Origin of the sequence: Dactylosporangium sp. NPDC049742 (genome assembly GCF_040674675.1) — a bacterium.
GTDB classification, from domain to species: Bacteria; Actinomycetota; Actinomycetes; order Mycobacteriales; family Micromonosporaceae; genus Dactylosporangium; species Dactylosporangium maewongense.
Map to the genome: position 1 here is coordinate 1 of NZ_JBFANF010000048.1, position 93,425 is coordinate 93,425.

57 protein-coding genes and 3 pseudogenes are annotated in these 93,425 nt (G+C 73.1%); 28 read left to right on the forward strand and 32 right to left on the reverse strand.

Annotated elements, in window-relative coordinates; all coding sequences use genetic code 11:
- The 4 genes from AB0J72_RS41135 to AB0J72_RS41150 all read left to right on the forward strand — a co-directional run.
- On the forward strand, positions 1–965 hold a 965-nt coding region (locus AB0J72_RS41135), incomplete at its 5' end, for a histidine kinase (RefSeq protein WP_363409501.1).
- Entirely contained in the window at positions 962–1,624 is a 663-nt protein-coding gene (locus tag AB0J72_RS41140) for a response regulator transcription factor (RefSeq protein ID WP_363409504.1), read from the forward strand. The genes AB0J72_RS41135 and AB0J72_RS41140, both read left to right, overlap by 4 nt.
- A 55-nt stretch (positions 1,625–1,679) precedes the next feature.
- Entirely contained in the window at positions 1,680–2,486 is an 807-nt protein-coding gene (locus AB0J72_RS41145) for an effector-associated domain EAD1-containing protein (RefSeq protein ID WP_363409507.1), read from the forward strand.
- Positions 2,487–2,497: 11 nt separating this feature from the next.
- On the forward strand, positions 2,498–3,325 hold the full coding sequence (locus AB0J72_RS41150; RefSeq protein WP_363409510.1) for a Scr1 family TA system antitoxin-like transcriptional regulator: 828 nt from the start codon (positions 2,498–2,500) through the stop codon (positions 3,323–3,325).
- Here AB0J72_RS41150 and AB0J72_RS41155 read toward each other — a convergent pair.
- The 4 genes from AB0J72_RS41155 to AB0J72_RS41170 are packed head-to-tail and all read right to left on the reverse strand — an operon-like array spanning position 3,309 to position 8,431.
- Positions 3,309–5,123 carry a Scr1 family TA system antitoxin-like transcriptional regulator gene (locus AB0J72_RS41155; RefSeq protein WP_363409513.1) on the reverse strand — a complete coding sequence of 605 codons (1,815 nt, stop codon included), beginning with the start codon at positions 5,121–5,123 and terminating at the stop codon, positions 3,309–3,311. The genes AB0J72_RS41150 and AB0J72_RS41155 overlap by 17 nt on opposite strands.
- On the reverse strand, positions 5,120–6,340 hold the full coding sequence (locus AB0J72_RS41160) for a hypothetical protein (RefSeq protein WP_363409516.1): 1,221 nt from the start codon (positions 6,338–6,340) through the stop codon (positions 5,120–5,122). The genes AB0J72_RS41155 and AB0J72_RS41160 overlap by 4 nt, the downstream gene beginning before the upstream one ends.
- Entirely contained in the window at positions 6,337–7,260 is a 924-nt protein-coding gene (locus AB0J72_RS41165) for a MoxR family ATPase (RefSeq protein ID WP_363409519.1), read from the reverse strand. The genes AB0J72_RS41160 and AB0J72_RS41165 overlap by 4 nt, the downstream gene beginning before the upstream one ends.
- A 7-nt stretch (positions 7,261–7,267) precedes the next feature.
- On the reverse strand, positions 7,268–8,431 hold the full coding sequence (locus AB0J72_RS41170; protein ID WP_363409522.1) for an effector-associated domain EAD1-containing protein: 1,164 nt from the start codon (positions 8,429–8,431) through the stop codon (positions 7,268–7,270).
- 159 nt (positions 8,432–8,590) lie between these two features.
- Between AB0J72_RS41170 and AB0J72_RS41175 the strand changes: the two genes are divergently transcribed.
- Entirely contained in the window at positions 8,591–10,495 is a 1,905-nt protein-coding gene (locus AB0J72_RS41175) for a bifunctional diguanylate cyclase/phosphodiesterase (protein ID WP_363409525.1), read from the forward strand.
- Between the two features lie 155 nt (positions 10,496–10,650).
- On the opposite strand, the gene AB0J72_RS41180 is transcribed toward AB0J72_RS41175, so the two are convergent.
- Positions 10,651–12,498: a GGDEF domain-containing protein gene (locus AB0J72_RS41180; RefSeq protein WP_363409528.1), complete on the reverse strand. Its 1,848-nt coding sequence runs from the start codon at positions 12,496–12,498 to the stop codon at positions 10,651–10,653.
- A gap of 77 nt (positions 12,499–12,575) precedes the next feature.
- Positions 12,576–13,076, reverse strand: a complete 501-nt coding sequence (locus AB0J72_RS41185) for a GNAT family N-acetyltransferase (RefSeq protein WP_363409662.1) — start codon at positions 13,074–13,076, stop codon at positions 12,576–12,578.
- A 113-nt stretch (positions 13,077–13,189) separates the two neighbouring features.
- On the opposite strand from AB0J72_RS41185, the gene AB0J72_RS41190 reads away from it, so the two are divergent.
- Complete coding sequence (locus tag AB0J72_RS41190; protein ID WP_344507357.1) at positions 13,190–13,513, forward strand: plasmid stabilization protein; 324 nt, start codon at positions 13,190–13,192, stop codon at positions 13,511–13,513.
- A 22-nt stretch (positions 13,514–13,535) separates the two neighbouring features.
- Here AB0J72_RS41190 and AB0J72_RS41195 read toward each other — a convergent pair whose 3' ends face one another.
- From AB0J72_RS41195 to AB0J72_RS41220, 6 genes are all read right to left on the reverse strand, one after another.
- On the reverse strand, positions 13,536–14,597 hold the full coding sequence (locus tag AB0J72_RS41195) for a glucose 1-dehydrogenase (RefSeq protein WP_363409532.1): 1,062 nt from the start codon (positions 14,595–14,597) through the stop codon (positions 13,536–13,538).
- 115 nt (positions 14,598–14,712) lie between these two features.
- A complete protein-coding gene (locus tag AB0J72_RS41200; RefSeq protein ID WP_363409535.1) occupies positions 14,713–15,669 on the reverse strand; it encodes a hypothetical protein in 957 nt (318 codons plus the stop codon).
- Positions 15,670–15,699: 30 nt separating this feature from the next.
- Entirely contained in the window at positions 15,700–18,207 is a 2,508-nt protein-coding gene (locus tag AB0J72_RS41205; protein ID WP_363409537.1) for an FtsX-like permease family protein, read from the reverse strand.
- Positions 18,204–18,971 carry an ABC transporter ATP-binding protein gene (locus AB0J72_RS41210; RefSeq protein ID WP_363409540.1) on the reverse strand — a complete coding sequence of 256 codons (768 nt, stop codon included), beginning with the start codon at positions 18,969–18,971 and terminating at the stop codon, positions 18,204–18,206. Before AB0J72_RS41210 ends, AB0J72_RS41205 begins: the two co-directional genes overlap by 4 nt.
- A gap of 97 nt (positions 18,972–19,068) precedes the next feature.
- Positions 19,069–19,728, reverse strand: a complete 660-nt coding sequence (locus tag AB0J72_RS41215) for a response regulator transcription factor (RefSeq protein WP_360568988.1) — start codon at positions 19,726–19,728, stop codon at positions 19,069–19,071.
- A complete protein-coding gene (locus AB0J72_RS41220) occupies positions 19,716–20,945 on the reverse strand; it encodes a sensor domain-containing protein (RefSeq protein ID WP_363409543.1) in 1,230 nt (409 codons plus the stop codon). The genes AB0J72_RS41215 and AB0J72_RS41220 overlap by 13 nt, the downstream gene beginning before the upstream one ends.
- Before the next feature lie 148 nt (positions 20,946–21,093).
- Here AB0J72_RS41220 and AB0J72_RS41225 point away from each other — a divergent pair, with 148 nt between their 5' ends.
- On the forward strand, positions 21,094–21,309 hold the full coding sequence (locus AB0J72_RS41225) for a hypothetical protein (RefSeq protein ID WP_363409546.1): 216 nt from the start codon (positions 21,094–21,096) through the stop codon (positions 21,307–21,309).
- A 1-nt stretch (position 21,310) separates the two neighbouring features.
- Here AB0J72_RS41225 and AB0J72_RS41230 read toward each other — a convergent pair whose 3' ends face one another.
- From AB0J72_RS41230 to AB0J72_RS41240, 3 genes and pseudogenes are all read right to left on the reverse strand, one after another.
- A complete protein-coding gene (locus AB0J72_RS41230; protein WP_363409549.1) occupies positions 21,311–23,374 on the reverse strand; it encodes a prepilin-type N-terminal cleavage/methylation domain-containing protein in 2,064 nt (687 codons plus the stop codon).
- 361 nt (positions 23,375–23,735) lie between these two features.
- A pseudogene (locus tag AB0J72_RS41235) lies at positions 23,736–23,945 on the reverse strand (prepilin-type N-terminal cleavage/methylation domain-containing protein); the annotation flags it as partial.
- Between the two features lie 46 nt (positions 23,946–23,991).
- Positions 23,992–24,987 (reverse strand): LacI family DNA-binding transcriptional regulator, encoded by a 996-nt coding sequence (locus tag AB0J72_RS41240; protein WP_363409552.1) that lies wholly within the window; start codon positions 24,985–24,987, stop codon positions 23,992–23,994.
- Between the two features lie 260 nt (positions 24,988–25,247).
- On the opposite strand from AB0J72_RS41240, the gene AB0J72_RS41245 reads away from it, so the two are divergent.
- The gene (locus AB0J72_RS41245; protein ID WP_363409555.1) at positions 25,248–28,253 is read left to right on the forward strand and encodes a TIM-barrel domain-containing protein; all 3,006 of its coding nucleotides are present in this window, start codon (positions 25,248–25,250) and stop codon (positions 28,251–28,253) included.
- A 52-nt stretch (positions 28,254–28,305) separates the two neighbouring features.
- Here the strand turns inward: AB0J72_RS41245 and AB0J72_RS41250 are convergent, their stop codons facing one another.
- Both AB0J72_RS41250 and AB0J72_RS41255 read right to left on the reverse strand, forming a co-directional pair.
- Complete coding sequence (locus AB0J72_RS41250) at positions 28,306–30,603, reverse strand: bifunctional diguanylate cyclase/phosphodiesterase (RefSeq protein ID WP_363409558.1); 2,298 nt, start codon at positions 30,601–30,603, stop codon at positions 28,306–28,308.
- Positions 30,604–30,746: 143 nt separating this feature from the next.
- Positions 30,747–31,301, reverse strand: coding sequence for a hypothetical protein (locus AB0J72_RS41255; protein WP_363409561.1), 555 nt, complete (start codon positions 31,299–31,301; stop codon positions 30,747–30,749).
- Between the two features lie 102 nt (positions 31,302–31,403).
- Here AB0J72_RS41255 and AB0J72_RS41260 point away from each other — a divergent pair, with 102 nt between their 5' ends.
- Positions 31,404–31,964: a TetR/AcrR family transcriptional regulator gene (locus AB0J72_RS41260; protein ID WP_363409564.1), complete on the forward strand. Its 561-nt coding sequence runs from the start codon at positions 31,404–31,406 to the stop codon at positions 31,962–31,964.
- On the opposite strand, the gene AB0J72_RS41265 is transcribed toward AB0J72_RS41260, so the two are convergent.
- Positions 31,959–33,416, reverse strand: coding sequence for an amidohydrolase family protein (locus AB0J72_RS41265; protein WP_363409567.1), 1,458 nt, complete (start codon positions 33,414–33,416; stop codon positions 31,959–31,961). The genes AB0J72_RS41260 and AB0J72_RS41265 overlap by 6 nt on opposite strands.
- A gap of 147 nt (positions 33,417–33,563) precedes the next feature.
- On the opposite strand from AB0J72_RS41265, the gene AB0J72_RS41270 reads away from it, so the two are divergent.
- Complete coding sequence (locus AB0J72_RS41270) at positions 33,564–34,043, forward strand: hypothetical protein (protein WP_363409570.1); 480 nt, start codon at positions 33,564–33,566, stop codon at positions 34,041–34,043.
- 8 nt (positions 34,044–34,051) lie between these two features.
- On the opposite strand, the gene AB0J72_RS41275 is transcribed toward AB0J72_RS41270, so the two are convergent.
- Together AB0J72_RS41275 and AB0J72_RS41280 are read right to left on the reverse strand one after the other, a co-directional pair.
- The gene (locus AB0J72_RS41275) at positions 34,052–34,381 is read right to left on the reverse strand and encodes a hypothetical protein (RefSeq protein ID WP_363409573.1); all 330 of its coding nucleotides are present in this window, start codon (positions 34,379–34,381) and stop codon (positions 34,052–34,054) included.
- 135 nt (positions 34,382–34,516) lie between these two features.
- On the reverse strand, positions 34,517–35,329 hold the full coding sequence (locus AB0J72_RS41280; protein WP_363409576.1) for a hypothetical protein: 813 nt from the start codon (positions 35,327–35,329) through the stop codon (positions 34,517–34,519).
- A gap of 400 nt (positions 35,330–35,729) precedes the next feature.
- Between AB0J72_RS41280 and AB0J72_RS41285 the strand changes: the two genes are divergently transcribed.
- Positions 35,730–36,821: a cellulose-binding domain-containing protein gene (locus AB0J72_RS41285; RefSeq protein WP_363409579.1), complete on the forward strand. Its 1,092-nt coding sequence runs from the start codon at positions 35,730–35,732 to the stop codon at positions 36,819–36,821.
- A gap of 100 nt (positions 36,822–36,921) precedes the next feature.
- A complete protein-coding gene (locus tag AB0J72_RS41290) occupies positions 36,922–38,391 on the forward strand; it encodes a cryptochrome/photolyase family protein (RefSeq protein WP_363409582.1) in 1,470 nt (489 codons plus the stop codon).
- Positions 38,392–38,406: 15 nt separating this feature from the next.
- Here the strand turns inward: AB0J72_RS41290 and AB0J72_RS41295 are convergent, their stop codons facing one another.
- Together AB0J72_RS41295 and AB0J72_RS41300 are read right to left on the reverse strand one after the other, a co-directional pair.
- Positions 38,407–38,952 (reverse strand): hypothetical protein, encoded by a 546-nt coding sequence (locus tag AB0J72_RS41295; RefSeq protein WP_363409585.1) that lies wholly within the window; start codon positions 38,950–38,952, stop codon positions 38,407–38,409.
- Positions 38,953–39,080: 128 nt separating this feature from the next.
- Positions 39,081–40,457, reverse strand: coding sequence for a cellulose binding domain-containing protein (locus tag AB0J72_RS41300; protein ID WP_363409588.1), 1,377 nt, complete (start codon positions 40,455–40,457; stop codon positions 39,081–39,083).
- 126 nt (positions 40,458–40,583) lie between these two features.
- Here AB0J72_RS41300 and AB0J72_RS41305 point away from each other — a divergent pair, with 126 nt between their 5' ends.
- Both AB0J72_RS41305 and AB0J72_RS41310 read left to right on the forward strand, forming a co-directional pair.
- A complete protein-coding gene (locus tag AB0J72_RS41305) occupies positions 40,584–42,071 on the forward strand; it encodes a hypothetical protein (RefSeq protein WP_363409591.1) in 1,488 nt (495 codons plus the stop codon).
- Between the two features lie 172 nt (positions 42,072–42,243).
- Complete coding sequence (locus tag AB0J72_RS41310; RefSeq protein WP_363409594.1) at positions 42,244–42,825, forward strand: hypothetical protein; 582 nt, start codon at positions 42,244–42,246, stop codon at positions 42,823–42,825.
- Between the two features lie 7 nt (positions 42,826–42,832).
- On the opposite strand, the gene AB0J72_RS41315 is transcribed toward AB0J72_RS41310, so the two are convergent.
- Positions 42,833–43,126 (reverse strand): hypothetical protein, encoded by a 294-nt coding sequence (locus AB0J72_RS41315; RefSeq protein ID WP_363409597.1) that lies wholly within the window; start codon positions 43,124–43,126, stop codon positions 42,833–42,835.
- A gap of 61 nt (positions 43,127–43,187) precedes the next feature.
- On the opposite strand from AB0J72_RS41315, the gene AB0J72_RS41320 reads away from it, so the two are divergent.
- On the forward strand, positions 43,188–43,355 hold the full coding sequence (locus tag AB0J72_RS41320; RefSeq protein ID WP_363409600.1) for a hypothetical protein: 168 nt from the start codon (positions 43,188–43,190) through the stop codon (positions 43,353–43,355).
- A 67-nt stretch (positions 43,356–43,422) separates the two neighbouring features.
- On the opposite strand, the gene AB0J72_RS41325 is transcribed toward AB0J72_RS41320, so the two are convergent.
- Entirely contained in the window at positions 43,423–43,935 is a 513-nt protein-coding gene (locus tag AB0J72_RS41325; RefSeq protein WP_363409603.1) for a CGNR zinc finger domain-containing protein, read from the reverse strand.
- 69 nt (positions 43,936–44,004) lie between these two features.
- Between AB0J72_RS41325 and AB0J72_RS41330 the strand changes: the two genes are divergently transcribed.
- On the forward strand, positions 44,005–45,099 hold the full coding sequence (locus AB0J72_RS41330) for a DMT family transporter (RefSeq protein WP_363409606.1): 1,095 nt from the start codon (positions 44,005–44,007) through the stop codon (positions 45,097–45,099).
- 157 nt (positions 45,100–45,256) lie between these two features.
- Entirely contained in the window at positions 45,257–48,199 is a 2,943-nt protein-coding gene (locus AB0J72_RS41335) for a BTAD domain-containing putative transcriptional regulator (RefSeq protein ID WP_363409609.1), read from the forward strand.
- Positions 48,200–48,239: 40 nt separating this feature from the next.
- Here the strand turns inward: AB0J72_RS41335 and AB0J72_RS41340 are convergent, their stop codons facing one another.
- Positions 48,240–48,380: a hypothetical protein gene (locus AB0J72_RS41340; protein ID WP_363409612.1), complete on the reverse strand. Its 141-nt coding sequence runs from the start codon at positions 48,378–48,380 to the stop codon at positions 48,240–48,242.
- Between the two features lie 232 nt (positions 48,381–48,612).
- On the opposite strand from AB0J72_RS41340, the gene AB0J72_RS41345 reads away from it, so the two are divergent.
- The 7 genes and pseudogenes from AB0J72_RS41345 to AB0J72_RS41375 all read left to right on the forward strand — a co-directional run.
- Positions 48,613–50,154, forward strand: coding sequence for a pyridoxal-dependent decarboxylase (locus AB0J72_RS41345; protein ID WP_363409615.1), 1,542 nt, complete (start codon positions 48,613–48,615; stop codon positions 50,152–50,154).
- A 3-nt stretch (positions 50,155–50,157) separates the two neighbouring features.
- The gene (locus AB0J72_RS41350; RefSeq protein WP_363409619.1) at positions 50,158–51,408 is read left to right on the forward strand and encodes a fatty acid desaturase; all 1,251 of its coding nucleotides are present in this window, start codon (positions 50,158–50,160) and stop codon (positions 51,406–51,408) included.
- A 32-nt stretch (positions 51,409–51,440) separates the two neighbouring features.
- Positions 51,441–51,869, forward strand: a complete 429-nt coding sequence (locus tag AB0J72_RS41355; protein ID WP_363409622.1) for a cobalamin-dependent protein — start codon at positions 51,441–51,443, stop codon at positions 51,867–51,869.
- On the forward strand, positions 51,862–53,238 hold the full coding sequence (locus AB0J72_RS41360) for a methylaspartate mutase (protein WP_363409625.1): 1,377 nt from the start codon (positions 51,862–51,864) through the stop codon (positions 53,236–53,238). The genes AB0J72_RS41355 and AB0J72_RS41360 overlap by 8 nt, the downstream gene beginning before the upstream one ends.
- A 19-nt stretch (positions 53,239–53,257) precedes the next feature.
- Complete coding sequence (locus tag AB0J72_RS41365) at positions 53,258–54,604, forward strand: aspartate aminotransferase family protein (RefSeq protein WP_363409628.1); 1,347 nt, start codon at positions 53,258–53,260, stop codon at positions 54,602–54,604.
- Between the two features lie 199 nt (positions 54,605–54,803).
- Positions 54,804–55,262: pseudogene (locus AB0J72_RS41370) on the forward strand (serine protease); the annotation flags it as partial.
- 2,151 nt (positions 55,263–57,413) lie between these two features.
- Positions 57,414–58,889: pseudogene (locus tag AB0J72_RS41375) on the forward strand (RelA/SpoT family protein); the annotation flags it as partial.
- A gap of 47 nt (positions 58,890–58,936) precedes the next feature.
- Here AB0J72_RS41375 and AB0J72_RS41380 read toward each other — a convergent pair.
- Positions 58,937–59,860, reverse strand: coding sequence for a hypothetical protein (locus tag AB0J72_RS41380; RefSeq protein WP_363409631.1), 924 nt, complete (start codon positions 59,858–59,860; stop codon positions 58,937–58,939).
- Between the two features lie 191 nt (positions 59,861–60,051).
- On the opposite strand from AB0J72_RS41380, the gene AB0J72_RS41385 reads away from it, so the two are divergent.
- A complete protein-coding gene (locus AB0J72_RS41385; protein ID WP_363409633.1) occupies positions 60,052–62,049 on the forward strand; it encodes an AbfB domain-containing protein in 1,998 nt (665 codons plus the stop codon).
- Positions 62,050–62,053: 4 nt separating this feature from the next.
- Here the strand turns inward: AB0J72_RS41385 and AB0J72_RS41390 are convergent, their stop codons facing one another.
- Entirely contained in the window at positions 62,054–63,475 is a 1,422-nt protein-coding gene (locus AB0J72_RS41390; protein ID WP_363409636.1) for a ricin-type beta-trefoil lectin domain protein, read from the reverse strand.
- A gap of 76 nt (positions 63,476–63,551) precedes the next feature.
- Positions 63,552–65,489 carry a ricin-type beta-trefoil lectin domain protein gene (locus AB0J72_RS41395; protein ID WP_363409639.1) on the reverse strand — a complete coding sequence of 646 codons (1,938 nt, stop codon included), beginning with the start codon at positions 65,487–65,489 and terminating at the stop codon, positions 63,552–63,554.
- A gap of 223 nt (positions 65,490–65,712) precedes the next feature.
- Between AB0J72_RS41395 and AB0J72_RS41400 the strand changes: the two genes are divergently transcribed.
- The 3 genes from AB0J72_RS41400 (at position 65,713) to AB0J72_RS41410 (ending at position 67,507) form a co-directional block, all read left to right on the forward strand.
- A complete protein-coding gene (locus AB0J72_RS41400; RefSeq protein WP_363409642.1) occupies positions 65,713–66,714 on the forward strand; it encodes a LacI family DNA-binding transcriptional regulator in 1,002 nt (333 codons plus the stop codon).
- A 7-nt stretch (positions 66,715–66,721) separates the two neighbouring features.
- Positions 66,722–66,919: a hypothetical protein gene (locus AB0J72_RS41405; protein ID WP_363409645.1), complete on the forward strand. Its 198-nt coding sequence runs from the start codon at positions 66,722–66,724 to the stop codon at positions 66,917–66,919.
- 189 nt (positions 66,920–67,108) lie between these two features.
- Complete coding sequence (locus AB0J72_RS41410) at positions 67,109–67,507, forward strand: GntR family transcriptional regulator (RefSeq protein ID WP_363409647.1); 399 nt, start codon at positions 67,109–67,111, stop codon at positions 67,505–67,507.
- Between the two features lie 141 nt (positions 67,508–67,648).
- On the opposite strand, the gene AB0J72_RS41415 is transcribed toward AB0J72_RS41410, so the two are convergent.
- From AB0J72_RS41415 to AB0J72_RS41430, 4 genes are all read right to left on the reverse strand, one after another.
- Positions 67,649–68,641 carry a ParB N-terminal domain-containing protein gene (locus AB0J72_RS41415; RefSeq protein ID WP_363409650.1) on the reverse strand — a complete coding sequence of 331 codons (993 nt, stop codon included), beginning with the start codon at positions 68,639–68,641 and terminating at the stop codon, positions 67,649–67,651.
- 414 nt (positions 68,642–69,055) lie between these two features.
- Positions 69,056–69,352, reverse strand: a complete 297-nt coding sequence (locus tag AB0J72_RS41420; protein ID WP_363409653.1) for a LysR family transcriptional regulator — start codon at positions 69,350–69,352, stop codon at positions 69,056–69,058.
- 161 nt (positions 69,353–69,513) lie between these two features.
- The gene (locus tag AB0J72_RS41425) at positions 69,514–82,947 is read right to left on the reverse strand and encodes an amino acid adenylation domain-containing protein (RefSeq protein WP_363409656.1); all 13,434 of its coding nucleotides are present in this window, start codon (positions 82,945–82,947) and stop codon (positions 69,514–69,516) included.
- Positions 82,947–93,425, reverse strand: coding sequence for an amino acid adenylation domain-containing protein (locus tag AB0J72_RS41430; RefSeq protein ID WP_363409659.1), 10,479 nt, complete (start codon positions 93,423–93,425; stop codon positions 82,947–82,949). Before AB0J72_RS41430 ends, AB0J72_RS41425 begins: the two co-directional genes overlap by 1 nt.

Sequence of the window (93,425 nt, forward strand, 5' to 3'; positions counted from 1 at the left end):
GGCCCGCGCGCCTTGCCGTCGCCGCCGGGGCGGTGTCGGTGGCCGCGACCGTGCGCATGACGGTCGCGCCGCCGGACTACGGGGATGCCGCCGGCTGGGTCGGGATCGGTGAATGCGGGGCGCTGCTGGCGCTCGTGGTGGCCGCGACCCGGTGGGCGCCACGGCGCGCCGCGGCCGCCGCGGTCGGCGTCGCCGGGCTCGCGGTCGCCGTGTGCGTGCTGCGGTTCCTGCCGTCGGACTCGCTGCTGGACGCGGTCGGCGCCTGCGCGCTGTGGGCCGGCGGGCCCGCGATCGCCGTGGTGATCGGTGGATACCCGCGGCTGGCGGAGGCCCGCCGCCGCGACTCCGTGGCCCGGGAGCGCCGGTCGCAGCGCCTCGCGCTCGCCCGCGACCTGCACGACTTCGTCGCCCATGACGTGAGCGGGATCGTGGCGCTCGCGCAGGCCGCGAGGTTCGTCGCCGGCACCGACCCGGCCCGGGCCCTGCACGCGCTGGCCCGGGTCGAGGCGGCCGGGCTGCGGGCGCTGGACACGATGGACCGCACCGTGGCGATGCTCGGTGACCTCGCCGGCCCGCCGGGCGCCGCGCCCGGTCTCGGGGACCTGCCGGACCTGCTGCGCCGCTTCGACGGGCCGGCCCGCGTGGAGTCGGACGTCGCCGCGCCCGAGGGCGTGCCGGCGGAGGTCGGGACCACCGCGTACCGGCTGGTGCGGGAGGCGCTGACGAACGTCCGCCGGCACGCCCCGGCCGCGACGGCGGTGCGGGTGGTCGTGGCCCGGACGCAGGACGCGCTGGCCGTCACGGTCACCAACGACGCCACACCCAGCGGCGCCGGCACGCCGGGCAACGGCACCGGACTGGCCGACCTGCGGCACCGGGCGCATCTGCTCGGCGGGACGCTGCAGGCCGGGCCGTCCGGCGACGGGTGGCGGGTCGCCGCGGTGCTGCCGCTGGGGCGGCCGTGACCACCCGCATCCTGCTCGCCGACGACCAGGAGAACGTGCGGATCGGCTTCCGGCTGGTGCTGGACAGCCAGCCGGACATGACTGTCGTCGGGGAGGCCGCGACCGGCACCGCCGCGCTGGACCTGGCCCGGCACCTGCGCCCGGACGTCGTCCTCGCCGACATCCGCATGCCCGGGCTCGACGGGCTGGAGCTGACCCGGCGGCTGGCCGGCACCGGCCCGCGGGTCGTCGTCGTCACCACGTTCGACCACGACGACTACCTCACCACCGCGCTCCGCGACGGCGCCTGCGGGTTCCTGCTGAAGCGGTCGGGCCCCGCGCTGCTGATCGAGGCGGTCCGGGCGGCGATGGCCGGCGACACGCTGATCAGCCCGCAGCTGACCGTCCGGCTGCTGCGCCGCCTCCAGCCGCTGCCCGCGGCGGCGGCCAGCGTCTCAGGCGTCTCAGGGCTGACCGGCCGGGAGCGGGACGTCGCCAGGGCGGTGGCGGCCGGCGGCACCAACGCGGAGATCGCCGCTTCGCTCAGTATCTCCGCCGGGACGGTGAAGACCCACGTCGCCAGCATCCAGGCCAAGCTCGGCGTGCGGAACCGGGTCGGCATCGCCGCCCGAATGTGGGCCGCGGGCGAGGCCGGCATCCCACCCGACCCGGCCGGCTGACGCCTGCGGACGGCGGACGGCGTTGCTGGTCGCGTTCCTCGGCACAATGGACGTCGTGTCGACCGATCTGGCCAACGCGCTACGGGCCGCGTTCGATCCGCCTGAGCGGTTCGACGAATTGCTGCTGCACCTGCTCGACGTGCGGCGGACGGACCTGACCATGGCGGGCACCTACCCGCAGCGGATCTTCCAGGTCGTGCTGGCCGCGGAGGCCTCGGGCTGGCTGGAAGACCTCGTGGTCGCCGCGCTGCAGGTCCGGCCGCGCGATCCGGACCTGGTCGCGGCGGCGGCCACCCTCGGCGTCCTGCACGGGCCGCCGGCGGCCGGGGCACCCGCCACCCCGGACATCCTCGCCAGGTTCGGCGCGTTGCAGTGGCAGGTCTCCCCACCGGCGGTTCTCGTCGGGGCCGACCTGTGCGTCGTCGCCGGCCGTGACCCGGCACCGGTCGACGAGCTGCGGTTCGACCACCGCACGGATGCCGCGGGTCACGTCATCGACGCTGGCACGACCGTCGCTGTCACGGGGTGGTCGACGCTGTCCACTGGCGGGCCGGCGCTCGCCCGCCTCGCCGAACCGATCGGCGAGCTGCCCGTGGGCAGAGCGGGCCTGGTCGCCGGCGCCGACGTCCGCGGCTGGCTCGAGGTCCGGCGGACAAGACCGACCGTGGGAGAGCCGCTCCTGCTCGCCACATCGTGCGGATGCGGCGGAATCCAGCTGTCGAGCGTGGTCGTCGAGGAGGCCGGCCCGACGATCATTCGGTACACGGGGCCGGCGGGCCTGCTGCTGGGGACGGACTTTCGGCTGGCAGGGGTCTCGCTCGACGCGGGTATAGCCTGGAGCGGACCGATCACCGTCGGCTGACGAGGAGCCCCGTGGCACATCCGTTGACGCCGATGGTGGCCCGCCGGGCCCTCGCCTACACCTTGCGCCAGCTCCGTGAGCAGCGCGAACTGACCATTTACCAGGTCGCCGACGCGATGGAGTGGTCGTATTCGAAGGCGAGCCGGATCGAGAACGCTCAGGTGACGATCAGCGGCAGCGATCTCCGGCCGCTGCTGGCGTACTACGGCGTCAAGGATCGCCAGGAGATCGACCGGCTGGTCGGGTACTCCCGGGCCAGCAGATACCGGAGTTGGCTGAGCCGGGACCCCCTTCCACCCGGTGTGCTGGAGCTGGCCGAGGTCGAGGCGACGGCCGTCGACCTCCTCTGGTGGGCGCCAATGACGATCCCGGAACCGTTGCAGACGGACGGGTATGCCGAGGCGCTCCGACAGGCGCAGGCAGGACGGCCGCCTTCCGACCTGCGGAAGGCGGTGCCAGGCCCGGACTCGAGCGCCCGCCGGAGGGTCGAGTTCGAGCGACGCGACACCGGCACGGCGACGTTCGTGCTGGACGAGGCCGCACTCCGGCACGCCTGGGGAGCGCCGGCCCCGGTGGTCCGGGAGCAGGTCGACTACCTCCATCACGTCGACGCCACACCGGGTGTGGAGATCTGGATCAATCCCTTCGACGGCGGGCTCCCACCGATGTACGGCATGCGGGCGGTGGCGGTCCACGACGTCCTACCGATGGCGTTCGCAGAGTTGGCGTACGGCGTGGAGATCCGTGTCGACCCCGAAGAGATCGACCGCTCGCGCGACCGGATCAACGCGTCGAGGGCCGCGGCCACCCGTCTTCGAGACTTCAGGCCTGCCCCATGACACTCTCGATCCACCGGCGGGAATCTGCCTCGCTACGCGCAGCATCACGAAGATCATCGAACAGGTCCAGATAGCTGCGCCACGGAACGTCGAAGATCCTGACGTCCGACGGCTCCTCCACGAAGGCGGCTGCCGGACCGTCGGCGCCTTCCTCGCTGACGACGGTGAAGGCGTACGGCACAACGGGCGCGGATGCTTCGAAACCGAGAACTCGCAGCGAGACGTGGGCCGAGTCGGCGATCTCGATGAGCCACCGGAGCTGGTCGCGAAAGACGGATCGCCCGCCCACCATGCGGTGGATCGCAGCGTCGCCGACAACCACCGCCGTCGGGACGGATCGGCCGATGAGACGTCGGCGTATCTGCCCCACGCCCAGCACGGGCTCTTGTTCGACGTGCTGTGCGTAGTCCTCGGTACGCAGCGGCATCGGCACCAGCAGCGGGTCGTACAGCCACACGCGCCCGGCGATGTCCTCGCGTTCGAGCAACTTGGCCCACCCGGCAGGAAAGTGCTGCGGAAGGGTAGACCGCTGCCGGGCGGCCCTGCCGACCGCGGCAGTCTCTTCGACCTCCACTGCGTCGGTAACGCCGTACAACTGAAGCATGGCGCGTAGGTCAGTCTCCGACAGCCCTACCGCACCGGACTCGATCCGCATGACTTTCGAGATCGACCACTCAAGATCGTCCGCCACCTGGGCCTGCGTCAAGCCGCAGGAGATGCGCAACCCGCGGAGCCGCTCGGTGAGGCGCCGACGAGCCTGGCCCGAATTCATCGGTGGAGGCGTCGCGACTGGCACGGCATCGCCGCCGAGGGCGCGCAGCCGCTCGGACGCGGCGACGGTCCGGGGGTCCCGCTCGCCGTACGCGAGCGTCAGCCCTTGGATGAGCGCGGTGAGCGTCGCGCGTTCCTCGTCCGGCAGCTCGTGGGCACGCAGGAGCTCCGCGAGCTCTTGCAGGACCGTGATCGTCTCCGGGTGATCGACGCCGAGCCGGCCGGTCAGGGTCGAGGCCCGGAGCCGGAGCCGGTCGAGCACGGTGGACCGGTCGGCGCCGTCGCGCAGCCCCGCGGCGACGGTGCCGGCGTTGCGTCCGACCGCGTCGTCCCGGGAGCGGGCGACCCCGTCGAGCGAGACGGCGACGTCGACCGCCTCCGCGCCGGGGAGCAGGGCGACCTCGCCGAGCAGCCGCACGGTGGCCAGCGGAGCGGCCGCTGACCCGTCGCGGAGTTCCCGGGTGGCGTCGAACACGGCGTCGTCGAACGTACGGGACGGATCCGGCCGGATGTCGAACTGGGCCCGCATCGCGACGAACCACTCCCGCGGCAGCGCTCCGCCGGACTCGGACCCGTGGTGGTCGTCGGCGAGCCAGGCGGCGGTGCGGTCGGGCGACACGATGCCGACCGCCGTCACCCGCTGCGCGGCGACGAGTTCCGGGCGGTCCCGCCAGCTCGGATTGCGGGTCGCGTACCTGTCGAGCAACACCGCGATCTGGGTGAGCCGCTGCTCGTCGAAGCTGCTGGTCAGGCCGGCGATGAGCAGTTCGCGGACGTCCGGCTCGATCTCGTACAGGCCGCCGCCGAGGTCCCGGACCAACGGCGACAGCAGCAGCGCGGACTCGGCGTGGTACGGCAGCTCCCGAGGCGGATCGAGGAAGAAGTTGATCCTGAGCAGGTGCAGCAGGCCCACGTCGAGCACCGCCGGGACAGCGGCGTGGTAGGCCAGCTCGATGACGGCGGGTCCGAGCATCCGCCGGATCGTGGCGAGGCGGCTGGCGGCGCCGGCCGGGTTCGGCGACGTCACAGTGGGGACTCCACCGGACTCGGGTGTCCGCGCATGATGTCGACCGCGACGGCCAGGCCGGCCCGGTTCAGTGGCAGCATCGGCACGTGCCGCGCGATCTGCGCCGCGGTGCTGCGGGCCCAGCACTCCGGCGGCAGCGGGTTCAGCCATGCCACCGGTCCGGCGGCGGCGAGAAGCCTGAGCATCGCGACCGTGTCCAGCAGTCTGAGCATGTCGAAGTGCCCACGCCCGGCGCCGGCGTCGCTGAAGACGGCGAAGCACCGCCCCGGCCGGGTGCCGGCGAGCATCGCGTCGACATCCGCCGGTTCGGTGAGGTCCGGATCGAGGAACGCGACGGGCCGGTCGGTCGCCTCGACGGCGTGCAGGACCGGGTCGAGCGTGCGGGCGAAGGAGTCGGCCAGCCCCTCCAGCGCCGTCCGGTTCGCGACCGCACCGAACGTGTTGTGGATGTACAGCACTGTTCCGACCCGGCCGATGCCGCGGCTGACGTGCTCGACGAACGGGTGGTGCGGGGTCATCGAACCGCCGCGGTCGACGATCTGGATCAGGTCGACTGTGTTGCGCCGGGCGGGCCGCAGGATCGGGGCCGTCGCGATGCCGGTGCGGCCGCGTTCGGCGACGGTGCCGTCGACGTCGAGCTCTGTCGGTGGTCCGCTGCGCGACGGCCGGCGCAACCGGCGCCAGATCTGCGTGACATCCCGATCCGTCACCGGATACTGCGGCGTCAGCACCAGCGTCGCATCCTCGACGTCGAGCACCGGAGGCAGCACCGCGAGCGGTTCGGGTCCAACCGCCCGCACCGTGAACTGCGGGTCCTCGTCGGCGTCTTCGTCCTGCGTACCGGCATCGTCCGCGTCGGACCCCTCGGAGGTCTCCGCCGCGAGCAGGTCGGCGTGGTGGGCGGCACCGGACGTCCGCATGCCCTCCGGGGTGGCGTCGGACGGCTCCGTCGGCACGCCTGCCGCTCGCAGTTCGATGCGCCATCGCGGCGCACCGACACGGGCGAACGCCGCCTCGACCAGCCTGGCCTCGTCGGCGGACTTCGCCCACAGGCGCACGCACACGCGGACCAGGTCCTCCGTGGATCGCAGCCCGAATCCTGCCCGCAGCGCCTGCCGGACGGCGTCGACGTCGGGGACGCCGAGGTCCATGCCGCGGCGCCGCAGCGAGGCCACGACACGGCCGAGGTAGTCGGGCAGCGGACCAGGATCGATCATGTCCTGGCCTGTCGTGCCTTGACCCGCAGCTGGTCGCCACGCTGCTTGATGAGGGCGCCGAGCAGCGGCAACCCGTCGAGTCCCTCAGCCGGGGCGTTGATGGCCTGCAGGTAACCCAGCCAGTCGATCAGCTCCGACAGCCCGGGTCGGCGGGTCAGGCCGGCCTCGCGCAGCTCCAGCAGCACCCTGATCGCCGCGGCGCGCAAGCTCGGATCGGTGAACGTGTGCAGCTGCAAGATCCGGTCGAGATCGTCGGCCGCCGGGAACTCGATGTAATGGAAGATGCACCGCCGGAGAAACGCGGCGGGCAGCGTCTTCTCCTCGTTGTTGGTCACCACCACAAGGGGGCGGACATGCCCGGCTCCGGAGCCGACCGCGGCGCCGAGCCCCTCCGCCTCAGGCACCTCGAACGCCAACTGGTCCAGCTCGTGAAGGAGGTCGTTCGGGTAGTCGATGTCGGCCTTGTCGATCTCGTCGACGAGCACGACGGACATCCGGCCGTACGTCGCGCGTCTGATCGCCCGACCGAGTGGTCCGAGCCGGACGTACCGTGCCGGGTCCACATCGGTGCCGCCCTGTTGCGCAGGCAGCTGCGAGTCGAACAGCCGCCGTACCGCGTCGAAGGTGTACAACAGGTCCCGGGCGGCACTGGTCGACTTGACGTGGGCGGCTTCCAGTGGGCAGCCGAGCACGTACGCGATGTGGTGAGCGAGGCGGGTCTTGCCGGCGCCGGGATCACCCTGCAACAGCAGCGGCCGGCCCAGCGCCAGCGCCAGATTGATCACCTCTTCGAGATCAGGCACGACATGGTAAGGCTCCGCCCGCACCAGCTCCGTCTGCACGGATTCAGTCGGCACTGCCACCCCGGCCCGTTCGATCCAGCGCTCCTCACCGACGTCGGCGAACCTGTCGAACCGCATCGTCAGATCAACTTCGCGTGGCGCCATCCCGGTACCTTTCCTTCAGCAGCCGCAGAAACTCGTCGGGGTCGTGCCTGACGAGGTTGGAGGTCTCGTCGAGACCCTCGTACACGCCACGTACGTCTATTTCGTCGCCGACTCGCGCGTTGTCCAGGATCAGGTCGGTCCAGGCGGCGGCAAGCTCGTGCGACCACGCCAGCTGGACCAGCGCCTGCCGGACCCAGATGCTGACGTCCCGGGCCGCGAACACCGGCTTCGGAACCTCGACCACCCCGGGCGGAAACACCGTGTCCTCGTCGCCGAGCAGCTGGAGCACGACGCAGCGCTCGTCACGGCTGAAGAGCCGCTGCGCGCCGTGCCAGAGTCCGGCCAGGACGTCGACGCCGACGTCGGTCACGCGGATCGGGAAGATCACGTAGCGCGCGGAATGCCGGCTGTATCTGGTCAGTTGCCCGACGACCCACTCGATCCTTCCCGCCACCGGGCTCAACGTCAGCATCTCCCGCCGCTGGAACGCCGCGTAGCACTGGAGGTACTCGCTGAGCTTCCGTTCGTGAACCTCATCGGGGTGCCGGAGACCGAATCCGATCAGGCCTGAATCGGTGAACGCGTCCTCGATCACCCTCTTCTGCGCGTCGAGGTCGAAGAACGCGGTGTTCGGGATCTGGTGGAGCGCCGGCACGGCCGAGTCGACGCGGCGCCGCCGGCTGCTCGCTGCCAGGCCCGCCAGCCTGGCGTTCCTCGGCCGCTCACGGGCAGCGGCGTCGGCAAGGCGTTCCAAACCCGGCCGGCCGTCCTGCGCGATCCGCATGACCACCGTGCTGACCGCCGCCTCGAGCCCGGGGTCGGTGCCGAGCCAAAGTTGCGACGTGTGGTTGAGCAGGCCGTGCACGAACCGGTCGAATTCGCCGCGGTCGGTGAACGACCGGATCAGCTCTTCGATCAATGCCGCCCGCCACTCCGGTGAGGTCGGTTCGTCGGGCATCGTGCTGATCGTCGGCTCCAAGGGTGTCGGCGAAGGCCCGGGCGTCGGCTGGCCGCCGCGCAGTCCTCTCGGCTCCGCCGACATTGCACCTGTGACGCCAGAGCAGCATAGGCAGGCCGGCCAGCCGCTCTCAATCGCCCAAAGGTCCATCTGTATGCCGAAACGGGGCGGCCATCCATCACGCAACGCGGTGCGTGATCGACGAACGCCGGGTGCAAGCCGGGAGCGGTCCGCGGTGCCCGCTCAGTCCGGCGAGCGGTGCACCGATGTCGTGGTGTCGGACGACGGCCAGGCATTCGAGGGGCGGCGGCAGTGCAGCGTTCGCAGCGACGGCGGTGGTACGCCGTGACCGGCCTCGCCGTGATCATGCTGGGCCTGACCGGGCTGAGCGTCACCGGTGTGGCGCAGACCCGCCGGTCGGCGGCGGCCGTCAGCAAGGTGTGCGCGCTCGCCGCCGCGTACGGCCGTATCCACGACGCCGTCATCACCGAGGAGCGCAGCGAGCGGCTGTACCGGGTCGAGCCCGGATCGGTCGTGCGGATGTCGCACACGACCGCGGGCGCGTCGCTGCAGGACGCGCTGCTGGACGTGGAGCGGTTCGGCACCGACACCGACCGGCGCCTGGCGACCGAGATCGGCGCGCTGCACGGGCAGTACCTGCAGGCGGTCACCGACGTCTTCGACGCCGTCGACGACGGTGAGGTGGCCCGGATCGACACCGGCCGGGCGCAGTCGCTGTTCGAGCGGATCAACCGGATCGTGCAGACCGCGACCGTCGAGCGGGACGCGCAGGCCGCCCGCGCGCTGCGGCACCTGGAGCGGGTCGAGACGCTCGCGTTCATCGCGACGGTCGCCGGGTTCGCGGTCGGGCTGGTGCTGATGACGATGCTGCTGGTCGCGAGCGTGGGGTACCAGCGGCGGCTGATGCGGCACGCCGCCTCCAGCGAGTACCTGGCCTCGCACGACCCGCTGACCGGCCTGCCGAACCGGGCGCTGTTCGCCCGCCGCGCCGCCGACGCGCTGGACGCGCAGGACCGCGGCGCCGGCACCTCCGTGCTGATGCTGGACCTGGACCGGTTCAAGGAGGTCAACGACACCCTGGGCCACCACTACGGCGACGAGCTGCTGCGGCAGGTCGCGGCCCGGACCAGCGCCACGGTGCGCTCCGGCGACCTGGTCGCGCGGCTGTCCGGGGACGAGTTCGCGATCCTGCTGCCGCAGGCGGCCGCGCACGACGCCGCCCGCCTGGCCACCCGGCTGCAGAGCGAGCTGCACCGCAGCTTCGTGCTCGACGACGTGACCGTCGACATCGAGGCCAGCATCGGCGTCGCGGCGGCACCGGAGCACGCCACCACGGTCGAGGCCGCCCTGCGCTGCGCCGACATCGCCATGTACAGCGCGAAGGACACCAAGACCGGTGTCGCCGTCTACGACCCGGCGATGCAGGTCGAGGACGGCAGCCGCCTGCTGCTGCTCGGCGACCTGCGCCGCGCCCTGGACAGCACCGACCAGCTCACCCTGCACTACCAGCCGAAGGTCCGGCTCAACGACGGGCAGGTGTCCGGTGCCGAGGCCCTCGTGCGCTGGCAGCACCCGACCCGTGGCGCGATCCCGCCGGCGGAGTTCATCCCCGTCGCCGAGACCACCGGACTGATCAGCCGCCTCACCCTGTACGTGCTGCGCGCCGCGCTCGGTCAGGTCCGCACCTGGCTGGACGACGGCCTGACCCTGCCGGTCGCGGTCAACGTGTCGCCGCGCTGCCTGCTCGACGCGGGCCTGGTCGGCCACGTCGTCGCGCTGCTGCGCGAGTTCGACGTGCCGGCGTCGCTGCTGCGGCTGGAGGTGACCGAGTCGGCCGTCATGGCGAACCCCGCGACCGCCACCGCCACCCTCACCGAGCTGCACGAGCTCGGGGTCCGGCTGTCGATCGACGACTACGGCACCGGCTACTCGTCCATGGCCTACCTGAAGCGCCTGCCCGTCGACGAGCTGAAGGTCGACCGCACGTTCGTCCTGCACATGGACGCCGACCACGACGACGCCGTCCTCGTCCGCGGCGCGATCGAGCTCGGCCACAACCTCGGCATGACCGTCGTCGCCGAGGGCGTCGAGGGCATCGCCCACGTCGCCGCCCTGCAGGCGCTCGGCTGCGACATCGCCCAGGGCTACCACTACGCCCGCCCGATGCCCGCGGCCGACCTCAGCCGGTGGATCAGCGACCAGCGCAACGCCACCGTCCCGGTCGGCTGACGCCGCTCGTTCCACCGTCGCGCAGGTAAGCGCGCAGCCCTCGGCAAGCCCGGGGCTGCGCGCTTCTTGCATGCCTGCCGCATGATCGCCCCACAGGGTCGATCTTGCCGGCCTCGAACCGGCCGAACCGGACCCCTGCTGCGCATCGGTGTGTGTCATGAAGCAGAGGTGCACGCAGCACTGCACGGGGACGCCGCCCATGTCGCTGGGCCGTGACCGACCGCCGCCAGCTGTGATCCGCCATGGGTCCAGCACCGCGCCGATCTCACCGACCGGGGAAGGCCCCAGCTCACCAGCGTCGGCGTCAGGGTCGCCAGGAGCGCCTGTTGCGAAGGGATGTCCGACCATGCGTGCCTGCCTGCCCCGTCAGGTCCTCGATGAGGAGAGCAGCGGTCAGACAGGCACCGGTTCGTACCAGAGACCTGCACGCAGCAACCGGCACGCCGCGGGCCCGTATGTAGGGTCCGCGGCGTGCCGGGAGGGAAGGTCAGCGGCTGGTGGTGGCGGGCGGGGGCGTCGCTGAGGCGCCAGCTGTTCTTGCCGGCGGACTTGACCGCGTACATGGCCGTGTCGGCGCGGCGGAGCAGGTCGGCGGCGCCGCCCGGGGCGTCGCTGACGGCGGCGATGCCGATGCTCGCGCCGACCCGGACCGGGTTGCCGCCGATGACGGCGTGGGCGGCGACGGCCTGCACCAGCCGACTGGCGAGCCCGGCGGCGCGCCCGCCGGTCTGGCCGGTGAGCACGACGAACTCGTCGCCGCCGAGGCGGCAGACGACCGCGTCGTCGCCTGCCTCGCGGGTCAGCCGGCCGGCGACGTCGCACAGCAGCTGGTCCCCCACCACGTGCCCGAAGGTGTCGTTCACCGCCTTGAACCCGTCGAGGTCGATGAGCAGCAGCGCGGTGTCGTCGCCGGTCGCGGTGAACCGCTCGATCGCCTCGTCGACATGGCGGCTGAACGAGGCCCGGTTCGCCAGGCCGGTCAGCTCGTCGTGCCACGCCTGGTGCCGCAGTTGCTCGGTGAGCGCCCTGTTCTGCGTGAGCAGCCGGTTGTTCTCGTGCAGGGCCGCCAGCTGGCGGGTCGCGACCAGGACCAGCAGGACGCCGGTGCCGGCCAGGACTCCCCCGCGGCGCCAGTCCAGCCCGGGGCCGACGACGGCGACCAGCAGCCCGAACGCGGCGGCGGAGGCGCCGTACGGCAGGACGCTGAACGGCCGGTCGCGGCGGGCCAGGGGCGGCACGGTGCCGGCGACGCTCGCCTGGTGCTGCAGCACCGCCCCGGTCAGCGAGGACAGCTGCGCCAGCAGCAGCAGGACGGTCGGCGCGATCGGCGCTTCCTCCTGCCCGACGGGCAGCGCGGTGGCGACGCCCGACACCGTGATGCAGGCGGCGTAGCAGGCCAGGGTGGGGCGGGTGAGCAGGCCGGCGCCGACGAGCGCCACGCGGAGCACGCCGAATCCGGCGACGAGCACCGTCACCGGCAGGGCCAGGGTCTCCGACAGCGACAGCCAGCCGAGGTCCGGGGCCCAGTGGCTGCTGACCGTGAAGTACCAGATGAACGCGGCGGTGCCGACGAGCACGATGCCGGCGTCGAGGCCGACGCGCAGCTTCTGCGACCGGCTGTGGGTGACGGTCGGGTAGCGGAACACGGCGTACATGGTGAAGACGCCGGCGACCGGGTAGACCAGTTGCGCGCCGTACATCGGCACGGACCGCCCGCTGACCGAGGTCGTCAGCAGCGCACCGAGGTCCACGGCCATGCCGATCGCGTACACCAGCAGCGCCCGCGCCAGGCTGACCCAGAACCGGGCGGCCGCGGGCGGCACCCCGGGGACGCGCGCCGTGCGGTGCACCACGAACGTCAGCGCACCGAGCAGCCCGAGGTCGGCCAGGACCGTCACCGGCCGGGAGGCGTCGGGCGGCAGCAGCAGCCCGGCGAGCACCGCCAGCACCGCCAGCACCGCACCGGCCGGCAGCAACGCTCCGACCCCGCGAGACAGCCGCATCCTCAACCCTCCTCGCCCCCGCTAGCTGGTCGTCGGCAGACATCGGCACCGCCGGCGCCGACTTGAACAATCACCGGTCAGGTGGCGTGCCGGCGGGGTCCGGGCGGGGCGACGTAGCGGACCTCGGCGAGGCCGCGCCACAGGCGGGTGCGGAGCGGGTCGACCCGGAAGCCCTGCCGCTCGTAGAACCGGCGCGCCGGCGCGTGCCGCTCCAGCGCCCACACCAGCCACGTGCCCGGCGGCGCGGCGGCCACGGCGTCGGAGACCAGGCGCCGGCCGGCCCCGGCGCGCTGCGCCTCCGGCAGCACGTACAGCGCAAACAGTTCGCGGTCGGCGGTGTCGGCCGGCTCCTCCGGTGGGCCGCTGTGGGCGTAGCCGAGGATGCGCCCGTCCTGCTCCGCGACCGCGACCCGCTCGCCATCGGCCGTCGCGGCGCGGGCCCAGTTGTCCGCGGTCCGCGTCAGGTCCAGGCCCGCGACCACCTCGGGCAGCCAGTCCTGGTACGTCGCGCGCCACGTCGCCAGCTGGACAGCGGCGATCGCCGGCCCGTCGGGCGGCGTTGCGGTGCGCACGACCATCGACACCGCATCAGGGTAGCGAAGTCCCGGACCGTGCGGCCCCGGCGCTTACCCGGCGCACGGATGGGAACCAGTACCTGGAAGAGGTCCTGCGCAATCCCCAGGAGGAGCAGATGCCAGCCGGTTCCAATGCCAAGCGCGAACGGCAGTACGAACACATCAAGGAAAGCGTGAAACGGCGCGGCAGGTCGACGGACGTCGCCGAGGAGATCGCCGCCCGGACGGTCAACAAGGAACGGGCCCGCGCTGGAGAGTCCCGGACGGCCAGCCGGTCCTCGATCAACGACGTGTCGTCCGGGCACCGCGGCGGGAAGCGCTCGCACTCGGGCGCGCAGGGGCGCACGAAGGAGCAGCTGTACAACGAGGCCAGGCAGCGCAACATCAAGGGGCGCTCGGCCATGAGCAAGGCCGAGCTGGAGAAGGCGCTGTCCCGCTGAGCGGCGCCGGCCCGGCCCGCGCTCAGCGGTGGCCGTCGTCGAGGGTGATGACGACCTTGACGTCCTCGTCGGTGGCGGTGAACGCCTCCGCGGCCCGCTCCAGCGGCACCCGGCGGGTGATCAGCCGGCCGAGCCAGTCCCGGTCGGCCTGGGCCAGCGCGTCCGAGGCCGCGGCGTAGTGGCCGAGGTTGGCGTTCACCGAGCCGACGATGACGTCGTTGTCCAGGACGAGCTCCCGGTTGAGGTCGCCGGCGTCGACGGTGACGCGGCGCCCGGCCGAGGAGACGCCGGTGAGGCAGACGATCCCGTACGGTGCGGTGCCCGCCAGCGCGCCGAACACCACCGACCCGATGCCGGTCGCCTCGACGACCACGTCGGGGCGCACGCCCGACATGACCGTGCCGATCGGCTCGTGGTGGTACACGGCGCCGAGGTCGCGGACCAGGCCCGGCTTCGGACCGGTGGTGACGCGGTCCAGCACGTGCACGTCGAGCCCCCGCTGCACGCCGAGCAGCGCGGCCAGCAGGCCGATCGGCCCGGCCCCGGTGACCAGCACGGTCTTCGGCTCGAACCAGGCGCGGGCACCGATCTTCTCGATCTCGTCCCACGCCTTGGCGACCACGCTCGCCGGCTCCAGCAGCATGCCCACGCCGGCGAGGCCCGGGTCGAGCTTCACCGCGTAGCCGGGCTCGACGGCCCAGGCCTGGCTGGCGTAGCCGTCGAGCTGTTTGATGCCGCGTTCGGTGTACCGGCCGTTGCGGCACATGTCGAACTGCCCGTGCGCGCACGCACCGCACGGCACCGGGTCGGGGCGGCGCACCACGCCGACCACCAGGTCGCCGGGCGCGAACCCGCTGCCGGACGGGGCGTGCCGGACCCGGCCCAGGGACTCGTGCCCGACCACCAGCCGCTGCCGGTCCGGCGGCGCCGAGCCGTAGTCACCGCGGGCGATCTCCTTGTCGGTGCCGCACACGCCGACGGCCAGCCCGTCGACGAGCAGCTCGCCGTCGCCCGGCTCCGGGTCGGGGACGTCGGTCACGGCGAAGGACTGCCGTTGCCGCGGGATGACGGTCAGGGCACGCATCCGGTGCACACCTCCATGGTCGATCCGGCTGATGCCAGGTGGCGGGCGCGCGCGCCCGTGTGCCGCATACCCAGTGCGCGACGCATCCATGTACGGACGGCCGCGCCGCCGGTTGCTACCGGGGTGCGAGCGGGTGCAGGGCCCGCGGCGGCACCGGGTGTGCGCTGATCTCGCCCTCGGGGTCGGCGACGTACAGCCGGTCGGCGGCGACCGCCACCGCGAGCGGTACATCAGGCAGGGCGACGACGTGCCGGGCCGCGCCGGTGAGCAGGTCCCACACCGTGAGCGCGGGCCCCGTCGCGGCGGCCAGGACCGCACGGCCGTGCAGGACGCCGACCGCGGGCGCGCTCAGGTCCTGCACGGTGTCCGGCAGGGCCGGGCCGACCGGGCGGCGCAGGGCCAGGTCGAGGACCCGGTACTCCCGCCAGTCGGTCTTCACCAGCAGCGCCGGCCGCCGGCCGAGGGCCCACGGGCCCCAGCGGTAGCCGCGCACGAACACGGGCGGCCCGACCGGCCGGCCGCCGATCGCGTCCCACAGCCAGCCGCGCCAGTCGGTCCGCGGCGAGTCGTCGTCGGGCTCCAGCCAGGCGTACGCCCGGCCGGCCACCGCGACGAGCTCGTCCACCCGCCAGCCGTCCGGCGCGCTCCACGGCGCCCGGAGCGCCTCGCCGGTGCGCAGGTCGTGGTAGTGGACGCGCCGCCAGTCGCTGCTGAGCACCGCCGGCCGCCCGGACACCACGGCCGCCGCCACGGTGTAGACGCCGTCGCCGTCCGGTTCGAACCGGCCGACCGGCTCCGGGCCGTCGAGGGTGAGCCGGTGCACCATGCAGTCGTAGCCGCGGCCGCGGACGATCGAGTACGCCTCGCCGTCCGCCGCGAACGTCGACAGGTTCGTGTCGGGGCGGGAGAAGCACCAGTCGTAGGGCATCGGCCACCCGCCGAGCAGCCGGCCCGTGTCCGCCTCGTGCAGCGTGCAGGCCGTGGCCTGGTCGACCGTGCTGAACATGCCCGCGACGACGGCCACGCCGCCGGCCGTGGCCGTCCGCAGGGCGCCGAAGTCCCACGTCCGCACCCGACGCATCGTACGGAACCCGGCGGGCGTTCACTCCTTCACGCCCATGTGCTCCATCGGCGGGACGCGCAGCAGGCGGCCGATCGGCAGCACCGTGGTGAGCAGGGCGAGCAGCGCCGTGCCGGCGATCACGGCGGCCCAGCCGAGGGGCGGCACGTAGGGCAGCGGTTCGCCGGTCACGGCGTGCACCACCATGGTCAGGGTGGCCAGGGCGATCGCCGCGCCCATGAGGACGGCGACGCCGAGGAGGCCGGCCTGTTCGGCGTGGACCATCCGCTTCGCCTGGCCGCGGGTGACGCCGGCGAGGCGGAGCACGGCGAGCTCGCGGCGGCGGGCGAGGGCCGCGATGACCATCGTGTTGGCGGCCGCGAGGGCGGCGTAGCCGACCATGACACCGACGAGCAGCCGGTTGAGCCAGGCGCTGACGGCGAGGTCGGCGGCGAGCTGCCGGGTCTGGCCGCTGGTGGCGACGAGCGTGCTGCCGGGGTGCCGGGCCGTGAGCGCCGACAGGTCCGCCGGGCCCGAGGTGCTGATGAGGACCTCGTCGTCGACGTCGCGGGCGGTGTGGCCGGCGACCGTGTCGCGGGCCAGGGTGATGTCGCCGAAGCCGAGGCCGCGCTCGTAGACGGCGACGAGGGTGAGCCGCACGGGTGTACCGTCGCCGAGCCACAGCGGGACCGTGTCGCCGATCTCCCAGCCGTGGGTCGATGCTCTGATCGACGATGCGGCCACGGTACCGGCGGACAGCGCGGACAGGTCGCCCTGGCGCACCCGCAGGTCCATCGTGGCGGCCAGGTCCGGCCCGGAGACCGCCTGGGCGCCGACCGTCTCCGCGCCGTCGAGGAACTTCACGATGACGGACGTGCGCCGTACCGACGTGGCGGCCCGGACGCCGGGAAGCTTCCGCGCGTCGTCGGCGGCGCCGGCGGGCAGCCCGGCCGGGGAGACGAGGGCCTGCGCGGCGCGCAGGCCGTCGCGGCGCTGGGCTAGGGTCTGCCGTTCGAGGTTGTCCTGCAGGAACCACACGGATCCGCCGAGCCCCACGGACAGCACCAGCGCGGTGAGGACGGCGGCCGTGCCGCGCGCGTTCGCCTTCAGGTTGGCGGTCGCCAGGTATCCGCTGGTCCCCCACACCGCGCGCAGCACCGGCGCCAGCGCCTGGGCGGCGGCCCGGTTGATCCACGGCGCGAGGAGGCCGACCGCGGTCACGAACAGGTACAGCATCCCGACGGCGGCCGCGAGGGCCGCCTGCCCGCCGGCGCCGAGCGTGAACGCGCCGGAGGAGCCCGCACCGGCCAGCGCGACGAGCCCGCAGACGAGGCGCACCTTGCCGCCGCGGGCCGGCTCGACCGCCACCTCACCGAGGGCCTCGACGGGACGGATCGCGGTGACGCGCCGGGCGGCGATCAGCGCGGACAGCACCGCGACGAGGGTGGTGACCCCGGCGGCCGCGACGGTCGCGAGCAGGCCGTCGGTGATCGGGAACGTGGCGGGGACGAAGCCGCGGCCGACGAGCTGGCCGCGCACCCAGCGGGTCGCGAGCAGGCCGGCGGGGACGCCGACCGCGACGGCGGCGATACCGACCGCGGCCGCCTCGGCCATGATCATCCGGCGGACCTGGCCGGGGGTCGCGGCGACGGCGCGCAGCAGCGCGAGGTCGCGGCGGCGGTGCCGCACCGACAGCCCGACGGTGGCGGCGACGACGAACCCGATCAGCAGCACGACGTACCCGCCGAACGCGCCGCCGGCCTGGATCAGCAGGTCCCGCGCGTCGAGGTCGGCGGAGCCCTCGGCCAGGCCGCGGTCCGCGCCGGTGTACGCGGTCGCGCCCGCGTCGGCCGCGAGCCGGCGCACCGCCGCCGCGAGGGCGGCCTTGTCGGCGCCGGGTTGCGCGACGACCCCGATGGCGGCGACCCGGCCGGGGTGCGCAGACAGGGTCGCGGCGTGCGCGTCGGTGAAGAACACCGCGGGTGTCGGCCCGTCGACGACGCCACTGACCCGGTACGACCGTGCGGCGCCGCCGACGACCAGGTTCATCTGCTGGCCGGGCGCCATCCCGAGCCGCCGGTCGACCGCGATCTGGTCCGCCGCGGCCGGCGGGGCTCCGCCGACGAGCCGGGACGGCGTCAGGGCGGCGCTGGCCCAGCCGTGTCCGGTGACCTCGGGCAGCCCGACCGGCACGGGGTCGTCGGCCGCGACGGTGGCGACCCCGGCGAGCCCGCGGATCCGCTCGACCAGGTCCGCCGGGACGGTGCCACCTTCGGGGAGCCGTACCGTCGACCGGACGACCTCACCGTCGAGGTCCTTGGCGCTGATGGTGATGTCGCGGTGGGCGACCACCACGTCGGCGGCGGCGTAGTGGACCGGCGCCGGCTTGTACCGCAGCCCGGACTCCACCAGCGCGCCCATGGCCATGAGGATCATGACGCCCGCGGCGAGCGCGACGAGCGAGGCGACCGCCGAACCCGGCCGGTGCCGCAGCATCTTCAACGCGAGCGCGGTCATGCCGCCACCTCCGCTGCGCTCCGGCCCGGTCATGCCGCCACCGCCCGGCGGCGGCCCAGCGACGCGAGCTGCTCGGCGATGCGCTCCACGCCCGGCTGCGGCAGGTCGCGCACGATCCGGCCGTCGGCGAGGACCAGGACCCGGTCGGCGTACGAGGCGGCCACCGGGTCGTGCGTCACCATCACGACCGTCTGCCGGTGCTCGTCGACGACGGCGCGCAGCAGGCTCAGCACGTCCGCCGCGGTCTCGGTGTCCAGCGCACCGGTCGGCTCGTCGCAGAAGATCACCTCTGGGCGGGTGGCGAGCGCCCGGGCGATCGCGACCCGCTGCTGCTGCCCGCCGGACAGCGCGGACGGCCGGTGGTGCAGGCGTTCCCGCAGCCCGACCCGGTCGACCACGTGGTGCAGCCACGGCTGGTCGGGCCGCCCGCCCGACAGGCGCAGCGGCAGCACGATGTTCTCCTGCACCGTCAGCGCGTTGACGAGGTTGAACGCCTGGAACACGAAGCCGATCCGGTCGCGGCGCAGCTTCGTCAGCCTCGTCTCCGACAGGCCGGACAGCTCGGTGCCGCCGATCCAGACCCGGCCGGACGTGGCCCGGTCCAGGCCGGCCGCGGTCTGCAGCAGGGTGCTCTTGCCGGAGCCGGACGGCCCCATCACCGCCGTGAACGTGCCGCGGTCGAACCGTACGTCCACGCCGGCGAGCGCGGTGACCGCCTGCGGTCCGGTGCCGTACGTGCGGGTCAGCTGCTCGGCGCGGACCGCCGCGCCGGCGTCCTGTCCAACGTTCATGTCCATGCCGACGACGCTATGGCGGCACCCGGCCATGATCGATCCAGCGTGCTGGCGGACCGTGGTACAGCAGGCTGTACTTACCCCCGCGCTCACGCTGTGCTCACCCTAGGCGCCGGGTGTCCTCCAGGTGCCGCAGGACCGCCGTGACCCGCCGGTCGGCGCGGTCGTCGGGCGCGAGGCCGAGCTTGGCGAAGATGCTGCGGATGTGCTTGTGCACGGCCCCTTCGGTGACGAACAGCCGCTCCGCGATCGCAGTGTTGCCGAGGCCCTCGGCCATCAGGGCGAGCACGTCGCGTTCCCGCGGGCTGAGCAGGCTCAGCGTGCTGTCGGGGCGGGTGCGGGCGAAGAGCTGGCTGACCACCTCCGGGTCGATCGCGGTGCCACCACCGGCGACGCGGTGCAGCGCCTCGAGGAACTCCTCGACCCGGCCGACCCGCTCCTTGAGCAGGTAGCCGAGCCGGGCCGCTCCCCCGGCGAGCAGGTCGGTGGCGAACGCCTGCTCCACGTACGCCGACAGCACCAGCACCGCGAGGTCCGGCTGGCGGCGCCGCGCCTCGACGGCGGCCACGATGCCCTCGTCGGTGTGGGTCGGCGGCATGCGGACGTCGACGATCGCGACGTCGGGCCGGTGCTCGTCCACCGCGGCCAGGAACGTGTCCGGCGCGCCGGTGACGGCGACCACGTCGAGCTGCTCGGCCCGCAGCAGCAGGGCCAGCCCTTCCCGCAGCAGGGCGTCGTCCTCGGCGATCACGATCCGCACGGCAGCTCCACATGTATCGTCGTCGGCCCACCGGGTGGGCTGGTCAGGGTGAACCGGCCGTCGTGGGCCTCGACCCGCCGGCGGATGCCGCCGATGCCGGAGCCACGGCCCTCGTCGGCGCCGCCGTGGCCGTCGTCGGTCACCGACACGTGCAGCCGGTCGGCTCTTCTCGTCACGGTGACGGCCACGGTACCGGCGCCGCTGTGCCGGGCGACGTTGGTCAGCGCCTCGGCGACCACGAAGTACGCCGTCGCCTCGACCGACGCCGCGCACCGCCCCGGGACGTCCACCTCGACGGTGCACGGCACGCCGCAGCCGGCGGCCAGGCCGTCGAGCGCGCCGGCGAGCCCGCGGTCGTCGAGCACCGGCGGCAGGATCCCGCGCACGACGGTGCGCAGCTCCGCGAGCGCCAGCTCGGCGGCGTCGTGGGCGCGGTCCAGGACCTCCGCCGCCAGCGCCGGATCGCGGGCGAGGGCCCGCCGGGCGGCGCCGAGCAGCACGGTGACCGCGACGAGCCGGTTCTGCGCCCCGTCGTGCAGCGACCGTTCGATGCGGCGCAGCTCGACGGCGTGCGCGTCGAGGGCGGCCGCGCGGGTGGCGGTGAGCTCGGCGATCCGCAGCGACATGTCCACGTCCCGCGGCGGCGGCAGCCACCGCCGGCCCGGCGCCGCCTGCCAGCGGGCGATCCGGGGGCCGAGCGCGACGGACACGGCGAGCCAGCCGACGCCCATGAGCGCGACGGCGAGCGCGTCGGGCAGCCCGTCGATGCGCCAGGTGACGTAGCCGGGGCCGCCCGCGTCCGGCGGCAGCGCCCAGTAGTACAGCGGGAACAGCAGGTACTGCACGGCCGACAGCGGCAGCGCGAGCCCGATCATCCCGAGCGCGAACCCGCCCGTGCCGTGGACGGCGACGAACGCGGCATCCCGGCGGACCCACGGGTCGCGCACGGCGTCGCGCAGGCCGGCCGGTACCGGCGGCGGCGACGGCACCACGGCGTCCCATCGCGACAGTCGCGCCCGCTCCCGGTCCGCCGCCCACCGGGCCGCCTTCAGCGCCGACGGGACGACCACCAGGCCGATGCCGGCCAGCGACGCGACCGCCGTGACGAACAGCAGCAGGAACGCGCCGAGCGCGAGGGTCGCCGTGCCGAGCCCGCCGACGACGTGTTCGAGCGCGTCGACGGACGTGCGCACCCGTTCCCGGACGTACTGCCGCACCGCGCCCCCCTTCCGGCCTCCCGGCAGGAACGATAGGCGACGGCGGCCCCGGTCAGCCGCTCGCGGTCCGGAAAGTACAGCCTGCTGTACTCCGTGCGGCGCGCTGGCTGGATCGCCGGCGGGCGCCCGGCTGCATAGCGTTGCCGGCATGACTGACCGTTACCGCATCATCCCCGCCGACGCCCCTGAGCGCCGCGGCCTGCTCCGCCCCGTCCTGTGGCTGGTGCTGGTCCTCAGCGCCGCCACCAACGCCACCATGTCCGGCATCGGCGCCAACCCGTTCGTCGGGGCCGCCTTCGGGCTGGTCACCCTCGCCTGCGCGACCGCGCTCGTCGTGCACCACTACCGGCACCGCGCGAGGTGAGCTACTGAGTGCGCGACCAGCTCAGGACCGTCACCTGGCGGGCACCCGCGACCGGGCTCGGGCCCGGGTCGGCGATCGCGAGCTTCACGCGCAGCCCCGTGGTGCCCTGGGCGTAGAACAGGTTGCCGCTGCTGTTCACCGTGGACAGCATGGCGCACGGTCCGCCGCTGCCGGTGTACGGCGTCGCCGTCACGCAGCCGGTGCCGGCCCGGAAGGCGGGCGCCTGGTAGCTCAGCTCCAGCTGGATCGCGTCGATGTCCTGGGTGTCGTTGTTCGTCCGCAGGGAGGACGCGAGGGCGAGGGTCGCGCCGGTGAACGTGCCGGCGGTGACCGCCTTCGCCAGCTCCCCCGTCGCCGCGGTGTCCAGCGGGATCACCGACGTCTGGTACGTGGCGGAGCCCGTGCGGCCGGTGACGGTGCCGATGACCGCGCCGGTCGCGCCGGACGGGGTGAGCGAGGCGGTGAAGCTGTCGGTGTTGCCGGTGTTGGTGTGCCGGTGGGTGATGCGCAGGTTCGCGCCCTTGAGCACCGAGCCGGCCGGGACCGGGGTCGCCGGCGCGAAGCCGGACACGGTGAGCGTGGTGGAGTCGTTGGTCTTGCCGGCCTTCCAGCTCGCGGCCAGGTTGTCGCCGGTCTCCCGCAGGTTCGCCGGGGTCGCGGTGGCACCGAACCCGCCGGCGGCGGTGACCGTGCCGGGCCGCAGCGCCGTCGCCCCGGTGAGGGTGGTGGTGACCGCCGTTCCCGAGTTCAGGCCGTAGACGGCGACCGGCGGACGGTTGCTGCTGTACGAGCCGCAGATCTCCACCTGACCCGCCTTCACGGCCAGCCGGCTGTCGCCGCCGAAGATGAACTGGACACCGACGGCGGCACCGTCGGTGATCGGGTTCGCGCACATGCCGGGCATCTCGACCTTCGCCCGCGGTGCGGCGATCACGGTGCCGTCGAGGGCGACGGGCGTTCCGGCGACGAGCGATCCGTCGTCGATCGTCCACACGTTGGCCGCGTTGGACAGCAGCGGGTTCCGGTCGGTGCCGCTGTTGCGGAAGTCGAAGTAGTACGTGCCCGGCCTGAACCACCAGATGCTGTTCTTGCAGGCGCTGTTGCCGGCCATCATCGCGCTGAGCCCGGCCGCGTCGTCGTACGTGCCGGGCTGGAACGTCACGATCGAGCTCGGTGTCGTGCAGGCCGGCAGCGTGCGGCGGGCGGGCGCGGCGGAGGTCGCCGGCGCGTAGCCGGGGTCGTCGCCGAGCGGGTTCGCCGCACCGCCCAGTCCGCAGGCCTTCGTCGGCGTGTTGACGATGGTGCCGGTGCAGGCGCCACGCGCATACAGCGGGCTGCCGTCGGCGTCCAGCTTCCCGCTGGCGATGTTGCCGGTCGAGTTCGAGAACACGGTGCCGTGGACCTTGAACTCCGCGTTGTTCGGCTGCTGGACGGTGAATCCGGGCTCGCCGCTGACCCGTCCGAGGGTGAGCACGGCGCTGCCGGGCCGGTTGCAGTTGGCGGCGGACTCGCAGCGGTAGGCGGCGCCGCCCGTCGCCGCCGCGGTGCAGTCGACGCCGGCGCTGCGCCCGCCGGGCAGGCCCGAGATCACCTTGGTGCCCGTGGTGCCGAAGCAGTCGGTGCCGGTGCCGCGGAACGTGCTGTTGCGCAGCTGGTTGACGGCGGTCGTCCCCGCGCACCGGATCCGATGCAGCTCGTCGCCGCGCAGCTCGTACGCGATGACGACGGTGCCGACGGCGGTGGCGGAGTCCCAGCGGTCGGCGAGGAACCGAACGACCGGCGAGACCGGGGTCATCCCGCACGAGAAGGTGCCACCGACCACAATGGACTGTTTCAGGGCGCCGTGCTCGTCGCGGGTGCCGATCGTGGCGACGTCGTCGGCGAACCAGGCGGCGGCGATCTGCGCGTCGCGGGACAGCGAGACCCGCTGGGTGGTCGCGGTGGACTGCCGCACGTAGGCGATGACGACGTTGGCGAGCGGGACCGCGATCACGCCCAGGATCGCCACCGCGACGAGCAGCTCGATGAGGGTGAAGCCGGCGTCGCGCCGGTCGGTCAGCCGCACAGTGCCTCCGTGGTCCGGCAGGCTTGCGCACCACGATCTGCAGCGTCTCGATCGCGCGTTCGTCGGTGCTGCGCACCTCGAGGGTGACCTGCTGCAGGCCCGTGTCGGTGGTGCAGCCGGTGGTCTTCAGGGCGCCGCCGTTCCAGCACACCGGTCCGACGGAGAGGGCCTGCGCCTGGTAGCCGGTGGGTGCGCTGTATCCGACCGTGGCGGGCGCGTAGCCGGCGCCGTAGTGGCCGGTGGCGACCCACGCCTGGACGGCCTCGGCGTAGTTGCGCACCTCGGCCCCGGCGGTGGCCTGCTTGCGGTGGACGTCGGACAGCTGCACGGCGAGCACCAGGCCGCCGACGACCGCCACCACCGCGACGCCCATCACGGCGACGGTGACCAGCAGCTCGATGAGAGTCTCGCCGCGGTCGTCGCGCCTGCGGCGGGCGGAGCTGGTGGCAGCCGTCGCTGCCGACGCGTGCCGGCGACCCGCCGGCTCCGCGCTGTTCGCTGGTCCGTCGACCGGCGCCGGAGCAGAACGGTAGCGATTCGGTTGCAACCGTCGTGTCAACCGGTTGTGCACCTGTGCCGCTCCACCGGCCGACGGCCGGCGCTGCCGCCTGGTCCGTTCAGCGGGTCTGCGCGGCGGCCGGGCCGGTGGAGGATCGGACGATCAGCCGGGCCGGCAGGGACATGCGCGTGCCGCCGGGGCGCTCGCGGTCGTTGAGCAGGTCGGCGAGCAGGTCGATGCCGGCCCGGCCGCACTGGTCCTTCGGCTGGCTGACGGTGGTCAGGGCGGGGGTGACCAGGGCCGAGGCCGGGATGTCGTCGAAGCCGATGATGCTCACGTCACCGGGCGCGGTCACACCCCGGGCGCCGAAGCGGCTGGCGAGGCCGAGGCCGATCATGTCGTTGTAGGCGATGACCGCGGTGACGCCGGCGGCCAGGACCAGGTCGGCGACGGCGACACCGCCCTCGAAGTCGGGTGAGACGTTGCCGGCCTCGACCCCCTCGAGGCCGAGGCCGGCCGACACGGCGCGGAAGGCGCGGAGGCGCTCGCGGTTGACCCATGAGGTGCGGGGGCCGGCGACGTAGGCGACCCGCCGGTGGCCGAGGGCGGCGAGGTGGGCGAGCGCCTGGCGGATGCCGTCGGCGTTGTCGAAGATGATCGACGGCAGCTGGCCGACCCGGCGGTTGAGCAGCACCACCGGCAGGTCGCCGCAGACGGAGCGCAGCTCGTCGTCGCCGGCGCGGGGTGCGCACAGCACGAAGCCGTCGACCTGCTTGGTCAGCGTCCGGATGAGGTCCAGCTCGGTGGCGGGGTCCTCGTCGGAGTCGGCCAGCAGCACGGCGAGCCCGAACTCCCGGGACCGGCGCTGGGCGGCCTTGACGATGCCGGCGAACAGCGGGTTGGCGATGTCGGGCACCAGGAAGCCGATGGTGCCGGTGCGCCCGGTGCTCAGCCCCCGGGCGATCCGGTTCGGCTCGTAGCCGAGCTGCGCGACGGCCCGCTCGACCCGCTCCCGGGTGGCGGGCCGCACCTGGTCCGGGGCGGCGAGCGCGCGGGACACCGACGACTGGGAGACCCCGGCGAGCCGGGCGACATCCTTGATCGTCGCCGCCATCCGCAGCTCCTCACGTCGTCCTGGAAGCGGTTCCAGATCTTGTCAGTTCGTCGACGGTAGCACGACGACCGTCGATGCGAAACCGGTCTATTGCAAGGTATTGACAAAACTCGCTGCCGCGGACCACTGTGGGAACCGTTTCCGGCGCGCTCCAACCGCCAACCCGCCCGGAGACCCAATTCGCCGCGCGCGCTGTTGCGCACACCTCACCGCCACAAGCGCAACGGATTCGCCCGCACCTGTCGAGGAGAGTCGATGCGATGAAGAGAAGGAACGTGCTCGGCATGGCCGCCGGGCTGTCGATCGGCGCCGTCGCCGCCGGGCCGGGCCGGGCCGTCGCGGCCGTCGGGGAGCAGCTGGGCAACTACGCGTCCCACCTGACCGACGCCCGCAGCGTCACCGTCACCAGCACCACGGGCCAGCGGTTGCGGATCACCGCGTACGGCAACCAGATCGTCCGGGTCCGCGCGATCCGCAGCGGGGAGACGTTCTTCGCCGACTCCCGCTATGAGATGGTGGTGCCCGCCAACCACGCCGGCATGGGCGGCACCCTCACGGTCACGAACGACGCCAACAGCCTGACGATCGTCACCGGCGCGGCCGACGGCATCCGGATCGTGCTGCAGAAGAACCCGCTACGCCTGGAGTTCTACCACCGCGGCACCGGGGCGCTGCTGGCGAAGGAGGACGCGACCCGCAGCATCACCTGGGGCGGCACCAACAACAGCGTCGTCACCGAGGCCTTCGTCCCGCCGCCCGCCGACGAGCACTTCGTCAAGGCGGGACACGGGCTCTACGGACGCTCCCCCAGGGTCGACCGCACCGGCGACGTCGTGTCGCACAACTACGGCACCGTCCGCAACGACCAGGCGCCCGCGATCGTGCCGCTGTACCTGTCCACCAAGGGCTACGGCGTCTTCTTCAACACGACCTTCGACACCACGTTCGCCTTCGCCAACGGCACCGCCAGGGACTACGCGTTCTCCGCGGACGACCACAACACCGCCGGCGTGCGGCCGCAGATGGACTACTTCCTCATCAACGGCCCGGAGTTCGCGAAGCTGCTGGACCGCTACACCCAGCTGACCGGGCGGCCGCGCCTGCCGCAGATCGCCATCTTCGGGCTGCACATGTCGGACAAGGGCTTCCCCGACGTCAGCGACCAGAACTGGTGGCGCACGAAGATCACCCAGCACCGCAACGCCGGCTACCCGTTCGACCACCACGTCAACGACAACCGCTGGCGCAACGGCACCGGCGCGTGGGGCGGCTCCTGGTTCGAGTTCAGCCCGACGCGGTGGCCGGACCCGGCCGGATACCAGGCGTGGGCCGCGGAGAACGGCGTCACGATGACGCTGGACTACAACCGCAACAACTCCAACCTCATGGCCGGCTGGGTCGGCGGGCCGCCGCCCGGCTACAGCTTCAAGGCCGGCGACCTCACCGGGGTGGCCGACAGCGGCTCGGTGCCCGACTGGACCAACCCCGCGACCCGCGCCTGGGTGTGGAACGTCTTCTGGACCAAGGCCCTGAACCCGGCGCTGCACTTCCCCGGCGACGGGCTGTGGCTCGACGAGACCGACGAGCTGGGCCCGATCCCGTTCAACGCCGACTCCGCGGGCGGCAAGAAGTGGTCGGAGCTGCGCAACTCGTACTTCTTCTACCTGCACAAGGGCGTCGGCGAGGAGGGCTGGGACCCGCAGGCGGCCGGCCACATCGGCACCGCCAAGCGGCCGTGGACGTGGAGTCGCGGCGCGTCGGCCGGGCAGCAGCGCTACGGCCACTACTGGACCGGCGACATCGGCTCCACCTACGACGAGATGCGCCAGCAGATCCGGGGCATGCTGGCCGGCGGGATCGGCGGCTTCCCCTTCGCCAACATCGACGGCGGCGGCTTCCACGGCCAGACCGGCGGCCTGATCCCCGAGCCGTTCTACCGCAACTGGACGGCCGCCTGGTCGAGCCTGTCGCCGATCTGGCGGCCGCACAGCGGGGCCAGCACCACGTCGCAGGGCGCGATCGCCTCCCGCTGGCCGCTCGACCAGAGCGCCGTCATCCAGGCGGACTTCCGCAAGTACGGCGAGCTGCGGTACACGCTGCTGCCGTACATCTACAGCATCGCCCACGAGGCGAGCAGCACCGGAATGCCGATGGCCCGGGCGATGGTCATCGACTACCAGAACCGGCCGAACGCCTACTCGCACGACCTGCAGTACATGTGGGGGCCGTCCCTGCTCGTCGCGCCCGTCACGTCCGACGGCGGCGCGACCCAGAACGTCTGGCTGCCCGCCGGCGCCACCTGGTACAACTTCTGGGCCGACATCAAGCACGTCGGGACCGACGCGTCCGACCTGCCCTACGTCACCCACACCGGCGAGATCATCCTCTTCGTGAAGGCCGGCGCGATCCTGCCGAAGTACCAGTACGCGCAGAGCACCGCCTACCTGAACAAGCGGCAGCTGGAGATGGAGGTGTACGCCGGCGCGGACGGCACCTTCAACCTGGTGGAGGACGACGGCGTCACCGAGGCGCACCGCGTCTCCGGCGCCAGGGCCGTCACCACCCTGACGTACACCGACGCCGCGACGAGGACCGTGATCCGGCACCCGCAGGGCACCTACGACGGCGCACCCACCGCGCGCCGGTACATCGTGCGCGTCCACGGCCTGACCGCCCCGGTCGGCATGCGGGTCAACGGCGGCGCGACCCTGCCGGCCTACAGCACCGAGGCCACGGCGATCACCAGCGGCGGCGGCACGGTGTGGGACGCCGCCCGCAAGGTCCTGTCGGTCGTCACCGCGTCGATCCCGGTCGTCGCCGGCGGCGGCGTGGCCGCCACGGTCGAGCCGAGCGGCGCGGCCTTCCCTGCGGTCACGGGCGGCACCGCGTACCCGGCGGAGCGGGCCCTGCTCAGCGGCGCCGTCATCGACACCCGTCACGCGGACTACACCGGCACGGGCTTCGTCGACTTCGCCGACACCTCGGCCAGCGGCGCCTACGTCCAGTGGACCGTCAACGTGCCGACCGCGGGCACCAGGACGCTGACGTTCCGCTACGCCAACGGCGGCACCGCCAACCGGCCCCTCGCCATCTCGGTCAACGGCACCGGCGTCAACGGTGCCCTGGCGTTCAACCCGACCGGCTCCTGGGACGCGTGGAGCACCACCTCGTTCACCGCGTCCCTGCCCGCCGGCAGCCAGGTCACCGTCCGGGCGACCACGACCGGCGCCAACGGCGCGAACATCGACAGCCTCACCATCACCTGAGCCGCGGCGACCGGCTTCCGGCGGACCCGTCGCGGCCCGCCGGGAGCCGGCGTCAACCGTGGACGGCCACCGGGCGGGGCGCGGCGGGGTCCAGCGCGGCCGGCAGGCTCGGCCACTCGGCGGCCGAGCGGTGCAGCAACGCCTCGACGTCGCCGGCGGGCAGCGGGCGGGCGAAGTGGAAGCCCTGCGCGGTGCGGTACCCGAGCAGGGTGAGCTCGGTCGCCTGGGCCGGGTCCTCGATGCCCTCCGCGACGGTGTCCATGTGCAGGATCTGGCTGAGCCGGATGACGGCCTCCGCGACCGCGGCCCGCTCGGGGTCGCCGCTGAGGTCGGCGACGAAGCAGCGGTCGAGCTTGAGGATGTCGACGGGCAGGCGGGTGAGGTACCGCAGCGACGAATAGCCGGTGCCGAAGTCGTCGAGCGCCACCCTGACGCCGCGGGCCCGCAGCCGCTCCAGCTGCGGCACGGCGGACCGGTCGTCCACGAGCGCGCTCTCGGTCATCTCCACGACCAGGGCCCGCGGGTCGAACCGCTCCCGCTCCAGGACCTCGAGGATCTCGTCGGCGAGGGCCGGCCGCTCCAGCTGGATCGGCGACAGGTTGACGCTCAGGTGCAGCGAACGCCCCGGCGGCAGCTCCGCCTGCCACGCGCCGACCTGCCGGCACGCCTCCCGCAGCACCCATCCGCCGATGCCGTGGATGAGTCCGGTCTGCTCCGCGAGCGGGATGAACGCGTCCGGTCCGAGCAGGCCACGCGTCGGGTGCTGCCACCGTACGAGCGCCTCGACGGCCACCAGATCGCCTGACTCGAGCGCGACGATCGGCTGGTACAGCAGCCGCAGCTGACCCGCGTCGGCCGCCCGCGCCAGGTCGTCGGCGAGCGCCGTCCCGGCCTGCTCGGCGTCCACGGCGTCGGCGGTGTACTCCACCCAGCTGGGCGTGCCGCGGCGCTTGGCGGCGTACATGGCGAGGTCGGCACGGTGCAGCAGCTCGTTGGGGTCGACGCTGCCGGCGCCGGGCCCGCTGCGCTGGGCGACCGCGATGCCGATGCTGGCGCGCAGCTCCAGGCGGTGCCCGGACAGGTTCACCGGTGCCCGGCAGGCGGCCAGGATCCGCTCCGCGACCTGGGTCGCCTCCTCGGCGCAGCCCGGCAGCACGACCGCGAACTCGTCGCCGCCGAGGCGGGCCGGCACGTCGGCGTCGCGGACGGTACGCCGCAGCACGTCCGCGAACGCCACCAGCATCTGGTCGCCGACCTCGTGGCCGTAGCCGTCGTTGACCTGCTTGAAGCCGTTGAGGTCGATGAGCAGCACCGCGACCGGCGCACCCGTGCGGCGGTGCCGGTCCACGGCGGCCGTCAGCGCGCCCCGCAGCTGGATGCGGTTGGCGAGGCCGGTCAGGCTGTCGGTGACGACGAGGGTGTAGTTCTCCCGTGACGCGAGCACCTGCCGGGCCGCGACGCCGACCGTCATGACCAGCGCGCCGAGGACCAGGCCCAGCCACGGGAACAGGCCGGCCTTCGCGGCGGCGACGACGAGCAGGGCGAAGCCGCCGGCCAGGGCGGCGTACGGCAGCCAGGCGTTGCGGCGCAGCCGGCGCCCCGCCGCGGCGCAGCCGACGGTCTCCTGGCGCACGGTGGAGGCGAGCAGGATCAGGAACATCGGCAGGTGTAGCGCCGTCGGCACGACCGCGTCGTGCAGCGCGCCGTCGTGGACCATCGTGTACAGGAAGACCGTGTCGACGACGAGGTAGCCGGCGGTCCCGGCCAGCATCAGCACCAGCGGCCCGCGGGCCGGGACGGCGGAGCCGCGCAGCAGGACGGTGCCGACCCCCACGAGCAGCACGACGTCGCCGACGGCGAACAGCACCGCCCCGAGCCGCAGCGGGTCGAGCAGGCCGCCCGCCTGCAGCGCCGGGCCGAGCACCAGGTACCACATGAGCATCGCGCCGGCACCGAGGACGGTCGCGACGTCCATCCCGAGCTTCCACCGCGCCCGCCGGTCCATCGGCTCCGCGGCGAAGCTGAGCAGCCCCAGCAGCAGCACCGGCACCGCCAGGGTCCGCAGCGCCACGGCGGCGACCGTCGCCACGCCCCAGCTCCGGTCGTGGGTGTTGAACGCGACCGAGAACCCGACGCCGGCGATGATGAGCAGCGCGAGCGCGGGACTGGTGAACCGGTACGGGCGCTTGGCGGCCGCCGACAACCGCCGGCTGAACGCGACACGCAGGTGCAGGCCGAGCGCGACGGTCTCCAGGGCGCAGATCGAGATCCCGGCCGCCTGCGTGTTGTACAGGTCGGTGAACCGGAACACCACCAGCCCGACGAAGAGCAGGCACACCACTCTCGTCACGTTCGACACACCCATCGCACCGCCCCGGATCGCACACGTCCGGTCCCTTATCGGAGCGGGCCGCGGCGATCTGAGCGCTTCCCGGCTCCCGTCGCGACCTGTCCCTTCGCGGCCTTTCTCTTCGCGGTCTCTCCCTTCGCGGCCTATTCCTTCGCGGCGCGGCCGAGGCGGACGGCGGAGATGAGGAAGAAGACGGCGCCGGGGATGGCGTAGCCGATCGCGTTCGTCAGCGCCGGGTCGTCCGCGGCGGCGCCGGCGATGAACGACCCGCCGGCGAGCACCGAGATGCCACCGCTGATGATCATCGGCCACTGGCCGCCCATGCGGCGGCGGGTGACCCCCACGGCGAGCTGCACCAGTCCGGCCACGACCGCCCACGCACCCCAGACGCGCAGGACCGCCGGGATGCCGTCCGCGCCGGCGAAGACGAGGCCGGCGGCGGCGAGCAGGCTGACGGCGACGTTCACGTACAGCAGCGCGGGCGATCCGGTGCCGCGCGACGCCCGCGCGTCGACGATTGCCGCACCCACGTCGAACAGCGGGTAGAGCACCAGCAGCGTCCTGGCGAGCGGGCCGAGGTGCTCGGCGGTCGTGAACATCACGAGGGCCCAGACGATGGCGAACGCGAAGCGGACGAAGTACAGCCTCCGTAGGGCGGACGCCGTCGCCGAGATGCCGGGCGCGGTGAGGGTGGTCATGACGCTTCCTCCAGCAGGAGAACGAACGTTCTGTCTTGGGCCAGAGTGCAGCCTTCGCCGAGGCATGTCAAGACCGAACGTTCTATCTCTAAGATGGACCCCATGGCACTGGGCGGAGTTTCCGAGGCACGGCAGCGGCTCCTGGTCACCGCGGCCGGGATCTTCTACCGGGAAGGCATCCACTCGGTCGGCGTCGACCGGATCATCGGCGAGGCGAAGGTGACCCGGGCCACGTTCTACCGGCACTTCCCCGGCAAGGAGGATCTCGTCCTCGCCTACCTGCAGGCGGCCGACCAGCAGATCCGGGGGCAGGTGGACGCGGCCCTGACCGCCGGCCTCCCGGCCCCCGACGCGCTCCGCGCCGTCGCGGCGTCGATCGCCGAGGGCATCCGGTCAGACGGCTTCCGCGGCTGCGCCTTCCTGAACGCCGTGGCCGAGTACCCGGACCCCGGCCACCCGGTGCACCAGGCCGTCCTGGCACACCGGCAGTGGTTCCTCGACACGGTCACCGCCCTGGTCGGCAGCGATCCTCGCGCGCAGCGGTTCGTCATGCTCCGCGACGGCGCCATGGCGGCCGGCTGCCTGTCCGACCGCGACCTGGTCTGCGAGACCTTCCTCAGCGGCGTCGACGACCTCATCCGGTCCGGCGTGGGCGGTTCATGAGCGCAGCGCCCGCCCCGGGTACGCGTCCGGGAGCAGCTCGCCGTCGCGGATGACGGGCTCGCCGTTGACCAGCAGGTGCCGGACACCGTGCGACGGTGCCGTCGAGGCGAGCACCGTCGCCTGATCCGTGACCCGCTCCGGGTCCAGCACGACGACGTCGGCGTCCGCGCCGATGCCGAGGTGCCCCTTGCGCCGGGCGGCGGGCGCGTGCGCGTCGAGCAGCCGGGCCGGCAGGTAGGAGCAGCGCCGGAACGCCTCCGGCCAGTCCCAGCTCCCGGTCTCCCGCACGAACCGCCGCAGCGCCTTCGCGAACGTGCCGGCCGTGCGCGGGTGGGTCGCGCCTTCCGGCAGCGGCCACTGCCGCGTGTCGCGGGTGCCGTCGGTGAACGTCACCGGCAGCGCGTCGCTGGCCACGATCGTGCCCGGGTCGGCGAACGTGCCCTCCAGCAGCGCACGGTCCGACGGATCCGACTCGTCGAGGATCTCGATGAGGCACAGCGCGCCGGGCGTGGCCGCCCTGACCTCCCGCAACCGTGCGGCGTCGGCGATCCGTTCGCCGGACGGCAGCAGCACCAGGTTGTGCGGCTTGAGCCCCCACACGTGCAGCCGTTCGGGGGCGAGGAACGCGGCACCGATGCCCGTGCACGCGGTGCCGTACGGGTACGCCTCGTACGTCACCCGCGAACCCGCCGCCACCGCCGCGTGGATCGTGCCGAGCGCCCGCTCCACGTGCCGCCCCGAGGTGCTGTTGACGTGGCAGTAGTGCATCGCGACCCCGGTCTCCGCGGCGGCCGCGGTCACCTCGTCCGCGCCGTCGACGAGCACGTCCGGGTCGGCCTCGATCAGGTTCCGCACGTGCGCGAACACCGGCACCCCGTTGGCCCCGGCGAGCCGGGCGACGTGCAGGAACTCGCTGGGCTCGGCCCGCGGCGTGTACCCGATCGGCACCCCGATGCCCAGCGCGCCGTCGGCGAGCTCGCCCGACAGCAGGTCCAGCCACCGGTCACGCTGTACCGGCGACGACGACGCCTGCCAATGCTCGTTGCCCATCAGCGCCAGCACGCCGGCCAGGTCCGGCACCGGCTCGACCCCGGCGAGCACGAGCCCCCGGGCCGCCGCCCACGACGCGGAGTACCCGTAGTTCAACGGCCGCCCCTCCTCGGCGGCCCGCTGGAGCGCGACGGCCACCGGCATCAGCCCGATCTCGAGGTCCAGCGCCGTGGTCACACCGTCGAACGCCTGCAGCCGCTGCCCGGCGATCGTGTTGACGTGGCTGTGCACGTCGACGAACCCCGGCCCGACGACCAGCCCGGTCGCGTCCACGACGACGGCGCCCTCGCTCACGGTGGCGGCGTCGGCGATCGAGCCGTCGCGCACGAGCAGGTCGCGGACCTCGTCGGTCCCCGCCCCCGGGTCGATGACACGCCCACCACGAATCACGATCTCGGTCATGCGCCCCACCCTAGAACCGCCGGCGTCATCGAGGTTGGTGACCGGCGACAGTTCCGCTCCCCCGCGTTCGTACCGCCGCACCGACCTTCACGACATCCACCCATCTCGGCCACCCGTTCCACCGCCCGCGGCCGGTAGCGTCGCGGCATGGTGGACCTCGCGCTCATCGCATTGATCGCCCTGATCGCCACGTACGCCGGCGCGGTCGCGACCGTCACCCGGCTGCGTCCCGCCGGCGCCCGCAGGGCCCTCCTCGAAGGCGCCGCCACAACCACCGGCGTCGCCGCGTGCTTCGCGCTCATGCTGGCCCTCGCCCGCGTCTGGCTGCCGGGCACGATCATCGTCGCCACCCTCCTCGCCGGCGCCGTCCTTCACCGCACCCTCGTCCGCGACCTCGGCCCGGCCCGCGCGTCCGCCGCCGCGACCGCCGGCGGCCTGCTGATCGGCGCGAGCTTCCTGTTCGTGTCGTACCTGGCCGTCATGGCCCTGATCGGCGCCGCCGGCGTGTACCTCGTCCTGCGCCTGTGGCTGCGAACCCGGCCCGCGCTCCTGGTCCTGGGCGGCACCCTCGGCACCCTGCTCGCCGCCTCCGCGGGCGTCTTCGCGCTCGCCCTGTCCACCATGTGACGCCCCGCTCACACCACCCGGTCGCCGTCCTCCAGGTACACCGTCACGCCCTCCGCCACCGCCGCGACAGCAGCAACGACCCGCCGGGCAATCAACGCCGACAACCGTTCGGCGGCTTCAGGCACCAGGTCGCGCTGGTACCAGGTGCCTTGCTTGCCCCCGAGGTGGGCCGGGTCGGCCTCCTGCTCAGCCAGTGAGGCGTCGTACCGGTCGGTGAACTGGTCGAAGAAGTCGTCGCCGCGGTCGGAAACCGAGGCAGCGAAATACGCCCGGTTCGCCAAATCGAAGGCCAGGACCGCCGGGGCAAGACCGGCATCCAACCGTTTCAGCTCGGGCATTGTCCGACCTTACCGGCTGCTTGATTCCGCAATCATGGAGGCCGTCCCCGATGCCATTGCCGGATCGGACGGAGACCCGCCGGAGGATTTCCTCCGGCGGGTCCGGGCCGTTCGTTCACGTGACGACGGCCGGTATCAGCACCAGCCCTTGACGGCCGGGGCACTCTGGATGGAGCCGGAGACGGCGTACACCGTCGTGCGGCAGTCCGAGCCCCCGGTCACGGTCGTGGCGGTCACCTCGGCGGTGCCTGCCTGCGCCGGCACGGTGAACTGCCGGTCGACGTAGTAGGCGCGGTACATCTGGCCCCAGCGGGGGTCGTTGTACTGCTCCCAGTACTGCCGGGTGATGACGACCCGGAAGGAGGTCTCCTCCACGGAGTTGTCCTTGAAGCCGATCACCGTGGTGCCGTCATCCGCCCTGGAGATGGTTCGCACGTCGGTCGGGGCGGCGAGGGTGGCGGTGTACGTCCTGCAGCCCAGCTGCGGGTTGCCGGGGTTCGCGGCGCCGGCGGGCACGACGCTGATCGCCCACGCGCACACCTGGTGGGTGCCGAGACCCGCCGGGACGTTGGCGTCGAAGCCGCGGTAGGAGCCGTAGGCCGGGTACGCGGCGGCGACGTCCGGGCGGTACGTGTTGGCGCTGAGGGTCTGCTTCCACGCGCCGTCGATGTAGATGTCGACGATGAGCGGCGCGCTGCCGCTGTCCCGGTCGATGCCCCAGCCGGTGACCCGCACGGCATTGCCGACGTACGTGACCGTGTCGAGCGTGCCGTGCACGGGGATGTCCCGCACCACCGGTTCGCCGTCGCCGCCGCCGTCACCGCACGCCGGCGGTGGCACCGGAACGTTGCACATCGGCGTGGCGCTGGCCGGGCTGGACGGTAAGACGATCGCGCTGAACAAACCGGCCAGCGCCACCGCGCCGACCTGAAGAAGTCGTCGTTTCACTGCTCTTTCTCCTCTGTACGAGGTCATCTCTGCTGATGACGAGAGGAATGTAGAAATACGCAGCCGCCGCCGATTCAATTCATCGCGGACCGTGGCACGAACTAGGGAGAGGCCCGAGCGCACGGGACAATGTCCAGGACACAATTCGGGACGACCGTCCCTGGCCGCCCGGGACAATTTGCTGATTCAATTCGCCGACAATTGCGCGGCAATTCGTCTGCAATTCTGTCCACGAATCAGCGCGGAATGGCCGGTGGTCCGGCCCCTGGGCGCCGGCGGCGGTGGCAGGCACCCCCTCCGATGAAAGTTTCGCCGGGTTTCCAGCGGATTCGCCCGCCCACCTTGCCGAAAAGGTTTTCGGGGCGCACCGTGGCGGAGTCCATTGATGAAAGGGGATGTGATGCGGCTTCAACGGTACCGGGGCCTCGTGCTCGTCGCCGCCACGGTCGGCCTCGTCGCGGGCGGCGCGGTGGTCGCCGGCACGTCGGCCGGTGCGGCCGTCGCGGGCTGCCGGGTGACGTACACGATCAGCTCGCAGTGGCAGGGCGGGTTCGGGGCCGACGTGGCGGTCACCAACCTCGGCGACCCGATCAACGGCTGGACGCTGACGTGGAGCTTCTCCCCCGGGCAGAGCGTCACGCAGGCCTGGAACGCGACCGTGACGCAGACCGGCACCAGCGTCTCGGCGGTGAACGCCGGCTACAACGGCGCGCTCGGCACCGGCGCGAGCACGTCGTTCGGCTTCAACGGCGCGTGGAGCGGCTCGAACCCGGTGCCCGCCACGTTCCGGCTCAACAATGTGCTGTGCACCGGCACCGCCGGCCCGACCACGAGCGCCTCACCGACCAGGTCGGCGTCGCCGAGCGCCTCCAGTACACCCGGAAACCCCGGCACACCGGGCACGAAGACGGTGCGGGTGTTCTGGCTCAAGCCGACCGACGTCGCGTTCGACCAGCGCTACCCGGACGGCATCGCGAACGTGATGCGCGAGGCGCAGCGCTACTACCGCCAGGAGCTCGGCAAGACGTTCGCCCTCAACGCCACGGTCGTCGAGACGGTCAACGGCGAGCACGACACCAACTGGTACATCAACACCAACTGCGACCCGAACGGCGACCGCTACTGGTGCGTCGTGTTCAACATGCAGGCCGAGCTGCGGCGCCGGTTCAGCCTCGCCAACCCCGACAACCGCTGGCTGATCGTCGGCGAGATCAGCGCCGAGGACGTCGGCAAGTCCGGCGGCGGCGCCAGCCCCGGCTGGGTCCTGCTCTCCGGCCACGACGCGGACGGCGGCGCCGGCCGCAACGGCCCGATGAACCGCTGGTACGGCGGGATGGTCCACGAGCTCGGCCACGGTTTCGGCCTGCCGGACTCGAGCTCCACGGACGGCACCCCGATGTCCGCGTCGTTCTACAACTACCCGAACACGCACTTCAGCCAGGCCCAGAAGAACGCCATCCTGGCCGGCCCGTACGGCAGCTTCCTGAGCTGACCACCGCCGTCGCGGATCCCCTGCCCGTTCGGGGATCCGCGGCGGCGAAATCCCCCCAGCGACGTAGAATGAAGACCTCATGATCGTCTTCGAGGACTAGATGCGCCGGCGCTGGCTGTTCGCCGACCAGCTCGGGCCGCACTTCCTCGACGGCCCGCGGCAGCCGGTGCTGCTCGTCGAGGCGAAGTCCGTGTTCCGCCGCAGGGTGTTCCACCGGCAGAAGGCGCATCTGGTCCTGACCGCGCTCCGGCACCGGGCCGCCGAGCTCGCGGGCCGGGCCACGTTCGTCCAGGCCGAGACGTACGGTGCGGCGCTGCGTCGCGTCGACGGGCCGATCGACGCGTGCCATCCGACCTCCCGGCCCGCCCGCGAGCTGCTGCGCCGGCACCCGCGGGTCGAGGTGCTGCCGCCGCGCGGGTTCGCCACCGCGCCGGAGGAGTTCATGGCGTGGGCGCACGGCCGGCACACGCTCCGGCTGGAGGACTTCTACCGGGACGCGCGGACCCGGCTCGGCGTGCTGATGGACGCCGACGAGCCGATCGGCGGCCGGTGGAACTACGACTCCGACAATCGGCTACCCGCGCCGAAGGGTCAGCCGGCGCTGCCGGTACCGGAGCCGCCAATGCCGGACGAGGACGACATCGACGCGCAGGTGCGGCGCGACCTCGACGCGTGGCAGGCGGACGGCGTGCGGTTCGTCGGGCAGGACGGCCCGCGACTGTTCCCGGCGACCCGCGCCGAGGCGCTCGACCGGCTGCGGCACTTCATCGAGCATCGACTGGCTGACTTCGGCCCGTACGAGGACGCGATGCTCGCCGGCGACCCGTGGATGGCGCGCAGCACGCTGTCGTCGTCGCTCAACCTCGGCCTGCTCGACCCGATGGAGGTCGTCGCCGCCGCCGAGCAGGCGTACCGCTCCGGTGCCGCGCCGGCGGCCAGCGTCGAGGGCTTCACCCGGCAGATCATCGGCTGGCGTGACTACGTCTGGCACCTGTACTGGTACCGCGGCGCCGGCTACCCGCGCTCGAACGCGCTGCGGGCGACCCGGCCGCTGCCCCGGTGGTTCGCCGAGCTGGACGCGGACGCCGTCCAGGCCCGGTGCCTCGCCGACGTGCTCGCCGGCGTCCGCGACCGGGCCTGGGTCCATCACATCCCACGGCTCATGGTGCTGGGCAACTACGCGCTCCAGCGGGGCTGGCGCCCGTCGGCGGTCGCCGACTGGTTCCACCGGTGCTTCGTCGACGGCTACGCGTGGGTCATGACCGCCAACGTGATCGGCATGAGCCAGTACGCGGACGGCGGCGCGATGACCACCAAGCCGTACGCGGCCGGCGGCGCGTACCTCGACCGGATGAGCGACTACTGCCACGGCTGCCGCTACAACCCCCGCCACCGCCTCGGCCCCGACGCCTGCCCGTACACCGCCGGCTACTGGGCGCTGCTCGACCGCACCCGCGATTCCCTGACCGGCAACCACCGCATGGCCCAGCCGCTGAAGGGCCTGCAACGCCTGCCCGACCTGGAGGCCGTCGTCGCCCAGGAACACGCCCGCGGCTCCCGCGCCCCCTGAGGTCACCGGCCGCGCTCAGTCCGGAATGTTCAGAAAGTCCATGGCCCAACGCGTCCACTGTCCGTACGGGTTACACGGGTACACGTCGATCCCGGTGCCCCAAAAGCCATTGGGGTCCACGGTGTCCAGGCACATGCCGGGATACTCGATGGCCTCCCACTGTTCCTGGTTCGCGGGGTGCCGCCAGCCCTGACCGGCCTGTCCGCAGGCCTCGGCCCACACGGCGCGGGACGGGGAGCCCGGACTCGCGATCCCGTTGACGTTGTAGGTCAGGCACTTGTTCGTGGCCTTGTTGCGGAACCGCCGGTTGTTGTCGGGCTGCCCGGCGAAGCCCTCCTGGCTGAACGCCTGGTACTGCACCTGCGGCTGCTCGGACGCCGCCCGGCACCGGTAGGTCTGGACATTGGCGCGCACGTTGCCGGCCGTCTCGGCCTGAATGTCGACGCACCAGGTCCTGACATTCTCGGCCCAGCCCCTGAACTGGTAGTACACGACATTCGGCGAGGCGCCCGCAGGCGCCGCACCCAGGGCGATCGACAACGCCATGGCCACGGTCGCCACGACGCCGAAGCTGCTACGTCTGAACAAGCTCCACCATCCTCGAGTCGATGGAGCCAGACGCTATACGTGCACACTCTTCGATGGCTCTCCGCTCACTGGCACCGCTGCGGCCATGTGCGGGCTGGTGGTTACCTGAGCGTGCAGGTGAGGGCGGTCACGGGCTGGTTCTGGCCGGTGACGACCATGCCCCAGCTGGTGGTGCCGGCGGGTGGGATGACGGCGTTGTAGGGCTGGTTCGTCGCGGTGACCCGGGTGCCGGACTGGGTGGTGACGGCGTTCCAGGAGCTGGCGATGCGTTGGGTGCCGGGGAACGTGAACGCCGTGGTCCAGCCGGTCGATGCGGTGGTGCCGGTGTTGCGGACGGTCACCTCGGCCTGGTAGCCGTCGTTCCACGAGCCGGTGACGGCGACGGTCGCGGTGCAACCACCGGCGGACCCTGAGGCAGACCCAGAAGGAGACCCAGAAGCAGACGAGGAAGGTGACCGCGAGGCCGACGGGGACACCGACCTGGACGGCGAGACCGAGACCGACGGTGAGACCGAGACGGAAGTCGAGACCGACGGTGACGCGCCCGTCGTGGTGTACGTCGCCTTGGTGTACGCCGAGCCGCACTGGGCCGAGCAGGTGTCCGGCAGGGCGAAGCTGTACTCGCGGCCGCCGAACAGCGGTGCGTCGGCCGCGTCCCTGACCCGGATGCGGAACTGGGTGCCGCCGGAGGTGGTGCCGCCGATCACGAACGACTGGCCCATGTCGCCGTTGGGCTGGGCCGCCCGCCAGGCGCCGTCGGCGTAGTACTCGACGCCGTGGATGCCGTTGGGGAGGCGGGAGACGGCGATCGCCGGCCACCAGCGCTGCGCGCCGCTGAGGAAGCCGATCTGGATGTCGCCGGAGTAGGCGGGCGCCGGGATGAAGTTCCAGGCGACGTGCCGGTTGTTCCAATGGTTCGGGTACAGGTCGCCGAGGGTGGAGCCGTTCTTCGAGAAGCGGTTCAGCGACGCCTTGGACAGGTCCAGGTGGTACGGGTCGTCGCGGCACCAGGCGTTCGTGTCGGCGCAGCTGTCGGCGACCAGCATGTTCAGCACGCCGCCGTTGTAGGCGTCGGACGTCCAGGATCCGTTGCGGCAGAACGGCTGGCCGAGGGCGCCGTCGTTGGTGCCGGTGCAGTAGTCGGCGATCTTCACCTGGACCCAGCGCCCGCAGTTGCGGCCGTTGTCCCACACGCCCATCTTGTCGGCCATCGCGGGTGGCACCGGCCGGGTGTTGTAGCTGCCGTCGCCGGGGGTGTCGAAGACGTTCAGCGCGACGAAGTCCTGCGTCTCCAGCTCCGCCTGCGGCAGCCCGCAGCCACCGTACGGCGAGCCGAGCCCGTCGAAGTACGTCGCGTTGCCGGTCACCGGCGTGGCCGGCGGCGGTACCGTCGCCTCGGCGGAGGGCAGCTGCAGGTACGCCACGAGCAGGGCGGCGCACGCGCCGGCGGCACCGAGTACGGCGAGCCTCTTCGTCATGGCGCACACGCTTGCGCCGCCCGCAGCCGGCCGTCAACGGTGGCCGGCCCGCGCGCCGCGTTGACCTGGGCGCGCTGGCGAAACTTCCACACGGCCCGGCCGGAAAATCTTGTTAGCATCGATCGAATGACAACGGGGAGAATCTTGCTCGTCGGCGCGCTGCTGGGCGCGCTCATGAGCCCGGCGCCCGCCCAGGCGGCGCCGAGTTACACGTTCACCGCCGAGGACGTCGGATTCATCGACGGCGGTGACCAGACCGGTGCGGCCGCCCGGATCGCCGCGATGGACGACTACGTCGGCGCCAAGACCCCGATCGTGCGCCTCGATCTCTTCTGGGACGACGTGCAGGCCTGCGCGACGTGCCCGCCCCAGTGGGCCCGGCTCGACGCGCTGGTCGGCGCGGCCGCCGCGCGCGGCGTGCGGGTGCTGCTGATCCTCGACTACAGCACGAGCTGGGCCAACGGCGGCCGGCCCGGCAACTGGTTCCCGACCGACGACCGCGCCTGGGCCGGCATCGTCGAGGCCGCCGTCGCGCACTTCGGTGACCGGGTGCAGGCCTACGAGGTCTGGAACGAACCCAACATCACGGCGTTCGGCAACTACGGCGACAACAGCGTCGACGTCCGGGCCCGTCGCTACTGGGAGCTGGCCCGGATCGCGTACCAGAAGGTCAAGGCCGGCTGCCCGTCCTGCGTCGTGCTGGCCGGCGGCTCCGCGTTCGGCGACGTCGTCACCGTGAACAACCAGACGGTCAACGACAACGAGGCCGGCGACTGGCTCGAATGGGCCTACAACCACGGCTTCGGCGACACATTCGACGCCGTCGCGTACCACCCGTACCCGGACTGGGGCGGCGGCAACCGGCCCACGTACGCCCCGGAGCCGTGCACCGCGAACTGGTACCGGTGGTGGTCCGGCTTCGGCCCCGACGACGCCGCCTGCGGCGGCCTGGCCTACCTGCGCGACGTGATGGTCCGGCACGGCGGCGCGGCGAAGAAGATCTGGGCCACCGAGTTCGGCTTCCCCACCGCGGGTTCCCGCGCGCCGGTGGCGCCGGAGCTCGTCCGCGACGCCCTGGAGGAGGGCATCCGGTCGTGGCGGGTGCGCGACTACACCGGGCCGCTGTTCCTGTACTCGTTCCAGGACCTCCCGCGTACCGCGCAGGTGTGCGTGAACAGCCCCGCCGACGGTGAGTGCCACTTCGGCCTGCGCGACGCCGACGGCAGCCCCAAGGAGCCGATGTACACCGACGTGCGCACCGCCCTCATCGGCGGCGCGTGGCCGGCGGCCCTGTCACCGGGCCGCTCGCTGTTCCGCGGCTCCGCCCTGTTCTCCGGCGGCGGCCGTTTCACGCTCTGGCTGCAGGGCGACGGCAATCTCGTCATGTACGACCGCGGCGTGCCGTACTGGGTGCGCGGCGGCCTCAAGGGGTACCGGCTGACCAACCAGCACGACGGCAACCTGGTCCTCTACGACCACGCCGGCAGCCCGCTGTGGGCGTCCGGCACCAGCGGACGCGGCGACGCCACGCTGTGGATGCAGGACGACGGCAACCTGGTGCTCTACCCGCACGCGGGCGGCCCACCCTGGGCGAGCGGCACCGTGCGCCCCTGAAGGCGGGTCGTCGCGGCCGCACCGGTGCCGCCGGCCTCGCCTGGATGCGCGCCACCGCGCCGTAGCGGCCTCGTGTATCGCTGCCTGTATCGGTCGCCGTGTCCATGAGAACCCTGTCTCCGGGCGGACCGCGGTGATGTGATCGGCGCACCCGAGGATGGAGGTCGCTGTGATGGGTCGTGGGAAACGGCTGCGGCGGTTCGCGGTCAGGCAGCTGGCGGCGGTGCTGCTCGCGACGGCCGGGCTCGTCGTCGTGTCGGTCACGCCGGCGCACGCGCTGTACAAGCTCAACCAGAGCTTCGAGAACCGCGACGACGGCGCCTGGTACTGGGGCCTGGTCGGCCAGGGCTCCGGCGAGTGGTACACGGGGCAGTGCGCGCAGGCCCTGACCGGCTGCGGCGGCGTGCTCCTGGGCCACGGCCCGACCGGCTGGACCACCCTGTACACCACCGTCCGCCTCGGCGCGCTGGACTATGGCTGGTGCTCGATCGGCTACTCCGCGCGCCGCTGGAACTCGGCGGTCGCGCCGACCGCCCGGCTGGAGGTCCTCAGGCCGGACTACACGTACATCAGCCTCACCGACAAGACGCTGACCAATGCGTGGACGTACGTCGGCACCGGCTTCTACCAGTACGGGGCACGCGACGTGATCATCAGGATCACCTTGCCCGCGTCCGCCTCGGGCGGCTCCGTCGGCATCAACGTGGACGACCTCACCATCGACTGCCGGGTCCTGATCGAGGGCCGCGGCTGACACGCGGTCACATGGCGTCGAGCTCCGCGATGGCCTCGCGGAGCCGGGCCTCGCCGGCTGCGGCCTCTGCCCGGACCTCGACTGCCAGGCGCCGGGCCACGTTCGCGGCCAGCGCGGCCAGCTTGCCGGCAAGGCTTTCGAGTTCCCGGGCGCCGGCCGAGGTCGCGATGGCGCGGGCGCTGGTGACGTGGATCCGGACCGCCTCCTGCCACCACTGGATGCTCCGCTCCGGCATGTCCAGATCCGCGTAGCGGTCGCCGACGAGTTCGTAGACATAGGCGGAGCGGGAGGCGACCTGCAACCCATCCGCCGGCCTCGACGACCCTGGTGCGCGACTCGGCCAGCTCCTGGTGGGCCGGTCCGTGCCACGGTGGGCGGCGGCGACGGTGCTGGACACCTCCGCTGTCGCGCTGCTCGGCGCCTACCTGCCGCTGGACTCCGTGGTGGGCACCGCCGCGTGGGCGGCGGCGACCGCCGGCTTCACCGGCTGCGCGGCCGAGCTGCTCCGCGCCCGGCGGATCACGGGGTAAGGACGGACGCGAACCCGCGGCGAGGACAGCGCAAGGTGGGCGCGGGACCTCGCCCACCTTGCGCCGGTCATGGGGTGAGGTCGGCGCGGCGGCGGGCGCGGAAGTCGCGGACCTTGCGCCGGTTGCCGCACTCCGACATCTGGCACCAGACACCCTTGCGGTTGCGGGCGTGGTCGTAGAAGGCCCAGCGGCAGTCCTCGGCGGGGCATAGCTTGAGCCGCTCCCAGGTGCCGTCGAAGGCGGCGACCGCCACGACCGCCAGCAGCCGGGCGGCGAGCGGGTCGGTGGCGTCCTCCCCCGCCGTGAGCCGCGCGGACTGGCCGCCGAGGCGCAGCCGCAGTGGCTGGGCGGCGGCGATCGCGTCCAGGGCGGCCGGGTCGCCGTCGATCGCGTCGCGCAGCGCCGTGCGCAGTGCTACGGCCTCGCTCAGGGCGGGATGCGACACCTCGGGCAGGTGCTGCCGGCACCACGCGGCGAGGCCCGCGGCGTCGGCGAGCTGGTCGGTGCCGTGCTCCAGGTCGAGCGTGTTGGCGAAGGACCGCACGATCTCCAGGGCTCCGGGTGCCTCCTGTGGTTTCATTGCGTCGCCTCCGGTAACCGGTAAACTGTTTTAAAGGTTACATCATCGAGGTGCGGACGGAGTGACGCCATGGCAGCGCAGACCTCATCGAGCCCTCCGGTCACGGTCGCGGCGGCACGCGGGCCCGAGCCGGCCCGGCGCGGGCAGGGCCGGCTGGCGGGTTACGCGGCGGTGGTCGTGGCGGCGGCGCTGTGGGGGTTCGGCGGGACCGTCGCCAGCCGCCTCTTCGACGCCGGCGTCGACCCCCTCGAACTCGTCGCGACCCGCACGTTCATCACCCTCGCCGGGCTGGCGCTGCTGGTCGCCGCCGGTCGCGCCACCCGCCGGCAGGACCGGCAGGACCGGCAGGCGGCGCCGGAGCGGGCCGGCTGGGCCGTGACCGTCGGGTTCGGCGTGTCGGTGGCGGTGGCCAACGGCTGCCTGTTCCTGGCGATCCAGCACCTGCCGGTCGCGGTGGCGATGGTGCTGCAGAACCTGGCCCCGGCCCTCGTGGTGGGCTGGCTGATCGTGCTCGGGCGGCGGCGGATGAGCCTGCCCCTCACCCTCGGCCTCGCCGCGGCGCTGCTCGGCGTGGCGCTGGTCGTGCGGCTGCCGGAGACCTCCTGGGGGCAGCTGGACCTGGTCGGCATCGGCTTCGGCCTGGCCACGGCGGCGGGCGTCGCGGCGTTCTCGGTGCTCGGCAGCGCGGCGACGCGCGCGCACGGCGCGCTGCGCGCCAACGTGTACGCCTTCGCCGTGTCCAGCGTGGTGTGGCTGGCGGTGCTGGCGCCGGGCGGCGCGCCCGGCATCACCCGGCACGGCGACCAGTGGCCGGGGATCGTGTTCGTCGGGGTGCTGGGCACGTTGGTGCCGTTCCTGCTGTACGCGTGGGGCACGGCACGGGTCGGCGCACAGGCCGGCGCCGTGAACATCTCGCTGGAGCCGGTGTTCAGCGCGGTGCTCGCCTGGTGGTGGCTGAGCCAGCGGCTGACCGCGATGCAGATCGCCGGCGGCGTCGTGCTGGTCGGCGCCGTCATCGCCCTGCAACACCTGCGGGAGCACCCGGAAAGGGAGCACCCGGAAAGGGAGCACCCGGAAAGGGAGCACCCGGAACACGACCCGCGGGAGCGACCGGATGGCCCCCTGAAGAAGCAGCCGGACGACGACCCCGGTCGCGGCAGATGACCGCGCCGTTACCGGTGTGTTGCCTTTGACGGAAAGCTCCCCCGGCCATCAGGAATCGACAGTCATGGTTGATGCGACTCTGGCTACTGATAGTTATGCTTCGATATCGTTGCGGTGATGCCGCCGTCGACGCTCGGGAGCCTGAAGTTGGAGTCCGATGGAGCTGCGGGTGCTGGGGCCGATGGAGGTCGTCCACGAAGGCCGGCGATGGACCATCTCCAGCACCCGCAGCGGCACGGTGCTGGCCTGCCTGGCGGTCAACAGCGGCCTCGTCGTGCCGGTCGCCGACCTCATCGAGGCGGTGTGGCCCGAGCCGCCACCGACGGCCCGGTCGCAGATCCAGATCTGCGTCTCGCAACTGCGCCGGACGCTCGCCGAGGCGGGTCGCGCTTCGGCCGTGATCACCCGCACCGGCGGGTACCAGCTGCGGATGGCGCCCGAGGAGATCGACGCCCACCGGTTCGGCCAGTTCGTCGACGAGGGTCGCCGGCTGGCCCGGGAAGGGTTCACCGAGGAGGCGCTGGAGCAGCTGCGCGCCGCGGAGGCCATGTGGTTCGGCCCGGCGCTGCCCGGGATCCCGGGCGAGCCGGCCGAGGCGTGGCGGCGGCAGCTGGAGGAGGCCCGCGACACCGCGGTCGAGGAGCGGATCCGGCTGGAGCTGGCCACGGGCCGGCACGAGGAGCTGCTCAGCGAGCTGGAGCGGCTGGCGGTGGTGCACCCGCTGCGGGAGCGCATCCACGCGCATCTCATGCTCGCGCTGTACCGGTGTGACCGTCAGGCCGAGGCGCTGCAGGTGTACCGGCGGGCCCGGCAGCTGCTGGTGGAGCGGCTCGGCGCCGATCCCGGGCCGGAGCTGCAACGGCTGGAGCGGGCGATCCTCACCCAGGATCCGGCGCTGGACCTGCCGCCGACCGCCGGTCCGGTCGCGGCGCTGCGCACACCCGCCGGGGCGCCCGGGCCGCCGCGGCAGCTGCCGATGGACGTCGCCGACTTCACCGGCCGCGAGAAGCTCGTCGAGGAGATCCAGGCGGCGCTGACGGCGCGCCGGGACGACCCGCAGCAGCCGGGCAGCTCACCGGTGGTGGCGATCAGCGGCCCGGGCGGCGTCGGCAAGACCAGCGTCGCGGTGCACGCCGCGCACGGCCTCGCCGACCAGTTCCCCGACGGGCAGCTGTACGCGAACCTCGGCGGGCGGCCCGGCTGGGAACGGGTGCCGGAGGTCCTGGCGCAGTTCCTGCGGGCGCTGGGCACCAGCGGCCCGGCCATCCCGGAGAGCGTCAGCGAGCGCGTCGCCCAGTTCCGCAGCCTGCTCGCCGGGCGGCGGGTGCTGGTGCTGCTGGACAACGCCGCCGACGAGACGCAGGTGCTGCCGCTGCTGGTCAACGCGGCCGGCTCCGCGGCGATCGTCACGTCCCGGGTGCGGCTGACGGCCCTGCCGGGCTCGCACCAGTTCGACGTGCAGGTGCTGTCCGGCCGGCAGAGCGCGTCGCTGCTGTACAGCATCGTCGGGCCGCGCGTCCTCGCCGAGCCCGACGAGGCCGACGAGCTCGCCGCGCTGTGCGGGCACCTCCCGCTGGCCTTGCGGATCGCCGGCGCCCGGCTGGCGTCCCGGCCGCACTGGCGGGTCGAGCGGCTGGTCAGCCGGCTGCGGGACGAGGCCCAGCTGCTCGACGAGCTCGTCCACCGGGACCTGTGTGTCCGCGGCACGCTGCGGCTGAGCTACGACAGCCTGCCGCCGGAGACCCGGCGGCTGCTGCGCCGGCTCAGCGTGCTGCCCGGCGACGACTTCCCCGCCTGGATCGCGATGCCGCTGCTGGAGGCCGGGCACGACGTCGTCGAGGACTCGCTGGAGCGGCTGGTGGACGTCCGCCTGCTGGAGGCGCACGCCGACGAGACGACCGGCGCCGTGCGGTACCGCTTCCACGACCTCGTGCGCGCCTTCGCGCGGGAGCTGCTCGCCACCGAGGAGCCCGACGGCGTCCGCGACGAGCTCGTCCGGCGGGTCGTCGCGGGCTGGCTCACCGCCGCGGAGCTGGCGCACCGCCGCGAGTACGGCGGCGACTACACCATCGTGCACGGCACCGCGCCGCGCTGGCCGTTGCCCGACCCGGTGACCGGGCCGATGCTGGCCCGCCCGATGGAGTGGCTCGAGCTGGAGCGGCTCAACCTCGTCGCCGCGGTCCGCCTCGCCGGCGACGCGGGGCTCACCGAGCACTGCTGGGACCTGGCGTTCACCCTGGTCACGCTGTTCGAGACGCGGGCGTACTACGACGAGTGGGCCGAGACCGCCGGCATCGCGCTGCACGCCGCCCGCCGGGCCGGCGACCGCCGCGGCGAGGCGGTCACGCTGCACTCCCTCGGCACCATGCACATGTTCCTGCGCAACCCGGACCGGGCCGAGCCGAAGCTGCGGCAGGCGCTGCGGCTGCTCGACAGCGTCGACGACCCGCACGCCGCCGCGCTGGTCCGGCGCAACCTCGCCTACCTGGACCGGCTGCGCGGCGACGCGACGGCGGCCCTGGACGGCTACCGGGCGGCGCTGACCGCCCTGCGGCGGGCCGGCGACCTGGTCGCGGAGGCCCACGTGCTGTCCAACCTGGCCCGGGTCCGGCTCAGCCAGGGCGCCCCCGACGAGGCCCGGGAGCTGGTCGAGGAGGCGCTGAGCATCTGCCGGTCGGTCGGGGTGCGGCGGGTGGAGGCGCAGGTGCTGCACCGCGTCGGCGAGGTGTACCTCGACACCGGCGATCTCGGCCGGGCCGCCCAGGCCTTCGAGCAGGTGCTGCACCTGGTCCGCAGCGCCGCCGACCGTACCGGTGAGGCGCACGCCCTGCACGGTCTCGGCACGGTGCACGCGAGGGCCGGGCGGATCGCGCGGGCCCGGGCGACGCTGCAGCGGGCCGTGCAGGTGGCCCAGCGGGTCGCCGAGCCCGTCGTGGAGGGGCAGGCGCTGTACGAGCTGGCCCGGCTGCCCGACCGCGAGCCCGGCGAGGCGTCCGCGCAGCTGGCCGCGGCGCTGGAGATCTTCGACCAGCTCGGGGCCCGCGGCTGGCACGCCCGGGCCGCCCAGGCACTGCGCGACCTGCACGAAGACGCCCCCTGATCCGGACCGGATCCAGGGGGCGCACTGCCCGTGCCGCCCGCTACCGCGGGTGACCGACGACGGCGACGGCCGGACTGCTCCAGCCCGTCTCCGCCCGGACCTGGCCGGGGCCGCGCACGACGGCGGCGGCCGGCAGGACGGCGACCAGCGCGGCGGCGGTCACTGCGAACCGACGAATCATCGGGGCTCTCCTCACGTGGTGCGGACTGCGGTCGCACCGGTTCTACCCGGGCCGCTATCGTTTCGCTTTCGCCGCGCCTTCGCCGTCGTGCCGCCCCGCCGGATAGCCGCGGGATAACCGGCCGAATAGGGCGCGGGCACAACCTCCTTGCGAACGACGCGAACACGCGAATGACGCCGAAACACGCGACTACGCGACAACGCGACAGACAGCCGACGCGAGGAGATGGCAGATGACGATCGTCGAACAGCCCGCCCGCCGCACGACGGCGCAGCTCCCGCCCGCCGGGAGCATCGAAGGGCTGCAGCTGGTCGAGGTGCTCACCGGGGTGGCACTCGACACCCTGCGGGAGGTGACCAGCGCCCGGCCCGGCCCGGTCACCGCGGGCGGGCCCGCCGCCGTACGTGAGGCCGCCGGGCGGCTGCTCGCCGGGCCGCTGCTGCCCGAGGAGCCGGGCGACCCGGTCGAGACGTTCCGGCGGTTCGTGCGCGAGTTCGCGACCTGGTCCGTCGACATCAGCCACCCCGCCGCAGTGGCCCGCATGCAGTGCCCGCCGACCCCGGTCGCGGCCGCCGCCGAGCTCGTCCTCGGCGTGCTCAACCAGTCGCTGCACGCCTGGGAGGCCGGGCCGTGGGCGCTGGAGCTGGAGCGGTACGTCATCCGCAACCTCTGCGACGTCGTCGGCTACGGCCCGGCGGCCGGCGGCACGATCACCGCCGGCGGCAGCATCTCCAACCTCATGGCGATCCTGACCGCCCGGGACAGCGTGATGCGCCGCGAGTCCGGGGTGGTGCCGTTCTTCGACGGCCTCGGCGGGACGGGCCGCCGGCCGGTCGTGCTGGCCACCGACGCGACCCACTTCTCCATCGGCAAGGCGGTCGGGATCACCGGCATCGGCGAGCAGGCGATCGTGCGGGTGCCCAGCGACGCGCTCGGCCGGCTCGACCCGTCGCAGCTGCAGCGCACGCTGGAGAACCTGCCCGACGACGCCGTGCCGATCGCGGCGATCGCCTGCGTCGGCTCCACCGACCAGGGCTGGGTCGACGACCTGCCCGCCCTGGCCGACGTGTGCGGGCGGTGGGGCGTGTGGCTGCACGCCGACGCGGCGTACGGCGGCGGCGCCCTGTTCTCGCCGCGGCTGCGCGGGCGGCTGGCCGGCCTCGAGCGGGCCGACTCGGTGACGCTGGACCTGCACAAGTTCGGCTGGACCCCGGCGACCTCGGGCATCTTCCTGGTGTCCGACGCGGCGCACCTGGCGCCGCTGTCCGGGCAGACGACCACGACGCTGAACGCCGACGACGACAAGGCCGCCGGTTACATCGGCCTGTACGGGCAGTCGGTGCAGGCGACCCGCCGGGCCGAGGCGTTCAAGATCGCCGTGACGATGGGCGCGCTGGGCCGCGCGGGTATGGCCGAGATGGTCGACGGCTGCCACGACCTTGCCCGGTACGCCGCCGGCCAGGTTGCCGCGCATCCGCGGCTGGAGCTGGCCGCCGAGCCGTCGCTGAGCACCGTGCTGTTCCGGTACCTGCCGGCCGGCGCCGACGGCGACGACGCCCGGCTCGACGCGTTCAACGGTGCGCTGCGCCGGGAGCTGATGGACCGCGGGGTGGTGCTGCTGGCCCGCACCAGGGTCCGCCGCGCCGACGGCAGCCAGCCGGTGTTCCTGAAGATCATGGTGCTGAACCCGGCCACGACACCGCAGGAGATCGACGAGATCCTGGCCGGCATCGTGGCGGTCGCGGACGAGCGTTCCGGCCGCGAGGGGGCGTGAGCGATGACCGCCACCGTGCACCGGCCATCGCCGGACACCGTCGCGACCTCGGCGCCCGAACGGCGGTTCGCGACCACGGACTCCGCGGACAACAGCGTCCGTGACGGGATGCGGCGCCTGCCGGGCGTGCTGCAGCTGCCGCTGACGATGCTCACCGGCCGCCCGTACACGGGACAACGCCGGCTGCAGCTGACGCCCACTGCCCACCTGATCGCGGCGCTGGCCTCCATGGCGGCCGGTCTGGCGCTGAGCGGGGCGGCGCTGGCCCTCGGCGGGTGGTGGCTGTGGCTGCTGCTGCCGGGCTGGGCGAGCACCCTGCACGGCGCCCGCAACCAGCGGATGATGATGTTCCACCAGTGCGCCCACCGCAACATGTGGGCCAGGCGCGGGCCGGACCGGGTGCTGGGCAAGATGATCGCCGGTCTGCTGATGGTGCAGGAGTTCGAGCGGTACAGCACCGAGCACGTCGCCGACCACCACGCGCTGCACCACATGACGCTGCGGGACCCGACCGTGCAGGCGTTCCTGGTGAGCCTGGAGCTGCGCCCCGGCATGACCCGCCAGCAGATGTGGCGGCGGGTGCTGGGCAAGCTCGTCTCGCCGGTGTTCCACGCGCGGTTCCTGTGGGCGCGGGTGCGCTCCTACGCCCACGCCGCCAGCCCGCTCGAACGGGCGCTCACCGTCGCCTGGTACGCGGGGCTGGCCGTGGCGGCGACCCTGCTGGACGGCTGGGCGCTGCTGCTGCTCGGCTGGGTGCTGCCGATGACCCTGTTCTTCCAGGTCAGCAACACGCTGCGGTTGTGCGTCAAGCACACGTTCCCCGGCCGGGACGTCGAGTCCCGCCGCGGCAAGGTGTACTTCGCGAGCCTCACCAACGCCATCTGCATCGGCGAGCCGGTGCCCGCGGCCGGCCTGCGCGGCGGTGCCCGGCTGCGCGCCTGGGCCCGCTGGTGGACGCGGATGCTGCTGGTGCACCTGCCCAGCCGGTACCTCGTGCTCACCGGCGACACGGTGTGCCACGACTTCCACCACCGGCGGCCGATGACCCGCGACTGGGCGAACTACATCTTCGCCCGCCAGGACGACGTGCTGACGGGCCACCAGGGGTGGCCGCCGTACCGCGAGATCTGGGGCATGGTGCCCGCGATCGACCTGGTCTTCGAGTCCCTGTCGCTGGCCGACCCGGACGAGTTCGACCGGGCGCGGCTGGCCGAGGCGAGCGACCGCGAGCTGTTCGCCGCCTTCGACGACTGACTGTCCCCAGAGGATTCCCAAAGGAGCGAACCATGCAGCGACTCGTCATTCTCGGCGTGGCACACAGCGACGCCCACGCTGTGGCCAACCATCTCATCGCGATGCAGCTGCGCGAGCACGGCTTCACCGTCGTCAATCTGGGCGTCTGCACGCCCCTGGCCGACTTCGCCGCGGCCCTGGAGGCCAACCCCACCGCCGAGGCGGTCGTCATCGGCAGCCTCAACGGCCACGCCTACGCCGACCTCGCCGACCTGCCCGCGCTGCGGGCCGCGGGACGGCTGCGCTGCCCGGTCGTGCTCGGCGGGAACCTGACCGTCGGCAGCCACAAGTCCGCCGGCGGCATCGAACGGCTGCGGGGCCTCGGCGTCGACCACATCCTCGAGAACCCGTTCGAGCTGCCGATGGTGCTCGACCTGATCCGCGAGGCCGCGACCGCTGGGAGGGTGGCGGCCGGTGTCTGAGACCGTCGAGTGGGCCGGGATGCGCATCGACCGGTCCACCGCCGCAGACCTGCCACAGTGGCGGGACACCGTCGACGCGCTGCGCACCTCCACCCGGCCGCGGGCCGCCGACGCGCTGCGCGCCGCACACCGCACCGGCCGGCCGATCGCGCAGCCCCGATGCGGGGTCGGCGGCCACGAGGAGATGCTGGAGCTGCTGCGCCGCCTCGAGCCGGCCGGGCCGGGCATGCTGACGGTCACGATCGACTCGTACACCCGGCTCAAGCAGTTCGACCGGGCCGCGCAGGCGCTGCGGGAGGCGCCGGCGGACCTCAACGGCTACCCGCTCACCGTGCACGGCTGGCGGCGCGGCCGGCAGCTGCTGGACGCCGTCGGCGTGCCGCTGGAGGTCCGGCACGGCTCGCCGGACGCCCGGGACCTGTTCGCGGTGGCCCTGGCGGCCGGGTTCACCTCCTTCGAGGGCGGCGGCATCGGGTACAACGTGCCCTACTGCAAGGACGTGCCGTTCGCGACGTCGATGGAGGCGTGGCGGCAGGTCGACGCGGTCTGCGGGGCGCTCGCCGACGACGGCGTGATCGTCGACCGGGAGCTGTTCGGCACCCTGACCGCGGTCCTGGTGCCGCCGTCGATCAGCCTCGCCTGCACGCTGCTGGAGGCGATCGCCGCGGTGCGGGAAGGGGTGCGCTGCCTGTCGATCGCCTACCCGCAGGGCGGCGAGGTGCACCAGGACGTGGCCGCGCTGCGCAGCATCCGTGCGCTCGCCGCGCGGTACCTGCCGCCGCACGTCGCGGTGCACCCGGTGCTGCACGAGTTCATGGGGGTGTTCCCGCGCGGCCGGGGCACCGCCGACGCCCTGATCCTCTACGGCGGCCTGGTCGCCCGGCTCGGCGGCGCCGACAAGATCATCAACAAGACCAACCAGGAGGCGTACGGGATCCCCGACGCCGACGCCAACGCCCTGGGCATCCGTACCGCCCTGATGGGCACCTCGGAGCTGCTGGACTTCGTGGCGCTGGACGAGGCCCGCATCGACGAGGAGATGTCGTGGCTGCAGCGGGAGGTCGCGGAGCTGGTCGACCCGGTGCTGCAGGACGGCGACGTGCCGGCCGGGGTCGCCGGGGCGTTCGCGGCGGGGCGGCTCGACGTGCCGTTCAGCGCGAGCGTCCACGCCCGGTCGCTGGTCGTGCCGGCCCGCGACGCGACCGGCGCGATCCGCTACCGCCGCACCGGCGAGCTGCCGTTCTCCGCGGCCGTGCGGCAGCGCAACGACCGCCTCACCGACACCGGCGCCGGGTCACCGGACCGGTTCATCCAGGCGGTCACCGCCGACATCAACTACTTCCTCCGCGACGAGCCGGCTTCCGTCTGACCACCGAAAGGGTCCTGTGATGAGCTCGCACCGTACGAACGCCGAGGCGACCGCGGCCGACCGGGCGCACGTGTTCCACTCCTGGTCGGCGCAGGGGGCGCTGCGACCGCTGCCGGTGGCCGGCGGGCGCGGCAGCCGCTTCTGGGACCTGGAGGGCAACACCTACCTCGACTTCTCCTCCCAGTTCGTCAACCTCAACATCGGCCACGCGCACCCGAAGGTCGTCGAGGCGATCCAGCGGCAGGCCGCGACGCTGCCCACGATCGCCCCGCACTTCGCCAACGACCAGCGCTCCGAGGCGGCCCGGCTGGTCGCGTCGCACGCCCCGGACGGGCTCACCAAGGTGTTCTTCACCAACGGCGGCGCCGAGTCCAACGAGCACGCGGTGCGCATGGCCCGGGTGGTGACCGGCCGGCCGAAGGTGCTGTCGGCGTACCGGTCCTACCACGGCGCCACGCACACCGCGATGCACCTGACCGGTGACCCGCGCCGCTGGGCCACGGACACCGGCGCCGCCGGCGTCGTGCGCTTCTTCGGCCCGTACCTCTACCGCAGCGCCTTCCACGCCACCACCGAGCAGGAGGAGTGCGACCGCGCCCTGGCCCACCTGGAGCAGGTCATCGCGCTGGAGGGTCCGGGCACGATCGCGGCGGTGCTGCTGGAGCCCATCGTCGGCACCAACGGCGTGCTGGTCCCGCCGGCCGGGTACCTGCCCGGCGTGCGCGACCTCTGCGACCGGCACGGCATCCTGCTCATCTTCGACGAGGTCATGACCGGGTTCGGCCGCACCGGCGCCTGGTTCGCCGCCGACCACTGGGGTGTCCGCCCCGACCTGCTCACGTTCGCCAAGGGCGTCAACTCGGGCTACGTCCCGCTGGGCGGGGTCGTCCTGTCCGACGCCGTCGCCGCCGCGTTCGACGAGCGCCCCTACCCGGGCGGGCTCACCTACTCCGGGCACCCGCTCGCCTGCGCCGCCGCCGTCGCCACGATCACCGCTATGCGGGAGGAGGGCATGGTCGAGCACGCCGCCCACCTGGGCGAGCACCTCATCGGCCCGCGCCTGGCGAAGATCGCCGACGCCCATCCGAGCGTCGGTGAGGTCCGCGGCCTCGGCGTCTTCTGGGCCGTCGAGCTCGTCCGCGACCGCACGACCCGGGAGATGCTCGTCCCGTTCGGCACCGCGGGCGCGCAGGGCGCCGTCGGCGAGGTCGTCGCCGAGTGCCACCGCCGCGGCCTGTGGCCGTTCGCCCACTTCAACCGCGTCCACGTCCTGCCCCCGTGCAACACCACCGAGGCCGACGTCCACGAGGGCCTGGACATCCTGGACGCCGCCCTGGACCTCGCCGACCGCCACGTCACCCGTTAGCCGCATCTCCGGACCACGACACGCGACGCGTGGTTCCTCCGGCGGCACGCCTGGCGATACCATCGCCATCATCGGAACAGGCGACGGGAAAGTCCGCATTCAAGATTGGGCTTGAGTGGGGCGGGTCGAGCCAGCCGCCGCGACGGCGGCCGAGTCTCTCGAGGCATTGACGAGCGAGGCAACCGTAACGCTCTCGACGATGCCTTCGCGGACGCGCGCCACGGCCGTCTCCGGCACCGGCTTCTTCATCACTCCCGACCTGGTCGCGACCTGCGCGCACGTCGTCGCCGACGACGTCACCGACCTGCCCGGCTTCGTGCGCGCACGCGACACGGCCACCGGTGAGGAGCTCACGCTGCGGGCCGTGCCGGAGCTCTACTTCCGGCACCGCGACGGCATCGACCTCGCCCTGCTCAGCATCACCAGGTCCGTGCCGGCCGCGGGCCGCGCGTTCGTCCTGCCGTCGACGGATCTGGTCGCCGGGGACCGGCTCTGGACCTACGGGCATCCGGCGGGCGACGTCCCCGCCGGCTTCAAGTACCAGGGAACGTCGCGACACAAGCTCAAGCCGGCCGGCCAGCTGCCGCGGCTCTTCGGCGCCGCCCCGCTCCAGGGCGGCGCCAGCGGCAGCCCCGTCGTCAACCTGCGCACCGGCGGCGTCTGCGGGCTGCTGTGCCTGTCCGACGGCGCCGGCGGCCCGCACCTCGTGCCGATCGGCGCCGTGCTGGAGCGCTGCGCCGAGGCCCAGGCCCTGCTCGACGCCGGCGCCATCGCGCACGGGCGCTGGCTGGCCCGGCTCAGCGACGAGCAGCTCCTGGCCGGGGCGTGGCCGGTGCCGACCAGGCGCCTGCGCGGCTACCTCGACGCCGCCGAGAAGGCCGCGCAGCGGCACCCCTACCAGGAGCTGATGGTCCCGCAGGAGCACGGGACACACCGGATGCCGGCGCTGTCGGAGATCTACGTGTACCAGCTGGCCGCCGGCGAGAACGAGGAGGCCCGCGACGGCATCGAGGCGACCGACCTCGTCCCGATCGCCGCGGATCAGATCTTCGAAGGCCCCGGCGACAGCGTCCTGCTCGGCGACGCGGGCTCGGGCAAGTCCAGCCTGCTGCAGTCGGCCGTCTGGACCTCGGTGCAGCGCTGGGAGCGGGACGTCGACACGGTCGTGCCGGTGCGCGTCCGCGCCGCCCAGCTGCTCGGCCGGAAGATGATGCCGGAGCTCATCGCGGCCGCCGTCAACGAGGAGCTCGGCGCGGTCGGCGCCGGTCAGCAGTGGCCGGCCGGGTTCTTCGCCACGCCACCGATGGCCGGCGTGCGGTGGCTGGTCCTGGTCGACGGCCTCGACGAGATCATCGAGTACCGCGACCGCAAGGCGGTCATCGACAAGATTGTGGGCTTCCGGGCGCTGTCGGACCGTGCCGCGCACCGGTTCGTCGTCGCCACCCGGCCGCTGACGGAGATCGACCACTACGCCGGCCCCGACTTCACCCCCGCGGCCTTCCGCCTGCTGCCGTTCACCGACCAGCAGTTCGTGCAGTTCGCGCAGCGATGGTTCGAACACCTCGGCGCGCCGGAGCCCGGGGACCGGGCCGCGGACCTGCTCGACCGGATACTCGGCGGCGGCCTCGACGACCTGTTCCGGATCCCACTGGTCGCGATGATGATCTGCAAGCTGGTCGCGGACCAGCCCGGCGACGCGCTGCCGTCCTCCAGCATCGAGCTGTATCAGCGGTTCGTGTCCATGCTGACGGAGCGGCTCTTCCGCTCTGATCTGCGCGCGTCGCTCAACCGGGTGGCCGGCGACTACGGCGCCGAAGCGCTGCCGGCGGTCGACCGGCTGCTGCGCGAGGTCCACCCGCTGGCCGGCCGACTGGCCTGGCGGCAGCGCACCGACCAGCGCACGGACCCGCTCACGGCGATGGTGGAGTGGACCGCTCACCTGCGGCCCCCGCACCTGCCGGACGGCACGTGGCGGGTGCTGGTCCGCGAGACGCTGCGCCGCACGGGCCTGCTCGTCGAGCGCGACGGGCGCTTCCAGTTCCTGCACCACAGCATCGCGGAGTTCCTCGCCGCCCTGCACGTCGACGCCGACCGGCGCCTGCGGGCCGACGAGTTCGCCGCCGTGTTCCGGGCCCGCCGCGGCGGCTGGTCCGCGGCGCGGCCGCGCTGGCGGCACCCGTACGCCCGGTTCCTGGCGTTCCTGTGGCAGGACCGCGAGGACCTCGGCGAAGCGCTGCGGCACATCGCCGCCGGCGGCGGCCTCGACGGCGGCCTGTTCATCGCGGCGCTGCGCCACGACGGCGTACCGGTGCCGCCGGCCGCCCTCGCGATGGCGGTGAAGACGCTGACACCGTTCGCCGGCAGCGACCGCGACCTGCCCAGCCGGCGGTCCGCGATCGATGCGGTGACCGTGCTCGACCGTGCGGCCGGGGCCCGCCTGCTGGTCGCGGCGGCGACCGATGCCGCCGTGGACAAGCTGGGACGGCGTTGGGCCGTCGAGACGCTGGCCGGGCTGGCCGACCGGCGGGCCGCGGCCCGCCAGTCCGCGCACCGCCGCGACGGCGTGCCCCGCGATCACCGGTGGGCGCTCAGGGTGCTCGCGGCACGGCCCGGCCCGGCGGGCGCGGACCTGCTCGCGGAGCTCGCGGCCGACCGCGGCCTGGACGAGGTCGACCGGGAGTGGGTGTTCCAGGCGCTCGAGCGGGCCGGTGACCCGCGGGTGGGAGGGCTACGGCTCTCGGCGAAGGGCGTGCACCCCGTCGGCCCGACCGAGCCCAGTTCGCCGACCGGCGCGGCCCTGGGCTTCGGTGCCGCGCCGACCGGCCGCCGGGTTCGCGCGCGGTTCGCCCGGTTCAACGCGCCATGGCAGAGCCCGTTGGTCAGCGAGGTGCTCGAGCCGCTGATCGCCCAGCACAGAACCTGCCACCCGAAGGCGGACGTGCGGCTGCTGCAGCGGGCGTACGACGTGGCCGAGCACTTCCACAGGGGGCAGTACCGCGAGTCCGGCGACCCGTACATCACCCACCCGCTCGCCGTCGCCATGATCCTCGCCGAGCTGGGCATGGACACCACCACCCTGGTCGCGGCGCTGCTGCACGACACGATCGAGGACACCGACTACACGATCGAGCGGTTGCAGCTCGACTTCGGCGGCGAGGTCACGCTGCTCGTCGACGGCATGACCAGGCTCGACAAGGTCAAGCTGCGCGCCGCGGCGAAGCCCGAGACGGTCCACAGGATCATCGTCGCCGTGGTCAAGGACCCGCGGGTGCTGGTCATCAAGCTCGCCGACCGGCTGCACAACATGCGGACCCTGACCTTCGTGCCCCGCACGAAGCAGGAGCAGAAGGCCAAGGAGACCCTGGAGGTCCTGGCACCGCTGGCGTACCGCCTCGGCATGAACACGATCAGCTGGGAGCTGGAGGACCTCGCGTTCGCCACGCTCTTCCCGAAGCGGTTCGACGAGATCAGCCGGCTCGTCGCCGAGCACACCCCGCAGCGCGACGCACTGCTGACCGCCGTGACCCGCCGGATCGCCGCCGACCTCAAGTCGGCGAAGATCAGGTCGGAGGTCACCGGCCGGCCGAAGCACCTGTTCTCCATCTACAAGAAGATGATCGTCCGTGGCCGCGACTTCGGCGACATCTACGACATGGTCGGCGTGCTCGTCCTGGTCGACACGGTCCAGGACTGCTATGCCGCGCTCGGCGTCATCCACGAGAACTGGCAGCCCGTCCCGGGGCGGTACAAGGACTACATCGCAATGCCGAAGTTCAACATGTACCAGTCGCTGCACACCACCGTGATCGGGCCGAACGGCCGGCCGGTCGAGCTGCAGATCCGCAGCTACGCGTTGCACCGCACCGCCGAGTACGGCATCGTCGCGCACTGGCGGTACTACGCGGGCCGGGACGCCGCGACCGCCGGGCCTGGGACGGTGCCAGCGGAGTTCCTCGACGCGCTGCGTCTCGACCTGTCCGGCCGGGAGGTCTACGTCTTCACGCCCAAGGACGAGGTGATCGAACTGCCGGCCGGCGCGACACCCGTCGACTTCGCCTACGCCCTGGACACCGACATCGGCCACGCGTGCATCGGCGCGCGGGTCAACGGCAGGCTCGTGCCGCTGGAGGACGTCCTGTCCAGCGGCGACGTCGTCGAGGTCTTCACGTCGAGGTCCGAGACCGCCGGTCCGGCCCGGGAGTGGCTGGACTTCGTCAAGAGTCCCGAGGCCCGCACCGCGATCCGGCGGTTCCTCGACCAGGACCGCCGGGAGGACGCCGTCGAGTGAACCGCGCCGGTCGCCGGCGCGGTTCACTGCCGCCCGACGCGGGCTCAGTAGGCGATGTCCACGACGAGGCGGGTCGGGTTGGTCAGGAGCATGACCCGGTAGCCGGTGCGGTGGTGGGTGGTGATGAACGCCGACACGGTGCCGTTGTCGTAGACGGAGAACGACACCGACTGCGCCTGGGACAGGCCGGTCGGCGCGGGGTTCGGGCCGGTGACGACGCCGCGCTGGGTGGTGGCGGCGGTGAGGCCGACGTGGATCGTCGTCGGGTTCGGGACGGTGTAGCTGACGCTGATCAGCGGGGTGGTCGCCGTGCCCAGGTCGAGGACCACGCGGTCGTAGCCGGGGTGCGCGGCCGACCGCACGCCGGCGATCTGGACCTGTGCCGCGGTGCCGGCGCCGCCGAGGAACCGTTCGGTGGTGAACGGCTGGGTGGGCTGGTGGGCGACGTCCACCGCGATCCGCGGCGGGTTCGTCAGCCGCAGCACCCGGAAGCCGACCCCGTCGGCGAGCCCGAGACCGAAGCTGATGTACCCCTCGGACGCGCCGCCGGACTTGATCTGGCGCAGGGTCGGCAGCCGCGGGTCGTACACCCGGGAGAGGTCGATCGTGGACGCGCCGGTGGCGACGTCGTAGGCGAACGCGCCGTCGAACACGACCCGCAGCGTCGTGGCGCCCGCCAGCGGGATGGTGGCGCCGCTGCCGGCGGCGACGAGCGGGCCGTACTCCACGCGGTACCCGGGCGTGCCGCCGGTGAAGTCGAAGACGGTGCGGTCGTAGGCGTCGTGCCGGCCGGTCCGGACGCCCGTCAACGTCGGCGGGTGCGGGTCCCACGGCGGCACGGTCGCGGTGCCCGTGATGGGCGTGACGCCCGTCGGGGCGGGCAGGTCGTCCGCCGCGGCCGCGGTGCCCGGCAGGGCGAGGACCGGGACGAGCAGCAGGGCGGCGGACAGCAGTCGGAGCTTGGTCATCCGCATGGCAGTGGCCTTTCCAGAGGGATCGAGTGCGATGACACGACCCAGACGCCCGACCCCTCCCGCCGGTTGACGCACCGCGCCGGCCGTGTCCTCGATTCGACACCAGATTTCGAAAACAATGGATGTGTCGGCGGCCGTCGCGGAGCCTGGATCCGCAGCTTGCGAAGGGAGCGATGGTGGGACGAGTGCGTTTTGCCGCGTTGGTACTGGCCACCGCGGCGACGATGCTGGCGCCGGTGCTCGCCGACGCGCCGGTCGCGGTCGCGGCGACCGGGCGGCCCGTCGACGGCGGCGCCGCCATGTACCCGCGGGCGGTCCGGCTCGCGGCGTCCGGCGCCGCCAACGGCCGGGTCCTGCTCACCGTCACCCAGTTCCCGCCCGGCGGCCCGGCCGGCGCGATCTACGAGAACACCGGCGGCGGGTTCCAGCGGGTCGGCACCGTCGCCGACCCCGACGCGCGGCAGGGGCTGTGCTGCACGACGCTGTTCGAGCTGCCCCGGCAGGTCGGCGCGCTGGGCGCCGGCACGCTGCTGTGGGCCGGCGCCGTCGGCCAGGACGGCGGCGGCGAGCGGCGCATGGCGATCCGGCTGTGGGCGAGCAGCGACGTCGGGCGCAGCTGGCGGTTGCTGTCGACGGTGGCCCGGTCCGGCAACAGCGGCGGGCTGTGGGAGCCGGAGCTGGCCGTCGACGCGGCCGGGCGGCTCGTCGCGTACTTCGCCGACGAGAGCCAGCCGGGCCGCAGCCAGGTCCTCGTCCAGGCGGTCTCCACCGACGGCGTGAACTGGCCGGCCCGTACCGTCATCGTCACCGGCCCGCAGCCGGGGCACCGGCCGGGCATGCCGGCGGTGCGGCGGATGCCCGACGGGCGCTGGCTGCTCGCCTACGAGGTGTGCGGGTTCGGCGGCCAGTACGACTGCGCGGTCCGCACCCGTACCTCGGCGGACGCGACCACCTGGGGCGACCCGGCGCGGCTCGACCCGGTCGTGACCACCGCCGACGGCCGCTACCTCACCGCCACCCCGACGCTCGCCACCACCACCGGCCGGGTGCTGCTCATCGGCCAGCGGGTCCGCAACGCCGACGGCACCGACGCCGCGGTCAACGGCCGGGCCATGTTCACCAGCCTCGACAACGGCCGCGGCTGGTACGTCACCGCGACCCCGGTCGCCGTGCCGGGTGCCCGCACCGGCGTCTGCCCCAACTACAGCCCGGTCGTGGTCCCGACGCTGGACGGCACCGGCGTGCTGCAGGTGACGACCGACGACACCGGCGCCGGCTGCCGCGCCGCCTACGACGACGCGCTCCTGCCGCCGTCCTCGACCCGCACCGGGCGGCTCACCGCGTCCGGCGGCGCGTGCGTCGACGTCGCCGCGGGCGGCGGCAGCAACGGCAACGCCGTGCAGACCTGGCAGTGCAACGACGCGCCCGTGCAGCGGTGGACGCTACGGCCGGACGGCTCCCTCGAGGCCCGCGGCCGCTGCCTGGACCTGCCCGGCGCGGCGACCGCGGCGGGCACGCCGCTGCAGATCTGGGACTGCAACGGCTCCCCCGCCCAGCAGTGGCTGCGCCGCGCCGACGGTGCCCTGCTCAACCCCAACTCGGGCCGCTGTCTGGACGCCCCCGGCGGGGTCACCGCCAACGGCACGCGGCTGCGGCTGTGGGACTGCAACGGCGCCGCCGCGCAGCGGTTCCCGTTCGCGCCGGTCGTCGACCACCCGGCCGGCCTGCTCCCGGGGCAGACGGTGTCGCTGCGGTCGGTGAACTTCCCCGACCGGTTCCTGCGCCATCAGGACGGCGGCACCGTCACCGCCGTCCTGACCGCCGGCAGCCCGGTCGGGGACCGCCGCGCGGCGACGTTCACCGTCCGGCCCGGGCTCGCGGACCCGAGCTGCGTGTCGTTCGCGGCGCTCGACGTGCCCGGCGCGTACCTGCGCCACCGCAGCCTCGCCGTGCACCTCGACCCGTCCGCGGACACCGCGCTGTTCCGCGCCGACGCGACCTTCTGCCCCGAGACGACCGCCGCCGGCGTGCGCCTGCGGTCGTACAACTTCCCGGACCGGTACGTGCGGCACTACAACGCGGTCGGCTACATCGCCGCGCCCGGCGGCGGGACCCCGTCGGACGCCCCGGCCGGCTTCGACGCCGACACGGCCTGGCGCCCGGAACAGGGCCTCGCCGCCTGACGCGCTAGCCGAGCGTCCAGCTCTGGTTGGCCGCGCCGGTGCAGGTCCAGATCTGCAGCTGGGTGCCGTCCGCGGTGCTCCAGCCGGTGACGTCGAGGCACTTGCCGGAGCCGGTGTTCACGAGCCGGTTGTTGGCGCCGGTCGTCCAGTTCTGGGCGTTGGTGCCGTTGCAGTCCCAGAGCTGGACCTTGGTGCCGTCGGCGGTGCCGGCCGACGCCACGTCGAGGCACTTGCCGAGCGAGCGGAACGTGTTGCCCGTGCGGGTCCACTGCTGCGCGTTGGTGCCGTTGCAGGTGTACAGCTGGACCTTGGTGCCGTTGGCCGAGGCGGCGCCGGCGACGTCGACGCACTTGCCGCCGTAGCCGCGGATCGGCGTGGTGGAGCCGGCCGGCGGCGTGGTCGGGTTCGTCGGCGGGGGGCTGGTCGGGGGCGTGGTGCCGCCGGTGATCGCCTTGAAGATGTTCGTGAACTGGTAGTTGCTCTGCGGTGTGCCGCTTGCGCCCTGGTTGTCCCGGCCCAGCGACCAGAACGTCAGGTGCTGGATGCCCTTGCTCGCCGCGAACGCCTCGAGCTCCTGGGCGTCCTGGATGGTGAACACCTCGGCGGCGGTGTCGTTCACGCCGATCATCGGGCAGTTGCCCTGCATCGCCCACAGCTGCGCGTCGGTCTTGTCCGGCCAGATCTGGCCGAGCTGGTTGCGCAGGCCGTTGGCGGCACTGATGGCGGCCTGGCCCATGTCCATCGCCGGTCCGTAGTCCATGGTCATGATGTTGACCAGGTTGACGTTGAGGTTGTGGCTCTTGGCGTTCTGCAGCAGTGCGACGCCGTTGGGCTCCAGGCCGCTGGGGCTGACCGGCAGCGTGTAGTCGACGGCGAGGGTCCTGCCCTGGGCCGCGTACTGCGCCTGCAGGTTGGCCAGGGCGGTGTTGCGGCGGTCGTTCGCCGCGGTGTTGTTCAGCGTCGCGCCCTCGATGTCGAGGTCGATGCGGGTCAGGTTGAACTGGTCGATGACCTTCTTGTACTGCGCCTGCATCGCCGCGACGGTCCCGCACGAGGCGAGCTCGTCGCCGGACGCGCCGCCGAACGAGGCGATGACGTCGCCGCCGACCGCGCGCAGGCTGTTGATGGCGTTGTTCCAGCCGGCGTCGGTGACCGGGGTGTCGCCGTTGATGGTGGCGTTGCAGGTGCCCTGGCTGATGATGAACGCGAGCGTGTAGTACTTGTTGCCGGTCGCGTTGTACGCGGCCATCAGCGTGGACGGGTTGTTCCACATCTCCGCGTACGGCGCGGCGTAGTGGGCCGGGAAGCCTGGGCCGGGGTTGGCGGCGGCGGAGGCGGCGCCGACGTTGGCGAACATGACGCCGGCCACGACCAGGGGCAGGGCGCCGAGCGCCGCGAGCAGCGGCAGTCTTCGGGTGCGGGACACGATCTTCCTCCGGGGGTGAGGGACGCGGTGGGGGTGGCGGCGCCCCGGGCGGAGGGGCACCGCCACCGGATGTGCGCTAGGGCAGCGTCCAGAGCTGGTTGGCGCCGCCGAAGCAGGTCCAGATCTGCAGGCGGGTGCCGTCGGCGGAGCTGTTGCCGGTCACGTCGAGGCACTTGCCGGAGCCGGTGTTCACCAGCTTCCCGGCGTTCACCGTCCACTTCTGCGCGTTGGTGCCGTTGCAGTCGTAGAGCTGCACGGTCGTGCCGTCGGCGGTGCCGGCGCCGGTCACGTCGAGGCACTTGCCGAGCGCGCGGAGGCTGTTGTCGGCGTTGCCCGTCGTCCACTGCTGGGCGCCGGTGCCGTTGCAGCCGTACAGCTGGACCGCGGTCCCGTTGGCCGAGCTGGCGCCGGCGACGTCGACGCACTTGCCGCCGAGGCCGGTGATCTGCCCGGTGCGGGTGCCGCCGCCACCGGTCTGCGTGGCGGTCGGGGTCGGGTTGCCGGTCGCGGTGTTCCACGTGAACGTCGCCGAGGTCCGCGTCGGCAGGCTGTACACGAACGACTGGCCGCCCCAGTTGACCTTCAGCGTCTGCGTCGAGCCGCTGGAGTTGTAGGCGATGAGGGCCTTCGAGCCGTCCGGGTTCTTGAACGCCACGTTGGGGATGGTGGCGTTGGCGGTGGAGTCGATGCGCACGGCGCCGGGGCGGACGAACTTGGTGAGGTGCCCCATCGTGTAGTACTCGACGGTGTAGTCGACCTGGCCGCTGCGCGAGTCGCCGCGGTGCACGGTGATCAGGCCGGTGCAGGTGCCGCAGCCGCCGTTGTGCGGGCCCATGTTCTGGTCGACGGCGAGGCTCCACTTGGTCCAGGACCGGCCCCAGTTGCGGAAGTACTCGATGAGGTCGTACATGTCCTCTGAGTGCTGGTTGCCGACCCAGGTGCCGCCGGAGTGCTCGGTGAAGTACTGGTTGACGTTCGGGAACTGGTTGTGGACCGTGGTCATCTGCGTCGGGCTGCCGCCGTAGTCGTGCCAGGCGATGCCGCCGAAGTTCGGGTGGCCGCGCAGCGCGGCGTCGTTGACCAGCGGCGCCACCCACGTGTCGTACGTGTCGAAGTTCCAGTCACCGATGAGCAGCTTCGTGCTCAGGCCCGCGCTCTGCAGCGCCGGCATCAGGTCGTTCTTGGCGAAGGACTGCAGGCCGGAGACGGGCCACTGCATCGACGGGTAGCCGGGGCAGCAGCCGGGCTCGTTCTGCTGCGTCACGTAGTTGACGTGCACGCCCTGCGCCTCGTAGCCCTGGACGTACTTGGTGATGTACTGCGCGTACGTCTTGTACCACTGGGCCTGCAGGTAGCCCTGGCTGTAGGCGTTGTTGTCCTTCATCCACGGCGGCGCCGACCACGGCGAGCCGATGACGATCATGCCCGGGTTGAGAGCCTTGGCCTGCTTGGTCAGTGCCATCACGTCGGCGTCCCGGGCCAGCGAGAAGTCGTTCAGGTCGCAGCAGGTGGTGTCGTACGAATAGCTGTTCTGCGCCAGGTCGGACGAGCCGATGACGTTGCGGGTGGCGCTGACGCCGATGCCGGCCGTCGGGCTGAACAGCTTCGTCATGACGTCGTTCTGGGTCGCCTGGCTCAGCGCGCCGCTGCCGCGGATGTTGAACGCGGCGGTGTCGGTGAACGACGCGCCGGCGCCCTCGAACGGCTGGTAGGTGGCGCCCTCGTTGACGGTGACCGTCTGGTTGGCGCTGCCGGTGCTGGCGGTGAACACGACCGAGGACTGCTGCTGCAGGCCGCGGGTCACGGTCCGGCCGCCGCTGTCGGAGGTGGTGGTGAGCCAGACGTTGACGCTCTCGTTGGCGGCGTTGGCGAACTGCTGGGGCAGCACGATCACGGCGGCGGCTACGACGCTGACGGCCGCCGCGACGGTGGCGAGCCGCCCCCGCCGGCGCCGCGGCCGGGCGCCGCGCCGCATCTCGCTGGGTGGGCTGGACGGTTCGTGGGCATGCGACATGTGCGTGCCTTTCCAGGGCGGGACACGACCGGGCGCCATCGCTGGCGGGCGGGGCACGGTCGCCGGTGGGGGTGACGGGTGTTCCATAGAACACACCCGATGCGGTGTCGAGTCAATCAAAGCGAAGCACAAATTTTCTGTAAATTTGTTACATCGCTGCCGCGCCTGCCTATACTTCGCCGCATCCCGGGCGCCCCGCCGGCGACAGACCGAAGGAGCCGACGTGCCGAGACGTGCGACGATCCGCGACCTCGCCCACCACAGCGGCGTGTCGATCGCGACCGTGTCGCGCGTGCTCAACGGGCACGCGAACGTCGCCGCCGGCACCCGCGACCGGGTGCTGCACGCCGCCGGCCAGCTGGGGTGGCACGGCGGCCGCACCACCGACGGCGACGTGGTGTTCGTCCGCTGCCCGTACGTGCTCAGCGACTACTTCGGGCTGATCGTCTCCTCGGTCGTGGAGACCGCCGAGCTGCACGGCATGAGCGTCATGATGAACGCCGGGAAGGGCGCCGCCGGCCGCAGCCCGCTCCCGGCGCTGCCGGACCGGCCGGGCGTGCGCGGCGCGGTGCTCATCCTGCCGCCCGAGCCCACCGAGGACCTGGTGATGCTCCGCGACCGGCGGTTCCCGTTCGTGGTCGTGGACCCCCGCACCGCGCCACCGCGCGACGTCGTCGCCATCTCCTCCGCCCACTTCGCGGGCGCCCGCAGCCTCATGGCCCACCTGGTCGGGCTCGGGCACCGCCGGGTCGGGATCATCGGCGGGCCCCGCGAGTGGTCGGTCAACGACGGGCGGCTCGCCGGCTACGTGACGCCGCTCATCGAGCTCGGCCTCCTGCCGCCGTCCGAGCTGCTGCGCTTCGTCACCGAGCCGAACGAGGCGCAGGGCCACGCCGCCGCCTGCGACCTGCTCGACCTGCCCGACCCGCCGACGGCGCTGGTCGGTTTCAACGACAAGATCGCCGTCGGAATCCTGCGGGCGGCCGCCGAGCGGGGCCTGCGGGTGCCCGCGGACCTGTCGGTGGCGGGCTTCGACGACATCGACGTCAGCCGCGCCACCCACCCGATGCTCACCACGGTCCGCCAGCCCCTGGCCGAGCTCGGCCGGATGGCGGTGACCATGCTGCTGCGCATGATCGGCGGCCACGAGCTCGACGCCCTGCACGTCGAACTGGCCACGGAACTCGTCATCCGCGACTCCACCGCCCCGCCCCCGTCGATGTAACAGTTTCATGCACATGTTCCACCGCGCCGACCGGGACCGCCGCCGGCGGTGCGGCACACTCACCTGGGCCACGGCCGACGAGTGGCAGCGGTGGGACGAGCCCTGGGCGCCGGGCGAGCTGGACACCACCGTGCGCGGGTTGCGCGACCTGGCCCGCGCGGCCCGTACGACCGGACAACGCATGTACGTGTGGTTCGAGGGCTGACGGTCACGTCGCAAACCCGACAGCCGGGCGACGCCTCGAACCGTCTTCATCGGCACCGGGCTCCGACTGCCATCCGAGGCGGTTCGACGCGTGTCACTGCTTGCGCACGTCCCGTCATTGCGGTTAGCTAGCGTTCTACTCTACTAAGACAATTTTGCGCTGGGACGGGCCCGAAAGGGGGTCGCGCGAGTGATCAGCTTCCAGGTGGACCGGTCGACGGGCGTGCCCGCCTATGCGCAGATCGTCCGGCAGGTGCGCGAGGCGATGCGGATGGGCCTGCTGCGGGCCGGCGACCAGCTGCCGACCGTCCGCAGCGTGGTGACCTCGTGCACGGTCAACCCCAACACCGTGCTGAAGGCATATCGGGAGCTGGAGCTGTCCGGTCTGGTGGAGGCGCGGCAGGGGGCGGGGACGTTCGTCAGCAACATCCTCGGCGACGCCGATCCGCACGTGATGGCGCGGCTGCGCACCCGCCTTGCCCGCTGGCTCGACCAGGCCCGCGCGGCGGGCCTGGAGGACGAGGACGTCCAGGCCCTGGTCGCCTCGGTGCTCGCCGGACACCCCGCCGGCGAGCGCCATGTCTCATGATCTTCGGCCCCCGGGCCGAACCGCCGACCTTGCCCCGCGCCGGTGTCTCCCGATCCCCCGTTCGGGAGACACCGGCGCACCCGTTCCGGCCGGCACACGCCCGGCGACCTGCTCAAGGCCGGTCCTGGAGCCGGCCCGCCGTCACGCCATGTTGCGCGTGCGCTGTTCGAGATCGTCGGCGACCCGCTGCCACTCCGTCGCGCACCGCCGAGCCACGTCGCTCAGCACGTATGCCGCGTGCGGCGGCAGCCCGTCGCTGACCTCCTGCCACTCCTGCGGCACCAACACCTTCGTCAGAATCCACCGCAACAACCGGCGCCCGGAATCGGTCAGGCGCAGCGACGGGTCGGCCTTCAAACCGTGCACCAGCGCCTCGATGCCGATCAGATCCACCGTCGCATTCGGCACGCCTTCGCGGGCCATGCCGGCCGGCACCGGCAGCTGTTCCTTGGACGGCCGCCGGACCCGGTTCAACGGCACCGGGCTCTCCCCGCGCTCGACGCGCTGCCGGACGTCGCGCACGGTCGCAGCGGACAATCCGACGCTGCGCGCGATCACTCGCAGCGACGCATCCGGATTCTTCTTGATGTACTCCGCCGCCCGGAGCCGCCCGTCGGCACTGTCCAGCGGGCGCACCCTGCCGTCGCGTCCCGTGCGGGCATGCACGTCGTCCAGGTCCTCGACGACGCCGCTCAGCCGGCGGCGCAGGTTCGCCACCGTGCGGGCGCCCAATCCGGCGGCGGTCGCGATGGCGCGGTCCGACCATCCCGGATGCATTGTCATGATGCGCTCGGCCGCATTCGTGCGATCCGACAGCGACAATGGCCGGCCGTGCGTGATGTTCGCCTTCACCCCGAGGACAAAGGCTTCTTCCTCCGATCCTTCGAAGAACTGCACCTCGATATGCTCTTCGTTTCGCAGCTGCGCCGCCCGCAATCGATGCATTCCGTCAATCACGCGCATTTCCTGCCGGTGCACCAGAATCGGCGGTAAGTTCGCCTCGACACCGGCCAACATTTGCACATGCTCAAAATCCTCGCCGTTGAGCCGTGGCGAGTCTGCGGGCCGTAGCGCCTTGATCGGCACGAACTGGGTTGGGGGAGCACCACCTACCAGCAGGTCCAGACGCTTCACACCGACTGACTCGAACCCCCGTACTCCCGGCCGTTCGAGTCTGGACACCAGGTTGCTTGACTGTTCCAAATCCACTCTCCCCCGTGCACGCCCTGCCTCCCTGGCCATGCAAGTTGCAGCGTATCCACCACATCTACACGCATACATGGCCACTTCAACAAAGCTGATTTTCGGTTGACCCGACCGGATCCGCTCTGATATATGCAGATGTATCGTCAGCACATCGGGTGACGACACAATTACCCACCGTGTTGACATCTCCGTTCAACTGACTCGCGACGCGGTTGCACATCCGCACACCGCCGATACATCGACGGTGTGCGGACGCGTGTCATCGCAAAGCAGCGCACGGTGCAGCGGGCGGGCCGGCACGCCGGACGCCCAGGAGATCCAGGTTCGACTATTCGGGTGGCGCTACCAGTTGGCCTCGGTGAGCCGCAGACCGGGGTGCCGCCCGACCGCACCCGCGGTCTGCTTCATGCTCTCCATCAGCACCAGAGTGGCCTGCGCCGTCGGCAGGATCACCTGACCGGCCATGGTGAGCTTGGCGCCGGTGGGATTGCGGGTGAACAGCGTCGCGCCGAGCGCCGTCTCAAGGCACTTGAGTTGATAGCTGAGCGCCGGCTGCGAATACCCGAGCACCTTGGCCGCCAAGTCCATCCGGCCCGTCTCGGCAATAGAGGTGAAAGCTCGAAGTTCACGCTCGTGCATGCATCGCCTCCGCGCAGACGATCCTCTACCCCGTGTAGAAGGTCATCAACTCGGTCACCATTGCCATAATTGGACATGTTGTCAAGAAGGCCCGAAAGACAGCCAGCGAGTTCTCAGTAGCGACCTAACGGACATTCGATACGGAGCGGGCGAAGCGCCCATCAGTCGGTGACCCTCCGCTCCAGGAAACCCGCCGCCGCGGCCCAGACCTCGCCCAGCCACTCCGGCTCGACCATCTGGCTGTGGCGGCAAGGGATCTCCGCCTCCCAGATCGTGCCGGTCACGAACGGCTCCCAGTCCCGCGCGGTCGGCGCGTGCTCCTGCCGGCCCTCCCCCGCGACGAGCACCATCGCGTCGCCCTCGAACCGCCCGTAGGTGTGCTCGAGGGAGATCCTCTGGTTGTTCAGGAACAGGCGGGCCAGGTGCATGCAGTCGTCGTCGGACAGCCCGCCGAGCGGCCCGGCCATCCGGCGCACCCAGTCCCGCAGGGCGAGCAGCTCCGCCTCCGGGTCCGCGGGCGGCATCTCGTCCAGCTCCTCGCCGTCGGCCGGCAGGTCGAGCGACACCGGCCGGGGCGGGTAGATGTCCAGGAGCAGCAGCGCCGAGACCTCCTCGCCGGCCTCCTGCAGCCGCACCGCGACCTCGTGCGCCACCCGCCCGCCGGACGACCACCCCAGCAACCGGTACGGCCCGGCCGGCTGGACGCTGCGGATCTGCTCGATGTAGTCGAGGGCCATCTCCGCCAGCGATCCGGCGAACTCGCCGTGCCCGTCCAGTCCGCGCGCCTGCAGCCCGTACACCGGGACATCGCCCGGCACGAACCGCGCCATCGGCATGTAGCACCAGCTCATGCCGCCCGCCGGGTGCATGCAGAAGATGGCCGGCTGGTCACCCTGCGCCCGGATCGGCAACAGCACGTCGAGCACGTCCCGCATGGACGACAGCCCGAGCCGGTCCATCAGGCCGCGAACGGTCGGGGCCGCGAAGATGTCGCGGACCGCGAACGACATGCCCCGGTCCTTGAGCCGCGCCACCGCCCGCACCGCCAGCAGCGAGTGCCCGCCGAGCGCGAAGAAGTCGTCGTCGACGCCGACCGACGCGACGCCGAGCACCTCGGCGAACACCTCCCGGATGTGCCCTTCCAGGGCGGTGATGTTGGTGTTGTCGGCCGTCACCACCGTCTGGTCCGGGACGGGCAGCGCCTTGCGGTCCAGCTTGCCGTTGGGCATCAGCGGCAGCGCGTCGAGCACGACCACCGCGGCGGGCACCATGTACGCCGGCAGGCGCAGCGCGGCGTCCGCCCGCACCTGCGCGGGCAGGTCGCCCGGGTCCGCCGCGCCGCCCGCGACGACGTAGGCGACCAGCCGCCGCTCCCCCGGGACGTCCTCCCGGGCGAGCACCGTCGCCTGCGCCACGCCGGGGTGCGCGGCGACGGCCGCCTCCACCTCGCCGAGCTCGACCCGGAACCCGCGGATCTTCACCTGGTCGTCGGCGCGCCCCAGGAACGCGAGGTCGCCGCCGGCGCTCCAGCGCACCACGTCACCGGTGCGGTACATCCGGCCCCCGTCGCCGAACGGGCAGGCCACGAACCGCCCGGCGGACAGTCCGGGGCGGCCCAGGTAGCCGCGGGCCAGACCGTCCCCGGCGATGTACAGCTCGCCGTGGACCCCGGGCGGCACCGGGGCCAGGGCGTCGTCGAGGACGTAGACCCGGGTGTTGGCGATCGGTCCGCCGATCGAGGTCAGGTCGGCGGCCGCCGCGTCGGTGCGCTTCGCGGTCGACCAGACCGTGGTCTCGGTCGGCCCGTACAGGTTGGTCAGCGACGGCGTCCGGTCCAGCAGCGTCCGGGCCAGGTCGTCGGGCAGCGCCTCGGCGCCGACGTACACCCGGACCCGCGTCCAGTCGACGTGGTCCTGGGCGTCCGCGACCAGCCCGCGCCAGAGGCTCGGCGTGGCGTGCACGACCGTCGCGGCGCGGGACCTGATCAGCTCCCGCAGCGCCCACGGGTCCAGCACCTGCTCCTGGGACGCGAGGATCATCGGCACGCCGCTCACCAGCGGCAGGTAGAACTCGAGGCCGGCCATGTCGCAGCCGACCGTGCTGACGGCCAGCAGGCGGTCCCCCGCCCGGAACTCGAACCGCTCCCGCATCGACATGAGGAAGTTGACGACGGCGCGGTGCCCGACGAGCACACCCTTGGGGCGGCCCGTGGAGCCGGAGGTGTAGATGACCCAGATCGGGTGCTCCGGCAGCAGCTCGGCCGCCCGCTCCCCCGCTTCGACGGGGGCGGCGGAGAACCCGTCCAGTGCACGGGTGTCGTCCAGCAGCACGACCGGCACGAGGTCCTCGCCGCCGACGCGGACCTCGAACTCCTCCAGGCGCTCCAGCAGGCTTCCGTCGCTGACCAGGCAGACGGCGCCGGAGTCGGCGAGGACGAACGCGGTCCGCCCGGCCGGGTAGGCCGGGTCGATCGGCAGGTACGCGGCGCCGGCCTTGAGGACCGCCAGCAGCGCCACCAGCAGGTCCACCTTGCGCTCCAGGACCACCGCGACGATGGACTCCGGCCCGACGCCCCGGCCGATCAGCAGGCGGGCGAGCCGGTTGGCGCGGGCGTCCAGCTCCGCGTAGGTCACCTCCGCGTCGCCCGCGATCACCGCGACGGCGCCCGGTGCGCGGGCGACCTGGGCCTCGAAGAGGCCGACGACGGTCGTTTCGGGCACCCCGGCGGCCGTGTCGTTCCACCCGTCGAGCATCGTCTCCCGTTCGGCGTCGGCGAGCACCTGGACCTCGCTGAGCCGGATCTGGGGGTCGGCGCTCACCGCGTCCAGGACCCGCACCCACCGCTCCGCGATCCGCCGGGCCGACGCCGTGTCGAACAGGTCGGTGGCGGCGACCAGGCCGCCGTGCATGCCGGCCGGTGCGCCCGCCGCGTCGTACACCTCGCCGAGGCTGAAGTCGAGGTCGAACTTCGCCGTCGCCGATTCGCCGGCAGTGCCACGCAAACCGGATTCCTGCGGGTCGTCCGTGGCGCGGTCCTGCGGGTCGCCGGCCGCGGTGGCGCCGGTGACCGTGGCGCGGTCCTGGAGCAGGAGCATGACCTGGAACAGTGGGTGCCGGGCCAGGGAACGGGCGGGGGCGAGCTCCTCGACCAGCCGCTCGAACGGCACGTCGGGGTGCTCGAAGGCGCGCAGCGCGGTTTCCCGGACCCGCGCCAGCAGCTCGGCGAAGGTTGGGTCACCGGCGAGGTCGGTCCGCATCACGAACGTGTTGACGAAATAGCCGACGAGGTTGTCCAGCGCTTCGTCGGTACGGCCCGCGACGGCCGATCCGATCGGGACGTCCGTGCCGGCGCCGAGCTTCGACAGGAGCGCGGCCAGCGCCGCCTGCAGCACCATGAACACGGTGGCCCCCTCCTCGCGGGCGACCGCGAGCAGCCGGGCGTGCACGGCGGCGGGGACCTCGATCGGGGTCCGGGTGCCGCCGTGGCCGATGACGGCCGGGCGCGGCCGGTCGAACGGCAGGCTCAGCTCCTCCGGCAGCCCGGCGAGCGCCTGCCGCCAGTAGGCGACCTGCTGGGAGATGAGGCTGCCGGGGTCCCGGTCGTCGCCGAGCAGCCGCCGCTGCCACAGCGCGTAGTCCGCGTACTGGACCGGCAGCGGCCGCCACGCCGGCTCCCGCCGTTCGCGCCGGGCGGCGTAGGCCGTGGTGACGTCGTCGCCGAGCGGCGCCCACGACCAGCCGTCGCCGGCGATGTGGTGCACCACGACGGTGAGCACGTTGACGCCGGGCTCGGCGGTGAAGAGCCACGCCTTGACGGGCACCTGTGTCGCCAGGTCGAAGACGTGCCGGCGGGCACCCGCGACGGCGGCCGGCAGCTCGTCCGCGGCGACCTCGACCACCTCCAGCTGCCAGTCCAGGTCGTCGAGGTCGATGATCCGCTGGAACGGCTCGCCGTCGGCCGCCGGGAAGACGGTGCGCAGCACCTCGTGCCGGCCGAGCACGTCGCGCAGGGCGGCCGCGAGCGCGGCGCGGTCCACGTCCGCGGCCATACGGACGGCGACGGGGATGTTGTAGGTGGCGCTCGGCCCTTCCAGCTGGTCGATGATCCAGAGGCGGCGCTGGCCGTAGGACAGCGGGATCCGCGCGGGGCGCTCCTGCGGTGTCAGCGGGTCGCGCGCCGTCCCGGCCGCCGACAGCCGTGCGGCCAGCCCGGCGGGTGTCGGGGCCTCGAACAGGGTGCGGATGTCGACCTCGGTGCCCAGGAGCGTCCGGATGCGGCTGACGAGGCGGACGGCGAGGAGCGAGTGCCCGCCCAGGTCGAAGAAGTCGTCGTCGACCCCGACCGCTTCGAGGCCGAGGATCTGCGCGAACGCCTGGCACAGGAGCTCTTCCCGCGCGTTCGCCGGACCGCGGCCCGACCCGGCCGTGGTCACGAACTCCGGCGCCGGCAACGCCTTCCGATCGAGCTTCCCGTTCCCGGTCAACGGCAACGCGTCCAGCGTCACCACGGCGGACGGCACCATGTGCTCAGGCAACCGCACCGCCACGAACTCCCGCAGGGTTGCCGGCTCGACCGCACCGACCACATACGCGACCAGACGTCCATCCCTGACCACCACCGCGGCCTGCTCGACGTCCGGGTGCCCGGCCACGACCGCCTGCACCTCACCCGGCTCCACCCGGAACCCGCGGATCTTCACCTGCTCGTCGACCCGGCCCACGAACACCAGATCCCCACCGCCGGTCCACCGCACCAGGTCCCCGGTCCGGTACAACCGGCCGCCGTCAACGTCGAACGGATCCGCGACGAACCGGGTCGCCGTCAACCCCGACCGCCCCACATAGCCCCGCGCCACCTGCGCACCCGCCACGTACAGCTCACCGGCGACACCGACGGGCACCGGGCACAGCCGCTCATCCAGCACGTACACGCGCGTGTTCGCCACCGGCCGACCGACCGGAACGACCGCGTCGGCAGTCAGCCGCGTCGTGAGGACACCGACCGTCGTCTCCGTCGGACCGTAGTGGTTGAACACGTCACGCGCGGCGACCAGATCACGCACCAGGTCCGGCGACGCGGCCTCACCACCCAGCACCACCGTCTGGCTGGGCAGCACACCCGCAAGCCCGGCAGGGCCGGCGGCCAACGCCGACAGATGCGACGGCACCACCTTCAACCCGTCGACCCGCTCCGCCGCGACGAACTCCGCCATCGCCGCCGGATCCGTCACCACCTGCTCCGGCGCCACCACCAGCGTCCCGCCCGACGACAACGCCCCGAACACCACTGTGTTCCCGAGGTCCGTCACCTGACCCTGCAGCACACCGAACCGGCCCGGACCCGCCAACCCCACCTGCGACGGCACCCAGCCCACGTAGTTCGCCAGCCCGCCGTGCGTCACGCCGACGCCCTTCGGCACACCGGTCGAACCCGACGTGTACACCACGTACGCGAGCTGCCCCGGCAGCACGTCGTCCTCGAGGGGCTCACCGGGCAGCGACGACAGCCGGGCCGCGACCCGCGGGTCGTCCAGCGCCACGGTCCGCACCCGGCCGGCCGGCAGCTCGTCCAGCACGTCCTCGACGCCGACCAGCACCGCAACCCGCGCGTCCGCGACCATGAACCCGATCCGTTCCACCGGGTACGACGGATCCAACGGCAGATACGCGCCGCCGGCCTTCCACACCGCCAGCAACCCCACGATCATGTCCACCCCGCGGGGCAGACACAGACCCACCACCGACTCCGCACCGACCCCGAGCCCCCGCAGGTACCGGGCGAGGCGGTTCGCCCGCGCGTCCAGCTCCGCGTACGACAGCTCGGAACCGTCACACACCAGCGCCACCACGTCCGGCGTCCGCGCCACCTGACCGGCGAACATCGCCGGCACCGTCACCGCCGGCAGCGCCGCCCGCGTGTCGTTCCAGTCGACCAGGACCCGGTGCCGTTCGCCGGCGTCGAGCACGTCGATCGCGGACAACCGCAGGTCCGGTTCGGTGGTGACCGCCGCGAGGACCCGCGCCCACCGCTCGGCGATCACGGCGACGGTGCCGACGTCGAACAGGTCCACCGATCCGCTGAACCCGCCGTGGATCCCGGCCGGCGCGCCGCCGGGGGCGAACGCCTCGCCGACGATGACGTCGATGTCGAACTTGACCGCCGACAGCACCGGTTCCGGCTCCGCGGACGCGGCCTCCGCTGCGGCCACCGACACCTCGCCGGCCCCGACGCCGGGCAGGTCCAGCGTCGCGTCGGCGTTGTTCTGCATGGTCAGCAGGACCTGGAACAGCGGGTGCCGGGACAGCGAGCGGGACGGGGCCAGCTCCTCGACCAGGCGCTCGAACGGCACGTCCTGGTGTTCGAAGCCGGCGAGGCTGGTCTGCAGCACGCGGGTCAGCAACTCGGCGAACGTCGGGTCGCCGGCCACGTCGGTGCGGATGACCAGCGTGTTGACGAACGACCCGACGAGCTCGTCGAGCGCCTCGTCGGTGCGCCCGGCGATGGCCGAGCCGATGGGGATGTCGGTGCCGGCGCCCAGCTTCGAGACCGTCACCGCCAGGGCGGCCTGCAGCAGCATGAAGACCGTCACGCCCCGCTCGCGGGCGACCCGGCGGATGCGGGCGTGCACGTCGGCGGGGATGTGGACCGGCATGGTGTGCCCGAGGTGGCGGGCCACCGCGGGGCGGGGCCGGTCGGCGGGCAGGGCCAGCTCCTCGGGCGCGCCGGCGAGCGCCTGCCGCCAGTACGCGACCTGCCGGGCGATCAGGCTGCCGGGATCCTGGTCGTCGCCGAGCAGCGCGCGCTGCCACAGCGTGTAGTCCGCGTACTGCACCGGCAGCGGCTGCCACGCCGGTGCCTGGCCCTGCAGGCGGGCCGCGTACGCCGCGGAGAGGTCGGCGGCGAGGGGCCTGGTCGACCAGCCGTCGCTGGCGATGTGGTGGACGACCACGACCAGGACCCGCTCGGCCCGGTCCCCGCCGGTCACCGTGAACAGCGACGCCCGGATCGGGATCTCGCTCGCCAGGTCGAACGCGTGCCCGGCCGCCGCCTCGACCAGGGCCGGCAGCTCGGCCGGGGTCACGGCCGCGGTCCGCAGGTGCCAGTCGAGCTGGTCGAGGTCGATGATCCGCTGGAACGGCTGGCCGTCGTGCGTGGGGTACACGGTGCGCAGCACCTCGTGCCGGCCGAGCACGTCACGCCAGGCGGCGGCGAGCGCGGCCTCGTCCACGTGGCCGGACAGCCGCAGCGTCACCGGCTTGTTGTAGGTCGCGCTGCGGCCTTCCAGCTGCGCGATGAACCACAGCCGCTGCTGCGTGAACGACAGCGGCAGCCGCTCCGGCCGGCCCGCCGGGACCAGCGCGGTGCGTGCCGTGCCGGCGGCCCCGAGCCGCCCGGCGAGGGTGGCCGGGGTCGGCGCCTCGAACAGGCTGCGCAGCGACACCTCGATGCCGAGGGTGGTGCGGATCCGGCTGACGAGGCGCACCGCGAGCAGCGAGTGCCCGCCGAGGGCGAAGAAGTCGTCGTCGACGCCGACGGCGTCCAGCCCGAGGACCTCAGCGAAGGCCAGGCACAGCAGCTCCTCCTGGACGCTGGCCGGGCCGCGGCCCTTGCCCGCGCCGAAGTCCGGCGCCGGCAGGGCGTTGCGGTCCAGCTTCCCGTTGCGGGACAGTGGCAGCTCGGCCAGGGTCACGACGGCCGCGGGCACCATGTACTCCGGCAGCCGTGCGCCGGCGAACGCCCGCAGCTCCGCGTGCTCGACATCGCCCACAACGTAGGCGACGAGCCGCTCGTCCTTCACGACGACCGCGGCCTGCGCCACCTGCGGGTGCCCGCTCAGGACCGCCGCGATCTCGCCCGGCTCGATCCGGACGCCGCGGATCTTCACCTGCTCGTCCGCCCGGCCCACGAACACGAGGTCACCGTCGCCGGTCCAGCGGACCAGGTCGCCGGTCCGGTACAGCCGTCCGCCGTCGCCGAACGGGTCGGCGACGAACCGCTCCGCGGTCAGCCCGGCCCGGCCCACGTACCCGCGGGCGAGCTGGGCTCCGGCGACGTACAGTTCGCCGGCGACCCCGACCGGCACCGGGGCCAGCCGCTCGTCCAGCACGAACGAACGGGTGTTGGCGACCGGGCGCCCGATCGGCACCGCGGCGGCGCCGTCGCGCGGCACCTCGCCGGCGGTCTCGGTCGGTGCCTCGGCCGGGCCGTACAGGTTGAACAGGGTCGCGCCGGGCAGCACGGCGAAGCACCGGTCCCGCACGCCGGGGCCGAGCGCCTCGCCCGAGCACACCACGCGGCGCAGGCCGGCGCAGTCCGCGGCCCCGGGCTCCGCCAGGAACGCGTCCAGCAGCGACGGCACGAAGTGGACGGTGTCGATGTGCCGGTCGCGGATCAGCCCGGCGACGTAGGCGGGGTCGCGGTGGCCGCCGGGCCGGGCGATCACCGTCACCGCACCCTGGATCAGCGGCAGGAACAGCTCCCACACCGACACGTCGAACCCGAACGGCGTCTTGTGCAGCAGGCGGTCGCCGGCGGCCAGTCCGAGCCGGGACCGCAGGGCGGCGAGGCGGTTCACGACGCCGGCGTGCGACACCACCACGCCCTTGGGCACACCGGTCGACCCGGACGTGTACATCACGTACGCCGGGTGTCCCGGCAGGACCGGCAGGACCGGCGGGACCGGCAGGACCGGCGCGGCCACGTCCCCGGTGTCCGGCGTGGCGCAGGCGCCGTCCAGGTCGACGACGAGCACGCCGGCCCCGGCGACCAGGTGGCCGGACGCGGCGTCGGCGAGGACGCTCGCGGCGCCGGCGTCCGCCACCATGAACGCGATCCGTTCCGCGGGGAGCTCGGGGTCGACCGGCAGGTACGCGGCGCCGGCCCGCAGCACCCCGAGGAGCGCGACGACCATCCCGACCCCGCGCTCCAGGCACACCGCCACGACCGTCTCCCGCCCGACGCCGTGCCCCGACAGGTGCCGGGCCAGCCGGGCCGATCGGGCGTCCAGCTCCCGGTACGACACGGTCTCGTCCTCGCACTCGACCGCCGGCGCATCGGGGGTCCGCGCCACCTGCGCCGCGAACTGGTCCAGCAGCGTCCCGCCGGGGAGGTCCGCGGCGGTGGCGTTCCACTGGTGCAGCACCCGTTCCAGTTCCGCGGCGTCCAGCACGCCGACCCGCGACAGCGGCGTCTGCGGCCCGCCGCCGGCCGCCTGCTCCAGCGCCGCCACGAGGTCGCCGAGCGCGGCGTGCAGCATCCCGGCGACCGCCTGCGGGTCGATGGGGGTCACCGCGGCCACCACGAGCCCGAAGCCGTCGCCGTTGTCGTCGACCGAGACCGACAGCGGATAGTTGGTGCGTTCCCGCGAGTACACGGTGCGGACCCCGCCGCCGGACGTCCCGGTGTCGCCGGCGGGCCCGGTCTCCGCGGCGCGCACGGCGTTGTGCCGGTAGTTGAACAGGGTCGTGAACAGCGGCGCGTCGGCCGGCACCTGGCTGGCCCGCTGTGCCAGCGCGAGCGGCGCGTGCTCGTGCTCCAGCAGCTCGGCGAGTTGCCCGCGCATCGACCTGACCGCGTCCAGCACGTCGAGGTCGCCGGTGCGCACCCGCACCGGGAGGGTGTTCATGAACAGTCCGGGGACCCGGTCGGAGCCGGCGCCGGCGTTCATGCGACCGAACAGCACGGTGCCGAACACGACGTCGTCCCGGCCGGACACGACGGCGAGCACGCGGGACCACGCCACGTGCAGGACGGTGGCCGTGCTCGTCCCGACGTCGCGGGCGACCTTGCGCAGCCGCTCCGCCAGGTCGGGTTCCACGGCCACGCCGACCCGCACCGCCGCCGATCCGTCGCCGCGCACGTCGGTCACGCCGAACGCGGCGGTCGGCTCGGCGACCCCGTCGAGCAGTCGCCGGAAGTACTCGTCGTGGGCGCCGTCGCGCAGCCCGGCACGGGCCTGCGCCACGAAGTCCCGGAACGGCAGCGGCTCCGGCAGGCTGTCGTCCCGGCCGGTCAGCACGGCGTCGATCTCGGCCAGGATCACCTCCAGCGCGGTGTGGTCCTGCACCAGGTGGTGGGCGCGCAGCAGCGCCAGCCGGCGCCCGCCGGGCAGCTCGGCGACGTGCGCGTCCAGCAGCGGCGCCCGGCGCAGGTCCATCGCCAGGCCGACCGCCGTCACCAGCGCCTGCGCCGGGTCGGCACCGTCGCCGTCGATCCGCACCTCGGTGACCGGGAGCGTGGCGGTCCGCCACACGACCTGCACCGGCTCGTCCAGCCCTTCCCACAGCACCGCGGTGCGCAGCACGTCGTGCCGGTCGATGACCCGCTGCAGCGCGGCGACGAACCGGTCGAGGCCGGGCCGGTCCTCGAACTCGAGCACGAACGGCGTCACGTAGGCGTCCTGTCCGCCGTCGGCGAGCAGGTGGTGGAAGAAGATGCCTTCCTGCAGCGGCGCCAGGGGGTAGATGTCGGCGACGTTGGCCGCGCCGCCGTCGACGGTGGCGGTGATCGCGTCGATCTCCGCGCCGGTGAGGTCGACCAGCGGCAGCATCTCCGGCGTGATGGCCTGCGCGCCGGCGGGGATCCTGTTCGGCGGCACCTGCACGGCGACGGCGCCGGTGGCGGCGGCGAGCCCGGCGGGCGTCGGGGTCAGGAACATCGCCCGCACCGACACCGGCACGCCCCGGACCCGCAGCCACTCGACGAGCCGCACGGCGAGCAGGGAGTGGCCGCCGAGGGCGAAGAAGTCGTCGTCGACGCCGACGGTGTCCAGGCCGAGGACCTCGGCGAAGCCCTGGCAGAGCAGCTCTTCCCGCACGTTCGCGGGGCCCCGTCCCGTGCCCGCGGCGAACGACGGTGCCGGCAGCGCCTTGCGGTCCAGCTTCCCGTTCACCGACAGCGGCAACGCGTCGAGGGTCACGACCGCGGCCGGCACCATGTAGTCCGGCAGCCGGGTCGCCGCGAACTCGCGCAGCGCCGCACCGCCGGCGTCCCCGACCACGTACGCGACCAGGCGCTCGTCCCGGACGACCACCGCGGCCTGCGCGACCTGCGGGTGTGCCAGCAGCACCGCTTCGACCTCGCCGGGCTCGATCCGGAACCCGCGGATCTTCACCTGCTCGTCGGACCGGCCGAGGTACACCAGGTTCCCGTCGGCGTCCCACCGCACGACGTCGCCGGTCCGGTACAGCCGGCCGCCGTCGCCGAACGGGTCCGCGACGAACCGTTCCGCCGTGAGGCCGGGCCGCCGTACGTAGCCGCGGGCGACGCCGGATCCGGCGACGTACAGTTCGCCGGCGACGCCGGCCGGCACCGGTGCGAGGCGGTCGTCGAAAACGTAGGTCCGGGCGCCGCCGATCGGGCGGCCGATCGGCGGGATCCAGCCCGCCTGCCGGGCCTCGCCGTCGTCGAACCACGCCGTCGCGTACACGGTCGCCTCGGTGGGGCCGTAGATGTTGGCGATGACGGCGTCCGGCAGCGCGGCCCGCAGCGCGTTGAAGACTCCTGCCGTCAGGCCTTCACCGGCGAGCACCACCACGCGGGTGTCGAGGTCGCCGAGGACCCGGACCAGCGCCGAGGGCACCGCGCTCACCAGTGAGACGTCCCCGACCCCGCGGTCGGCCAGGGTCAGCAGGTCCTCGACCAGCCGCACCGACCCACCGGAGCACAGCGGGCCCAGCAGCTCGAACACGGACACGTCGAAGCTCAGCGACGTCGACCCCAGCACCCGGCCGAAGTCGGCCCCGAACCGCGACCCCGCCCACGCGACCAGCGCAGCAACCGACCGCTGCTCGACCACGACGCCCTTCGGCCGGCCCGTCGACCCGGACGTGTACATCACGTACGCCGCACGGCCGGCCGGCGCCACAACCGGCGGGGCGTCGTCCGCCGCCGCCTCCTCGGGCCACGAGTCCGGCGTCAGCACGCAGACGGGCGCCGCGTCCTCGAGCATGAACTCGACCCGCTCCGCCGGGTACGACGGATCCACCGGCAGGTACGCGCCGCCGGCCTTCCACACACCCAGCACCGCGACGAGCATCTCCAGGCCGCGCGGCAGGCGCAGCGCCACCACCGACTCCGGGCCCACCCCCAGCATGGTCAGGTGCGCCGCGAGGCCGGCCGCCCGGGCGTCCAGCTCGCGGTACGACACCGCGAACCCGTCACCGACCACCGCCACCGCGTCCGGCGTCCGCGCCACCTGCGCCGCGAACATCTCCGGCACCGACATCTCCGGTGCCACGAACGCGGTCTCGTTCCACTGGCGCAGCACCCGATCCAGCTCGGCCGCGCCGAGCACGTCCACATCGGACAGTCGCAGGGTCTGGTCGGCGGCCACCGCCTCGACGACCCGCACGAGACGTTCGGCGATCAGCGCGACCGTGCCGGGGTCGAACAGCGCGGCCGCGCCCGTCACCACGCCGCGCAGCCCCGCCGGCGTGCCGTCGCCGGTGAACGTCTCGCTGAAGCTCACGTCGATGTCGAACTTCGCCACCGACACGCCACCGACCGCGGCCGGCTCGGCCGGGCCGGCGTCCTCGACGGTCAGCATCACCTGGAACAGCGGCTGCCGCGACAGCGAGCGGACGGGCGCCAGCTCCTCCACGAGCCGCTCGAACGGCAGGTCCTGGTGCTCCAGCGCCCGCCATCCGGTCTCCCTGGTCCGCGCGAGCACGTCACGGAAGGTCGGGTCGCCCGCCAGGTCGGTCCGGAACACCAGCGTGTTGACGAAGAAGCCGATCAGGTCGTTCAGGGCTTCGTCGGTACGGCCGGCGACCGCCACTCCGATCGGGATGTCCGTGCCGGCGCCGAGCTTGGACAGCAGCACCGCCAGGGCGCTCTGCAGGACCATGAACACCGTGACGCCCTGTTCGCGGGCGATCTCGTGCAGGCGGCCGTGGACGTCGGCGGACAGCCGCAGCCCGGCGGTGTGTCCGCGGTGGTCGGCGACGATCGCACGGGGCCGGTCGAACGGCAGCCGCAGCTCGTCCGGCGCCCCGGCGAGGGCCTGCCGCCAGTACGCCACCTGCCTGGAGATGAGGCTGTCCGGGTCGTTCTCGTCGCCGAGCAGCTCGCGCTGCCACAGCGTGTAGTCCGCGTACTGCACCGGCAGCGGCGCCCACCGCGGCGCGTGCCCTGCGGCGCGGGCCTCGTACGCCGTGGTGATGTCCCTGATCAGTGGCCCGTTCGACCAGCCGTCGGTGGCGATGTGGTGGATGACCAGGACGAGGACCCGCTCCCGCGCCCCCGCGGTGAGCAGCGTCGCCCGGATCGGCACCTCGGATCCGAGGTCGAACACGTGCCCGAGCGCCTCGTCGATGGCGGCGGACAGCGCGCCGGCCGGGACGTCCCGGACGTGCAGGTCCCAGTCCAGCTCCTCCATCGTGAGGACGCGCTGGAACGGTTCGCCGTCGACGACGGGGTACACCGTGCGCAGCACCTCGTGCCGGCCGAGGACGTCCCGGAGGGCGGCGGCGAGCGCGGCGTGGTCGATCCGGCCGGGCAGCGGCAGCACCGTCGGCAGGTTGTAGGTGGTGCCCGGGCCTTCCAGCTGGCCGATGAACCACAGCCGGCGCTGCGCGTAGGACAGTGGGTACATCAGGACTCCTTCGAGTCGCGCATCGGCCGTAGCGCCGGCCTGGCTGGCTTCTGGTTCGGTGGTTCGGAGAGCTGATCCTGGAGCTGGTTGGCGAGACGCGCAACGGTCGGCCCGTTCAACAACGTGCGCAGCGGCACCTCGATCTGGAGCAGCGAGCGGATCCGGCTGATCAGCCGCACCGCGAGGAGGGAGTTGCCGCCGAGGGCGAAGAAGTCGTCGTCGACGCCGACCGTCTCGAGGCCGAGAATCTCGGCGAACGCCTGGCACAGCGCCGCTTCGTGGGCGTTGGCCGGCCCGCGGCCGCGCCCGGCCGCTGCCGCGAAGTCCGGTGCGGGGAGTGCCTTCCGGTCGAGCTTGCCGTTCACCGTGACCGGCAGCGCGTCGAGGGTCACGACGGCGGCGGGCACCATGTACTCGGGAAGCCGCGTCGCGGCGAACTCCCGCAGCGCCGGACCGTCGGCGGCGCCGACGACGTACGCGACGAGCCGACCGTCCCGGGCGATGACGGCGATCTGCTGGACGTCCTCGTGCGTGGCGAGGACCGCTTCGATCTCGCCCGGCTCGATCCGGAACCCGCGGATCTTCACCTGCTCGTCCGAGCGGCCCAGGTAGACCAGGTTGCCGTCGGCGTCCCACCGGACCACGTCGCCGGTGCGGTACAGGCGGCCACCATCACCGAACGGGTCGGCGACGAACCGCTCCCCCGTCAACCCGGCGCGGTCGCGATAACCGCGGGCCAACTGGGCGCCGGCCAGGTACAGCTCGCCGGCCACGCCTGCTGGGACCGGTGCGAGCCGGTCGTCCAGCACGTACACCCGGGTGTTGAACACCGGGCGGCCGATCGGCACCACCGCCGAGCCATCGGCGACGACCTCGAACTCGGTGACGTCCACCGACGCCTCGGTCGGCCCGTACAAGTTGAACAGGCCGACGTCCGGCAGCACCTGGAAGAACCGGTCCCGCACCGCTGCGCCGAGCGCCTCGCCGGAGCACACCACCCGCCGCAGCCCTGTGCAGTCTACGGCCTGTGGCGCCGTAAGGAATGCCTCCAGCATCGACGGCACGAAGTGCACCGTGTCCACCCGCTCGTCGCGGATCAGGTCAGCGACGTAGGCCGGGTCGCGGTGACCGTCGGGGCGGGCGATCACCATCACCGCGCCCTGGATCAGCGGCCAGAACAGCTCCCAGACCGAGACGTCGAACCCGAACGGCGTCTTGTGCAGAACGCGGTCGCCCGGCTGCAGCCCGAACCGGGACTGCATCCACACCAGACGGTTCACGATGCCGGCGTGCGACACGACAACGCCCTTGGGCAGTCCGGTCGAACCGGACGTGTAGATGACGTACGCCGGGTTGTCCGGCAGCACCGGTACATCCGCGGCGGACGCCGATCCGGACGCGTCGGTCTCCTCCGTCACCACGAAGGCGGCGCCGGCCGTCATGAACGCCACCCGCTCAGCAGGCAGGTCCGGGTCGATCGGCAGGTACGCCGCACCCGCCTTCAGCACACCCAGCAGCGCCACCACCATGTCGACACCGCGAGGCAGTTGAACACCCACCACCGACTCCGGACCGACACCACGGTCGATCAGCAGCCGCGCCATCCGGCTCGCCCGGTCGTTCAGGTCGCGGTATGACACCGACGATCCCTCGAACACCAGCACGGCAGCGTCCGGTGTCCGCCCGACCTGCGCAGCGAACAGCTCTGGAAGCGTTGACGCCGGAACCGAGGCCGCCGTGTCGTTCCAACCACGCAGCACCTGGTCCGCGTCGGCGGTGTCGAGCACCTCGATGTCCGCCAGCGGGGTCGGTGAACCGCTCTCCAGCGCCGTCACGAGGCTCGCCGCCGCCGTGGTCACCATGCGGATCACCGCCTCCGGGTCGATGGGCGCGACCGCGTCCACCACCAGCCGGAACCCTTCGCCGTCGTCGTCGACGGCCACCGACAGCGGGTAGTTGGTCCGCTCCCGGACCAGGACCTGCCGCACCTGCCGGCCCCCGCTGTCCGGCGCCGGTTCCCCGGCGCCCTGCTGCCCGCCGGCGTCGTGCCGGTAGTTGAACAGCGCGGTGAACAGCGGCTGCCCCGCCGGGATGGCGCTCGCCCGCTGCGCCGCCGTCAAGGGCGTGTGCTCGTGCTCCAGCAGGCCGGCCATCTGGCCGCGCATCGCGGCGACGGCGGCGAGCGCGTCGAGCTCGCCGGTGCGCACCCGCACCGGGAGCGTGTTCATGAACAGGCCCGGCACCCGGTCCGCGCCGGCGCCGGCGTTCACCCGTCCGAACAGGACGGTGCCGAACACGACGTCGTCGCGGCCGGACACCACGGCGAGCACCCTCGCCCAGGCGACGTGCATCAGCGTGGCGGGGCTGACGCCGAGCTGCCGGCCGGCCGTGCGCAGGCGCGCCGACAGGTCGGCTTCGAGCCCTCCGAAGGCGCTGACGACGCCGGAGCCGTCGCCGTGGACGTCCCTGATCCCGAACGCCGCGGTGGGTTCGTCGACACCGGCGAGCAGCTCCCCGAAGAAGCGCTCGTGCGCGCCGGTCTTCAGCGCCGCCCGGGCCTGCGCCACGAAGTTGCGGAACGGCAGCGGCTCCGGCAGGCTGCCGGCCCGGCCCGCCAGGATCGTGCGGACCTCGTCGTAGACGACCTCCACCGCGGTGTGGTCCTGCACCAGGTGGTGCATCCGCGCCAGCACCAGCAGGCGGCCGCCGGCGACCTCGGCGACGTGCAGGTCCACCAGCGGCGCCCGCCGCAGGTCCATCGCCGACCCGACCACCGACAGCAGTTCCGCCGCCGGGTCGCCGTCGCCGGACGGCAGCCGCACCTCGGTGACGGGCAGCGTCGCTTCCCGCCACACCACCTGCACCGGCTCCCGCAGCCCGTCCCACACGACCGCGGTGCGGAACACGTCGTACCGGTCGATCACCAGCTGCAACGCCGCCACGAACGCGTCGAGCGCGGCCCGGCCGTCCAGCTCGAAGACCCGCGGCACGGCGTACACGTCGTCGCCGCCGCCGGCGAGGAGGTGGTGGAAGAGGATGCCTTCCTGCAGCGGGGCGAGGGGGTAGACGTCCGCGACGTTGGCGGCACCGCCCGGCACACCGGCGATCACCGGCGCGAGCTCCTCCGCGGTCAGCTCGACGAGCGGCAGCATCTCCGGGGTGATCGCCTGCGTGCCGGCCGCGATCAGGTTCGGCGGCACCGCCACCGGCACCGGACCGGCGACCGCCGCCAGTCCCGCCGGCGACGGCGTGTCGAACAGCGCCCGGACCGAGATCGACACGCCCCGCGCCCGCAGCCACTCCACCAGCCGGACCACGAGCAGCGAGTGCCCGCCGAGGGCGAAGAAGTCGTCCTCCACCCCGACGGTGTCGAGGCCGAGGATCTCGGCGAACGCCTGGCACAGCAGTTCCTCGCGGACGTTGGCGGGGCCGCGTCCGGTCCCGGCGTTCGCCGCGAAGTCCGGTGCGGGCAGCGCCTTGCGGTCGAGCTTGCCGTTCACGGTGACCGGCAACGCGTCGAGCGTCACGACGGCGGCGGGCACCATGTACTCCGGCAGCCGCGTCGCAGCGAACTCCCGCAACGCTCCACTGTCGACGGTGCCCACGACGTACGCCACGAGCCGCCCGTCGCGGGCGAGCACCGCGACCTGGTCCACGTCCGGGTGCCGCGCCAGGACCGCTTCGACCTCGCCGGGCTCGATCCGGAACCCGCGGATCTTCACCTGCTGATCCGAGCGGCCCAGGTAGACGAGGTTGCCGCTAGCGTCCCAGCGGACGACGTCGCCGGTGCGGTACAGGCGACCACCGTCGTCGAACGGGTCCGCCACGAACCGGTCAGCGGTCAGCCCCGGACGGTTCGCGTAGCCGCGGGCCAACTGGACACCGGCCAGGTACAGCTCGCCCGCCACACTTGCTGGGACCGGTGCGAGCCGGTCGTCCAGCACGTACACCCGGGTGTTGAACACCGGGCGGCCGATCGGCACCACCGCCGAGCCATCGGCGACGACCTCGAACTCGGTGACGTCCACCGACGCCTCGGTCGGGCCGTACAGGTTGAACAGGCCGACGCCCGGCAGGACCTCGAAGAACCGGTCCCGCACGGCCGCACCGAGGGCCTCACCGGAGCACACCACCCGCCGCAGGCCGATGCACGCAGCCGCTTCCGGTGTCGCCAGGAACGCATCGAGCATCGACGGCACGAAGTGCACCGTGTCGACCCGCTCGTCGCGGATCAGGTCGGCGACATATGCCGGGTCGCGGTGGCCGTCGGGGCGGGCGATCACCATGACGGCGCCCTGGATGAGCGGCCAGAACAGCTCCCAGACCGAGACGTCGAACCCGAACGGCGTCTTGTGCAGTACCCGGTCGCCCGGCTGCAGACCGAACCTGGCCTGCATCCACACCAGACGGTTCACGATCCCCGCGTGCGACACCACGACACCCTTGGGTTGCCCGGTCGAACCGGACGTGTAGATGACGTACGCCGGGTTGTCCGGCAGCACCGGCACATCCGCGGCGGGCGCCAAACCGGACGCGTCGGTCTCCTCCGTCACCACGAAGGCGGCACCGGCCGTCATGAACGCCACCCGCTCAGCAGGCAGATCCGGGTCGATCGGCAGATACGCCGCGCCCGCCTTCAAGACACCCAGCAGCGCCACCACCATGTCGACACCGCGAGGCAGTTGAACACCCACCACCGACTCCGGACCCACGCCACGGTCCAGCAGCAGCCGCGCCATCCGTGCCGCGCGGTCGTCCAACTCCCGGTAGGAGACCGATTCACCGTCGAACACGAGCGCGGCAGCGTCCGGTGTCCGTGCCACCTGCGCCGCGAACAGCTCCGGAAGCGTCGACGCCGGAACCGAGGCCGCCGTGTCGTTCCAACCACGCAGCACCCGGTCCACGCCGGCGGGGTCCAGCACGCCGATGTCGGCGAGCGGGGTCCGCGCGTCGTCCTCCAGGGCGGCGACGAGGTGGGCGACGGTCGTGTGCAGCATGCCGGCGACCGCGTCGGGGTCGATCGGCCCGACCGCGTCGACGGTGATCCGGAAGCCGGTCTGCTCGTCCTCGATCGACACGGTCACCGGGTAGTTGGTGCCTTCCCGGGTGCGCACCGTGCGGACGCCGGTGAACCCGCCGGGCCCTTCGCCGCCGCCGTCACCCGGCTCGCCGGCGCCGTTGTGCCGGTAGTTGAACAGGGTCGCGAAGAGCGGCAGGTCGCCGGGCACCGCGCTGACCCGCTGTGCCAGCGCCAGCGGCGCGTGCTCGTGCTCCAGCAGCCGCGCCAGCTGCCCGCGCATCTCGTCGACCGCTGCCGCCACGTCCAGCCGGCCGGAGGGCATCCGGACCGGGAGCGTGTTCATGAACAGGCCGGGCACGCGGTCGGCGCCGGCGCCGGCGTTCATCCGGCCGAACAGGACCGTGCCGAACACCACGTCGTCCCGGCCGGACACCACGGACAGGACCCGGGCCCACGCGACGTGCATCAGCGTCGCCGGGCTCACCCGCAGCCGCTGGGCCGCCTGCCGCAGCCGGGCCGCCAGGTCCGGTGCGAGGGTCTGGCCGGCCCGGACCACCCCGGATCCGTCGCCGCGGACGTCGCTGACGCCGAACGCCGCGGTCGGCTCGTCCACTCCCTCGAGGAGGTCCCGGAAGTACCGCTCGTGCTCGCCGGTGGCCAGCCCGGCCCGCGCCTGGGCCACGAAGTCACGGAACGGCAGCGGCGCCGGTAGCGTGTCGGCGCGACCGGCGAGCACCGCCTCGATCTCGGTCGTGACGACGTCGAGGGCGGTGTGGTCCTGCACCAGGTGGTGCACCCGCAGCAGCCCCAGCCATCGGCCGTCGAGCACCTCGGCGACGTGCAGGTCCAGGAGCGGGGCGCGGCCGAGGTCCATCGACTGTCCCACCGCCGAGGTCAGCGCCGCGACCACGTCGGTGGCGTCGGCGGGGAGGCTGACCTCGGTCACCGGGAGGGTCGCGGTCCGCCACACGACCTGTACCGGCTCCCGCAGCCCCGTCCACACGACCGACGTGCGGAACACGTCATGCCGGTCGATCACCTGCTGCATCGCGGCGGCGAACCTGTCGATGCGGGTGCGGTCGTCGAACTCCAGCACGAACGACGTGACGTACACGTCGTCGCCACCGTCCGCGAGGAGGTGGTGGAACAGGATGCCTTCCTGCAACGGGGCGAGGGGGTAGATGTCCGCGACGTTGCCCGCACCACCCTCGACACCGCTGACGACCGCGTCGATCTCGGCGGGCGTCAGCTCGACCAGGGGCAGCATGTCCGGCGTGATCGCCTCCGCGCCGACGGGGATCAGGTTCGGCGGCACCTGCACGGTCACCCCACCCGACGCCGCCGCCAGCCCGGCCGGCGTCGCCGCGCCGAACAACGCCCGCACCGACACCGACACACCCCGGACCCGCAGCCACTCCACCAGCCGCACCGCCAGCAGCGAATGCCCGCCGAGCGCGAAGAAGTCGTCATCGACACCGACAGCGTCCAGGCCGAGCACCTCGGCGAACGCCTGGCACAACAGCTCTTCCCGGGCGTCGGCCGGGCCACGACCGGTCCCGGCACCGAACGACGGCGCCGGCAGCGCCTTGCGGTCCAGCTTCCCGTTCGGCGACAACGGCAACGCATCCAACGCCACCACCGCCGCCGGCACCATGTACTCCGGAAGCCGCGACGCCGCGAAGTCCCGCAACACCGCGCCGTCGACCGCGCCGACGACGTACGCCACCAGCCGCTCGTCCCGGACGATGACGACGGCCTGCGCGACCTGCGGGTGCTGGTCGAGCACCGCGGCGATCTCACCCGGCTCGATCCGGAACCCGCGGATCTTCACCTGCTCATCGGCCCGGCCGACGAACACGAGGTCCCCGTCGCCGGTCCACCGGACCACGTCACCGGTCCGGTACAACCGGCCGCCGTCATCGAACGGGTCCGCGACGAACCGCTCGGCGGTCAGTCCCGCCCGGCCGACGTAGCCGCGGGCCAGGCCGGACCCGGCGATGTACAGCTCGCCGACGACACCCGCCGGCACGGGCGAGAGCCGGTCGTCCAGCACGTACACGCGGGTGTTGGAGATCGGTCCGCCGATGTGCGGGGCCTGCCCGGCGGTCAGCGGGCCGGTCATGGCGGCGGCGACCGTCGCCTCGGTCGGGCCGTACGGGTTGATGAACCGCCGCCCCGGCGCCCACCGGTCGAGCTGCTCGCCGCTCAGCGCCTCGCCACCGGTCACCAGCGAGGTGACCGACGGCAGATCCTCGGGTGCGAGGACCCCGAGGACGGCGGGCGGCAGCCACGCGAACGTCACGTCGTGCCGGGCGATCACCTCGGCGAGGCCCGCCCCCGGCAGCAGCTCCCACGCGGGAGCGACGACCAGGCACGCGCCGGAGCTCAGCGCCAGCAGCAGCTCCCAGGTGGCCGCGTCGAAGCCGGTCGACGCGAACTGCAGCGCCCGGCTGCCCACCCCCAGCTCGAACTGCTGCGCCCGGGTCGCGACCAGGTTCACGGCGCCGCCGTGCGTGACCACGACGCCCTTCGGCGTGCCCGTCGAGCCCGAGGTGTAGATGACGTAAGCCGCGTTGCTCGCCCGCAGCTCGCCGCGTACAGGAGCGGCGGCCGGCGTCTCGATGACGGCGGGATCGTCGACGACCATCACCGGCAGCGGCGCGGGCACGGCGGCGCGGTGCGCGGAGGTCAGCACGAGCTGCGCCCCGGCGTCGGCGGTCATGAACGCGATCCGTTCGGCGGGCAGCTCCGGATCGATCGGCAGGTACGCACCGCCGGCCTTCCACACGGCCAGCAGCGCCACGATCAGGTCGGCGCCGCGGTCCAGGCAGACGGCGACCACGGACTCCGGACCGACGCCCCGGCCGGTCAGCAGCCACGCCAGCCGGTCGGCGCGGGCGTGCAGCTCGGCGTAGGTCAGCTCGACCCCGTCGCCGAGCACCGCCGGCGCGTCGGGTGTCCGTGCCGCCTGCGCGTCGAGCAGCTGCGGGACCGTCGCCACCGGGACGCCGACGGCGGTGTCGTTCCACTCGACGAGGACCTGCTGCCGCTCGCCGGCGGCGAGGACGTCCACGCCGGAGATCCGGGTCGACGGTTCGGCGAGCACGGCCTCGAGGGTCCGGACCCAGCGCCGGGCGATGCCGACGACGGTGCCGGCGTCGAACAGGTCGGCCGAGCCGATCAGCGTGCCACGCAGCCCGGCCGCGGCGCCGTCGGCGTCGAACGCCTCCGTCACCGTCAGCTCGAGGTCGAACTTCGCCGTGGCACTGGTCACCGCCGGCGCGGCCGGCCCGCCGGCGCGCAGCCCGGGCAGGTCCAGCGCTGCGTCGGCGAGGTTCTGCACCGTCATCATCACCTGGAACAGCGGGTGCCGGGCGAGGGACCGGGCCGGCGACAGCTCCTCGACGAGCCGTTCGAACGGCACGTCCTGGTGCTCGAACCCGGTGAGGGTGGTTTCCCGCACCCGGCCGAGCAGCTCGGCGAACGTCGGGTCGCCGGACAGGTCGGTGCGCAGCACCAGCGTGTTGATGAAGAAGCCGACCAGGTTGTCGAGGGCTTCGTCGGTACGGCCCGCGACGGCCGCTCCGATCGGGATGTCGGTGCCGGCGCCGAGCTTCGACAGCAGGACCCCGAGCCCGGCCTGCAGCAGCATGAACACGGTCACGCCCTGCGCCCTCGCGACCCGCAGCAGCTGGGCGTGGAGCGCGGCGTCGAGCTGCACCGGCACGGCGTGACCGGCGTGACCGGCGTGACCGGCGACCGCCGGCCGGCGGCGGTCCGTGGGCAGCGTCAGCTCCTCCGGCGCGCCCGCGAGGGCCTGCCGCCAGTAGCCGACCTGCCGGGAGATCAGGCTGTCGGGGTCGGACTCGTCGCCGAGCAGCTCCCGCTGCCACAGGGTGTAGTCGGCGTACTGCACCGGCAGTGGCGCCCACTGCGGTGCCCGGCCCGCCAGGCGCGCCGCGTACGCCACCGACACGTCCGTGGCGAGGGGGCCGGTCGACCAGCCGTCGCCGGCGATGTGGTGGAGCACCACGACGAGCACCCGCTCATCGTCGTCGCTGAGCAGCCAGGCCCGGATCGGTGGCTCGGTGGCCAGGTCGAAGGCGTGCTGGGTCGCCGCGTCGACCGCATCCGGCAGGCTTCCCGCCGGCACCTCGGCCTGCTGCAGCTGCCAGTCGAGGTCGTCCGCGGCGATGATCCGCTGGAGCGGCCGGCCGTCGACGGTCGGGAACACGGTCCGCAGCACCTCGTGCCGGCCGATCACGTCCCGCAGCGCCGCGCCCAACGCCTCCGCGTCGACCGCGTCGGACACGCTCAGCACCATCGGGATGTTGTACGTCGCGCTCGGCCCCTCCAACTGGCCGATGAACCACAACCGCTGCTGCGCATACGACAACGGCAACCGCTCCGGCCGCTCCCACGGCACCAACGGCCGGCGGGCCGTGCCCGCACCCGGCAGCCGGTCGGCCAACCGCGCCGGCGTCGAAGCCTCGAACAGCGCCCGCAACGGCAGCTCCACCCCGAGCACCGCCCGGACCCGGCTGACGAGCCGCACCGCGAGCAGCGAATGCCCGCCGAGGGCGAAGAAGTCGTCGTCGACCCCGACGGTGTCGAGGCCGAGGACCTCGGCGAACGCCTGGCACAGCAGCTCCTCCCGTACATCCGCCGGCCCACGGCCGGAGCCGGCGTGCGCGGCGAAGTCGGGTGCAGGCAGCGCCTTGCGGTCGAGCTTGCCGTTCACGGTGACCGGCAGCGCGTCGAGGGTCACGACGGCGGCGGGCACCATGTACTCCGGCAGGCGCGTCGCCGCGAGGTCCCGCAGCCCCGCCGCGTCGGCCGCGCCGACCACGTACGCGACGAGCCGCCCGTCCCGGGCGATGACGGCGATCTGCCGGACGTCCGGGTGCGTGGCGAGGACCGCTTCGATCTCGCCGAGCTCGATGCGGAACCCGCGGATCTTCACCTGGTCGTCGGCCCGGCCCAGGTACACGAGATTGCCGTCGGCGTCCCAGCGGACGACGTCGCCGGTGCGGTACAGGCGGCCACCGTCGCCGAACGGGTCCGCCACGAACCTGTCCGCGGTCAGTCCCGGACGGTTCGCGTAGCCACGGGCCAGCTGGACGCCCGCGAGGTACAGCTCGCCCGCGACCCCGGCCGGAACCGGAGCGAGCCGGTCGTCAAGGACGTAGGTGCGGGTGTTGCACACCGGACGGCCGATCGGCACCACCGCCGAGCCATCGGCGACGGCCTCGAACTCGGTGACGTCCACCGACGCCTCGGTCGGGCCGTACAAGTTGAACAGGCCGACGTCCGGCAGCACCTGGAAGAACCGGTCCCGCACCGCTGCGCCGAGCGCCTCGCCGGAGCACACCACCCGCCGCAGACCCACGCACGAACCCGCCTCCGGCGCGGCGAGGAACGCCTCCAGCATCGACGGCACGAAGTGCACCGTGTCCAC

Bases quoted from the DNA above. Each gene is read 5' to 3' on its own strand.
- AB0J72_RS41160 (WP_363409516.1), bottom strand. From the start codon at position 6,340: ATGATCGATCCTGGTCCGCTGCCCGACTACCTCGGCCGTGTCGTGGCC.
- AB0J72_RS41165 (WP_363409519.1), bottom strand. From the start codon at position 7,260: ATGCGGTTCGACAGGTTCGCCGACGTCGGTGAGGAGCGCTGGATCGAA.
- AB0J72_RS41180 (WP_363409528.1), bottom strand. From the start codon at position 12,498: ATGCGGCTGTCTCGCGGGGTCGGAGCGTTGCTGCCGGCCGGTGCGGTG.
- AB0J72_RS41185 (WP_363409662.1), bottom strand. From the start codon at position 13,076: ATGGTCGTGCGCACCGCAACGCCGCCCGACGGGCCGGCGATCGCCGCT.
- AB0J72_RS41190 (WP_344507357.1), top strand. From the start codon at position 13,190: ATGCCAGCCGGTTCCAATGCCAAGCGCGAACGGCAGTACGAACACATC.
- AB0J72_RS41195 (WP_363409532.1), bottom strand. From the start codon at position 14,597: ATGCGTGCCCTGACCGTCATCCCGCGGCAACGGCAGTCCTTCGCCGTG.
- AB0J72_RS41205 (WP_363409537.1), bottom strand. From the start codon at position 18,207: ATGACCGGGCCGGAGCGCAGCGGAGGTGGCGGCATGACCGCGCTCGCG.
- AB0J72_RS41210 (WP_363409540.1), bottom strand. From the start codon at position 18,971: ATGGACATGAACGTTGGACAGGACGCCGGCGCGGCGGTCCGCGCCGAG.
- AB0J72_RS41225 (WP_363409546.1), top strand. From the start codon at position 21,094: ATGACTGACCGTTACCGCATCATCCCCGCCGACGCCCCTGAGCGCCGC.
- AB0J72_RS41240 (WP_363409552.1), bottom strand. From the start codon at position 24,987: ATGGCGGCGACGATCAAGGATGTCGCCCGGCTCGCCGGGGTCTCCCAG.
- AB0J72_RS41245 (WP_363409555.1), top strand. From the start codon at position 25,248: ATGAAGAGAAGGAACGTGCTCGGCATGGCCGCCGGGCTGTCGATCGGC.
- AB0J72_RS41255 (WP_363409561.1), bottom strand. From the start codon at position 31,301: ATGACCACCCTCACCGCGCCCGGCATCTCGGCGACGGCGTCCGCCCTA.
- AB0J72_RS41260 (WP_363409564.1), top strand. From the start codon at position 31,404: ATGGCACTGGGCGGAGTTTCCGAGGCACGGCAGCGGCTCCTGGTCACC.
- AB0J72_RS41265 (WP_363409567.1), bottom strand. From the start codon at position 33,416: ATGACCGAGATCGTGATTCGTGGTGGGCGTGTCATCGACCCGGGGGCG.
- AB0J72_RS41270 (WP_363409570.1), top strand. From the start codon at position 33,564: ATGGTGGACCTCGCGCTCATCGCATTGATCGCCCTGATCGCCACGTAC.
- AB0J72_RS41275 (WP_363409573.1), bottom strand. From the start codon at position 34,381: ATGCCCGAGCTGAAACGGTTGGATGCCGGTCTTGCCCCGGCGGTCCTG.
- AB0J72_RS41285 (WP_363409579.1), top strand. From the start codon at position 35,730: ATGCGGCTTCAACGGTACCGGGGCCTCGTGCTCGTCGCCGCCACGGTC.
- AB0J72_RS41290 (WP_363409582.1), top strand. From the start codon at position 36,922: ATGCGCCGGCGCTGGCTGTTCGCCGACCAGCTCGGGCCGCACTTCCTC.
- AB0J72_RS41300 (WP_363409588.1), bottom strand. From the start codon at position 40,457: ATGACGAAGAGGCTCGCCGTACTCGGTGCCGCCGGCGCGTGCGCCGCC.
- AB0J72_RS41305 (WP_363409591.1), top strand. From the start codon at position 40,584: ATGACAACGGGGAGAATCTTGCTCGTCGGCGCGCTGCTGGGCGCGCTC.
- AB0J72_RS41310 (WP_363409594.1), top strand. From the start codon at position 42,244: ATGGGTCGTGGGAAACGGCTGCGGCGGTTCGCGGTCAGGCAGCTGGCG.
- AB0J72_RS41325 (WP_363409603.1), bottom strand. From the start codon at position 43,935: ATGAAACCACAGGAGGCACCCGGAGCCCTGGAGATCGTGCGGTCCTTC.
- AB0J72_RS41330 (WP_363409606.1), top strand. From the start codon at position 44,005: ATGGCAGCGCAGACCTCATCGAGCCCTCCGGTCACGGTCGCGGCGGCA.
- AB0J72_RS41335 (WP_363409609.1), top strand. From the start codon at position 45,257: ATGGAGCTGCGGGTGCTGGGGCCGATGGAGGTCGTCCACGAAGGCCGG.
- AB0J72_RS41340 (WP_363409612.1), bottom strand. From the start codon at position 48,380: ATGATTCGTCGGTTCGCAGTGACCGCCGCCGCGCTGGTCGCCGTCCTG.
- AB0J72_RS41345 (WP_363409615.1), top strand. From the start codon at position 48,613: ATGACGATCGTCGAACAGCCCGCCCGCCGCACGACGGCGCAGCTCCCG.
- AB0J72_RS41350 (WP_363409619.1), top strand. From the start codon at position 50,158: ATGACCGCCACCGTGCACCGGCCATCGCCGGACACCGTCGCGACCTCG.
- AB0J72_RS41355 (WP_363409622.1), top strand. From the start codon at position 51,441: ATGCAGCGACTCGTCATTCTCGGCGTGGCACACAGCGACGCCCACGCT.
- AB0J72_RS41365 (WP_363409628.1), top strand. From the start codon at position 53,258: ATGAGCTCGCACCGTACGAACGCCGAGGCGACCGCGGCCGACCGGGCG.
- AB0J72_RS41380 (WP_363409631.1), bottom strand. From the start codon at position 59,860: ATGACCAAGCTCCGACTGCTGTCCGCCGCCCTGCTGCTCGTCCCGGTC.
- AB0J72_RS41395 (WP_363409639.1), bottom strand. From the start codon at position 65,489: ATGTCGCATGCCCACGAACCGTCCAGCCCACCCAGCGAGATGCGGCGC.
- AB0J72_RS41405 (WP_363409645.1), top strand. From the start codon at position 66,722: ATGCACATGTTCCACCGCGCCGACCGGGACCGCCGCCGGCGGTGCGGC.
- AB0J72_RS41420 (WP_363409653.1), bottom strand. From the start codon at position 69,352: ATGCACGAGCGTGAACTTCGAGCTTTCACCTCTATTGCCGAGACGGGC.
- AB0J72_RS41425 (WP_363409656.1), bottom strand. From the start codon at position 82,947: ATGTACCCACTGTCCTACGCGCAGCGCCGGCTGTGGTTCATCGGCCAG.